General features: G+C 52.6%; 98 protein-coding genes, 2 tRNA genes and 1 other RNA gene (1 of these 101 running past the window's edge). 60 read left to right on the top strand and 41 right to left on the bottom strand.

The genetic code is table 11. The features are described 5' to 3' along the window. A protein-coding gene (locus FHS30_RS10245; RefSeq protein WP_183910394.1) for a marine proteobacterial sortase target protein crosses the window boundary here: on the bottom strand, positions 1–348 show its start. Its footprint begins 1,914 nt before the window's first position; the window shows 348 of its 2,262 coding nt (coding positions 1–348); the start codon lies at positions 346–348; the stop codon falls past the left edge of the window. A 208-nt stretch (positions 349–556) separates the two neighbouring features. Between FHS30_RS10245 and pdsR the strand changes: the two genes are divergently transcribed. The 3 genes from pdsR to FHS30_RS10230 all read left to right on the top strand — a co-directional run bounded on the left by pdsR (position 557) and on the right by FHS30_RS10230 (position 4,207). Further along, positions 557–1,246 (top strand): proteobacterial dedicated sortase system response regulator, encoded by a 690-nt coding sequence (pdsR, locus tag FHS30_RS10240; RefSeq protein WP_221197255.1) that lies wholly within the window; start codon positions 557–559, stop codon positions 1,244–1,246. A 1-nt stretch (position 1,247) separates the two neighbouring features. Next, positions 1,248–3,281: an ATP-binding protein gene (locus FHS30_RS10235; protein WP_183910393.1), complete on the top strand. Its 2,034-nt coding sequence runs from the start codon at positions 1,248–1,250 to the stop codon at positions 3,279–3,281. A gap of 206 nt (positions 3,282–3,487) precedes the next feature. After that, positions 3,488–4,207: an OmpA family protein gene (locus tag FHS30_RS10230; protein ID WP_183910392.1), complete on the top strand. Its 720-nt coding sequence runs from the start codon at positions 3,488–3,490 to the stop codon at positions 4,205–4,207. A 524-nt stretch (positions 4,208–4,731) separates the two neighbouring features. Here FHS30_RS10230 and FHS30_RS10225 read toward each other — a convergent pair. Further along, positions 4,732–5,637, bottom strand: a complete 906-nt coding sequence (locus tag FHS30_RS10225) for a zinc metalloprotease (protein WP_183910391.1) — start codon at positions 5,635–5,637, stop codon at positions 4,732–4,734. Between the two features lie 643 nt (positions 5,638–6,280). On the opposite strand from FHS30_RS10225, the gene FHS30_RS10220 reads away from it, so the two are divergent. From FHS30_RS10220 to FHS30_RS10190, 7 genes are all read left to right on the top strand, one after another. Further along, entirely contained in the window at positions 6,281–6,733 is a 453-nt protein-coding gene (locus FHS30_RS10220) for an acyltransferase (protein WP_183910390.1), read from the top strand. Positions 6,734–6,989: 256 nt separating this feature from the next. Continuing rightward, positions 6,990–8,192, top strand: coding sequence for a GGDEF domain-containing protein (locus FHS30_RS10215; RefSeq protein ID WP_183910389.1), 1,203 nt, complete (start codon positions 6,990–6,992; stop codon positions 8,190–8,192). 137 nt (positions 8,193–8,329) lie between these two features. Continuing rightward, an RNA gene (ffs, locus tag FHS30_RS10210) (signal recognition particle sRNA small type) lies at positions 8,330–8,426 on the top strand. Between the two features lie 141 nt (positions 8,427–8,567). Further along, positions 8,568–11,021 carry a M1 family metallopeptidase gene (locus FHS30_RS10205; protein WP_183910388.1) on the top strand — a complete coding sequence of 818 codons (2,454 nt, stop codon included), beginning with the start codon at positions 8,568–8,570 and terminating at the stop codon, positions 11,019–11,021. Then, the gene (locus FHS30_RS10200; protein WP_183910387.1) at positions 11,021–11,521 is read left to right on the top strand and encodes a DUF6702 family protein; all 501 of its coding nucleotides are present in this window, start codon (positions 11,021–11,023) and stop codon (positions 11,519–11,521) included. Before FHS30_RS10205 ends, FHS30_RS10200 begins: the two co-directional genes overlap by 1 nt. Before the next feature lie 149 nt (positions 11,522–11,670). After that, entirely contained in the window at positions 11,671–13,272 is a 1,602-nt protein-coding gene (locus FHS30_RS10195; protein WP_183910386.1) for an amidase, read from the top strand. Positions 13,273–13,427: 155 nt separating this feature from the next. Beyond that, entirely contained in the window at positions 13,428–15,263 is a 1,836-nt protein-coding gene (locus FHS30_RS10190) for a DUF885 domain-containing protein (RefSeq protein ID WP_183910385.1), read from the top strand. A 72-nt stretch (positions 15,264–15,335) separates the two neighbouring features. On the opposite strand, the gene FHS30_RS10185 is transcribed toward FHS30_RS10190, so the two are convergent. Both FHS30_RS10185 and FHS30_RS10180 read right to left on the bottom strand, forming a co-directional pair. Next, positions 15,336–15,740 (bottom strand): HU family DNA-binding protein, encoded by a 405-nt coding sequence (locus tag FHS30_RS10185; RefSeq protein ID WP_183910384.1) that lies wholly within the window; start codon positions 15,738–15,740, stop codon positions 15,336–15,338. 291 nt (positions 15,741–16,031) lie between these two features. After that, complete coding sequence (locus tag FHS30_RS10180) at positions 16,032–17,120, bottom strand: HD domain-containing phosphohydrolase (RefSeq protein ID WP_183910383.1); 1,089 nt, start codon at positions 17,118–17,120, stop codon at positions 16,032–16,034. Positions 17,121–17,295: 175 nt separating this feature from the next. Between FHS30_RS10180 and FHS30_RS10175 the strand changes: the two genes are divergently transcribed. From FHS30_RS10175 to FHS30_RS10065, 23 genes are all read left to right on the top strand, one after another. Continuing rightward, positions 17,296–17,577: an FmdB family zinc ribbon protein gene (locus FHS30_RS10175; protein WP_183910382.1), complete on the top strand. Its 282-nt coding sequence runs from the start codon at positions 17,296–17,298 to the stop codon at positions 17,575–17,577. Between the two features lie 55 nt (positions 17,578–17,632). Then, complete coding sequence (aspS, locus tag FHS30_RS10170; RefSeq protein ID WP_183910381.1) at positions 17,633–19,408, top strand: aspartate--tRNA ligase; 1,776 nt, start codon at positions 17,633–17,635, stop codon at positions 19,406–19,408. 46 nt (positions 19,409–19,454) lie between these two features. After that, on the top strand, positions 19,455–20,198 hold the full coding sequence (locus tag FHS30_RS10165) for a YebC/PmpR family DNA-binding transcriptional regulator (protein WP_183910380.1): 744 nt from the start codon (positions 19,455–19,457) through the stop codon (positions 20,196–20,198). 60 nt (positions 20,199–20,258) lie between these two features. Beyond that, on the top strand, positions 20,259–20,777 hold the full coding sequence (ruvC, locus tag FHS30_RS10160) for a crossover junction endodeoxyribonuclease RuvC (protein WP_183910379.1): 519 nt from the start codon (positions 20,259–20,261) through the stop codon (positions 20,775–20,777). 60 nt (positions 20,778–20,837) lie between these two features. Further along, positions 20,838–21,455, top strand: a complete 618-nt coding sequence (ruvA, locus tag FHS30_RS10155; RefSeq protein WP_183910378.1) for a Holliday junction branch migration protein RuvA — start codon at positions 20,838–20,840, stop codon at positions 21,453–21,455. Between the two features lie 10 nt (positions 21,456–21,465). Further along, positions 21,466–22,476: a Holliday junction branch migration DNA helicase RuvB gene (ruvB, locus tag FHS30_RS10150; RefSeq protein ID WP_183910377.1), complete on the top strand. Its 1,011-nt coding sequence runs from the start codon at positions 21,466–21,468 to the stop codon at positions 22,474–22,476. Between the two features lies 1 nt (position 22,477). Beyond that, positions 22,478–22,879: a tol-pal system-associated acyl-CoA thioesterase gene (gene ybgC / locus FHS30_RS10145; RefSeq protein ID WP_183910939.1), complete on the top strand. Its 402-nt coding sequence runs from the start codon at positions 22,478–22,480 to the stop codon at positions 22,877–22,879. A gap of 24 nt (positions 22,880–22,903) precedes the next feature. Beyond that, positions 22,904–23,587: a protein TolQ gene (gene tolQ / locus FHS30_RS10140; RefSeq protein WP_183910376.1), complete on the top strand. Its 684-nt coding sequence runs from the start codon at positions 22,904–22,906 to the stop codon at positions 23,585–23,587. Between the two features lie 45 nt (positions 23,588–23,632). Next, positions 23,633–24,058, top strand: coding sequence for a protein TolR (tolR, locus tag FHS30_RS10135; RefSeq protein WP_183910375.1), 426 nt, complete (start codon positions 23,633–23,635; stop codon positions 24,056–24,058). 7 nt (positions 24,059–24,065) lie between these two features. Beyond that, on the top strand, positions 24,066–24,821 hold the full coding sequence (gene tolA, locus FHS30_RS10130) for a cell envelope integrity protein TolA (RefSeq protein ID WP_183910374.1): 756 nt from the start codon (positions 24,066–24,068) through the stop codon (positions 24,819–24,821). Beyond that, positions 24,818–26,104 (top strand): Tol-Pal system beta propeller repeat protein TolB, encoded by a 1,287-nt coding sequence (tolB, locus tag FHS30_RS10125; RefSeq protein ID WP_183910373.1) that lies wholly within the window; start codon positions 24,818–24,820, stop codon positions 26,102–26,104. The genes tolA and tolB overlap by 4 nt, the downstream gene beginning before the upstream one ends. A 27-nt stretch (positions 26,105–26,131) precedes the next feature. After that, a complete protein-coding gene (gene pal / locus FHS30_RS10120; protein WP_183910372.1) occupies positions 26,132–26,611 on the top strand; it encodes a peptidoglycan-associated lipoprotein Pal in 480 nt (159 codons plus the stop codon). A gap of 283 nt (positions 26,612–26,894) precedes the next feature. Further along, positions 26,895–27,608: a tol-pal system protein YbgF gene (ybgF, locus tag FHS30_RS10115; protein WP_183910371.1), complete on the top strand. Its 714-nt coding sequence runs from the start codon at positions 26,895–26,897 to the stop codon at positions 27,606–27,608. A gap of 80 nt (positions 27,609–27,688) precedes the next feature. After that, a complete protein-coding gene (gene queE, locus FHS30_RS10110) occupies positions 27,689–28,339 on the top strand; it encodes a 7-carboxy-7-deazaguanine synthase QueE (RefSeq protein ID WP_183910370.1) in 651 nt (216 codons plus the stop codon). Then, the gene (locus FHS30_RS10105; protein ID WP_183910369.1) at positions 28,323–29,141 is read left to right on the top strand and encodes a substrate-binding periplasmic protein; all 819 of its coding nucleotides are present in this window, start codon (positions 28,323–28,325) and stop codon (positions 29,139–29,141) included. Before queE ends, FHS30_RS10105 begins: the two co-directional genes overlap by 17 nt. 8 nt (positions 29,142–29,149) lie before the next feature. Continuing rightward, positions 29,150–29,824 (top strand): 7-cyano-7-deazaguanine synthase QueC, encoded by a 675-nt coding sequence (gene queC / locus FHS30_RS10100; RefSeq protein ID WP_183910368.1) that lies wholly within the window; start codon positions 29,150–29,152, stop codon positions 29,822–29,824. 86 nt (positions 29,825–29,910) lie between these two features. Then, a tRNA-Lys gene (locus FHS30_RS10095) sits at positions 29,911–29,986 on the top strand. Positions 29,987–30,040: 54 nt separating this feature from the next. Beyond that, a tRNA-Lys gene (locus tag FHS30_RS10090) sits at positions 30,041–30,116 on the top strand. A 147-nt stretch (positions 30,117–30,263) separates the two neighbouring features. Further along, positions 30,264–31,298 carry a quinolinate synthase NadA gene (gene nadA / locus FHS30_RS10085; RefSeq protein ID WP_183910367.1) on the top strand — a complete coding sequence of 345 codons (1,035 nt, stop codon included), beginning with the start codon at positions 30,264–30,266 and terminating at the stop codon, positions 31,296–31,298. Between the two features lie 114 nt (positions 31,299–31,412). Beyond that, positions 31,413–32,288 carry a 4-hydroxy-tetrahydrodipicolinate synthase gene (dapA, locus tag FHS30_RS10080; RefSeq protein ID WP_183910366.1) on the top strand — a complete coding sequence of 292 codons (876 nt, stop codon included), beginning with the start codon at positions 31,413–31,415 and terminating at the stop codon, positions 32,286–32,288. A 49-nt stretch (positions 32,289–32,337) separates the two neighbouring features. After that, on the top strand, positions 32,338–33,504 hold the full coding sequence (gene bamC, locus FHS30_RS10075; RefSeq protein WP_183910365.1) for an outer membrane protein assembly factor BamC: 1,167 nt from the start codon (positions 32,338–32,340) through the stop codon (positions 33,502–33,504). Continuing rightward, positions 33,504–34,262, top strand: a complete 759-nt coding sequence (locus FHS30_RS10070; protein ID WP_183910364.1) for an MBL fold metallo-hydrolase — start codon at positions 33,504–33,506, stop codon at positions 34,260–34,262. Before bamC ends, FHS30_RS10070 begins: the two co-directional genes overlap by 1 nt. 178 nt (positions 34,263–34,440) lie before the next feature. Beyond that, the gene (locus FHS30_RS10065) at positions 34,441–35,625 is read left to right on the top strand and encodes an acetyl-CoA C-acyltransferase family protein (RefSeq protein ID WP_183910363.1); all 1,185 of its coding nucleotides are present in this window, start codon (positions 34,441–34,443) and stop codon (positions 35,623–35,625) included. A gap of 189 nt (positions 35,626–35,814) precedes the next feature. Here FHS30_RS10065 and FHS30_RS10060 read toward each other — a convergent pair whose 3' ends face one another. Beyond that, positions 35,815–36,504: a type 2 periplasmic-binding domain-containing protein gene (locus FHS30_RS10060; RefSeq protein WP_183910362.1), complete on the bottom strand. Its 690-nt coding sequence runs from the start codon at positions 36,502–36,504 to the stop codon at positions 35,815–35,817. Positions 36,505–36,678: 174 nt separating this feature from the next. Beyond that, positions 36,679–37,179 (bottom strand): lactoylglutathione lyase family protein, encoded by a 501-nt coding sequence (locus FHS30_RS10055; protein ID WP_183910361.1) that lies wholly within the window; start codon positions 37,177–37,179, stop codon positions 36,679–36,681. Between the two features lie 168 nt (positions 37,180–37,347). Between FHS30_RS10055 and FHS30_RS10050 the strand changes: the two genes are divergently transcribed. Both FHS30_RS10050 and FHS30_RS10045 read left to right on the top strand, forming a co-directional pair. Beyond that, complete coding sequence (locus FHS30_RS10050; protein ID WP_183910360.1) at positions 37,348–38,247, top strand: LysR substrate-binding domain-containing protein; 900 nt, start codon at positions 37,348–37,350, stop codon at positions 38,245–38,247. Between the two features lie 101 nt (positions 38,248–38,348). Beyond that, positions 38,349–39,215 (top strand): RluA family pseudouridine synthase, encoded by an 867-nt coding sequence (locus tag FHS30_RS10045; RefSeq protein WP_183910359.1) that lies wholly within the window; start codon positions 38,349–38,351, stop codon positions 39,213–39,215. A 521-nt stretch (positions 39,216–39,736) separates the two neighbouring features. Here the strand turns inward: FHS30_RS10045 and FHS30_RS10040 are convergent. Together FHS30_RS10040 and FHS30_RS10035 are read right to left on the bottom strand one after the other, a co-directional pair. Continuing rightward, on the bottom strand, positions 39,737–40,393 hold the full coding sequence (locus FHS30_RS10040; RefSeq protein WP_183910358.1) for a CoA transferase subunit B: 657 nt from the start codon (positions 40,391–40,393) through the stop codon (positions 39,737–39,739). Between the two features lie 11 nt (positions 40,394–40,404). Further along, a complete protein-coding gene (locus FHS30_RS10035; protein ID WP_183910357.1) occupies positions 40,405–41,106 on the bottom strand; it encodes a CoA transferase subunit A in 702 nt (233 codons plus the stop codon). A gap of 196 nt (positions 41,107–41,302) precedes the next feature. On the opposite strand from FHS30_RS10035, the gene FHS30_RS10030 reads away from it, so the two are divergent. The 5 genes from FHS30_RS10030 to FHS30_RS10010 all read left to right on the top strand — a co-directional run bounded on the left by FHS30_RS10030 (position 41,303) and on the right by FHS30_RS10010 (position 46,735). After that, the gene (locus FHS30_RS10030; RefSeq protein WP_343049032.1) at positions 41,303–42,193 is read left to right on the top strand and encodes a LysR family transcriptional regulator; all 891 of its coding nucleotides are present in this window, start codon (positions 41,303–41,305) and stop codon (positions 42,191–42,193) included. Between the two features lie 21 nt (positions 42,194–42,214). After that, positions 42,215–43,720 carry an AMP-binding protein gene (locus tag FHS30_RS10025; RefSeq protein ID WP_183910356.1) on the top strand — a complete coding sequence of 502 codons (1,506 nt, stop codon included), beginning with the start codon at positions 42,215–42,217 and terminating at the stop codon, positions 43,718–43,720. 111 nt (positions 43,721–43,831) lie between these two features. Then, positions 43,832–45,295 carry an NAD-dependent succinate-semialdehyde dehydrogenase gene (locus FHS30_RS10020; protein WP_183910355.1) on the top strand — a complete coding sequence of 488 codons (1,464 nt, stop codon included), beginning with the start codon at positions 43,832–43,834 and terminating at the stop codon, positions 45,293–45,295. Positions 45,296–45,398: 103 nt separating this feature from the next. Further along, positions 45,399–46,160, top strand: a complete 762-nt coding sequence (locus tag FHS30_RS10015) for an EAL domain-containing protein (protein WP_183910354.1) — start codon at positions 45,399–45,401, stop codon at positions 46,158–46,160. A gap of 74 nt (positions 46,161–46,234) precedes the next feature. Continuing rightward, entirely contained in the window at positions 46,235–46,735 is a 501-nt protein-coding gene (locus tag FHS30_RS10010) for a BLUF domain-containing protein (protein ID WP_183910353.1), read from the top strand. Between the two features lie 42 nt (positions 46,736–46,777). Here the strand turns inward: FHS30_RS10010 and greB are convergent, their stop codons facing one another. Both greB and FHS30_RS10000 read right to left on the bottom strand, forming a co-directional pair. Continuing rightward, on the bottom strand, positions 46,778–47,284 hold the full coding sequence (gene greB, locus FHS30_RS10005; protein ID WP_183910352.1) for a transcription elongation factor GreB: 507 nt from the start codon (positions 47,282–47,284) through the stop codon (positions 46,778–46,780). 85 nt (positions 47,285–47,369) lie between these two features. Beyond that, a complete protein-coding gene (locus FHS30_RS10000; RefSeq protein WP_183910351.1) occupies positions 47,370–48,416 on the bottom strand; it encodes a methyltransferase domain-containing protein in 1,047 nt (348 codons plus the stop codon). A 318-nt stretch (positions 48,417–48,734) separates the two neighbouring features. Here FHS30_RS10000 and FHS30_RS17300 point away from each other — a divergent pair, with 318 nt between their 5' ends. Continuing rightward, positions 48,735–50,288: a S8 family serine peptidase gene (locus FHS30_RS17300; RefSeq protein WP_183910350.1), complete on the top strand. Its 1,554-nt coding sequence runs from the start codon at positions 48,735–48,737 to the stop codon at positions 50,286–50,288. A gap of 418 nt (positions 50,289–50,706) precedes the next feature. Further along, positions 50,707–51,075 carry a hypothetical protein gene (locus tag FHS30_RS09990; protein WP_183910349.1) on the top strand — a complete coding sequence of 123 codons (369 nt, stop codon included), beginning with the start codon at positions 50,707–50,709 and terminating at the stop codon, positions 51,073–51,075. A 188-nt stretch (positions 51,076–51,263) separates the two neighbouring features. Here the strand turns inward: FHS30_RS09990 and FHS30_RS09985 are convergent, their stop codons facing one another. From FHS30_RS09985 to FHS30_RS09915, 15 genes are all read right to left on the bottom strand, one after another. Continuing rightward, complete coding sequence (locus FHS30_RS09985) at positions 51,264–52,892, bottom strand: long-chain-fatty-acid--CoA ligase (protein WP_183910348.1); 1,629 nt, start codon at positions 52,890–52,892, stop codon at positions 51,264–51,266. A 139-nt stretch (positions 52,893–53,031) separates the two neighbouring features. Continuing rightward, on the bottom strand, positions 53,032–54,474 hold the full coding sequence (locus FHS30_RS09980; protein ID WP_183910347.1) for a M48 family metalloprotease: 1,443 nt from the start codon (positions 54,472–54,474) through the stop codon (positions 53,032–53,034). 28 nt (positions 54,475–54,502) lie between these two features. Further along, positions 54,503–55,159, bottom strand: coding sequence for a hypothetical protein (locus tag FHS30_RS09975; RefSeq protein WP_183910346.1), 657 nt, complete (start codon positions 55,157–55,159; stop codon positions 54,503–54,505). Then, positions 55,159–55,836, bottom strand: coding sequence for a hypothetical protein (locus tag FHS30_RS09970; protein WP_183910345.1), 678 nt, complete (start codon positions 55,834–55,836; stop codon positions 55,159–55,161). Before FHS30_RS09970 ends, FHS30_RS09975 begins: the two co-directional genes overlap by 1 nt. 29 nt (positions 55,837–55,865) lie before the next feature. After that, positions 55,866–56,873, bottom strand: coding sequence for a VWA domain-containing protein (locus FHS30_RS09965; protein ID WP_183910344.1), 1,008 nt, complete (start codon positions 56,871–56,873; stop codon positions 55,866–55,868). Next, positions 56,873–57,952, bottom strand: coding sequence for a vWA domain-containing protein (locus FHS30_RS09960; RefSeq protein ID WP_183910343.1), 1,080 nt, complete (start codon positions 57,950–57,952; stop codon positions 56,873–56,875). Before FHS30_RS09960 ends, FHS30_RS09965 begins: the two co-directional genes overlap by 1 nt. Then, positions 57,942–59,198, bottom strand: coding sequence for a hypothetical protein (locus FHS30_RS09955; RefSeq protein ID WP_183910342.1), 1,257 nt, complete (start codon positions 59,196–59,198; stop codon positions 57,942–57,944). The genes FHS30_RS09960 and FHS30_RS09955 overlap by 11 nt, the downstream gene beginning before the upstream one ends. Before the next feature lie 5 nt (positions 59,199–59,203). Beyond that, positions 59,204–60,001: a MotA/TolQ/ExbB proton channel family protein gene (locus FHS30_RS09950; RefSeq protein ID WP_183910341.1), complete on the bottom strand. Its 798-nt coding sequence runs from the start codon at positions 59,999–60,001 to the stop codon at positions 59,204–59,206. 15 nt (positions 60,002–60,016) lie between these two features. Continuing rightward, positions 60,017–60,265, bottom strand: a complete 249-nt coding sequence (locus FHS30_RS09945) for a hypothetical protein (RefSeq protein WP_183910340.1) — start codon at positions 60,263–60,265, stop codon at positions 60,017–60,019. Then, positions 60,258–62,384 carry a PEGA domain-containing protein gene (locus tag FHS30_RS09940; protein ID WP_183910339.1) on the bottom strand — a complete coding sequence of 709 codons (2,127 nt, stop codon included), beginning with the start codon at positions 62,382–62,384 and terminating at the stop codon, positions 60,258–60,260. Before FHS30_RS09940 ends, FHS30_RS09945 begins: the two co-directional genes overlap by 8 nt. A 32-nt stretch (positions 62,385–62,416) precedes the next feature. Continuing rightward, on the bottom strand, positions 62,417–63,877 hold the full coding sequence (locus FHS30_RS09935; RefSeq protein ID WP_183910338.1) for a tetratricopeptide repeat protein: 1,461 nt from the start codon (positions 63,875–63,877) through the stop codon (positions 62,417–62,419). A 108-nt stretch (positions 63,878–63,985) separates the two neighbouring features. Continuing rightward, entirely contained in the window at positions 63,986–65,161 is a 1,176-nt protein-coding gene (locus FHS30_RS09930) for a hypothetical protein (RefSeq protein ID WP_183910337.1), read from the bottom strand. After that, positions 65,158–66,279 carry a RodZ family helix-turn-helix domain-containing protein gene (locus tag FHS30_RS09925; RefSeq protein WP_183910336.1) on the bottom strand — a complete coding sequence of 374 codons (1,122 nt, stop codon included), beginning with the start codon at positions 66,277–66,279 and terminating at the stop codon, positions 65,158–65,160. Before FHS30_RS09925 ends, FHS30_RS09930 begins: the two co-directional genes overlap by 4 nt. Then, a complete protein-coding gene (locus tag FHS30_RS09920) occupies positions 66,276–67,571 on the bottom strand; it encodes a tetratricopeptide repeat protein (protein ID WP_183910335.1) in 1,296 nt (431 codons plus the stop codon). The genes FHS30_RS09925 and FHS30_RS09920 overlap by 4 nt, the downstream gene beginning before the upstream one ends. Positions 67,572–68,032: 461 nt before the next feature. Further along, positions 68,033–69,304 (bottom strand): MFS transporter, encoded by a 1,272-nt coding sequence (locus FHS30_RS09915; protein WP_183910334.1) that lies wholly within the window; start codon positions 69,302–69,304, stop codon positions 68,033–68,035. 220 nt (positions 69,305–69,524) lie between these two features. On the opposite strand from FHS30_RS09915, the gene FHS30_RS09910 reads away from it, so the two are divergent. After that, positions 69,525–70,085 (top strand): DUF924 family protein, encoded by a 561-nt coding sequence (locus FHS30_RS09910; protein WP_221197253.1) that lies wholly within the window; start codon positions 69,525–69,527, stop codon positions 70,083–70,085. Positions 70,086–70,087: 2 nt separating this feature from the next. On the opposite strand, the gene FHS30_RS09905 is transcribed toward FHS30_RS09910, so the two are convergent. Continuing rightward, positions 70,088–70,861, bottom strand: coding sequence for a gamma-glutamyl-gamma-aminobutyrate hydrolase family protein (locus FHS30_RS09905; protein WP_183910333.1), 774 nt, complete (start codon positions 70,859–70,861; stop codon positions 70,088–70,090). Positions 70,862–71,099: 238 nt separating this feature from the next. Here FHS30_RS09905 and purU point away from each other — a divergent pair, with 238 nt between their 5' ends. From purU to FHS30_RS09885, 4 genes are all read left to right on the top strand, one after another. Continuing rightward, on the top strand, positions 71,100–71,963 hold the full coding sequence (gene purU, locus FHS30_RS09900) for a formyltetrahydrofolate deformylase (RefSeq protein WP_183910332.1): 864 nt from the start codon (positions 71,100–71,102) through the stop codon (positions 71,961–71,963). 138 nt (positions 71,964–72,101) lie between these two features. After that, positions 72,102–73,307, top strand: coding sequence for a pyridoxal phosphate-dependent aminotransferase (locus tag FHS30_RS09895; protein WP_183910331.1), 1,206 nt, complete (start codon positions 72,102–72,104; stop codon positions 73,305–73,307). A gap of 123 nt (positions 73,308–73,430) precedes the next feature. Further along, entirely contained in the window at positions 73,431–74,927 is a 1,497-nt protein-coding gene (gene nhaC, locus FHS30_RS09890) for a Na+/H+ antiporter NhaC (protein ID WP_183910330.1), read from the top strand. Between the two features lie 32 nt (positions 74,928–74,959). Then, the gene (locus FHS30_RS09885) at positions 74,960–75,442 is read left to right on the top strand and encodes an Lrp/AsnC family transcriptional regulator (protein ID WP_183910329.1); all 483 of its coding nucleotides are present in this window, start codon (positions 74,960–74,962) and stop codon (positions 75,440–75,442) included. Between the two features lie 3 nt (positions 75,443–75,445). Here FHS30_RS09885 and FHS30_RS09880 read toward each other — a convergent pair whose 3' ends face one another. Then, complete coding sequence (locus tag FHS30_RS09880; RefSeq protein ID WP_183910328.1) at positions 75,446–76,348, bottom strand: LysR family transcriptional regulator; 903 nt, start codon at positions 76,346–76,348, stop codon at positions 75,446–75,448. Between the two features lie 99 nt (positions 76,349–76,447). Here FHS30_RS09880 and FHS30_RS09875 point away from each other — a divergent pair, with 99 nt between their 5' ends. The 10 genes from FHS30_RS09875 to FHS30_RS09830 all read left to right on the top strand — a co-directional run bounded on the left by FHS30_RS09875 (position 76,448) and on the right by FHS30_RS09830 (position 86,515). Then, a complete protein-coding gene (locus tag FHS30_RS09875; RefSeq protein ID WP_183910327.1) occupies positions 76,448–77,224 on the top strand; it encodes a ferredoxin--NADP reductase in 777 nt (258 codons plus the stop codon). Positions 77,225–77,347: 123 nt separating this feature from the next. Beyond that, positions 77,348–77,596 carry a DUF1653 domain-containing protein gene (locus FHS30_RS09870; protein ID WP_183910326.1) on the top strand — a complete coding sequence of 83 codons (249 nt, stop codon included), beginning with the start codon at positions 77,348–77,350 and terminating at the stop codon, positions 77,594–77,596. Further along, a complete protein-coding gene (locus tag FHS30_RS09865) occupies positions 77,593–78,420 on the top strand; it encodes a putative RNA methyltransferase (RefSeq protein ID WP_183910325.1) in 828 nt (275 codons plus the stop codon). The genes FHS30_RS09870 and FHS30_RS09865 overlap by 4 nt, the downstream gene beginning before the upstream one ends. Beyond that, positions 78,410–78,928: a tRNA adenosine(34) deaminase TadA gene (tadA, locus tag FHS30_RS09860; RefSeq protein ID WP_183910324.1), complete on the top strand. Its 519-nt coding sequence runs from the start codon at positions 78,410–78,412 to the stop codon at positions 78,926–78,928. The genes FHS30_RS09865 and tadA overlap by 11 nt, the downstream gene beginning before the upstream one ends. Positions 78,929–79,054: 126 nt before the next feature. Next, positions 79,055–81,703, top strand: a complete 2,649-nt coding sequence (locus FHS30_RS09855) for a DUF2339 domain-containing protein (RefSeq protein WP_183910323.1) — start codon at positions 79,055–79,057, stop codon at positions 81,701–81,703. 416 nt (positions 81,704–82,119) lie between these two features. Next, positions 82,120–82,608: an Hcp family type VI secretion system effector gene (locus FHS30_RS09850; RefSeq protein ID WP_183910322.1), complete on the top strand. Its 489-nt coding sequence runs from the start codon at positions 82,120–82,122 to the stop codon at positions 82,606–82,608. Positions 82,609–82,760: 152 nt separating this feature from the next. Beyond that, the gene (locus FHS30_RS09845; protein WP_183910321.1) at positions 82,761–84,647 is read left to right on the top strand and encodes a type VI secretion system Vgr family protein; all 1,887 of its coding nucleotides are present in this window, start codon (positions 82,761–82,763) and stop codon (positions 84,645–84,647) included. Positions 84,648–84,655: 8 nt separating this feature from the next. Continuing rightward, on the top strand, positions 84,656–85,255 hold the full coding sequence (locus FHS30_RS09840; protein ID WP_183910320.1) for a DUF6931 family protein: 600 nt from the start codon (positions 84,656–84,658) through the stop codon (positions 85,253–85,255). Continuing rightward, the gene (locus FHS30_RS17370; RefSeq protein WP_343049029.1) at positions 85,155–85,541 is read left to right on the top strand and encodes a PAAR domain-containing protein; all 387 of its coding nucleotides are present in this window, start codon (positions 85,155–85,157) and stop codon (positions 85,539–85,541) included. The genes FHS30_RS09840 and FHS30_RS17370 overlap by 101 nt, the downstream gene beginning before the upstream one ends. Positions 85,542–85,870: 329 nt before the next feature. Further along, positions 85,871–86,515, top strand: a complete 645-nt coding sequence (locus FHS30_RS09830; RefSeq protein WP_183910318.1) for a hypothetical protein — start codon at positions 85,871–85,873, stop codon at positions 86,513–86,515. Between the two features lie 104 nt (positions 86,516–86,619). Here FHS30_RS09830 and tssH read toward each other — a convergent pair whose 3' ends face one another. The 14 genes from tssH to tagH form a co-directional block, all read right to left on the bottom strand. Then, positions 86,620–89,271, bottom strand: a complete 2,652-nt coding sequence (gene tssH / locus FHS30_RS09825; protein WP_183910317.1) for a type VI secretion system ATPase TssH — start codon at positions 89,269–89,271, stop codon at positions 86,620–86,622. Between the two features lie 16 nt (positions 89,272–89,287). After that, positions 89,288–90,427, bottom strand: a complete 1,140-nt coding sequence (gene tssG, locus FHS30_RS09820; RefSeq protein ID WP_183910316.1) for a type VI secretion system baseplate subunit TssG — start codon at positions 90,425–90,427, stop codon at positions 89,288–89,290. Further along, positions 90,391–92,220 (bottom strand): type VI secretion system baseplate subunit TssF, encoded by a 1,830-nt coding sequence (gene tssF, locus FHS30_RS09815; protein WP_183910315.1) that lies wholly within the window; start codon positions 92,218–92,220, stop codon positions 90,391–90,393. The genes tssG and tssF overlap by 37 nt, the downstream gene beginning before the upstream one ends. Continuing rightward, positions 92,220–92,699 carry a type VI secretion system baseplate subunit TssE gene (tssE, locus tag FHS30_RS09810; RefSeq protein WP_183910314.1) on the bottom strand — a complete coding sequence of 160 codons (480 nt, stop codon included), beginning with the start codon at positions 92,697–92,699 and terminating at the stop codon, positions 92,220–92,222. The genes tssF and tssE overlap by 1 nt, the downstream gene beginning before the upstream one ends. 4 nt (positions 92,700–92,703) lie before the next feature. Next, positions 92,704–94,224 carry a type VI secretion system contractile sheath large subunit gene (gene tssC / locus FHS30_RS09805; RefSeq protein ID WP_343049026.1) on the bottom strand — a complete coding sequence of 507 codons (1,521 nt, stop codon included), beginning with the start codon at positions 94,222–94,224 and terminating at the stop codon, positions 92,704–92,706. Between the two features lie 72 nt (positions 94,225–94,296). Beyond that, entirely contained in the window at positions 94,297–95,787 is a 1,491-nt protein-coding gene (gene tssC / locus FHS30_RS09800; protein ID WP_183910313.1) for a type VI secretion system contractile sheath large subunit, read from the bottom strand. A gap of 3 nt (positions 95,788–95,790) precedes the next feature. After that, complete coding sequence (gene tssB / locus FHS30_RS09795) at positions 95,791–96,306, bottom strand: type VI secretion system contractile sheath small subunit (protein ID WP_183910312.1); 516 nt, start codon at positions 96,304–96,306, stop codon at positions 95,791–95,793. A gap of 44 nt (positions 96,307–96,350) precedes the next feature. Then, positions 96,351–97,592 carry a type VI secretion system protein TssA gene (gene tssA / locus FHS30_RS09790; protein ID WP_183910311.1) on the bottom strand — a complete coding sequence of 414 codons (1,242 nt, stop codon included), beginning with the start codon at positions 97,590–97,592 and terminating at the stop codon, positions 96,351–96,353. 217 nt (positions 97,593–97,809) lie between these two features. Next, on the bottom strand, positions 97,810–98,502 hold the full coding sequence (gene tagF, locus FHS30_RS09785; RefSeq protein ID WP_183910310.1) for a type VI secretion system-associated protein TagF: 693 nt from the start codon (positions 98,500–98,502) through the stop codon (positions 97,810–97,812). Then, a complete protein-coding gene (gene tssM, locus FHS30_RS09780) occupies positions 98,499–101,993 on the bottom strand; it encodes a type VI secretion system membrane subunit TssM (RefSeq protein WP_343049024.1) in 3,495 nt (1,164 codons plus the stop codon). The genes tagF and tssM overlap by 4 nt, the downstream gene beginning before the upstream one ends. Before the next feature lie 103 nt (positions 101,994–102,096). After that, complete coding sequence (gene icmH / locus FHS30_RS09775; protein WP_183910308.1) at positions 102,097–102,888, bottom strand: type IVB secretion system protein IcmH/DotU; 792 nt, start codon at positions 102,886–102,888, stop codon at positions 102,097–102,099. Between the two features lie 15 nt (positions 102,889–102,903). Then, positions 102,904–104,241 carry a type VI secretion system baseplate subunit TssK gene (gene tssK / locus FHS30_RS09770; RefSeq protein WP_183910307.1) on the bottom strand — a complete coding sequence of 446 codons (1,338 nt, stop codon included), beginning with the start codon at positions 104,239–104,241 and terminating at the stop codon, positions 102,904–102,906. Positions 104,242–104,274: 33 nt separating this feature from the next. Beyond that, a complete protein-coding gene (gene tssJ / locus FHS30_RS09765) occupies positions 104,275–104,772 on the bottom strand; it encodes a type VI secretion system lipoprotein TssJ (protein ID WP_183910306.1) in 498 nt (165 codons plus the stop codon). Positions 104,773–104,794: 22 nt separating this feature from the next. Beyond that, positions 104,795–106,408 (bottom strand): type VI secretion system-associated FHA domain protein TagH, encoded by a 1,614-nt coding sequence (tagH, locus tag FHS30_RS09760; protein ID WP_183910305.1) that lies wholly within the window; start codon positions 106,406–106,408, stop codon positions 104,795–104,797. A 312-nt stretch (positions 106,409–106,720) separates the two neighbouring features. Between tagH and FHS30_RS09755 the strand changes: the two genes are divergently transcribed. From FHS30_RS09755 to FHS30_RS09745, 3 genes are all read left to right on the top strand, one after another. Further along, positions 106,721–109,288, top strand: coding sequence for a bifunctional serine/threonine-protein kinase/formylglycine-generating enzyme family protein (locus FHS30_RS09755; protein ID WP_183910304.1), 2,568 nt, complete (start codon positions 106,721–106,723; stop codon positions 109,286–109,288). Between the two features lie 33 nt (positions 109,289–109,321). Continuing rightward, entirely contained in the window at positions 109,322–111,286 is a 1,965-nt protein-coding gene (locus FHS30_RS09750; protein WP_183910303.1) for a ShlB/FhaC/HecB family hemolysin secretion/activation protein, read from the top strand. Positions 111,287–111,342: 56 nt separating this feature from the next. Further along, the coding region (locus tag FHS30_RS09745; protein WP_183910302.1) for a two-partner secretion domain-containing protein at positions 111,343–115,343 on the top strand (4,001 nt) is incomplete at its 3' end.

Here is a 115,343-nt window from a genome sequence, read left to right as displayed (position 1 = left end):
AGTGTAGGTGGCCTCCTGCCATTGGTCCGTGTCATTTTTGAAATGTTGGGTCAGTGACATGCGCGCCACCATGCCGTTGATGGTGACCCGCGCTTCACTTTCTAAATGCGTTGCCTGCACATAGCCCGTGCCGTGTTTAAAGGCCAGTGTGCCACTGGTGGCGCGCAGTGGTTCAATATCGATGTTGCTGGTAATAGCCTTGGCGCGAGCGATATCGGCAATGACGAGGCCAAGCACCAAAAAGGTGAGGGCCCCCACCAATTTTAGCCAGCGACCCAGCCACGGATTAGGCTGTTTGGGTTGTTCCAAAATGAGGTGTCTGGGAATGCGGCGTGGTGAGAAACACATGGCGGTAATCCTATGGCTGAATGGGGGAATCAATTGGTGCTATTTAGCGCGGGGAATAGGGTCAGCCGGTGGATGAATAGAGGCAGGCAAGTGATCAATTGTGGCCAATTGTGGCAACACCGCCTGTGGGGTGCCTAATGGCGGGCAAGTGGTTACAATGCCGAGGGTTCGTCGCTTTATCATTTAAACGTCTGGTTGAGGAATTGCTTTGCGCCACATTGCTGTAGTAGAAGATGAAGCCGATCTGGCTGAAAATTGCCGCGCAGCATTGATGCGTCAGGGTTTTGGTGTCAGCGTTTATGCGGATCGTCCGAGCGCACTGGCCGCCTTTAAGCAGCGCTTACCCGATCTCGCCATTATCGATGTGGGTTTGGGGGCTGAGTACGAGGGGGGCTTTGATTTGTGTCGCGAATTGCGCAGCTTATCGCCCGCGGTTCCCATCATTTTTCTCACCGCGCGCGACAGCGACTTTGATGTGGTGTCGGGCTTGCGCTTAGGCGCCGACGATTACCTCACGAAAGACATTAGCCAACCGCACATGTTGGCACGCGTGAACGCCTTGTTTCGGCGGGTAGATGCGTTAGCTAACGCGAGTCAAGCCAGTGGTGAACAAATGCAGCGCGGCGAATTGTTGTTGGACATGGACCGCATGTGCGCACGCTGGCAGGAGGTACCACTCGATTTAACGGTCACGGAATTGTGGATATTGCAGGCTCTGGCAAAACACCCAGGCCATGTAAAAAGCCGCCAGCAATTAATGGACGCCGCTAACGTGGTGTTGGATGACAATACCATTACCTCTCACATCAAACGATTGCGCAAAAAATTTATTGCCGTTGATCCCGCCTTTGACTGCATAAAAACAGCCTACGGTATGGGCTACCGCTGGGATACATGAGGTGCGGCTGCGGCATCAACTGATTTTACTCGCGGCCTTAACCCTGGTATTGCCTTGGGCCGCGCTGCAATACATTTCAGAAATGCAATCGACCTTGCGCGATGGCCAATTGCGCGCCATGACGGCCAGTGCGCGCGCGGTGGCAAAATTACTCGCCAGCGACGGTGAATACTTGGCGCTGACGAGCCGCCATTTAGCACCTGCTGGCAGTCAACCTCTCTATGCGCACCCCTTGCCCGCGGCGCCCATTGTGGATGGTTATGACGATGAGTGGCGCTACTATCCGTTCAGTCCGCGGACCCTCGGCAAGCCCGATGCCAGCGTGCAGGGAACGGTGCAATTGGCTGAATTCGGCAGTCAGTTGTATGGCTTTGTGCGTGTGACAGATCGCGACGTGCACTATCACAATCCCGCGCTAGATGCGGTTGCGAGCGGCGACCATTTAGTGATGCGAACGCGCAACGTGCGCGGCGAGCAACATCAATACTTTATTTCGGCCAGTGCGCCCGGTCGGGCGCAGGTTTACCGCTGGGCTGGACAACAAGTGCAACTAGAACATCGCATTGTGGCGCATTGGCAAGAGCGGGTGGGCGGCTACCAGTTGGAATTTCAGCTACCGGTGGCCATGGCGCAGGAGGGCTTGTCGGTGACGGTGGTGAGTCAATCTCCGGGTGCTGCCGTGGTGCGTCTCAGTAGCAGCGCCAATGCCATAGCGCTGCCACCCGTGATGCGGCAACACCCGGATCTAAACGGTTTGTTGGCGGTGTTTGCCGAAGCAGATCAGCGTTGGATGGTGTTGTCACCCCAGCGGTGGTTGTTGGCGGATGCGGGTAGCTTTGCGGGACAACCTTCAGATTATCCCGCCCCGGCGGCCATGCCCTATGCGTGGCTATGGCGCATTCTATTGGCGCGTCCAGTTCTACCTCAATGGCGCGACCTGGCCGTCGCAGGCTTTTTACCGGCGACAGACACGGCGCAGCAGCAGTGGTATTACACGCGCGATACATGGGTAGCACAGGTGCGCCTGCCCATTTATGCCGGCAATGACATTGCTGGCTACGTCGTGTTGGAACAAAGCGCGCAGGCCCAGGATGAAGGCACACAGCAAGCGCTATGGCGTTTGTTGTTGTACAGCTTGCTGACCGTGTTGGTGTTGGGTTTTGGCTTACTTGGTTACGCCAGCTGGTTGAGTTGGCGCGTGCGCCGGCTGGCGCGCGCCGCCGAGCAAGCACTGGGCGAGCGCGGGGTAGTTAGCCACGATTTACCGGACAATACACGGGCCGATGAACTGGGCGATTTGAGTCGCAGTTTTTCACGGGTCTTGCAGCGCCTCGGTGACTACACCGACTATTTGCAAACGCTGTCGAGCAAGCTGTCGCACGAATTGCGCACGCCGTTGGCGGTGGTAAAAAGCTCTCTCGACAATGTGAAATCAGAATTGCCAAGTGCGGCTGAAAGCCCCAATCTTGCGATCTATCACCAGCGGGCACAGGCCGGTGCCGATCGGTTGTCGGGCATCCTCAACGCCATGAGTGCGGCAACGCATTTGGAGGCTTCACTCGCTCAAGCCGATAAAGAGTGGGTGGCTGTGGATGACCTTTTGACCGACCTTGTGCGCGCTTACAGCGATTCCTTTGGGCGGAAGATCTCATTGCACATCGAAGATTCAGCGGGCTATCAGATGTTGTTGGCGCCGGAGCTGCTGGTGCAAATGCTCGATAAGCTCGTTGAAAACGCCGTGGATTTCTGCCCCGCCAGCGGATGCATTTTACTCACCCTTGGACGCTCTGAGCATCATGTCATCTTGCAAGTCAGCAATGATGGTTCTCTGTTGCCTGAGGCCATGCAACACCAGTTATTCGACTCATTGGTTTCAATTCGGCCGCGCACGGCGCAATCCAGCTCTCATCTAGGGCTGGGCTTGCACATAGTGCGCCTGATTGTCGATTTTCATAATGGCCGTGTGAGTGCGGCCAATCGAGCCGATGGCAGTGGCGTTGTGTTTACCGTGCGTCTGCCGATCACCGACGCGTAATATTCACCGCTGCGACTCTATGATTTTTTGCCGCCAAGCCCATGTTCAATGGACGTGCAACCCATTGCCACATTTCGCCACAATCGATCCCAACTCCATCGCAATTCAGTCAGCGCTTTGCCCGTTTGTCTTGGTTTACTAAGCATCAAGGACAGGGAGTAACCCTTCCGCTTTAGTCAACGACCTAGATCAAACAGGAATTCATCATGAAAAAAATTATCGCACTAGCCGCAATTTCAACCGCGATCTCCGCCGCCACCATTACCGCTCCTGCGCAGGCTGCCAGCAAGGGGCTCACTGAACTCAAACAGGGCACCGCCTTTACCACGGGCAGCGTCATGGGTGCGATTGTGGGCGGGCCCATCGGTATGTTTATCGGTGCATTGGGCGGCGTGTATGTCGCAGAGCAAATTAAGCAGGTTGATGAGCAAGAGGATTTAACGGTGGCACTGGCACATACGGAGCAACAGGTGGAAATTTTAAGTACAGAGTTAGCTGCCCGCAACCAAAGTTTATCTGAGCAGGAAGCCCGCATGGCCGAGTTGCAAGCGCTGGCACTCGATCAGTTGCAATTACAAGTGATGTTTCACACAGGCTCGGACGTACTTACCGAGCAGGGCAGGGCGCAGGTGGAATCCTTGGCGCAATTTCTGGTAAAAAATCCAACGCTCGCGATCCAGCTAAACGGTCACGCGGACCCGCGCGGTACCGATGAATACAACAATGTGTTGTCGCACTACCGCGCGGTGTCGGTGCAGCAAGTATTGGAATCAACGGGCATTGAGCCGGACCGCATTGCGGTTAGCGCTTTTGGTTCGGGGCAATCTAACGCTCGCCGAGGTGACCTAGAAGCTTACGCCCTCGAGCGCCGCGTCGATATCACCATCGTACAGCCTACTGCAGCAGCCATGGCAATGGGTCACTAATCCTGTGAGGTCGCTCGGCACGGACGCCAAGCTTTTCCACCCCAGTCATCACAAGGACGCGGTGGCGGGGGACCACTAACCGGAGGAGTGAAACTATCTGTTGATTAACAACGCGTAATTTACTGTGCTGCCACACAGACCTTCCCACGGGCAACCCCCGTGGGCTTTTTGCCTACAGGGATGTAGGTACATCCCGAGAGGCAGGACGCCGGTAGGGAGTGCCAGGGATGTAGGGCATAAATTTGCTCCTGCAATTTATGCACTTCCGCCATCCATGGCGGTCGTACATCCCGAGAGGCAGGACGCCGGTAGGGAGTGCCAGGGAGGAAGTGAATAAATTTGCTCCTGCATTTTATGCGCTTTTTATGCACTTCCGCCATCCATGGCGGTCGTAAATCCCGCGAGCAAAGTGTCTGATCTTTCATACCCAGCCCTGCAATTCACCTTGCCAATCTAGCTACAGGGGCAGAGTGCGCATTAAAAAAGGCGCCGAAGCGCCTTTGATTTAGCCGAGAGACGGCAATCTACAGATTTCGATAAACATAACTCAATTCATCAGCACGCAGTGATTGTCCTGAGGTGAATTGGTACATGCAGGAGTCGTCTGAGTAATCCATAAAGTTTTCCACTGGGTCTAACCCTGCGGCGTTCTTGCCTTTAGTGCACGAATCGCGACCGATAGGACATCCATAAGCAGGGCTCTTTTCAGCGGGGGTATCGCTGACGTAGTCGCCGCTGCCACCGCAGCCGCCCTGGAAAGTATGGTAAAGGCCCAGCCAGTGGCCGACTTCGTGCGTGCCAGTGTCACCTTCGTTATACGGATCAGCGCTGCCGCCGGGGAGGCTGGCATTGAGTACCACGACGCCGTCATTGACGGGGTTAGAGCTGTAGTCCGTTGGGAAGGTTGCCCAGCCTAATAATCCGTCGCCAATATTGTTGACATAGAAATTGAGGTCGCCTGCGCCACCCTCGCGCAACGTTGATTTCATATCGCGTTCGGCCTGGCTGCCATAGCCTGCGGTGTACCAAGCGTCGTTGGCAGTAACGGTGGTTTTAACGAGGTTAAAGGTAAATGGCGTATTTTTGTAGGCATTATTGAGCACTGAAATTTGGGAATTTATTGTGCCCGACGACAAGGCGCCATTGTTGTTGCTGTCGGTAATCACGTGCATGTACACGTTCACCACCACTGAGCCGTTCGGCCTTGGCGTGTAGCCACCGCCACCGCCAGGTTTGCCTCGTTGATTTATCAGATGTTTTTGCATTAACTCCGTTTCAGCGCTGCTGGGTGTTTTAGTGCCGCACCGTAAAAATTTTGCATTGGGGTTGGCGTGCTCGAAGGCGTTTTCATTTTGAGCGTCGGCGGTCATGGGCAGTGTTGCCATGCCGAGGGCAAGCGCGATTGACGCGCCTAGTGATGCATATTTCATTATTATTCTCCAGAGAGAGCGATTGAATGTTCAACACGCCTACGGGATCAATCTGCAATTGATTACCTCTCATTACCGCATCGACTGAGATACCTCTGACCACAGCAGGGGGCTTTTAATTTGCGCCATGATTCGGCGCTTTTACGCCTGCGTCTCATGTCACGTAACTGAGCGTAGTTGGTGTGGATTGGAGATTCAAACAACTTGCGGCAATTAATTGCAAGGGGGCTACACATGGGGTAGAGCTGCTTATCCAATTAGCAGATTTGGTTCCACAGACTCTACCGCCGAGCAACCACAATTTGCGGGACTTTATAAGATTTACCGGCTTTTCTGCGGTCTATTGAGATGCGTAGAGCAGAATATGCGATTGCTTCGCTGATGAGGATGGGCGGGCCGGGTTTAGTTGTGTATTCTCATGGTGGCTGAAGGCGAGGGCTTATCTCAATTATCCACTGCGCTTAAGGCGTTCTGAACCAGACCGTAATTGATAGATGTTGAGCCCGCATGTACATGCATGAAAAGCGAATGTCAGTTGGTGTTTATGAAAGTCGTCATTGAAAGGCAAATGCTGTGAGTGCTCGCCGACTAAACGCGTAAGGGAGACCACCTATGGGGAACGTTAGAAATTATGGGCAAGGGTATGCATGATAGCCGAAATTCACTGAGGGCTTTTGTCAAGCTGCGCACAGGGCTGCCTATTGGCGCGAAAGGCAGTTTGCAGGCCTCGTTGGTAAAGGCCTTTGGCGCGCGTTCGCCGGCGGGTTTTTGGCAGTATTGGAATCCCATTTTTGGTTTTTATTTAGGCCGTTATATTTTCACTCCGGTAAAACGCTTTTGCCCACCAGCTATAGCATTGTTGACCACATTCATCGCCTGCGGCGCGCTGCATGACTTCGTCACTTTTTTGGTCAGGGGCTATACCCACTTTCTTTTTACGGCTTGGTTTTTCTGGTTGGGCGTCGGGGTATTATTGGCCCATACCGCAAAGCTCAGCTTCTCGCGCTTTGGTTTTTGGGTGCGGGCGAGTTGCCATGCGGCCACAATCTTGAGTTGCTTAGCCTTGGCGCGGGTGCTGCAGTGGGCCTGGATTTAAGACTTTCCCGTTAATCTTGGTATTCAAATGCCCCTGTTGCCAGTCTAGAGGGGTAATGTGGCGAGCTTCGGCTATAGTTTAAGCTGTATGTATCGAAGGGTAATCTATCCAAACACCTGTAGTTAACAGGGCTTGGTTGGATGTGCCATTGGTTATTAGCGACTAACACCTGATTATGGTTCATTTCAGCGCCAATCGACTGTCCTTTATCTATGCCTGTGCGGCTACGGTGCTGGTATTGTGGCAGCATTTCGGTATGAATTATGTGGTTGAAATTGAGCCCAGCGCGAATACTGGGATTTACCTTACAAATGACATTCACGAAGGGGGTAAGTCGGAAGGCGCTCTTTTGATCGAGGAGGGGTTTGCCGAACTTAAGTGTAAAACACACACTTCAGCAGTATTTGCCTATTGTGGATTTCTGGTGCCATTGCGGGACCCTGAAACTGGATTGGGGTTAAATTTATCGTATTTCACGTCACTTTCCTTTGATTTAACATTTGATAGCGATGTGCGAGACACCGTGCTGATTTATTTGCATGGAGAAGAATTTCGAATGGGTGAGTCGCGCACTCGTATTCATATGCAACCTATAAATCCCATGCCCGGCATGGCGCATTATCACCTTGAGCTTAGTGATTTTTTTATACCGTCTTGGTGGTTGCTGTATTTTGCACAAGATCAGTCAGATAGTGGCACCAATTTACGCAATGTTATCGGGCTTCAAATTACAACCGGCGATAATCGAACTGAAAAAAATACTCGATTGGCGCTTGGTAATATTGAACTGAAGGGCAAGTGGATTTATGCGGGGCAATTGTACTTTTATCTTTTGTTAGGTGGGCTGGCGATAGTATTAATTCGCGGTTTGACCAGTGCTTTTCGGTATCGCGCAAAATATCTTGAATCGCGGGAGCGTTCTGCAGAGCTTTACAAGCTCAATAAGCTATTAAGTGTCGAGCGTGATAAATTCGAAAATTTGTCTAAGACGGACCCTCTCACCGGCTGTATAAATCGAGCTGGTGCCCGCGAGCTATTAGAGCGGTTGGTCTGTATAGCGCCAACTGAGGGACCTAAAGCCGCGTTAATTTTACTCGATATCGACCATTTTAAGCAGATTAATGATAGCTATGGCCATGAAGAGGGAGACCGAGTGTTAGTTGAATTGGCCGCTTACCTGCGCAGTCGCTCGCGCAATGAGGATGCGGTCGTACGCTGGGGAGGGGAGGAGTTTGCTATCATTTGTCCTCAAACGTCAGGTCAGCAGGCGTCGTTATTAGCGGAGCATTTGCGTACTAGGCTGCCGGAAGTGATTGCGGTGCAGGCTAAGGGTATTACTTGCTCCTTTGGTGTAGCTGAATTTGTGGGCAGCGGGGTGGAGGCGTGGTTTCGGCGTGCCGATGCAGCGCTGTACCAAGCCAAAGCGGAGGGTCGTCACCGAGTAGTGCTGGCGGACTAGCCTCCGAAGAGGTTTTATGAGCAAGTCACCTTCAAAGGTTGGTTGTTTTTTGAACGACCAGACCGGGATCGCCATCGATGCCATGTTGCAATCGCGCTACAACTTCCCCATAATGCGCCGCTCTTTATGGCGGCCCCTTTTGGTCCTCCCGCAATGAAGCCCTGTGAACTCCGCCAGGCCCGGAAGGGAGCAACGGTAGCAGAATCTTCATGTGCCGGGATGTGGCTGACTGGGGTTGCCACCCAATCGCGCTAGCTATTCAGTAATACCTCCAATCGCCCTGATTTCGCTCATTAATTGGTATTAGTGTTCAGGTTCTTCCTGCCCCACTCGTTCTACTTTCGATCAAGAAGTTTGAACTCTCTGGGGACATCCATGCGTTTATTTTTTACTGCCGGCCTGCTTGGCGCGGCCATGTGCGTTTTTACGTCTAGCATTGCCACTGCTGCCATCGCGCAGACCAAAGGTGATTTTGAAGATAAGTTTCGCCAGTTGGACGAAGTGCTGCCCACACCTAATGTGTATCGCAGTGCCGCCGGAGAGCCGGGCGAGGCCTATTGGCAGCAGCAGGTGGATTACCACATTGACGCCCGCTTAGACGAAGATAAGCGCCGTATCACCGCCAGCCAATCCATCCATTACCAGAATAACTCTCCCCATACGCTTAAGTATTTGTGGTTGCAGTTGGATCAAAACCGCTTTCGCTTAGATTCTATGGCGGAAACCACCTTGACCTTCGGTGGCATTGGCAACCGTGGTCCGAGCACTCGGTCTGCCAGCGGCGATGCGCCTGCGGGTGTCAGTTTGGCGGAGCTGCGTCGTCGCCAGTGGCTGGCGGACAATGAAGTGGGCTACACCCTAAAAAATATTAAAGATGCGAAGCAACGCACCTTGAAGGCCACGGTAGTAGGAACGAATTTACGCTTGGATTTGGTCGAGCCATTGAAGCCGGGCCAGGCTGTTGATTTCAGTTTAGATTTCGAATTTAACATAGTGGAAGAGGATGCCGTTTCGGCACGGGCCGGCTACGAGCATTTTCCCGATGACGCGCGCAAGGGAGGCAATGACATATTTTTGCTGGCCCAGTGGTTCCCGCGATTACACGCCTACACGGACTACGAAGCATGGACCAACAAAGAATTTCTCGGTCGCGGTGAATTTACCCTGGAATTTGGCAATTATACTGTCAACTTGACGGTTCCAGCCGATCATATCGTGTCCGCCACGGGCAGTTTGCAAAATGCCGACAAGGTGCTGACGAAAACCCAGCGCGAGCGCTTGGAAAAAGCAAAAACAGCCAAGCGCCCGGTATTTATTGTCACGCAAGCAGAGGCTCTGGAGAACGAAAAGGCGGGCACACGCGACACCAAAACGTGGCAGTTTAAAGCTGATAATGTACGCGATTTTGCGTGGGCTTCGTCGCGCAAATTCATGTGGGATGCCAAAGGCTATCAGCAGGGTGGCGACGTGATGCCAAGCGTGATGGCCATGTCTTTCTATCCGAAAGAGGGCGGAGACCTGTGGAAAAAATACTCCACCGAGGCTGTGGTACATACGCTGGATGTCTATTCACGCTTCTCCTTCGACTACCCCTATCCCGTTGCGCAAAGCGTGAATGGCCCCGTTGGCGGCATGGAATACCCCATGATCACCTTCAATGGCCCGCGCACTACTCTGCATGAAGATGGCACGCGTACTTGGACGCAGGCGGAAAAGCGCTTTTTGATCGGGGTGGTTATTCACGAAGTGGGTCACATTTATTTCCCAATGTTGGTGAATTCCGATGAGCGCCAGTGGACGTGGATGGATGAGGGCTTAAACAGCTTTTTGGATGGTGTTGCTGGGCGCGAATGGGATCCCGAAATGCCTTGGGGCGTTGAGCCACGCGATATCGTTGACTATATGAAGTCCGATATACAAGTGCCCATTATGACCCAATCGGATTCGGTGCTGCGCTTGGGGCCAAATGCGTATACAAAACCTGCGGCCGCGCTCAATATTTTGCGCGAGGTGATTTTGGGGCGCGAGTTATTTGACTTTGCATTTAAAGTGTACGCTCAACGTTGGCAGTACAAGCGCCCAACACCTGCAGATTTCTTCCGCACCATGGAAGAGGCCTCTGGAGTGGATTTGGATTGGTTCTGGCGTGGTTGGTTCTACTCAACAGATCACGTAGATATTTCGGTAGATCGCGTGTTTAAATTGCGCTTAGATACTAAAAATCCCGATATTGATTTCGAGCGTCGCCGCCAAGAAGAAGCCGATAAGCCTACCTCCCTGTTTGTGTATCGCAATAAAGTGGCGGGAGAAAAAACTTGGCTGGAAAAAAACAAAGATGTGCGCGATTTTTATGATGAACACGATCGTTTTACGGTCACCAATAAAGAGCGTAATGCCTACCGTCAACTGTTAGAGGACCTAGAGCCTTGGGAGCGCGACGTTCTAGAGCGTGCGATCAAAGAAGATAAGCATTACTACGTTATTGATTTTAGCAATATCGGGGGCTTGGTTATGCCTATCTTGCTGCAGCTGACCTATGAAGATGGCAGTGTTGAAGATCGCTATGTGCCCGCGGAAGTGTGGCGTCGTTCGCCGAAAGCCGTTTCAAAATTGATCGTTACCGATAAAAACTTGGTGAGCTTGGTGGTCGATCCGCGTTGGGAGACTGCCGATGTGGATATGGAAAATAATCACTATCCACGTCGCATCATTCCCTCGCGCATTGAAGCCTATAAGGCCGAAGAGCGCACCGATCCGGTTTATCGCGACATCATGCACGATATTAAAGCGAAAGAAGAAAAGCCGAAGCCGGGGTTCCATAAAAAGTGATGCGTTCCATTTTATTGGCACTGTGTCTCTCTGTGTGCGCTAGCCAAGTGCTGGCGCACCAGATGAAAACTGCGATTACCCAAGTGCTGTTCAATGCGCGCTCGGGCAATGTGGAAATAATGCATCGCTTCTACGTGCATGATGCGGAACATGCCTTGAGTAAAATTGTCGGTCGACAGATCCATTTATTAGATGATGCGGGCGCGCAGCAACAATTTGCACGCTACGTCAGTGCGCACTTTGCCATGGGATTGGGTGAGCCCAAACCCACATCGTTGAATTTCGTCGGACAAGAGGTGGACGGCAAGTTTATTTGGGTCTATCAAGAGCTGCCGATTCCCGCTCAGCTTACGGAGCTGTGGTTTCGCTTTGATGCATTGCAAGATCACTGGCCAGAGCAGATTAATCAAATAAATCTCGAAGGTCTGGGTAAGGTGCGGTCGCTGCAATTTACCCGCGAGCACGACTGGCAAGTGTTGAGGGTTGAATCGCAGCCCTGACTTATCTGAATATTTGAGGCCGCTAAGGCTTTGATGCTGGGTTGATCCAGCCTGCTGGATTGATCCAACCTGCTGGATTGATCCAACCTGCTGGATTGCTTGTCAGTCCATTAACGTTTTTTGTGCACCAATAACAATAAGGGGTTGCTATGAACGTTCAGCTTCACAGATTATTTCGCTTTTTTACACCGGCAGTAGTCGCTGTTTCTTTGATGGGTTTAATGCTGGGCTGCCAGCCCTCTGCGACCGATGATGCTGAGCTTCAGGTAAATACTGCGTTGGGTAAGTATCTCGATTCAGTAACGATTCCTGAGTTGCAGGCAAAGATGGATGCCGGTGACCTCAGTTCCGTACAGATCACGCAGTTCTTCCTCGCAAACATAGCAAAGAAAAATGCCGAGCTTAATGCCATCATTCAGGTTAATCCCGAAGCCTTGAGTATTGCCAGTGTGCTCGACCAAGAGCGCAGCGAAGGGCGTCTGCGCGGGCCGCTGCACGGAATCCCCATTGTCATAAAAGACAATATTGAAACCGCGGATATGGCAACCACCGCCGGCTCGCTGGCACTCATAGACAATGAAACCCGCCGCGACGCACCTGTGGTGGCGAAGCTGCGCGCAGCTGGCGCCATTATTTTGGGAAAGGCCAATCTAAGTGAATGGGCCAATATTCGATCGGAGCGATCGTCCTCTGGTTGGAGTGCGATTGGCGGCCAGGCGCGCAATCCACACGATCTAAATCGCTCGCCCTGCGGGTCAAGTGCGGGATCAGGTGTGGCAGTGGCGGCAAACTTGGCGGTGGCGGCTATCGGTACCGAAACCAACGGCTCAATTGTGTGCCCTTCGTCGGCCAACGGCATTGTGGGCATAAAACCCACTGTGGGTTTGGTTTCTCGGCGCCACATTGTGCCCATTTCCCACACCCAGGATACCGCGGGGCCAATGGCAAAGTCGGTGCTGGATGCCGCGATTATTTTGTCTGTGATTCAAGGTGAAGATGTCGCCGATCCGGCGACAACTGCGTTGGCGTACGATTTCCAGCAGAATTTTAAACCGGATACTTCGGTTCAATTGACCGGTAAGCGAATTGGCGTGGTGCTGTCGGGCGCAGCCGACCATGAAGCTGTACTGGCGGTGTTTAACGCTGCCAAAGCGCGCATAGCGCAAGCCGGAGCTGTTGTCATTGATGATTTGAAGTTGACGCCTTACGACGGTTTTTATGGCGATGCCTACGATGTGTTGCTCTATGAGCTAAAGGCGGATCTCAATGCATATTTCTCAACGCTGCCTTCGGATTTAAATCAGTTAACCTTGGCCAAAGTGATTCAATTCAATCGCGACAATGCCGAGCGCGAAATGCCGTACTTTCAGCAGGAAATATTTCACAAATCACAGGCCAAAGGTGACCTGTCTGATGTTGGTTATGTGGAAGCTCTGGCCAACATACGCCGTGCTACCCGTGACAACGGTATCGACAAATTGATGAGTGAACATGCTTTGGACGCCATCATCAGTGTGACGCTGGGTCCGGCCTGGTCAATTGATCAACTCAACGGCGATCATTTCACGGGGTCATTTTCTAGCTATCCCGCCATTGCTGGTTACCCCCATATCACCCTGCCAATGGGTAAGGTGCATCATATGCCAGTAGGCCTGTCCATCACCGGACGTGCACTTGACGAGAAGGCGTTGATAGACATTGCCCAAGCCGTTGAAAACGCCTTGCAGGACGATGGTAAATCCGTGCGCTAATCAGCGGTCCGATCAGCAATGCCACACATTGCTGTCAAGTTATAGTGGCCTTTCGGCGCGCCAGTGATTCGTTTAAGCGTATCACTGGCGCCTGAAGGCCGATCAATTCATTACAATACCCGCCTTTTCTCTTCCCAGTTTTGCGGAGTTATTTCATGTTTAAGCGCATCCAATTTGCCGGCTTAATGTTGGCGCTCGGTCTGTTGGCCGCCTGCTCGACGCAACAAGATAGGGCGTTGGCTCCCGAAGAGGTCGATGCACAAGCATTGGATGCTTTTTTTCAGGCGCAATTTGACGCCGGCTTGGCCCGCGCGCCGGAGTTTAAAACCTACCTTGGGCTGCTCGACGATCTCGATGCCTATGGGCGCTGGAATGATGTAAGTGATGACGCGCGCGTTGCAGATATTGAGCGAACACGAAATACATTGGCGGAGCTGCGCACGCGGTTTGCCAATGCAACGCTGCCCGAGCGGGCCCGCGTGTCCTACAAATTTGCAGAATTTGTGGCGGAAAACAGTCTTCAGCAAGCGGCATTCGACGATCAGCATTACGTTTTCACGCAGTTTTTTGGTCCTCATACCGATATGAGCACGCTACTGATTGGCTATCATAAAGTCGAAACGGTGGCGCACGCTGAGGCTTACCTTCGTCGCTTGCAGTCCTACGGCGATGTATTAAACATCCACATTGATAGCGCGGAGCAACGCGCCGCCGCCGGTGTTCTGCCACCGGCGTTTGCCTACCCGGTAATTATTGAGACGAGCCAGGGTTTGATCTCAGGTGCGCCCTTTGGTGCTGGCGAGGGCGATTCACCCCTGTGGGCGGATTTTGCAGCAAAAGTTGATGACTTGAATGTCGAGGCTTCGGTTAAAGCAGATTTGAAAGCGCGCGCCAAACAGGCGCTATTGAACAGCGTAAAGCCTGCTTACGATCGCTTGATTGGTGTGATGACCGCGCAAGCTGCGCAAGCGGGTCCGGATGATGGCGTCTGGAAATTACCACGCGGCGAGGCCTACTACCAAGCGCAGCTGGCAAACTACACGACCCGCGATGACCTCACTGCCGATCAGATTCACCAGCTGGGGTTAGATGAGGTTGAACGCATCCACGAAGAGATGCGTGCGATTATGGCGCGCGTTAAATTCGAGGGAAACTTGCAGGCGTTTTTTACCCATTTGCGCGAAAGCGATGAATTTTATTACACCAATGATGAGGCGGGGCGGCAGCGTTATCTGCGCGAGGCGACCGCGTTCATTGATCAGATGATGGCGCTCGCCCCTGAATATTTCGGGACCCTGCCGAAGGCGGCGCTCGAAGTGCGTGCGGTAGAGCCCTATCGCATTGAAACGGCTACCGGTGCGTTCTATGAGCCGGGATCTCTCGATGGCAGTCGCCCCGGTGCCTATTACGTCAACTTGAGCGACATGCGCGAGTTACCGGTATACCAAATGGAGACGCTCGCCTATCACGAAGGTGCGCCGGGTCACCACTTCCAAGGCAGTATTGCGCAGGAGTTGCGCGATGTTCCTATGTTTCAAAAACTCACTTGGTACTCAGCTTACGGCGAAGGCTGGGCGCTCTATGCGGAAAAGATGGGTAAAGACATGGGCGCCTTTACCGATCCCTACCAAGATTTCGGCCGTTTAAGTTACGAAGTCTTTCGCGCCGCTCGACTGGTGGTAGACACCGGTGTTCACGCCAAGCGTTGGACTGAACAGCAGGCGCAGCAGTACATGCTCGCCAATACCCCCATGACACGGGGCGACATTGAAAATGAAGTGCGTCGCTATATTGTTTGGCCCGGCCAGGCGGTATCTTACAAAGTAGGTATGTTGACGATTCTTGAGCTGCGCCAAAAAGCCAAGGATGCATTGGGCGATAAGTTTGATTATCGGGCCTTCCATGATGCGGTACTGACTAACGGCTCATTGCCACTCTCGTTGTTGGCCGAGCAGGTGGATGCCTACATTGCCAAGGTATTGGCCGATTGAGTGATATGCACAAATTTTAGGCCAAAAAAAAAGCACTCGAAGAGTGCTTTTTTTTGGCTGAATGAGTATGGCTTAAACGGCCATTTCCTTCAGTTTCTTTAGCGGGCGAATCTTAACCGAGGTGCTTGCAGGCTTGGCCTTGAACATGGTCTCTTCACCGGTGAAGGGGTTGATGCCCTTGCGTGCCTTTTTGGCAGGCTTCTTCACGGTGTTGATTTTTAGCATGCCGGGCAGTACGAATTCACCGCAGGCTCTTTTCTTGATGTGGGCTTCAATGACGTTGCCCAGCTCTTCTAACACAGCGCTGACTTCTTTTTTGCTCAGTTCAGTGGTTTCTGCAATGTGGGTGACAATTTGGGTTTTGGTAAAACGCTCGCTGACGGCTTTCAGAGCAGCGGGCTTTTTGGCCGCTTTGGCTTTAGGTGCGGCTTTCGCTTTTGCTGGAGCTTTTTTGGCAGGGGCTTTTTTGGCGGCCATGCGTGAATCCTTTTGAAATTGGTTTTTGTTTTAACTTCATTAAATTTAAAGGGTAAGCAGCCTGGGCTGGCTTAGGTAGCCGTCCCTGATTATCGAGGGTGAAAAAGGCCTTGTTTTATAGGCTTAAACGCTCCTCGGTGCGCTTGGACACTATATATAAAGCATTCTTAGGGATGCGGCAATAACAGATTGCAGAAAAGCTTAAAAAAAGGCGTTTTTTCTGACTTTGGCGGATGAGCCGCCACTAATGGCTACCAATGTTCACACAGGTAACAGTCGCGCCTAGTGGCATTAAGTGCGGTTGTTGGGCCGCGCCACCGTATTAAAGACATCTACCCAGTATTGGCTGAATTGACTGCCGGCGTAGCGATTGATTTCTAAAATGGCGCGGATGAGCGGGCGCTGGGGCAGATTCACATGGGCGCGACTGTTCACGCAGGCGTCGAAGGCATCCACTATGGCGATAATTTTTGCGCCGTCGCATATTTGGCTCTCATTGAGTCTGTCGGGGTAGCCCGTACCGTTCATGGTTTCGTGGTGTTGCGCCACCATCTCGGCAGCGTCATCCCAGGTGCCCATAGTGCGCAGCAAATCGACGGCGATGTGGAGATGGGCGCGAACCTGTTCTCGCTCGCCTTCGGTATAGGTGCCCGGTTTATGGAGCAGGCTCAAGGGTAGGAAGGCCATGCCAAAGTCGTGCATATAGACCGCCGCCAGCAATTGACTGGGGTCTATGGGGTTGTTGGCCGCGCGGTTCATATTGAGCGCTAGCTGTGCAATGCGCCGCGTGCGACCCTGCCAATAGGGTGAGCGCTGGTCGATAGCGGGCAGTAACTGGGAGAAAAAATTGAGGTCTTGATTGGGGTCGATCCCGAAATCTGAAAACTCGTGGCCGGCCTCCAAAGGTGTTTCTATTTCTGAGTTAAGCGCCGCGATGCAGTGGTGGATCAGTTTGGGCCTTTGCTCGGCAGTACAGTCTGCCAGCTTGCTGATGGCGGCGCAGATGGGTGGTATCTGGTCGTCCGCCATGGGGGCTGGCTGGCCATGTAGCCGGCTGTCCACCAGCTTGTGCGTGTTGTCCATGGCCAGCAGAATCACATCGCTCAACAGGTCGTCGTAGGCAATTTTCCCCTGGCGCAGCGGTTCCAGCACATCTTCTACGCTTTGCAGCAGCGGGCAGATGTCGGCCAGCCCGATGTAAATAAGATTGCCTTTGATGGTGTGTACGCGCCGAAACAGGTCCGCCAGTAGTGCTGTATCCTGTGGGCTGCGCTCCAGCTTGAGCAGCAGGCGCTCGGCCGCTTGGTAGGCTTCTTCGAAGTCGGCAAAGAAATCGGACACCATTTCCTGATCGGGGTTGGCGAAGTCCAGAGGGGGCATAGTCTCGGTCCCGTGACAATTGCATGAAGCTTAGACCAGAAACGTGGTTTATCCGCCGCCACGCACAGGCTATAATCGCCCGTTTTTCACGCTCAGGCCCCAAATGTGGGCATCCGCTGGGCGCTGAAAAGCCCTAAATACCCAAATTTTGCCAGTTTGACTGTCAGGAGCTGTTATGCCCATCTATGAGTATCGCTGTGGGTCCTGTGGACATGAACTTGAGGCGCTGCAAAAAATCAGCGATGCGCCTCTGACCGATTGCCCTGAATGTAAGCAGGCTAGTCTGACCAAACAGGTGTCGGCGGCCGGTTTTCGTTTAAAAGGTGGCGGTTGGTACGAGACCGACTTTAAGGGCGGTAAAAAGAAAAACTTGGCGGGTGACTCAAGCGCCCCCGCCAAAGCGTCGGACTCAGCAAAGAGCGCGTCCGCCAAAGGCTCAACTGCGGGAGCAGCCTGAGCCGCTGGATTCATTAATAGAACAATCATTTATTTAGATAACGGGATTTCTGATTATGCGCACCGAATACTGTGGCGCCCTTAACGCATCATTTATAGATCAAGAGGTCACCCTGTGTGGCTGGGTAGACCGTCGGCGCGACCATGGCGGTGTGATTTTCTTAGACCTGCGCGATCGCGATGGCATCGTGCAGGTGGTGTTTGATCCCGATTCGGCCAATTTCGCACTCGCCGACAAGGTGCGCAGTGAATATGTGCTGAAGGTCACAGGGCGCGTGCGTGCGCGCAGTGAGGCGACGGTCAATCCCAAGATGTCTACCGGTGAAGTGGAAGTGTACGGCACGGGATTGGAAATTCTGAATACCGCCGAAACGCCACCCTTCCAGTTAGATTCTCACGTCAGCGTGGGCGAGGACGTGCGTTTAAAGTATCGCTATGTGGATTTGCGTCGCACCGAGATGCAGCACAACCTGCGATTCCGCTCGAAAGTGACCACCGCCATTCGCAACTATTTGGACGGCGCGGGTTTCTTGGATATTGAAACTCCTATCCTGACCCGTGCCACCCCCGAGGGCGCGCGCGATTATTTGGTGCCATCGCGCACGCACGACGGCAAGTTTTTCGCGCTGCCTCAGTCGCCTCAGTTGTTTAAGCAGCTGTTAATGGTGTCGGGATTCGATCGCTACTATCAAGTGGCCAAGTGTTTCCGCGATGAAGACTTGCGCGCCGATCGCCAGCCTGAATTTACCCAAATCGATATCGAAACCTCGTTCATGGACGAGGCCGGCATCATGGGCATCACCGAGGGCATGATCAAAGACTTGTTCAAATCCTTGATGGATGTGGATTTGGGCGATTTCCCGCACATGAGCTGGCAAGAGGCCATGGATAAGTACGGCTCAGACAAGCCGGACCTGCGCATTCCTCTGGAATTGGTAGAAATCAAAGACCTGCTCAAAGACATCGAATTTAAAGTGTTTGCCGGCCCCGCCAATGATCCCAAGTGCCGGGTTACGGCATTGAAGGTGCAGGGCGGTGCGGAAATTTCGCGCAAGCAAATCGATGATTACACCAAGTTTGTGGGCATTTACGGCGCGAAGGGCTTGGCGTGGATTAAAGTTAACGAAATTGAGAAGGGCGTTGAAGGCCTGCAGTCGCCCATCATTAAGTTCTTGGGCGATGACGTCACCATGAAGGTGATGGAACGCGTGGATGCCAAAAATGGCGACATCGTGTTCTTCGGTGCCGACACTATTAAAGTTGTTACGGAAGCATTGGGCGCATTGCGCTGCAAGATTGGTGCGGACCTCGATCTCTACACCTGTAAGTGGGCGCCACTGTGGGTGGTCGACTTCCCCATGTTCGAAGAGACCGACGATGGCGTGACGGCATTGCACCATCCCTTCACTGCGCCCTCGTGCTCGCCCGAAGAGCTGGTGGCCAACCCGACCACCGCGTTGTCGCGCGCCTACGATATGGTGCTAAACGGCACCGAGCTGGGGGGTGGATCTGTGCGTATTCACGATCAATCCATGCAACAGGCGGTGTTTAAGATTCTGGGCATCAGTGCCGAAGAGCAGCGCGAAAAGTTTGGCTTCTTGTTGGACGCGCTTAAATACGGTGCCCCACCGCACGGCGGTTTGGCCTTTGGCTTGGATCGCTTGATTATGCTAATGACCGATTCCGCGTCGATTCGCGATGTCATTGCCTTCCCGAAAACCCAATCGGCGGCCTGTGTGATGACCGACGCCCCGGGCGCCGTAGACACCAAACAATTGCGCGAGCTGCACATTAAGTTGCGTGAAAAAGAGAAGAAAGAAGAGGCCAAATAGGCCTCACTCTCGACCTGTTGATTGACGCTTAAGGGGACATACCACCATGGCAGGCCACAGTAAGTGGGCAAATATCCGGCATCGCAAGGCGGCACAGGACGCCAAGCGCGGCAAGATTTTTACCAAGATCATTCGTGAACTTACCGTGGCGGCCAAAGGTGGCCCCAACCCCGACGACAACCCCCGCTTGCGCGCAGCCGTCGATAAGGCGCTGGGCGCCAATATGAAGCGCGATACCATCGAAAAGGCCATTGCTAAAGGGGCGGGCATAGGCGATGCCGACAACTACGAAGAGTGCACCTACGAAGGTTACGCGGTAGCTGGCGTGGCGGTGCTCATTGAGTGCATGACCGACAACCGCAATCGCACCGTCGCCGATGTGCGCCATGCGTTTAGTAAGCGCGGTGGCAATTTGGGTACCGACGGCTCAGTGGCCTACTTGTTTTCGCGCACCGGCGTCATATTGTTTGAGTCGGGCGATGAAGATGCACTGATGGAGGTGGCCATTGAGGCGGGCGCCGAGGATGTGGTGAGCCAAGACGATGGCAGTATCGAAATCCAAACGGCGTTTGAAGATTTTCTAAACGTCAAAGAGGCCTTAGTGGCTGCCGGCTTTACCCCAGACAACGCCGAAGTGACCATGTTACCGTCCACCCAAGTGGCCATTGGCGATGTGGAAACTGCGCAAAAGGTCATGGGCTTGATCGACATGCTAGAAGACCTCGACGACGTGCAAAACGTGTATACCAATGCCGATATCGCACCAGATATCATGGCTGCGCTCGACTGACTTGCCCCCTGTTGGTGGCCGTGGGACACTCTCGGCCTTCGACATCATCAAGACGCTCCTATGTCCATTATTCTGGGTATCGACCCGGGTTCACTGAAAACGGGCTTTGGCATAATCGATACCCAAGGCCGGCAGCCGCGCTACGTTACCAGCGGCGTTATTCGCCTGCCTACCGGCGAGTTGCCTGCGCGGTTAAAAATTATCTTTGACGGCATTACCCAAATCATTGGCGAATACCAGCCCGATGAATTCGCCATCGAGCATGTTTTTATGGCAAAGAGCGCCGGTAGCGCGCTGAAATTGGGGCAGGCGCGTGGGGCAGCCATCGTGGCGGCGGTGCACGCGGATTTGCCGGTGGCTGAATACGAGGCGCGCAAAGTAAAGCAGGCGGTGGTCGGCAATGGCGGGGCCACAAAAGAGCAGGTGCAACACATGGTCAAGGCCTTGTTGGCACTGCCCGGTACGCCGCAGGAAGATGCCGCCGATGCACTGGCCGTGGCGCTGTGCCACAGCCATTCACGGGGTATGATGGCGAGCACAGATGCCGGTCGCTACCGGCGCGGGCGCATCGTCAAATAGCGGCGACGCCGCTGCCGATAAAATCTACCCGGTTAACCTAACGCTATAAAAGAGACACTCATGATCGGACGCATAACAGGCCGAATAGTTGAAAAGCAGCCACCGTTTGTGGTGGTGGACACCCAAGGCGTGGGCTACGAAATTCAGGCGCCCATGACCACCTTCTATAAACTGCCTGAACTCGGCGCGAGCTGTACGTTGCACACCCATTTGGCGATTTCGGAAACGGCCCACCAGCTGTTTGGCTTTGCCGACAAATCCGATCGCGAATTGTTTCGCACGTTGATTAAAGTCAGTGGTGTGGGGCCGAAGATGGCACTGGGTATTTTGTCGGGCATGGAGGCGGCAACCATCGCGCGCTGTGTAGCGCAAGACAATGTGGCCGCATTGGTGAAAGTACCCGGTGTGGGTAAAAAAACCGCCGAGCGTTTGGTGATTGAGCTGCGCGATAAACTGGCGGGCTTTGGCGCAGAGTCCGGCGCGTTGGCGGCCCTGGAACAGGCCAGTGGCGCTCCTGTAGTTGCAGACGCTCGCGATGACGCCGAAGCGGCTTTAATCGCCCTGGGTTACAAGCCGGCAGACGCCACCAAAGCCATTGGCAGCGCGCACAAACAATCGCCCGATGCCAACAGTCAGGAGTTAATTCGCCTGGCACTTAAAGCCATGATTCCGGTGTAGTGACCGACCTATGATTGAAAAAGACCGTCTTATCAGCGCCGAAACTGTCGAGCGCGAAGATTTACTCGACCGCACGGTGCGCCCCAAACAGTTGGCAGATTATGTGGGGCAGGCCAAAGTGCGCGAGCAAATGGAAATATTTATTGCCGCAGCCCTCGGACGCAAAGAGGCGCTGGATCACACCTTGGTTTTCGGCCCGCCTGGTTTGGGCAAAACAACCCTCGCCAACATCGTTGCCAATGAAATGGGGGTCGCGTTAAAAAGTACGTCGGGGCCCGTGCTGGATAAAGCCGGTGATCTGGCTGCGCTGATGACCAACCTAGAGCCGGGCGATGTCTTATTTATCGATGAGATTCACCGCTTGAGCCCGGCCGTTGAGGAAATCTTGTACCCGGCCATGGAAGATTTTCAGTTGGATATCATGATTGGCGAGGGCCCGGCTGCGCGCTCCATCAAGTTGGATCTCCCGCCCTTCACGCTGGTGGGAGCGACTACCCGCGCGGGTTTATTGACCTCACCGCTGCGCGATCGCTTCGGCATAGTGCAGCGCTTGGAGTTTTATGACGTCAAAGATCTAACTCATATCGTCAACCGTTCAGCCAAATTGATGGGTATCACCATGGATGAGTCGGGCGCCTTTGAAGTGGCGCGGCGCTCGCGCGGTACACCGCGCATCGCCAACCGGTTGTTGCGACGGGTGCGCGATTTTGCCGAGGTTAAAAGTGATGGCCGCGTCACGGCCAGCGTGGCCGATGCCGCCTTGAACATGTTGGCGGTTGACGAGCAGGGCTTCGATCAAATGGATCGCCGACTGCTACTGGCCATGATCGAAAAGTTTGCCGGTGGGCCGGTGGGCGTGGAGAGTTTGGCCGCCGCCATCAGTGAAGAGCGCGACACCATTGTAGATGTTTTGGAACCCTACCTTATCCAACAGGGGTACCTGATGCGCACGCCGCGCGGGCGCGTGGTCACTCAGTTGGCATACGAAGTGTTTGGCCTGCAGGAGCCTCGCCGTGACTGAGTTGGCCCCCTTTGCGTTGCCCCTGCGCGTCTACATCGAAGACACCGATGCCGGCGGCATCGTTTACTACGTGAACTATTTAAAATTTATGGAGCGTGCACGCACTGAATTTATGCGCACGCTCGGGTATGATAAGCCGGCATTTTTGGCCGGTGACCGCCTGCTAGTGGTGCATTCGGCTAACACCCGCTACCTTCGAGCTGCGCGTTTAGACGACGGCTTGCAGGTCACTGCGCAGGTGAGTAGATTAGCGCGCAGTTATGTCGTGTTTCGGCAGTGTGTTTACCGTGGCGACGAACTTTTGTGCGAAGCTGAAATCAAAGTGGCCTGTGTGCGTCAACACGACATGCGCCCGATGCCTCTGCCGGAGGACGTGCACGCGGCACTGGCAGCTAAAACTTAATAAACTGATTCGAGACCCGTCTGCATGAACACACCCGAACCCCTGTCGATTTGGAGCCTGATTGCCGAGGCCAGCCTGTTGGTGCAATTGGTCATGGCGTTGCTGTTTTTGGCGTCCATTGTGTCGTGGGCAATGATCGTTCAGCGCGGCATATACCAACATCGCGCGTCATTGGCACTGAAAGAGTTTGAACGGCACTTTTGGTCTGGCGTTGATCTGAGTCAGTTGTATCGCCAGGGTAGTGGCAAGGGCGGCCAGACCGAGGGTCTGGAAAATATTTTCCGCGCCGGCTTTAAAGAGTTTTCCCGTTTGCGCCAACAGTCGGGCGCCGATCCCGATGCGGTCATGGAAGGCGTGCAGCGCGCCATGCGCGTAGCCTTGGCGCGCGAAGAGGAAAAACTTGAAACCCATTTGCCGTTTCTAGCCAGCGTTGCATCGGTCAGCCCCTACATCGGTCTATTCGGTACCGTGTGGGGCATCATGAATTCCTTTCGCGGCTTGGCCAACGTGCACCAAGCGACACTGGCCACGGTGGCGCCCGGCATCTCTGAAGCCTTGGTGGCCACTGCCATGGGCTTGTTTGCCGCCATTCCCGCCGTACTCGCCTACAACCGCTACAGTGCCAAGGCAGAATCTTTGACCGCGGCCTATGAAACGTTTTCCGATGAGTTTTCGGCTATTTTGCACCGCCAAGTGCATTCAAAGTAGTGCCGCACACCACGACCAGTCGCCAGCGCAGGGCAGGAATTTCACATGAGCGGTAAACGCGTTAAGAAAAAACCCATGGCGGAGATCAACGTCGTTCCCTATATCGACGTGATGCTGGTGTTGTTGGTGGTGTTTATGGTCACCGCGCCACTGTTGATGCAGGGTGTCAAAGTGGATTTGCCCAAAGCGCCTTCAGCGCCCATGGATCAAACTGATGAAGAGCCTTTAATCGTCTCTGTTAAAAAAGACGGCACCTATTACATCAACTTGGGTGCCAATCAAAAAAGCGCGAAACCGCTGAAAGAAATCACCGATACCGTCGCCAAAATATTGCGTCAAAAGCCGCAGACACCGGTGTTGGTGTGGGGCGATCACCGGGCAGAGTACGGATTGGTGGTGTCGTTAATGTCCGATCTGCAGGCGGCCGGTGCGCCCTCGGTGGGCTTGGTAACCGAGCCTCCGGTGCTGTAGGCCCATTGTGAATTTACCCGCCTTCCCAATTCTCGTCAGTGTGGGCCTGCATCTAATCTTGGTTGCGGTGCTTGCGTTCGGCTGGGAATCGACCGCTGTGCCTAAAAAGCAGGTGGCGCCGAATTATGTGGAGGCGCGATTGGTGAAACTGGAAACCTCTGCGCCCAAACAGCAGCGCGCCAAGCCACAAAAGGTGATTGATGTAGCTGCGCAGCGCCGCGAGAAAGAGCGCCGCGAGGCCGAGGCTAGAAAACAACAGCAAAAGCTCGCGCAGGAAAAAGCCGCCCGTGAAAAGGCCGCCAAAGACAAGGCAGCCAAAGACAAAGCGGCCGCAGAAAAGGCCAAGCGAGATCGCGAACTCAAAGAAAAGCAGGCGCAGGAAGAGCGCCGTCGTCGCCGCGAGGCGGAGCTGTTTGAGGCGGTGGAAGAGGAGGATGAGTTTCTCTCCGATAAACTGAGCGCCGAAGCCGCGCAAAGTTATATGGCCGCCATACAAAACAGGGTGGAAATGAACTGGAGTCGCCCACCGTCGGCGCGCAATGGTATGAGCTGCACCCTGCGCATACAGTTGGTACCCACTGGGCGAGTCATTGATGTAAAAGTGATTAAGTCGAGCGGCAACCCCGCTTTCGACCGCAGTGCCGAAGCGGCAGTGCGCAAGGCGGAGCGCTTTCCCGAGCTGCAGGGCATGGATCCTCAGCACTTCGAGCGCAACTTTAGGCAGTTTAATTTGAAATTCGAACCACAGGATTTGCGGCAGTGAAAAAACTCTTCGTATTGCTTTTTGGCTTGGTGTTTTGCCTGCGCGCGCAGGCGGATCTGACCATTGAAATTACCCAGGGCGTCGACAACCCCACCATCATCGGCATCGTGCCCTTTGGCTGGAGCGGCACCCGAGGTCTGCCGGAAGACATCCCTGAAATTGTGCGCGCCGATCTCACTCTCAGCGGTCAATTTCGCTCTGTGCCGGTCAAAGATATGTTGGCCTTCCCGCGCGCGGAAGCGGAGGTGATCTACCGCGATTGGCGCATTCTGGGCACTGAGTTTTTGGTGACTGGCGATATTCAGGAAGTGGCGGGGCGCTTTACCGTCACCTTTGAGTTGTTCGATATCCTTGGTCAGCGCAAGGTTTTTCGCAAAACTGTGGCGGGCAGTGAATCTCAGCTGCGCGACTTGGCCCACTTCATTAGCGATGAAGTGTATGAAAAAATCACCGGCATTCGCGGCGCCTTTTCCACGCAAGTATTGTACGTGGAAGCTTTTCAGCAGAGTCTGCCCACCGATCGCTTTCGTTTAATGCTGGCCGACGCCGATGGCGCCCGCCCGCGCTTGTTGTTAGAGTCCAAGCACCCGTTAATGTCGCCTACTTGGTCCGCCGATGGTAAGCGCGTTGCCTATGTGTCCTTTGAAACCGGAAGGGCAGCTATTTTTGTGCAGGAGTTGGCGACGGCTAGGCGCGAGCAGGTGACAAACTTTAAAGGGCTGAACGGTGCACCGGCATTCTCACCTGACGGTGAACGATTGGCGCTGGTGTTATCAAAAGACGGCAATCCGGAGCTCTACACGCTGCACTTGGGCACGCGTCAACTGTCGCGCGTCACGCAGCATTTTGCCATCGACACCGAACCGAGTTGGACACCTGACGGTAAGGCGCTAGTTTTTACGTCTAATCGTGGAGGAAAGCCACAAATTTACAAAGTAACACTTGCAACTGGGATAGTAGAACGCTTAACCTTTGCCGGCGATTACAACGCCAGGGCGCGTGTTTCCCCTGATGGAAAGAGTTTGGTCATGGTGCATCGTTCAAACGGTGTATTTCATATCGCTACTCAAGACATTCAAAGTGGTGATCTGCGAGTTTTGACAGAGACCTACTTGGACGAGTCGCCGAGTATTGCACCGAATGGTGCTATGCTGATGTACGCGACACGCTTTCAGGGCAAGGGCATTTTGGCAGCAGTTTCTCTCGATGCCGGTGTTAAGTTCCGATTGCCGTCCAAACAGGGAGATGTTCGGGAGCCAGCTTGGTCACCCTTTTTCGACTAAAACCTCAAATCCAAAGTGGAGTGAGTTATGACTTTTCAAACAATCAAGCGTGGTATGGGTCTGGCAGTTGTTTTGGCAGTAGTTGCAGGCTGTAGCAGCAACACCAAAAAAGAAGAAGTAGATCCAAATGCCAATGCGCAACCAGTGGTACAAGAGCCGGTACAAAAAGCAGAGCCAGCGCCAGAAGTTCTGGAAACTGTGTTCTACTTCGACTTCGACGAGTCAATGCTGAAGCCAGGTGCCCGCGCCGAGCTGACCAAGCACGCGATGCGTTTGAAGGCGACCCCACGTAACGTGCGTATCGAAGGTCACACCGACGAGCGCGGTTCACGTGAATACAACATGGCTCTGGGCGAGCGTCGTGCGAATGCCGTACGCGATTTCCTCGTTCTGCAAGGTGTTGATGCGTCAATGTTAGAAGTAGTGAGCTACGGCGAAGAGCGCCCAGCAGCTATGGGTAGCAACGAAAGCGCCTACGGCCAAAACCGTCGCGCCGAAGTTAAGTAAGCGTTACTGCTCTGAACAAAAAGGCCGGTTAATCCGGCCTTTTTGCATTTTAGGGTGGCTCCGGCGTATATTGGCTCCTGAATTTACGCCGGTGGCCCCAGCTAGATCCCGCCTCAACATCGCGATGTCCACCTTGAGTTGGAGCATCTGATCTCGGTCCCCCGGTTGACAGGCTCAGTGCGCTGCCCGACGCGTTCGGTTTAGCGGCATAGGGCGATGTGTCTTTAGGTATTTTGGCGCTAAGCCATCAATTGAATATTCGTTACACAAAAGAGAAGACAGTATGAAGTTTGTACTCGCATTGGGTGCTGCCAGCGTCTTGGGTTGGGTCGGCGTAGCCAACGCCCAAGTTACCGTCGTTGAAGCTCGCCCTACGGCTCAAGCTACGCCCACGGCGCAAACCGGTGCGCCGGCAGCCAATCAACAAACGGACCTCTATTTTCGTTTGCAGGCGTTGCAGCAGGAAGTGCTAGAGTTGCGCGGTCTGGTGGAAGAGCAGGCCTTCGAGCTCAATCGCTTAAAGCAGCAGCGGCAGGACGATTATCTCGACCTGGATCGACGCATTGGCGCTCTCAGTGGCGGAGCCACTAAGGCGGCGGCCAACGACATCGCCATTCCCGCCGACAATGCGGATGATGGTGCGGCCTATAAAGCGGCCTATGCCAAGTTGCGCCAGCGCGATCTGCAGGGCGCCACCCAGGGCTTTAGCCAGTATTTAGAGCAATTTCCCAAGGGCCAATATGCCGCCAACAGCCAGTATTGGTTGGGGGAGATCTATTTGGTAGAGGGTAAATTGGAGTTGGCGCGCCAGTGGTTCGAGCGCGTCACCAAGGAATTTCCCGCCGATCGCAAGGCCCCCGATGCCCAGTTCAAGTTGGGTACTGTGTTGTTTCAGTTGGGTGACAAGGCCAAGGCCAAGGCCCTGCTGCAACAGGTGGCCAACAGCAATGCGGATGCCGCGCGGCTCGCGAAAGACTTCCTGAGCCAGAACTTCTAGTGACGCGCCGGTGCGCCTAAGGCCTCGCATGCGGGCGCGCTTTTGCGTAAGATTGCCGGCTTTTTAGCGTGGACTCAGGCATGGCTAAGCCAAACCTCAAAATCACCGAGATATTTCACTCGCTTCAGGGTGAGGCGCGGGCTATCGGCCTGCCCACGGTGTTTGTGCGTCTAACGGGTTGCCCATTGCGGTGCCACTATTGCGATTCGGCCTATGCCTTCCATGGTGGCGAACGTCGGGATTTGGACGAGATCCTCGCCGAAGTGGCCAGTTACAAAGCGCGTAACGTGTGTGTGACTGGGGGCGAGCCGCTGGCGCAGGCAAACTGCATTCCGTTGCTTGCCGCGCTCTGTGACGCCGGTTTTGAGGTGTCGCTGGAAACCAGTGGGGCCTTGGATATCAGTGCGGTGGATGCCCGCGTCAGCCGCGTGTTAGACCTAAAGACCCCCGCTTCAGGCGAGTGCCATCGCAACTTGTGGGACAACATTCCACACCTGACAGCACACGATCAGGTCAAATTTGTGATCTGCGATAAAGATGATTTTGATTGGGCCTGTTTCAAGGTGAGCGAGCACGATTTGTGCGCGCGCGCCGGTGACGTGTTGTTTTCGCCGTCCTTTGGGCAGGTAAATCCCACCGACTTGGCCAATTGGGTCATCGAATCTGGGTTGCCGGTGCGGTTTCAGCTACAACTGCACAAGTTGCTATGGGGTGATGAACCTGGCCACTAAGCTGCGTATTTTATGGGTGATGTGGATGCTGTCTGTCAGTATTGGCGTCGCGCATGCCCAACCCGAGCCGTTGCAGGCTGGAACCGCTGATGTGCCACCCTGGGGCCTGATTGGCGATTCGGGCGAGCCGCAGGGGTTATTGGTGGAGTTTCAGGCCTTGTTGGCAGAGCGCGCAGGGCTGCCGGTCACGTCAAAACTGTTGCCATACCCGCGAGTGATTCGAGACTTGGCGATGGGTAACGCCGATATGGGCGTGATGTTTGTCAGTCCCAGTGCCGAGGAGGTGGGCTTCTCGCTGGGCGAGGTGGTGACCATTGGTGTGGTGGCGCTGGTGCCGGCCTCGGCCGGTGAATTTACCGGTTTGGATGATTTTGCGGGCTTGCGCGTGGGTTTTGTGCGCGGTTCTAAATACGGTGCACAATTTGACAATAATCCGCGTTTCGAGCGAATCGGTGTCCATTCGGCCGACCAAGGCTTGCAGATGCTCAGCATGGGGCGTCTCGATGTGATGGTGGCCACTGAGCAAGCGCTGGCCTTTGGCTTGTACCGTAAGCAGCTTGAATCCAGCCTGTTTAAAGTGGCGTTATCGGTGGGTGTAACCCGTGCGGATTTGTACGTTAACCATGAGAAGTTAACGGCCCCGTGGGTGCCGCAGGTGCGCAATGCGCTCACGGCGTTGCGCGCTGATGGCAGCTTGCATCGCCTGTTTTATCAGCACGACATGTGGCCGCGTTCCAAGGCTTGTTTTGAGCGGGGGCGGTGTCTTGCCACACAGGCGCCGGTTAAAACGCAAGAGAAGTAGAGGTAGCAATGACACAGAAGCGGGCCGTAGTTTTGGTTTCTGGCGGTTTGGATTCCACTACCGTTGTGGCCATGGCGCAAGCGCAGGGCTATGAAGTTTATGCCTTGAGCTTTGATTATGGGCAACGGCACCGGGCCGAACTGCACGCCGCCGAGCGCACCGCCAAGGCCATGAAGGTTGCCATGCACAAGGTGGTGCAATTGGATTTACGCACCATCGGTGGCTCCGCACTCACCGACAATGACATCGATGTGCCCGAGCAGGAAAGTGAGGGGATTCCCGTCACCTACGTGCCCGCGCGCAATACTGTGTTTCTCTCTATCGCCTTGGGTTGGGCGGAGGTCTTGGGTTCGCTCGATATTTTTATTGGGGTCAATGCCGTTGACTATAGCGGCTACCCCGATTGCCGCCCCGAATTTATTGCCGCCTACGAAGCCATGGCAAATCTGGCGACGAAGGCGGGGGTCGAGGGGCGGCAGTTGCGCATCCACACCCCGCTAATCGATCTGAGCAAGGCTGATATTGTAAAGCGCGGCACCGAATTGGGTGTGGATTACCGCTTAACGGTGTCGTGTTATCAGGCGACGGAATCGGGCGCGGCCTGTGGAAAGTGTGACAGTTGTCGGTTGCGGCGCGCTGGTTTTGAGGCTGCAGGCCTGCCGGATGCCACGATTTACAGCTGATTTGTTGGCGTTTTTTTGACCAGAAAAAACCCGAATAAGCGCTTGTCTTTTCCAATTAAATCAGTACTATATGCGCCTCCTTACGGGGGTCGTTAGCTCAGTCGGTAGAGCAGTTGGCTTTTAACCAATTGGTCGCGCGTTCGAGTCGCGCACGACCCACCACTTATTTCAGATTTTTCTGTTGGCAGTATTAGCAGGATCATCTTCCCCGTTTATGGGTCGTTAGCTCAGTCGGTAGAGCAGTTGGCTTTTAACCAATTGGTCGCGCGTTCGAGTCGCGCACGACCCACCATAATCGGCTAGGTTCGCAGGGCGTTGCGCTCGGTTCCAGTCAGTAATTAAACCGCCTTTTGGGCGGTTTTTTTATGCCTCGGGATTGCCCCTCGCGCGGCATCAACCTGTGGTAGAATCCGCCGGATAACTGCATGTTGAGAGTGTTATGACCGAAGTACTAGACCGTGAACTCGTGAAGGCCCACCTGGCCGCTGAACCCGCTGCCGAGATGTCCGTCGAGCAGGTTGAGGCCGCCAAGGCGCGCATCAAGCAGCTGCTGATCCGAGAGAATGCGGTAATCGTCGCCCACTACTACACAGACCCCTTGATTCAGGCGCTGGCCGAAGAGACGGGCGGTTGCGTCGCCGACTCTTTGGAGATGGCGCGTTTTGGCAGTCAGCATAGTGCCACCACCCTCGTGGTTGCGGGCGTGAAATTCATGGGTGAGACGGCCAAGATCCTCACGCCCGAAAAGCGCGTGCTCATGCCAACCCTAGAGGCTACTTGTTCGCTGGATATCGGTTGTCCCGTGGATGAATTCAGCGCCTTTTGCGATGCCCACCCAGATCGCACCGTCGTCGTGTATGCCAACACCTCAGCCGCCGTTAAAGCGCGCGCAGACTGGGTGGTGACATCAAGCATTGCGCTCGATGTGGTTGAGCACCTAGATGCACAAGGCCAAAAGATAATTTGGGCGCCCGATAAGCACTTGGGCGGCTACGTGCAAAAGCAAACGGGCGCAGACGTGCTGCTGTGGGATGGCGCCTGTATCGTGCACGAAGAATTTAAAGCACAGGGCGTACAGGATTTGGTGGCGCGTCACCCCAACGCCGCCGTGTTGGTACACCCCGAATCGCCCGCGGCGGTGGTTGAACTCGCCGATGTGGTGGGGTCCACGTCGCAGCTCATTAAGGCTGCCCAAACGCTGCCCAATACCGAATTTATCGTGGCCACGGACCAGGGTATTTTTTATAAAATGCAGCAGCTCTGTCCAGAGAAAACCTTCCACATTGCGCCCACGGCGGGCTCGGGTGCCACTTGCCGCAGCTGCGCCAACTGCCCGTGGATGGCCATGAACAGTCTGGAAAATTTGGCGCACTCGCTCGACACTGGCAGCAATGAGATGTTTGTGGAGCGCGCCCTCGGTGAGCGCGCCATGTTGCCGCTCAATCGCATGCTGGCATTCACCAAAAATAAGTAGCTATCAAAAGAAGTCATTTACAACAAGCAAACAAAAAATACAGTGCGCCGCCCACGCAGGTGGCGCCATAACGACAATGCCCACACAGATGGGCATGCCTATACGGAGTGAGTCATGTTGCAAGGTAGTATGGTCGCGCTGGTGACCCCAATGACAGCGGAAGGCGCGCTGGATTGGGACAGTCTGCACGCGCTGGTGGATTGGCATATTGAGCAGGGCACCCACGCCATTGTGGCCGTGGGAACCACGGGCGAGTCTGCCACCTTGACGGTGGATGAGCATTTGGCGGTGATTACTGCCGTGGTTAAGCGGGTGGCGGGTCGAATACCGGTCATCGCGGGCACTGGAGCCAATTCAACCCAAGAGGCTGTAGAGCTTACTGAAAGTGCTCAGCGCGCGGGTGCTGACGCCTGTTTGCTCGTGACCCCCTATTACAACAAGCCCACGCAAGAAGGGCTTTATCGCCACTTTTTGCATGTGGCCGACACCGTAAACATTCCGCAGATTCTGTACAACGTACCGGGTCGCACGGGTGTTGATCTGAAGCCCGAGACGGTGTTGCGCTTGTGTGGACACCCCAATATCGTCGGTATTAAGGAGGCAACCGGCGATTTGGATCGTGCGCGCCAGCTGATTGACCAGACGCCTGAGGATTTTCTGATCTATTCCGGTGACGATGAAACCGCCGTTGAATTGATACTGCTTGGCGGCAAGGGCAATATCAGCGTCACGGCCAATGTGGCCGCTAAAGAGGTGGCGCATATGTGTGAACTTGCGCTGGCCGATAAGGTCGAAGAGGCGCGCGCCATTAATGCCAAGCTGATGCCTGTGCATAAAGCCATGTTTGTGGAATCCAATCCGATACCCGTCAAATGGGCAGTGGCTTTGCAAGGGCGCATGTCCCATGGCATTCGACTGCCATTGACGCCGTTATCTGAAAACTATCACCAGCAGGTCCGCGATGCCTTGAGTGGCGCAGAACTGTTGTAACTTGTTCGTGTGGGCCGTGGCCCGCATGGTTTAACCCGAAGAGATTTGCATGATAAAACCAATAACAACTTGGCGTACTTTGGTCATTGTGCCACTGACCGTCGCCGCGAGCGGCTGTAGCTGGATGGGCAATGACTTCCGCGATCGCAGCAACGATTACCTACACGCAGAGCCCACCCAGGCCATCGTGGTGCCTGAGCAGTTCAAGGTTACCTCCCTCGACCAGCTATACGTAGTGCCCGAGGTGAAGTCTGATGACTTCGATGTCGCGGAAGAGTTCGAAACGCCGCGCCCACAACCCTTGGCCTCCAATAATTTTTCTGAGAGCGTCAAAATTCAAAAGCTCGGTGAGCGCCGTTGGATTTTGGTGAACTCGCCGCCCAGCGAAGTGTGGCCGCGCACGCGCAATTTTCTGGCCACCAATCGCATTCAGCTAGTGGCGGCCGATGCGGTTGCAGGCACTATCGATACCGCGTGGTTGCAGTTTAAAGACTCGCCAGACTCGCGCGATCGCTACCGCATTTTTGTGGAGCAGGGTGTTCAACCGGATTCCACTGAACTGCACGTGCGTCATCAGTCTGCCGCGCCCGGTGAAGCGGTAGCGCTCGATGGACCTTGGCCGGCGCAGTCGGTGAACCCGGAGCGCGAAGCGTGGATGATCGACGAACTGGCTGCCACTCTGGCCAGTGAAGCCAGCAATGGCGCCACGTCACTCTTGGCTCAAAATATTGGCGGCAACGCAAAAATCTCTGTGACTTCCATCGATGGCGAGCCGGTTTTACGCATGGCTCTGACCTACGATCGCGCGCGCGCCACTATCGCGCACGCGCTGCGCCAAGAGGGTTACACCACCTTCGCCACCGATCAGGATTTAGGCATTTTCTATGTGGGTTGGGCCGAGCCGGTCGACCCAGAGGAAGAGGGTTGGTTCTCGTCGCTGTTTAGCAGTGCCCCCGAGGCGCAAAGCACGCCCTACAGTTTGACCCAGGTGCTTACGCATTTGCAGTTGGAAGACAGCCCCAGCAACCGCGTTATTTTCGAGCGTATTGATCTGGCAAACCAAGGCAAGGCATTGAAAGAGGTGCCGGGCTATTTGGTGGTGGTGCGTGGCACCGATGAGCGCGTGGATATTCGCATTCGCGATGCCTACGGAAAACGCTTGAAGAACCGCGATGCCAAAGAGAAGCTGAATATCATTCGCCGGAACCTCATCTAATGCGCTTTGCCTCACTGGGCAGCGGCAGTAAGGGTAACGGCACCCTGATAGAAGCTGACGGCGAAACCCTGTTAATCGACTGCGGTTTCTCTGTAAAAGATACGGTGGCGCGCCTGGCGCGCCTCGGTAAAACCCCCGATCAGTTGTCCGCGGTATTGGTGACGCACGAACACGGCGACCACCTACGGGGCGTGCCCGCACTCGCGCGCAAATACAACCTGCCCGTGTACATCACGCCCGGTACCTTCAAGGCCAAGGCTTTGGGCAATTTGCCCGATGTGCGGTTTATAGAGGGTTATCAGGCCTTCGAGTTGGGCCCGTTCAGTGTGCAACCCGTGGCCGTCCCCCACGATGCCCGCGAGCCGGCGCAGTTTGTGGTGACCGCCAACCAGAAAACACTGGGTGTGCTCACCGATCTGGGCATGATCACGGCCCACGTGCAAGACAGCTATCAAGACTGTGATGCCTTGGTTCTCGAAGCCAACCACGACCCGGTGATGCTTGCCTACGGCAGCTACCCGCAGTCACTCAAGCAGCGCGTCGGTGGTCCCTGGGGGCACTTAAGCAATCAACAAAGCGCGGGTTTTCTCGAGCATTTCGATGTGGCAAGGCTTCAGCAGTTGGTAATCGCTCACATAAGTCAGCAAAACAATAGCCTGGAAGCCGCTGAATTGGTGCTTGGCCCCGTGTCGGCCGGCGCGGGTCAGGTGCACTACGCCTGCCAAGATCAGGGCTTTGACTGGCTCGAGATCCACTGAGCCGCGCCAACGCAGCGCGCCCTCGCCACTCCGTCATTCCAGTTCCTGCCCCTTCATTGCTTCGACTATTCTCAGTCATTGATTTATTTAACCAATGAATACTTGAAATATTTAAAGTTTCAAACAAGTGTTTTATTTGGCAGAATGGCAGCTCAATTTTTCCTGTGGGAGCACAACAATGAGTCAGCGTGAAGTGGTGGTATTAAGCGGTGTGCGTACACCGATCGGAACCTTCGGCGGCAGTTTGAAAGATATCGCGCCCACAGAGTTGGCGGGGCAGGTGGTGGCTGAGGCGGTAAAGCGCGCGGGCATCGCCCCTGAGGCCATTGGCCACTGTGTGATTGGCAACGTCACCCATTCAGACCGCAAAGACATGTACATGAGCCGCGTGGCCGGCATCAAAGGTGGCCTGCCGGAAACCACACCCGCCGTCACCGTCAATCGCCTGTGCGGTTCGGGCCTGCAGGCCTTGGTGTCGGCATCGCAATTGATTTTGCTGGGCGACTGCGATGCCGCGGTTACCGGTGGTGCCGAATCCATGAGTCGCGTGCCTTACTGGCTGCCGCAGGCGCGCTTTGGTGCGCGCATGGGTGACGGCGCCATGGTAGACGCGATGACCGGCGCGCTCACTTGCCCCATCAACGATGTGCACATGGGCATAACCGCCGAAAACGTGGCAGAAAAGTGGGGTATCTCGCGCGAAGATCAAGATGCACTGGCGGTAGAGAGCCATCAACGCGCCGCTCGCGCCACCGACGAGGGCCGCTTTAAAGATCAAATCTTGCCCATCGAGCTAAAAACCCGCAAAGGCACCACCATCTTTGCCCACGATGAACACGTGCGCGCAGATGCCACCCTGGAAGGTATGGCCAAGTTGCGCCCGGTGTTCAAAAAAGACGGCACCGTCACCGCCGGCAATGCCTCGGGACTGAACGATGCCGCCGCCGCCATGGTGTTGATGGAGCGCGCCGAGGCCGAGAAACAGGGTTTAACACCCATGGCCCGTTTAGTGGGTTACAGCTTTGCCGGCGTCGAGCCAAAATACATGGGCATCGGCCCTGTGCCCGCAGTGAAAAAATTGTTGGATAAGCACAAGCTCACTGTGGCCGACATCGACGTTTGGGAAGTGAATGAAGCCTTTGCCGCACAAGCCATCGCCGTGGCCCGCGATCTAGACATTCCCGCAGAAAAACTGAACCCCAACGGCTCCGGTATCTCGCTGGGTCATCCCATTGGCGCCACCGGTGCAGTCATCACCGTGAAAGCCTTGTACGAGTTGCAGCGCACCCAATCGCGCTACGCCGTTGTGACCATGTGCATTGGCGGCGGGCAGGGCATTGCCGCCCTGTTTGAGCGGATGTAATAGGTATTTGGGGGTAAACAGAAAGCCAGCGAAAGCTGGCTTTTTTTTTGCGGGGGCGTGACGCTTGAGGTGTTGTGTCAATAAGATAGGGTAAACCCCTGGGCGAAATATCGACTGGAAGACATAGGTCGAACTTCCGGATATTAAGCGTTGATGGATAAATAATTGGTGCGCGGGATAGGCCGGCAGTTAGAGGGGATCTTTAGGGTTCTTTCCCGCTGTGCCATTACAATTTTCTATGGCGCGATCATACCTAGCAATGATTTCTGCAGCATTTTCTGTTTGATAGCTCGCATACACCACCAGCGGAACGGATGCGATGACGTCTTTACGCATTTTTTCAAGAATGTCAGCTGGTAGACTAACGGCGACTTCAGCGGGGATTAGGGCGGCATCTACGCGATCATAGTTGAGCAATCTCAGCGCTTGGTTATAGTCATTGACTTGTACATAGATGGCGCCCAATTTTTTGATTTCTGCTATGCCTAATGAGCCCCTGACCGTGGCGACCTTTTGAATTTTTTGATATTCGGGGTCGCGGTCTTGCTTGGTGAGCAGCCATGCTTCTAGCTGAATTAGCGGTTTAGACGCGAGGGCGATTTTATCGCGTTCAGGCGACTTGGCGAGTGCATAGGATACATCCAGCCCGCCTTTTTCCAGCATCATTAATTGCCTTGCTATGGGCAGTTCTATGACGCGGTCACTGTCGGTGCTGACCTGATCGTGGAAGCACCGAATGATGGGGGCATATTTACCAACGAAGTCACCGTTTTTGTAGCCAATGGCTTCCGGTTGAGTGCCGGCAAGGCCGATGGTGAGCGCATGGCTGGAGAGTGCAAGGCTCGCGGTCACGATAAAAACAAGGGTGTTTGGCCTCATGCGTTCTGCCTGCTAGCCGAAAATGGGGGTAGGACATTTATCAGTCTAGGTTAGGACGCATGATGGGGCAATTGAGCGTTGCTGGGAGCAAATGATAGAGACAGTGTGGCTTGCAACCATATCATTGGCCGCTCCCAGCGAGTTCAAAACAGGTGTTGGCCAAAATTGCAGGCGTTAATAGGCACCTTCACTGTAGATCAATTCATAGCTGTGGCTGTAGATTTCCAGAATGTTGCCGAAGGGATCTTCCATATAAATCATGCAGTAGGGCTTTTTGCCCGGGTAATAGTAGCGCGGTTTGGGCATGCGCTTTTTACCGCCGGCGGCCATAATTCGGTCGGCCAGTGCCTCTACATTTGGGTCTTGCACGCAAAAGTGAAAGACGCCGGTTTTCCAGTATTCAAAGTTGTTGGCTGGATTTTCCTGATTTTTAAACTGGAACAGTTCGACGCCTATTCGATCCCCAGTAGATAGATGGGCAATTCGAAAGCTGCCCCAGCCGGCGCCAAATACATCGGTGCACATCTCGCCAATAGGGCTGTCATCTTCTAGCACCTCAGTGGGCGCCTTGATTTGGTACCAGCCGAGCACTTGGGTGTAGAAGCTCACCGCCCGCTCTAGATCGGGGACAGAAATGCCAATGTGCGAAAAATTTCTTGGGTAGACGTTATTCATGGTGACTCCTGCAAATGGATAGTGGCTGCAAGCTTACTGCGGGTTTATAATTATAAAAAATTATCATTTATCATGATGATGAGAATAAAGCGTGATGGTTTTGGGCGATCTAGCTTGGGTAGTTCAATGTAGACGGCTCAATGTAGGCAATTTAGGGGGTGATATTGAGTGGTAAATACGGCTTGGTTACAGAGCTTTTGCGCTTTGGTAGATGTAGGACATTTCACGCGCACGGCAGAGCGTCTCCACATGACGCAGTCTGGTGTGAGTCAACATGTAAGCAAGCTGGAGGCGCACTTTGGGGTGGCTTTGCTGAACCGTCAGGGCAAAAAGTTCACGCTTACCGACGCCGGTGAGCGACTCTACGAACAGGCGCAGGCCATCCTGTTGTCCTTATCGAGTCTGGAAGCGCGGGTGGGTGAAGACCCTGCCTTTGAAGGTGAAGTGAGCATCATGTCGCCAGGTAGCGTGGGTCTAAAATTGTACCCGCAATTGCTGGGCTTTCAGCAGGTACATCCGGCACTTGCCATCGACTATCGTTTCTCACCCAACGCCAGTGTTGAGTGCGCGTTAGTCGATCACCGGGTAGACATAGGGCTGATGACCTGTGAGGCCAATGAAGCTGGCATTAACTGCCAATCTTTAGCGGAGGAAGCGTTAATGCTCGTGACACCCAAGGCAGTGGTTGATCCCAGTTGGGAGCAGTTGTTGGCGTTGGGATTTATCGATCACCCCGATGGAGCCCATCACGCGCGCCTGCTATTAACGCCAAACTACCCGCCGTTCCAGCACTGCAATCAATTTGAACGCAAAGGGTTTTCGAATCAAATTGGTTTAATTTTAGAGCCTGTTGCTATGGGTTTAGGATTCACCGTATTGCCTGCACACGCCGTGGCAGCCTTTCAAAAGCAGGAGCTTCTGTGCGCGCACCGTCTTGCCCAGCCGGTCTCAGAGACCATTTATTTGTGCTGGAATCAGCAAAAACCCATGACAAACCGAATGAAATCGGTCATTGCTGAGCTGAAGCGCGGTTTGCAATCTAATGGCACGTCAAAGGATTTTGCTTAGCGCCACGTAAACGGCGGAGGTGTCATGGCCGTTTTGAAGGCTAGCGTTTACACTGGCGGACCGGGTCGCCTTTGCGATCTTTCTTCGATTTGAGTCTACGTATGTCGCAAAAATTAACAGTGCTCAGTTCCAGTACGCTGTTGCTCTATTTGGCTGAACACTTGCCCGATTGGTCGCGCAATACCCTCAAGCAGCGTTTAAAGGCGGGTTGTATTTGCGTGAATGGGCAGGTGGTGAAGCGTCACGATTTTGCTATAGATGCAGACGATCGCGTGGAAATTCACGCAGCACCGGTCACCCAAGCCGTGCAGCAGCAACGCCAGCGTGCCGAGGGGTTGGAGATTCTATTTGCCGACGCCGAGCTGATCGCCATTAACAAGCCCGCTGGCTTGTTGTCCGTTGCCAGCGCCGATGAAAACACCCACCACGCCTTGGCGTTGCTGCGCCAGCAGCTGCGCAGGCAGCAACGCGAACTCAATTTGTGGCCGGTGCATCGACTAGACCGCGACACCTCAGGGGTATTGTTGTTCGCCACCAGCAAGGCAGCACGCGAGGCGGTCATGGCGCAGTGGCAGCACACGGAAAAAAGCTACCTTGCGTTGGTGCAGGGGCGGCCACAACCACCGGCGGGCACTATTGATCAGCCTCTGCGTCAAGATGACACGAAATACCAAATGCATGTGGGCCCACATCCGCAGGCTAAATCTGCCTTGACCCATTACGAGACAGTGCGAGCCGTGGGTTCTCAAACACTGTTAAAGGTGCGCATTGAAACCGGCCGCCAGCACCAGATTCGCGCTCATCTCGCGTGGCTAGGGCACCCAGTGGTGGGCGACGAGCGCTACGGTCACGGCGGCAAAAATTTGTATTTACATGCCGAGCGATTGATCTTGCGTCACCCGGTGACTGGCACAAAACTGCAAATCGTGGCGCCGCCGTCGCGCGTGTTTTTGCAATTGGAAAAATAGTGGTTGAGTAATTGTTACGTTTTGCGTGAGGAGTTTCGGGTGTGAGGGCAAAAAGTTTCAATAGGCCGAATCGCCGTCTTGGCTCTTTTCGGCATAACGGCCTTGGCTTGGATAAGGGGTTAGATGGTTGGTGGGGTGTGTTATCCGGGATGGGCAGTGACATCGGGCAGGCCGAATCGCCGTCCTGCCTCCTTTCGGCATACCGGCCTTGGCTTGGATAAGGGGTTAGATGGTTGGTGGGGTGTGTTATCCGGGATGGGCAGTGACATCGGGCAGGCCGAATCGCCGTCCTAGCTCCTTTCGGCATACCGGCCTTGGCTTGGAAAAGGGGTTAGATGGTTGGTGGGGTGTAATGCTCGGGATGAGCAGTGACATCGGGCAGGCCGAATCGCCGTCCTGGCTCCTTTCGGCATACCGGCCATCCTTGGCCATAAAAAAGGCAGCCATACGGCTGCCAATGTGCGGAACTGAATTAACGATTACAGATTAAAAACAAAGTAAGGGTGGCGGTTGCCCGCCGGTCAGAATTCCATTTCAGGTACGACTTCAGGGACCACCAACTCACCTGCAGTGAGTTTGATGATCTCATCGACGCTCACTCCCGGAGCGCGTTCTTTTAGCCAGAACTTATTGTCGGCAATTTCGATGTACGCCAAGTCGGTGACTACTTTTTTGATGCAGCCGGCGCCGGTCAAAGGCAGGGTGCACTGCTTCAGCAGTTTTGACTCGCCGTGCTTGCTGGCGTGGGTCATGGTGACGATGATGTTGTCGGCACCGGCCACTAAATCCATGGCGCCGCCCATACCTTTGATTAACTTACCCGGAATCATCCAGCTGGCGATGTTGCCCTGTACGTCCACTTCAAATGCACCCAGCACGGTGAGGTCTACGTGGCCGCCGCGAATCATGGCGAAGGATTCCGCGCTGTTAAAAATGGAGGCGCCTTTGATGGTGGTGACGGTTTGTTTGCCGGCATTGATCAGGTCGGCATCAATTTCGTCTTCGGTGGGGAAGGGGCCCATGCCGAGCAAGCCGTTTTCCGATTGCAGCATCACTTCCATGCCCTTGGGCACATAGTTGGCCACCAGTGTGGGAATGCCGATGCCCAAATTGACGTAGTAGCCGTCTTGGAGTTCGCGCGCGACGCGCTGCGCCAGTTGTTCACGTGTTAAAGCCATGATGGTTCTCCTTATGCGCTGCGGACGGTGCGTTGTTCGATGCGTTTTTCAAAGGTGCCTTTGATAACGCGATCGACATAAATGCCGGGGGTGTGAATCTGTGCTGGGTCTAATTCGCCGGGTTCGACGATTTCTTCCACTTCAACCACGGTAATTTTGCCGGCGGTGGCCGCCATGGGATTGAAGTTTTGCGCCGTGTGACGGAACACCAAATTGCCGTAGCGATCGGCCTTCCAGGCTTTGACGATGGCGAAGTCACCGGTGATGGATTCTTCCAAAATGTAATTGCGGCCGTTGAACTCGCGCACCTCTTTGCCCTCACCCACGGGGGTGCCGTAGCCGGTGGCAGTGTAGAACGCGGGAATGCCCGCGCCGCCGGCGCGCATTTTTTCTGCCAGCGTGCCTTGGGGCGTCAATTCAACTTCCAGCTCGCCCGCTAGCAACTGCTTTTCAAACAGGGCATTTTCGCCCACGTAAGACGACACCATTTTTTTGATCTGTCGATCTTCCAGTAGGATGCCTAACCCGAAGCCGTCGACACCGCAGTTGTTCGACACAATGGTCAGGCCTTTTACGCCGGACTTCTTGATTTGTGCGATGAGGTTTTCGGGAATGCCACACAGGCCAAATCCGCCGGCGATGATGGTCATGTTGTCGGTGAGCCCGGCCATGGCCTCGTCGTAAGACTGCACCACCTTGTTAAATCCGCTCATGTAAAACTCCTGTGTTATAGGGCTTGTGGAGTGAGTGTAGACCGCACTTGCAGGCATTCGTGACCTGATGGTCTGTTGATGTGAGCTAGGATGCAGGGTTAAGATATATTTATCCAGTTTAAAATATTTACGAATTATTAAATTTAATAAATGAGTGCTGTGGGCCATTGCTGGCCAGATGGCTCGGGGGCCAGACGTGAATGTGTCTTTAAAACAATGGCGGGCATTTTTGGCGGTGGCGCAAACCCAAAGCTTTGCCGAGGCGTCGGCACTGGTACACATGAGCCAACCAGCGTTGAGCATCGCCATGAAGAACCTTGAGGCCGAGCTGGGTGGTCAGCTGTTTGCACGCTCCACCCGCGCGGTGGCGCTGACGCCAGAGGGCGCCGAGCTATTGCCGCAGGTGCAACGGTTGCTGGCGGATTGGGATAACGTTATGGCCGAGGCGCACCAGCGCTTTTCACTCAAGCGCGGGCGCCTGGCCATCGCCGCCATGCCATCCTTTGCCAGCACGGCATTGCCACAGGTGCTGCGCGCGTTTCGCTCGCGCTTTGCAGAAATCTCGATCACGGTGCAGGAAGTGATTGCCGAGCAATTGCTCGAACAGGTACAAGAGGGGCGCATTGAATTGGGCATCTCTTTCGATCCCGGCAATCAGCCGGATGTGGCTTTTACGCCCTTGTTTAGCGATCATTTTGTGGCGATTATGCCGCCCGGTCACCCGCTCGCGAATACCAGCGCACTGCCCTGGCAGGCCTTGTGCGACTATCCCTACGTCGCTCTGCAAAGGCCGTCGAGCCTAAGGGCATTGATTGATCGCCACCTTCAAGCGCAGGACTTGAGGTTGAATGTGGTGCTAGAGGCCAATCAATTGGCGACGGTGGGCCGCATGGTGGCGACGGATTTAGGCGTGAGCGCCGTGCCTAAATTGTGCGAGCCGCAAATGCGCGAGCTGGGCTTGGTGTGTTTGCCCTTGGTTGAGCCCGATATTGAGCGGCAGGTGGGCGTGCTCACACACCGCAGGCGGCCCTTGTCGCAAGCGGCTAGCGCTATGATCGATGAACTTAAGCGCCATTATCAGCAATAAAAATTCACAGCGAGAGGTGTTATGTCTGCCAATGTTTTTGATGTGTTTTATCCGCAATTGGCCGTCGGCAAGCGTCACCAGCCACTGCTGACGCTTGCCGACGGCCAACAGTGGTCGCGCCAACAGGTCTTGGAGGCCAGTGGACGCTTGGCGAATTTTTTTGTGGCGCAGGGGTTAGTACCGGGCGATCGCGTCACCGTGCAGATCGATAAGGGGCCGCTGGGGTTGTGTTTGTATTTGGCCTGTCTGCGCGCGGGTTTGGTGTACCACCCATTGAATACAGGCTACCAGCCAGCGGAGCTGGCGTACTTTTTGGAAAACGCCGAGCCCTCGGCGGTGATTTGTTCGTCGGCCTATGAGGCGCCATTAACAGCCTTGTGCGACCGCTTGGGTATCGAGCGCCGCTGGACGCTCAATGGCGACGATACGGGTACTTTGGTTGATGCCAGTGGTGCCATGGCTGTCCAGTTTGAGACCGTTGCGCGCGGCCCAGATGACCTGGCGGCACTGTTATATTCGTCGGGGACCACGGGTCGCCCGAAGGGCATTATGTTGTCGCACGCCAACATGGCGGCCAGTGCGCGCGCGCTGCACGAGGCGTGGGCCTTTTCTGAATCGGATCGCCTGTTGCACATGCTGCCGGTGTTTCATGTGCACGGGCTATTTGTGGCCATTCACTGCGTGCTCATGAGCGGCGCGCAGATGGTGTATCTGCCTAAGTTTGACGCTCAGCAGGCGCTGCGCTGGCTACCGGAGTGCACGGTGATGATGGGCGTGCCCACCTTTTATACGCGCCTGCTCGATGCGCGCATTGGCCGCGAGCATTGCCCTAACGTGCGCGTGTTTATCTCGGGTTCGGCGCCATTGCTGGCCGAGACGTTCCGCGATTTCGAAGCCGCCACCGGGCATCGAATTCTGGAGCGCTACGGAATGACAGAAACCAATATGAACACCTCCAATCCCCTGCACGGCGAGCGGCGCGCAGGCACCGTGGGGCAGGCGTTGCCGGGCGTAGGCCTGCAGGTGGTGGACGACGCAGGGCAGCCGCTGCCACCCGGCGAGGTGGGCAGTATTCAGGTCAAAGGCGCGAACGTATTTCAGGGCTATTGGCGCATGCCCGAAAAGACGGCCGAAGATATTGGCGCAGACGGTTTCTTTAATACGGGAGACAAGGGCGCGCTGTCGGCAGATGGCTATCTGAGCATTATTGGGCGCGCAAAAGACCTGATAATTACCGGCGGTCTCAATGTCTATCCCAAAGAGGTGGAGTTGCTCATCGATGAGCAACCGGGAGTCCTGGAGAGTGCCGTCATTGGCGTACCCCACCCTGATTTTGGCGAAGCGGTGGTGGCCGTGGTGGTGGGCGATGCCCAATGGCCCGACGTGCAGGCCGCCGTGGCACAGGGTTTGGCCAAGTTTAAACAACCCAAGCAGTATATTGCCGTGAAGGAATTGCCCCGCAATACCATGGGGAAAGTGCAAAAGGCCGCATTGCGGGCACAGTATCAGGGCTTATTCCAATCATAATGTTTGAAATGGCCTAATCTATAATTCTGTAATTAATGATTTTATTGAACGTTTGCCTTTGGCAGTCTCACGGGTTACGTGGGTCTACATGGATTAACCGAGGAAATCGCCATGCTTAAACTGAAAAACCCGTCGCTGTTGCGCGGCCAGTCTTACATCAACGGCCAGTGGGTCGACAGTGACAGTGGCGAAACTGTACCCGTATTGAACCCCGCCAATGGCGAAACGGTGTTTGAGATCGCGAGCTGCGGCGTAGAGGAAACCCGCCGCGCTATCGATGCAGCCGAAGCCGCCATGCCCGCGTGGGCAGCTAAAAGTGCCAAGGAGCGCGCCAGTATTTTGCGCACCTGGTACAACTTGATTTTGGAAAACCTCGACGATTTGGCGTTGATTCTCACCGCTGAGCAGGGCAAGCCGCTGGCAGAGTCGCGCGGTGAGATTGTCTATGGCGCCAATTATATCGAGTGGTTTGCCGAAGAGGGTAAGCGCATCTACGGCGACATTATTCCCGCCCCAGCAGGCGATAAGCGCATTGTGGTAATTAAGCAGCCCGTGGGTGTGGTGGCCTCCATCACCCCGTGGAATTTCCCCAACGCCATGATTACCCGAAAAGCGGCCCCGGCACTGGCTGCAGGTTGCGCCTTTGTGGGCAAGCCCGCCACTGAGACGCCTTTGTCGGCATTGGCTTTGGCGGTACTGGCGGAAGCGGCAGGTATCCCCGCCGGTATTTTCAATATGGTGTGTGGCAAGAGCTCGCGCGCCATTGGCGGTGAAATGACCAGCAACCCGAAAGTGCGCAAGGTGACCTTTACCGGCTCTACGCCTGTGGGCAAAGTATTGATGGCCCAATGTGCAGAAACCGTTAAGAAAACCTCCATGGAATTGGGCGGTAATGCGCCGTTCATCGTGTTCGACGATGCCGATTTGGATTCAGCCGTGAAAGGTGCCGTGGCCTCCAAGTACCGCAACGCGGGTCAAACCTGCGTGTGTTCCAATCGCCTATTGGTGCAAGAGAGCATTTACGATGCCTTCACCGAGAAATTGGCCGCCGCCGTTAAAGAATTGAAGATGGGTGATGGCCAGCAAGAGGGCATTAATCTAGGGCCAATGATCAACAACAAGGCCGCCAACGATGTCAACGAGATGGTACAAGACGCCGTCGCCAAGGGCGCGACTATTGCGCTCGGTGGCAATGTATCCGACATGGGCGCCTGCTTTTTTGAACCCACCATTTTGACTAATGTGTCGCAGGACATGCGCGTGTTTAGCGAAGAAATTTTTGGCCCGGTCGCGCCCATTTTTAAATTTAAAGATGAGGCCGAAGCCATCAAAATGGCCAATGACACGGAATTTGGTTTAGCGGCCTATTTCTATTCGCGCGATATCGGTCGCATCTGGCGCGTCGGTGAAGCGTTGGAGTACGGCATCGTGGGGATTAACGAAGGCATTATTTCCAACGAAATGGCGCCCTTTGGCGGCGTTAAAGAATCCGGTTCTGGGCGCGAAGGATCCAAGTACGGTATGGACGACTACCTGGAAATAAAATACATGTGTATTGGTGGTATCGATAAATAATTAGCGATTGTTGTTAAAACGGCTCCCTCGGGAGCCGTTTTGCTAATTGGCCCGTGAAAAAGTTGGTCTAGACTGTTGGCTAAACATGTTTTAGGAATTGTTTATGACCGGCCCCACCGACTATCAAGAATTACAGTGCGCCCAATGTATTAATGGTCAAGCCTTGGGCTTTGATTTCTCAATGGCCTTTCAGCCCATCGTTGATATTCAGAAACGCGAGGTCTTTGCCTATGAGGCGCTCGCCCGTGGTTTGGCGGGAGAATCGGCGGCCAGTGTGTTTGAGCATGTAAATGCCGACAACCTGTATCGGTTTGACCAAGCCTGCCGCGTCAAGGCCATTCGGCTAGCTGCGAGTCTGGAGGTCAAGACCAAAATTAGCATCAACTTTATGCCTAATGCCGTGTATCGACCGGAGTTGTGCATACGCACCACGCTCGCCGCGGCCAAAGAATTTGGGTTTCCGTTAACCCAGATTATCTTTGAGTTTACCGAAGGCGAAGAGGTGCAGGATTGCGAACACTTGCGATCCATTGTCCAGCACTACCAGGCTACGGGCTTCCAAACAGCCATTGATGATTTCGGCGCAGGGTATGCGGGGCTGAATTTTTTAGCGGATATGCAAACGAACATTATCAAGTTGGATATGGGGTTAATTCGCAATATTCATCTGGACAAAAAGCGCCAGAGCATTGTTCGCGCCGTCATCTCGATTTGTAAAGAATTTGATATAGCTGTTATTGCCGAAGGCGTGGAGATTCACGAGGAATATCTATTTTTAGCCCAGGCCGGTGTCAATCTGTTCCAAGGCTATTATTTTGCGCGCCCGAGCTTTGAGTCGCTGCCCGAGGTGCAGTGGCCCCATTGAATCATCAGGCTTTATGATCCAACTACTCAACTCTGTCGTAGCACGCCTAAACAACCTATCTTTGGGGGCGGCACATGGGGCAGATAATCCGATTGGTATACGCGAGCAAGGTTAATTTTCCCGAAAATACCGGTGCAGGCGTCGAATTGCAGGTGGGGCGCATATTGCGCGAATCTCGCCGCCGCAACGATGCGGACGGTATTGGTGGTGTGTTGTATTGTGGCAATGGCTACTTTTTTCAATGCCTCGAAGGACCATCTGAGGCGGTCGCCAACACCTACAGCCGCATTCAATCCGATCGACGCCACAGTGATGTCAAACTGTTGCTCCATGAACCAGTGGAAACCCTGTTGTTTAAAAACTGGTCTATGAAGTTTGTGTCGGCAGTTGCCGCCATCGATGCCTTTGTAAAGCAGCAGGGGATAGGTGAGTTCAATCCTTATAGATTTGATGAAAACTCAGTGAAACAGCTGTTGTCATTTTTGCAGGCCGGGCGGGACCAAAAGCTGCCCGTTCCCTCACGCTGGTGGCAGCGGCTATTTGGTTTGTCGCGGCGCGCAAATACAACCGCCTAAAATCTGAGGACGGGTCAAGCGCGAGCAGGGTTAGCCACTGCCTTAATCGTACGCTTGGTAGTGAACAGCCGCGATGTAATAGTTTTTGAAATCGTCGCCCGCTGGCGCCGAAACTTCATCGTCCACGCGTTTGCCCAGTAGGGCGCGGGCTAGTGGTGAGTCCATGCTGAGTTTGCCGGCTTTTACATCAAACTCGTCGGGCCCGACGATTTGGTAGCAGCATTCAACGCCATCGTCATCTTCGAGCGTGACAATGGCCCCAAAAAAAATCTTTTCTTGGTCATCGGGCAGTCGATCGACGACGGTCAACTCATCTAGCCGTTTGGTTAAAAAGCGCACGCGGCTGTCGATTTCTCGCAGCCGTCGTTTGCCGTAAATGTAGTCTCCATTTTCCGAGCGATCGCCATTCTTGGCTGCTTCGTGCACCACCTGGGTCACCTGCGGACGCTCAACTTTCCAGAGGTAGGTAAGTTCCTCCTTCAGCGCTTTGGCACCTGCCGGTGTAATGTATGCAGAACCTCGGCCGCGCGGTGGTCGCCAGCGTCCCATAGTTGCCTCAATTTGTTGGGGGAGAGAAAACGGGCTATTTTGCCACAGCCAGCGCGCGCGGTAACTGTGCGCGCTGGCTCAACAGTTAACAGCAGGCGCCCGCACTGCTGGCCGCGGTGTCGGTATCGTAGGGTAGGGCAGTGCCGCAGCCTTCAAAGATGCCGTAGTGGTTGTCCCAGTTGCCGATAAAGGTGAAGTGATCTTTGAATCGCGTGTCGTGCAGCATGCGCCAAGTATTGCCACAAACGGGGAAGACCTTTCCGGTTTCGATATGGTGATGCTTGTCCAGCGTAAAGCTGTGGGGTTGATGTTCGATGCTGCCCTTATAGATCACCGCCTGACCATAGTCTTCGCAAAAAGGTTCGAGTGCGTCGAGTTTAAATAATCGGTAGGTGGCGGAGAAAAAACGAATGTTGCCGCACTTGGCTTGCAGTTCGGTATTTTCAATTGTTATAGGCGCATCCTTCACGAGGCGTGGGTCCAAAAAGCCGCAGGCCTTGGCCGTGTTGTGGAAGTCGTTCCAGTAAAAAGCCCCAGACAGGCACTCGCCGAACAGTACGGGATCCTTGGCGAGCGTGGCGGGCATGCGGCGATCGGCGTAGACGTCGGAGAAGTACATCTCACCGCCCGGCTTTAGCAATCGATAGGCGTGTTTGAGTACAGCGGCTTTGTCCTCGCACAAATTGATCACGCAGTTAGAAACGATAATGTCGATGCTGTTGTCGGGAATATCCAGTCGTTCGAGGTGCTCCAGCTCGCCCTGCAAAAAGGTGACGTTGGATTGTGCATAGCCAAACTGTTGGCGATGGTAATCCAGGTGCTTGCGCGCCACCGCCAGTTGTTGCTCGGTCATATCAACCCCGATGACGGCACCCTGTTCGCCCACCAGCGCTGAAAGTGCATAGCAATCCCGACCGGCACCAGACCCTAAATCGAGGATGCGCATGCCCTGTATCTGCTCTGGCGCGATCAGGCCGCAACCGTAGTAGCGCGCGTGTACTTCATCGTGAATGGCGGCCAGAATGGGTTTTAGGTGTTCAGGCGGTGACTCGCCCGTGCAGCAGGCATTGGTTTGCAGATCGCTGGAGTGTTGCAGTGTTTCACCATAGTAGGCTTTTACGTCGTTGCGCATGGGGCGTCCTAATGTTGTCTTCTTAATTCGCTTTAGAGGGCTGTAAGACCGGTAGGTTACAGTGTTTCTGCCGGTAGCACTTTAGGATTAGGTTGTTTCGACAGGTAATACCTTTTCGGATATTTTACACATATAACCGTTTAGTCTAATAAATTCGCATCTCTATGTTGTGGATGCAGTTCACTAAGTCGTTTAATGGCTGCATGTCGCCTCGATCATCTAACTGACGGGGTGTCTTAAACGACCTAATTCAGGTGGCGTTGAGTGGTGCAGGCAGCGTGAACCTGAATTCTAACGATAATAAATGAGGTGAGTTATATGCTACTCAAACCCTTAACTGCGGCAATCTGTGTGCTTGGTTTAGTTTCTGCTGCACAAGCTGCTGAAGATCAACGATACATCGTTAAGTTTAAAGAAGGCAAAGGCAAAGCCGCACAGGTGTTGGCTGAAAAAATGGGCGGCAAAAAGAAAGTCGACATGGCCAAACACGGTGCCTTCGCCGCGTACCTGCCCGAGCAAGCCATGAAGGGCTTGAAGAGCAGTGGCTTGGTTGAATACATCGAGGAAGATGTTAAGCGCTACCCCATGGCCCAAGTGACGCCTTACGGTATCACCATGGTGCAAGCGGACATGCTGAGCGACATGAACGCCGGCAACCGCACGGTATGTATCATCGACTCTGGCTATGACATTTCTCACCCCGACTTAGCTGCCAACCTGGTTACTGGCCACAATGACCCCGCCGGTGCTGGCAACTGGTATGAAGATCAAAACCATCACGGCACCCACGTAGCGGGCACCATTGCTGCGCTCAACAACAACGAAGGTGTTGTGGGCGTCATGCCTAACGGCGCTATTAAGCTGCACATCGTAAAGGTGTTTGACGCCGCGGGCTGGGCCTACTCCTCCTCACTGATCGATGCTGTGAGCAAGTGTGAAGACGCCGGTGCCAACGTGATCAACATGAGCTTGGGCGGTTCACGCGCCTCGCGCACCGAAGAGCGTGGCTTCAACGATGCCAACGCCCGTGGCGTGTTGAGCATCGCCGCCGCCGGTAATGATGGCAATACTCGCCATTCTTACCCCGCGTCTTACAGCTCTGTGGTCTCCGTGGCCGCTATTGACGAAAATAAAGTGGTTGCCTCCTTCTCTCAGCAGACCGACCAAGTTGAAATGGCGGCCCCCGGTGTTGGCGTACTGTCTTCAGTGCCCGATCAAGCGGGTTCTGAAGCCTCAGCCGTTGTGGGTGGCACCAGCTACGCAGCTTTGGGCATGGACGGTTCGCCACAGGGTACCGCTTCCGGTTCTTTGATGGATTGCGGCATTGGTGACGCTCCCTGTGCGGGCGCCTCGGGCAAAATCTGCTTGATTCAGCGCGGCGCAATCAGCTTTGCTGAAAAGGTGCAGGCCTGTGAAGCGGGCGGCGGTGCCGGTGCCATCATTTATAACAATGAGCCGGGCGTGTTAAGCGGTACTTTAGGCACAACGGTCACATCCATTCCCTCCGTGGGCGTGTCGGACACCGACGGTGCCGTCATGAAGACCATGGTTGGCGCCACCAGTTCTGTTGCGGTGACTGCGAGTGATTACTCCAAGTACGACGGCACGTCCATGGCGACGCCACACGTAGCCGGCGTTGCGGCACTGGTGTGGAGCTACCACAGCAGCTGTACCAACGATCAGATTCGCTCGGCGCTGAATGCGACGGCGGAAGATTTGGGTGCTGCCGGTCGTGACAATGCGTACGGTTACGGTTTGATCCGCGCCAAGGCTGCTAAGGATTACCTAGATACCAATGGCTGTGCCGGTTCAGGCGGCGGTGATGGTGGCACAACCCCACCTAAGCCTTGCAAAGGTAAGAAGTGCTCTTAATTAAAGAGCGATGACCAAACGGGAGCTTCGGCTCCCGTTTTTTTTGCCCGCTGTTTCTCCTAGCGACAATCCTTTTTTCATGGCGTTGGCGTAGCGCGAGAGGTGGCTGCGCCAATTTTGGTGTGCGTTGATCAACTGCCAGTGTTAGCGAGTATCGGCTGCAGTAGGGCGTGCATTTACTAGGACCTCATTAACGCAAAATTTCCGCTAACCCTCTTGGTGAATGCTAATCATAGATTGAGTGAATAGGCCTATTGGTTTACTAAGCTGGCCCGCTTCTTGTATGTTCACTAGTTCAATTGTTGCGTCAATGCGCACATAAAAGCGAGTTAGGGTGATGTAAATGCTAAAATTTATCAAATATTGCGGATGTTTATCTCTTTTGGCAGGGTTTGCCACAACGTCATACGCGGCGGGCATGTCAGACGATGATGCGCGCGCGCTATCGGCAGATTTATTGCTGATTAAGTTTGAAGTCGGCATTGAAACCTGTGCAGATCTCGGCGCTCGGAATATGCAGGCGTTGTACGGTGCTTATCGGTCATTGCAGAATTTGCGTGCAGAGCTGGCGCCAGTGGCAGAGGGGAAAAGTATCAACCAGGCCAAGGTGAGCTATAAGCAGGGCCTGTCTGCGCTGCCGAAGCCAGATTTGACGAAAGAGGATCACATTGAAGTGTTGTGTGACCGCACGCTGGAGAAAATGGTGGGCATTTCACCCGGTTCCTTCACGCGGATGGTAAATAGTTCTGCGCGCACCTATCAACAGATGTTTGCACAGGCTAAATAAACGACGCGCACCAATATCGGGCGCAACAGCAATGTTGTGGCAATGTTGCGCGATGTTGGTGCGGACCTAATTAACGTCGGCGCTGTGCAAGCGCCTCTTCAAGCGCCTCTTCAAGCGCCTATTCAGGCGCCTCCGGAAGTGAACCGCCGGGCCACGGGTTTAAGGCTCAGTGCCCCGGCTAGGTGAACTCATTCGGGCCAATGGTAGTCGGCAAACTGCGCACGCAAATCTTTTTTACTCACCTTACCGGTTGCAGTATGAGGCAGTTCGGTGACGCACTCACAGGCTTCCGGTATCCACCACTTGGCAACCTTGCCTTCAAAGTAGGCGAGCAATTCCGCGGCATTAAATGCAGCGCCGGATTTAGGGACGACTACCAACAGGGGGCGCTCCGTCCATTTCGGGTGATTGACGCCAATGACGGCGGCCTCGGCAACGGCGGGGTGGGTCATAGCACAATTTTCTAATTCGATTGACGATATCCATTCACCGCCGGATTTGATGACATCCTTGGTGCGATCGGTAATGTTCATATAGCCGTCGGGGTCCATGGCGGCCACGTCACCGGTTTCAAACCAGCCATCGGCATCGCACGCATCCTGTTCAGCTTTGAAGTAGCGTTGAATAATCCAAGGCCCGCGCACTTTAACAGCGCCGGAGGATTTGCCATCCCAGAGTAATTCGTTGTTGTTATCGTCCACAATTTTCAGGTCTACACCGTAGGCGGGCCGGCCTTGCTTCAGGCGCACTTTGGTTTTTTCAGCTTCCGACCACGCTTGCATGTGCGGCTTAAGGGTGTTGTATGTGCCAAGGGGACTCATCTCTGTCATACCCCAGGCGTGATGCACTTCGACGCCATGGTTTTCACGGAAGTTGTCGAAGATAGGTTGTGGGCAAGCAGCGCCGCCGGTCACGACACGGGTGAGCGAAGGGATTTGGGCCTGGCTTTCATCCAGATAATTTAACAGCGCCAACCATACGGTGGGGACACCGGCGGAAATCGTCACCTGTTCGCGGTTAATGAGTGCGCAAAGCGTTTCGCCATCACCCATTTTGGGGCCCGGCATGACCAGCTTTGAACCGATCATAGGCACTGTGTACACCAGTCCCCAGCCATTGACGTGAAACATGGGTACGATGGGCAGCACCACATCGCGCACTGAAATGCCAAACACATCGGGCATGGCCGTGGCATAGGTGTGCAGCACAGTACTGCGATGGGAATAGAGCACGCCCTTGGGGTTGCCGGTTGTGCCCGAGGTGTAGCACAGCGCGCTGGCGGCATTTTCGTCTATGTCTGGCCAGGTAAACGTTTCGGGTTCTGAGGCGATCAATGTTTCATAGCAGATGAGATTTTTCAGGCTGCTGTCTTTGGGCATCATGGCTTCGCTGGTCAGCACGATGAAGCCTTTTACGTGAGTAAGGCTGGGTGCGAGCTTTTCGAGCAGTGGCACAAACAGCACATCGATAAAAAGGTACTGATCTTCGGCGTGGTTGATGATGTATGACAATTGCTCTGGAAACAGCCTCGGATTGACCGTGTGGCAGACCATGCCGGAGCAGGATATGGCGTAATACAATTCGAAGTGGCGGTAGTCATTCCAAGCGAGTGTGCCAATGACGTCGCCGGTTTTGGCGCCCAATTTTTGCAATGCATTTGCCAGTTTACGGACCCGTTTGAATGCATCGGCGTAGGTGTAGCGGTGCGTTGGGTTGTCTGCGGTGACGCTGACAATTTCGCTGGATGCGTACACCTTTTCGGCAAAGTGCATGATGCTGGTGGTGGTCAGCGGGGTATTCATCATCTGGCCAAGCATGGTTTCACCTCTCGTCATTATTGTTGTTCGAAAGCGATCTATAGCTGCCCCAGGGGGCGGCGGTGTAGCTGTGGTTCACGCTAACGCCCGCGCGCGCCCTTGGCAATAGCTTTGGTGTTTGGTGGCGTTAAACGTCAAGCTATTCGACTATTTTGATCCACTCTCCCGGCGTGGGTTCACCCCGTGGATAATCGCCATTGAGTAACCGCAGTTGGTCGGCGCCATTGGCGCCAAGACGGCCGTGGTTGGCTAGCGCTTCATAGCTGGTGTTTGCATTCGCCAGGACGTAGCGCAAGCGCTTGGAGGTGCCCTTGGGTGGCACGCGTGCGGGTTGGAAACTCTGAATTATTGTCATGAAATCGGTATCGTCTTGCGCGCTGGTCACGACACCTGCGAATTGATAGGCTCGGTTGCCTTGAAAAAGTACGGCCACGCGTTGGCTTGGTTGGCCGTCTTTCCCCTGTGTGATGCCCGTGTGTCCCAGCAAGCCAAATTGGCTAAGGGGTTCTGATTGACCCAGTAGGCCAATGTTCAATTCGTCCCGCAAGTACGCGCTAGGTTCCATAGGAACCTTGAGCAAGGCAATGCCAAGTGTGAGTTGGGTGTGTTTATCCGCGGGCAGCGCCACCAAACTGCTGCGCTGATTTTCAACCTGCCAACCCGCAGGGTGGACAAATGTAAACCCCAGCTTGCGGTGGATATAGCGATTTTCCTGACCGGGCATGGCCATGTCGTAATTGATGCCGACTACCATACCGTTTGTGGCTTGCCTAAACGCCACACTGTTAATCTGGCCATCGGCATCTTTGGGTAGCGTGCCAGCGGTGGCTATGACTTCCTGTAAGCGTTGATCATTGCGCGGGTGGGTGGAAAAAACGCCGTGGTAGCTCTTGGGCTTTTGACCCGCTTCTTTCGCGCGAAAACGGGCGTAGCGCTCTTGATCTTTGAGTACGCCAATGACATCAATCATGGCGTTGGGGTCGTACTTTGCGCGGTACAAATACTGCGCACCATAACTGTCAGCTTCCAACTCCATATCGCGACCATAGCCGGAAACCGCGGCGCTGGCCCAGAGATCGGCGGCATCTGCCGCCACAATGCTGCCCGTGGTGAGCACCGTGGCGACGGACACAGCGCTAGCACCTTTGCGGGCGGCGTCTTGACGCACTGTGTGGCGGGCGGTGACGTGCGCAATTTCGTGCGCGATAACGGCGGCAAGTTGTGCCTCATTGTTTAAATAGCCGATCAAGCCGCGATTGATGTAGATGTAGCCCCCGGGAAGCGCAAAGGCGTTAATGTCGGGACTGTCGATAATGGTAAAGGTATAGGCAAGGTCAGGGCGGTCGCTTAGCTTCGCCAATTTTTGCCCTATCTCATTGACGTATTGGTTGAGTGATTCGTCCTGATAGATAGGCGTTGATGCAATGATTTTTTCGTGCAGTTCACGGCCTTTTTTAATTTCACTTTCTTCGCTCATAAAGACAAAATCGGGCGTACCCGTCGCCGGATTGACGGCGCAACCCAAGCTAGCAATTGTGCTGATGAGGACAAGCGAAAGGGCACATACCTGTAAGCATTTCATGGTGACTATCCCGTGTAGTGACGCTGTATTAACTGTCCGGTTTCAAAAATTTACGCAGCTGGGTACCCAGACCTTCACAGGCGCCCGCCTGCACGCGGGCAATGAGCGGTATGGGTATGACGATGGCGGGCATGTAAGAGGTGCCCGATGCATCGGCGCTAATTTTCCCCACGACTTTACCTTGGTCAAAGTCCCAAATGGTCGCCTCGTAGGCGGATTCCTTTTCCCATGTGCCAAAGCCAAAACAGCCGGCGCCGCCGGGCCCCACTGAGCAGCCAATTGAGCCTGCACTGCTGGTAGTCTCCGTGTGCCCGTCTACCCAAATGATGTAGTGCACGTCATATTCGCGCAGTACGTGGGCCACATCGTCGCGCTGTGCAATTCGATGGAGGCTGCGCACCGACATCGGCGCAATGCGCGGTTCAAACCACGGGTAGAGGCGATCAACAAACTCTGACTCACCTATTACCGTGATATCTCCGTTCGACCCGATTTCCTTGCCGATACACTCTACGAGGTCGGGCTCTGTTTCATAGTCGCTGGAGTGACGGCGGCCCAGAACAACAACACTGTCAGTGGCATCTAAGCTCGCGTTGCCACGTTTAAACTCGTCGACGGTGACCGATGTGCAGCCTGTGAGGGCAACGAGGCAGAGTAAAAAAAAGCCGTTTAAAGTTCGAGACATTACAGGGTCTCCTCGTCGTCCGGAAGGGTGGGTGCTGGGTGCCGAGGTTGAGTAATGGGGGCCCGGGGCAGCGCCAACCACGCTTTTATTTCGGGGACTCGCTCAAAACCAGTAATAAAGCTGGCGCCGGCGTCGCGCAGCGCCATCATTACGGCTTGATTGAGCGCATCTTCCTCAGACTTGAGAAAAGCGGTGGGTGTTTTGCCATAGGCCGGCATAATCCAGTCTGCCACCAAAGCCCCTTGGTTGTCGTAAATTTGAATGCTGTATTTAATCCAAACTTCAAAAATATTAACTTTGGTTTCTCTCGGCATTGCGTACTGAAATTCTTTGACGCGCGGCAACAGCACCAAGTCAACCGGTGCAGGACTGCCGGCTTTTGGAATTTTTTTCAGTGGTTCTACCTGTTTAAACATGGCGCCAACTACGGTCGACAGAAGTTTCTGTTGCGCGCCACCGGTGCCAATGGTCCATTTTAAACGGTCTTTGCTTTTTTCTTCGTATTGAAAATTATAGAACTTGGGGTTATCGACCAAACCCACCACTAGATTTTTTTGGTCCACCAGTGGCTGGGGAAAATCACCTTGCACTTCGACTTTACCGGCACATGCAGCAAGTAGGCTGATCATGAGCGGTAGGAGCAATCGCAGTACACATAAGCGGCGTTTTGGTTGCATAGTCTCTGTTCCCTGCCTGTAAATTTTGGCTAACGTTGGCGCTGGTAGTCGTTAAGGCCCACAAAGGTGCCGCCGTTGCGATAGGTGAGTTCGCGCATGAGCGCCGCGAATCGATATACACCCTGACGATTGGGGACCCGTGGATCAAATTGCACGGGAAAGCCCACCGCGTGAATTCGCACTCTGGGTTGGTCGTTGTCTCGGTTGTGATTTAACCGGTCCACAATATCGACAACTTGAGCGATGGATTTTCCAGTAAAGTCATCGCCCATAACATAGATGCTGACGCGCTTGCCCGGGTCGTAAAATGTGCGGACCGCTTTTTGGATGCCTTCTACGGGGCTCGAATTACTAAACGGATTCCAATTGCGCAGTCGATTGATAATAGCCGTTCGGCGCGCGGGGCTGTCGGTGATCCACTCGTCGCGAAAAGAGGTGAACATGTACTGGCCCATGTCATTCATGATTTGGATGCCTTTCACCGATGGGTAGATGTCCAAAATGGCGATCATTTCATCCATCATGCGCGGCCACGCAAAATTAAACATACTGCCGGAGGTGTCGATGATGAAAATAATGTACTCACTGTCGACGGGAATGCCCCCGATGATATTGTTTTGACGCTCAAATCGATCGCCTAGCAACCGCTCCATTTCAGCCGATAGGCTTTGCGTAGCACGCGCGAGTTTACCGAGTTCGCTGTCATCACTGCTGGCTTGCCGTGCGAGCGAGGCGTGGCGCGCTTGCAGTTGCGTGAGCTTGCCGCGCAATATCGCGATGCGTTGCGTTTCTGCATCCAGTTGCTCGTGCTTGGCATTCAAGTCTCGATTCAGAATCGTGGTCTCTCCCTGGATTTCAAACAGTGTGCGCTGAAGCTCTGCCACTTGCCCCTTTCTATCTATTTGCGTTTCTTCCAGTACCACAATGGGCACCGTTTTGGTGATCATAAGTAACAGTACAATGGCGCCAAAGCCACAACAGATGACGTCTAAAAACGACACATTAAATTCGTCTGTTTGGCGCTGTTTACGTTTCACTAGGGCCAATCCTTTGAGGGGCTCATGAAGGAACCGCGCGTCGCCATAGCCAAATACCAAAAGTGAGCTGCGGCCATGGGGTCCCCTTCCATGGGCGCCAAAATTACGTTTATCGGCACGCCGCGGGGCAAGAGACTGGCCGCCTGCTGAAACAGCTTCTCGCGCTCGGGCCCGGTAATGGTATTGCGCTTAGGGCGTTGCATTCCTTGGGTGGGCAGGCCATCAGTGAGCAGAATGATATTATCCGGTCTCGGATTTAATGCATTTGCTGCGTGAAAGGCGCGCTCTAAGCTGGTTCCACCTGCGGGCGTGGTCTTTCTTAGATTAAGAATAGCCAATTCAAGCTGTTTTTGATCGGATACTCGAAGCCATTGGCCTTGGGTGCCGGCCAGCGCCGGCGCGACATCGGTATTGAACCCGTAGATTTGGTATTGGCTTTGTTGCGGCAACTGGGCGGCTAGCCACTTAACTGTGGCTAGACTGCGGCGCCACTTGGGCGCATTTTGTTTTATCTCGTCGCTCATATTGCGCGTTCGAATAATGTTTATGAGCTTTTCGTCTAACATGCTGGCCGAGGTGTCCACCAAAATCAGTATGCGTGCCCCGCCGAGTTTTAGACCTGTGAGATATTGGCGGTCGCCTTCTCCCAAAAATTGAAGTGCATCTTGGCCGCGCTGTTGGTCTTCGGCTTTGAGTCGCTCGACTTCCGTTTGCAAGCGCTCGCGCTCTTGTTTCAGGCGTTGAATTTCCGCTTCAATGTCCTGACTTGAAAATTCATCGAGCTTGCCTTGTGTCTGATTGATGTCTTCCAGTATGCGCCGCGCCAGTCCTTGGGCTTCGACGTGCTGTTGATCTAAGGCCGAGAGCGTGTTGCGCAGCGCCACAAGATTCTTTTGCCCGTGGCGGATTTCGTCATCAAGTTGTTCAACTTCAGCGCGCAGGTAATCCGTTTGCACGTCGGCGCGGGTATCGACATCGTGTTTAATGATCAGAAAAATAAGCGCAACCGCACCAAATCCGCAGGACATAATGTCCAGAAAAGACAGTGAAAAGGTGGAAAACCCCCGCTTACGCGCCATGGTTGCTCCCTGTGACCACAATGCAGCGCAAGGTGAGCCCCGCAATCGTCAGCTCGTCGCCCGCCGCTAGCGGGGCGTGATCTGCCAGCGGTAGCCCGTTGTGTATACAGGTTTCGCTTGGGCGGCAATACCAGTGGGGTGCACGGTATGCAAACGTCGCTGCAGCGGCTGTCTGTGGATCGCACGTGAGTTGGCCCTGAGTGCTAATGCGCAGTTGGTCATCGAGCGCACACGCCTCGTTACCCACTAACACATGGGTGGCCGCTGGCAGGGCGGTCTGGGGTGGTGTCGGTGTAGTGTTGGGCAGCGGTAAACGGTGAATGAGGTGTACGCTGTCACCTGTTGCGAAGCGTTCTGAAAGATCTGTCAGCGCCAATTGGAGGTGTTGATGGGTGAGAGTATGACCGTCGATACCCGGTAGCCATTGCGCCACCGGTGACAATAACCGGGTTCCCGGAATTGCTTTTATCTGCGTTAACAATCCTTGATACAACTCTGTCACGTCTGCGCGTGTCAATGTCACTTCGTTGCCGTCGATGTCCAGTTGCAGCTCGCTGTTTTGTTGAAGTTGCTGCAGGCAGGTTTGCCATTGATTAAACAATCGTTGTTCGCTGTCTGCACTGTGCAGAGGATCATAGCGAGTCTGTTGTATACAGCGTTTTGCCACGCGATGTAACCATGCGTTAACGAGATTGGCCATGCCGAAATCGGCCAGATCCCACTCGCGAGTCACCGTCAGTTGGCCGTCGCGACACTCCAATTGCGTCACATGGGCTTGGTGTAAACACAGGTCCACGTGTATGAGCGGCCAGGTTGCGGCGTGTTGTTGTAAAAATCCGTGGCTATGAAGCAGTGCTGCGTGAATAAAGCCGCCCGGTTTGGCATGGGTTGCCTGCACCATGCCAGCCAGTAGCGCGTATTGCTCCGACTGGTAGCGATAGCTAGGGGCAATTAGTAGGGGGCGACTTCGATCGACGTCAGTGAGCCAGCGCTCGAGTTGACGAAAGGCGAGGTCTGCATGGTGGCGGTAGCGTGCATCCGGCAGCTTGACGGGTTGTTGGTGCAACAATTGCCAGTGTTGGTTGTACGCCCGCAACGGCATGAGGCGGACCTTGGCCAGTGCATCCTGGCCACTGAGCAAGGTGTCCTTGTCGAACACCAATTGCGCGGGCTCGCTCAGGCGTTCACCGTCTGCGTCGATCAGTTGCACTTGCACATCGTTGAGATGCAATAAGCTACAGGTCATTCGCGTCAATCCGCTTTGAGTTGCTTCAATAGTTTGTCATCACAGTAGCCTTGAGTGTCTAGCACTAAACGCTCTTGCAATAGCTGCAATTGGTGGGTGAAGAACATGATGATGATGCTCAGAACCAGAGCCACAAAGGTGGAGTTAAAGGCCACGCCTAAACTGACGGTGACGCCGGCAATGTCGCCTTCAACGGCGCGGTGTGCCTGCCCCAACGCCTCGCCAATTCCGCGCACGGTGCCAATAAACCCGATAGACGGGATGGCCCATGCAATGTAGCGCACCATGGCCAATTCACTGTCGAGGCGGTCGGATTCTGAATCGCAAATTTCTTTCACTACGTTGGCGGCATCGCCGATGTGCCGGGTTGATCCGAATCGTTGCAGCGCTGCGTTGAGCGCCCGCGGCAACAGCAAGCTGCGCTGGTTCTCCGGCAGGCTTTCCAAACTGCGCGAAAGTGCGCGGGTGTCTTCTGGTAACACGCTGGTGCCGTAATCAATGGGCAGCAAGTCGCGTTCGAGCATGCGGCGCTCTTGCACACCGTCGCGGGCTTTCATGCCCATGATTGCCATGGCCCATAGCATTAATATGAAGCAGGCTTCTTGTTCGTAGTCGCGCAGCACAACGTAAAAAGAGCGTTGTACCACATAGGATTCGCCCGCTGCTTGGCGTTCTATTTGCTCCTCTAGCAATGCGTTCGCGGTTGGGCGAATAAGCGAAACATAAATGGCGTGCACTAGAATGATTGAAAAAAGCAGCGCAAATACCTGAAAAATAAAGTCGGAACCTGTCTGTCGTCTCATGGCCGGTCCTTTTGGTTAGATGTCCACGGGAAATGAAACGGAGAGATCTTCAGAGATTTCCTCCGTTGGCGTGTAATTGGGATTGTTGGGTTGGGCCGCCGGTGAGTCGGAGGGCGCCGTTTCCGGTGTGGCGTCGGGCGTGGTTTGTGTCGCGCTGGTGTTGTCAGTGGCTTCATTTTGCGCAACGCTAATCCCCGCCATCGCACACCAAAGGGCGACGAAAAATAACGCTAATAAACGAAACCTGGGTTGCAATTTATTCATCGGTATCTCCTTTCTTACGCGCATCTACGAAGCGCGCGATACGAAACCCTAAATCGGATCGTTTTTGATCGCCGTAATCGCGATAGGCCAGTCGTAACTCAGTGATGCCACCATGTGCCCAGCTGGAACCGCGAATCACGTGATAGTCGCCTTTTTCTGGTCCCATTGGGTCTGTTTCGGTGCTGAGTGAAAGGCCGGTGCCGACGCCGTAAAAGTCGTTAATCCACTCGGCAACATTGCCGCCAATATCGTAGATGCCCTTTTCGTTGGGTGGAAATTTTCCCACCGGGGAGGACACCGGAAAGCCGTCGTTATAATCCAACAAAATCAAACCCAAAATGGACGCGGCACTGACATCGCCGTAATTGCCGCTATTGGCGGCGGGAGGCAACTGATTGCCCCAAGGGTATTTGCGCACGCCATCTTGATCTTGCACGCGCGCGAGCCAGGCCCATTCCGCTTCCGTGAGCATTCGATAGCCTGTGGCATCGGCATCAAAGCCGGTGATGACGCCGTTGGTTTCCCGGTAGAAGGGTGGAAGTTGTTCTTGAGCAGAAAGCCAGTTACAAAATTTAGCCGCTTGCTGCCAGCTGATATTTACGACGGGTTGAAGGTCGCTGAATAAGCTGTTGCCTTTGACATGGCTGGAGGAATGGAAGCGCTCGAACTGTACGAAATCGGCATTGGTAACCGGCAGTGGCGCTACATAGAAAGCGCGGGTAAGCGCCACTTGACGCAGCGTTTCATTGGAGCGTCGGCCTTGTTCACGCCGCGAGGAGCCCATGGTAAAGCGCGCATTCGGTCTAAATAATTTCAGGATTTGGCCTGTGGGACTGCGCACTTGCTGGGCAATGCTATCCCACTTTGCCTGGTCCTCTGTGCGTAGGCGAACTTGCAGCTGCTGGGTGAGGGAAGGCTTGGGTGTGACTTCAGCCTCGAAGGTTTCGTAGCCGACTTTTTTTACGGCGATAGAGTGTGGCCGGGCCGGTAGAGACAGCGTTTGATTGGCGCGGCCGAAAAGTCGTCCATCCACATAGAGTTCAGCGTCGGGAAAATTGGCGCTGATTAACACTTTGCCGAACGCTGGTGTCAGCTTGAGTTCAAGGGCTTTACTGCTGCCCGATGCAATTGCCACCGATGTTGTTGCTTCTTCATATCCCTCTTTGAAAATTTTGAGCGTGTGACTGCGGCCGGGGTTCAAGGGAATGTCGAGCGGCGTAAGGCCGAGAAAATTACCGTTGATGGTTACGCTGGCCCCGTTTGGGCGCGTGCGAAAGCGCAGTATGCCGTCGGCTTTTTGCAGGCGAATGTCGGGCAGTGTGATCACCTCGCCCGCGTTGAATTCGAATACCTCCTGCCAAATTTTGTAACCCGCCAATGTCAACATGAGCGGCTGTTCGCCCTGCATTATTTCAAATTCCCCCGGCGTTGTGCCCAGCGGTTGCTCGCCCACCTGTAGCGTGGCACCAGCGGGCAGGGTGTTGACGGTGACTGTGGCCCAAGCTGGCGCCAAGGTCAGAGATAAGACTTGCAATTGATCTTTGCCTTCAATCGTTAGATTTTGTTGCATGGGTAGATAGCGAGCGTGTCGCAGCGACAGGGTGTGCAACCCCGGTTCGATATTGGCAATTTCCTGGCCGCTAAATCCAACGTGGACATCATCGATATAGATTTCGACGTCATCCAGTGCCGGTGTCGTTTCTATCTTGAGCCGGCCGGGCAACTTTTGCAGCTCAAAGCGAAACTGTTGCTCTGCCGCGTCACTCACGGTGATAGTTTGAGTTTGTGAGTGGTAGCCTTGGCTGTGCAGATGGATTTGGTAGTCGCCAGGTAGCAGAAGCCACGCGTTTGCTAATTGAAGATGTAGACCGCCAGAGACAGAAATCTGGGTTTGCGCGGGCAAGGTGACGAATGTCACTGAGCGAGACATGAGTAGCATAACGACGATGACTAACCCCATGAATAGAGGTAGGCCAATAGCCAGTTGCCGGCGGTTAGGGCGCCAGCGTTGTTGTTGCGCCGGTGCGTCGCTGGGTGCAAAAGGTGTGGGTTCTATGATCTCCGTATGTGAATCAGCGGGTGTATTGACTTGTTCAGGCGGTGCTTCCCGTTGCGTCATAGTGTCCTCGTGTCAGTGGGGCGCTTAGCCACCTAGCTCGTCTTGCTGCCAAGGGCAATTTTGTCAGTACAGCGAATATTCACTGTCACCTCCTTATCGTTGAGGCCCACAATAAATTCTTCGCGCACATCGCGGAAGCCGGGTCGCGAGCCCACCGCGACGTAGGTGCCCGGTTTCAGTGTCAACACGTGCTGGCTGAAATTGCCGATGCGGCCCACGTGAAATATGGTCACTTGGGTTAAATTGTCTGATTGAAGGACGACCTGTCTGGGCTGGGAGACTTGTGCCAGCAATTCGCGCAGTTGGGTGCGTTGTTGAGTGAGGCGCGGGCCGCCGTCGCCCAGCGCGTCAAGTTCCAGCAATGTTTGCTGGGCCGCGTTGTAATTGGCTGGTTTGTTCAGTTCAAGCGCTCCGGCCAGCGCATTTTGGGTGCGTTGCTCCAGTGCTGCGCGGGCATCGGTACGCAACTTGCCAACGATCGCATCGACGAGCGTGCTGTCGGTGGCCAACAGCGATACATATAACTTATTGGCGTCTAGCCATCGCTCTTCAGCTTCAGCTTGACGCGCGGCGGCCAGTTTTTGGGTGATATTGGTGTTTATCTTCTGGTTGTTCACTTGCTGGAGAGCAATGGGGACCGCTTCGTCGTTGGGTTTGATGGCTTGGGCCGCTAAAAAGTGCGACTTAGCCTCATTAAACTGTCCTTGATCTAGCGCTTTGAACCCGGCGGACATGGCGCGGGTAAAATTTCTATCGCGGAGCTTTTGTTCGATGTTACTCAGTGCCTGCTGTGCCAGTGGTGAATTGCTATCCAGTGCCAGCGCTTGTTGATATAGCGCCCGGGCCTTTTCCCAGTGATCGGTTTTTTCTTCAAGGCGGCCTTTGCGCAGTAGGTCGAGTATGGACTCCAGCGCTTCTGCACTTTGTTTGCCGGATTGCGCGCGCGCGTTGTTGGGATCAATGGCTAGCGCGAGGGTAAAGGCGGTATTGGCCGCATTCGCATCTTTGTTGCCGAGTGCAGCCTGACCAAGCGCTAATTGCGTCACTAATGCCTGTTCAGCAGTTGCTTTGAGGTCGGTGAGTTGTGCCAAACTGCTTCGGTATTGTTCTTGGGCAATGGAAAATTCGCGCTGACGATAATATTCGTCGGCGTTGGCCGCAGTATTCAGTGCGTTTTGGTAGGCTTCAGCGGCCCATTGATCCACGCGCTGGCCTTCCAGCTGATCTTGGAGTTGTAGCATTTGGCTTAATATTTCCTGCGCCTGCTTGCGCTCACGAGCGAGCTGAGCGTCGGCAAAAGGCGAGTCGGCAGGAGTGTTTTTAACCGTTGCGGAAGTGTCTAGGGTTCGCGATTCGATGGTATCGACGTCTACCGGCTCCACGAGGCTCGGCAAGACAAAGACCACAAATAGCATCAGGGCAATCAGCAGGGCGATTGCAGCATATTGAAGGCGCGACTGCTGCCACCAAGGCAGCGCTTGTTGGTCGTTCATGCAGTAACTTACTGGTTTGGGCCCCGAGCATCATGCGCGGGGCTGGGTCTTGTTAGCGCGTCGTTATTCGATGACGTCGCGGTTAGGATACCGTGTCTGAGTATTTTATTATAAGCCAGTTTCTGCTTTATAAATTTCTTTTAGCAATTCGCGCCATTGGTCGTACTGATTTTCTACTGTTCCCGAGAGCGTGATGGTGCGGTCTTCCAGCTCGATGACTTGGGGCTCGATTGCCGCTTCGAGTGAGTCTCCCAACTCGATCAAGGTTTCGCTATGGAGGCGCGCCTCAGCGCGTTTATCAAAACCACTTTTTACCATGTATCCCCCGGCTGCGACGGCCACTTGACCCGCTGCACGACCGGCGCCGCTGTTGTTACCGGCGGCCGCGATACCGCCCACGATGGCGGCAATGCCTGCAATGGTGCGAGTTGTGGCTTGGCTCTCCAGCTCGCGCTGGGTAATCACGGCATCGTAGCTTTCCGCCCGCCATGTTTGATAAGGGCCGTCCATTTCGCGTACAAAGGTGCCGTAATAATCCTGTAGGGTGTCTACAAACAGGTAATCGCGCTCGCGAATGCGACGCACGCGATTGAGCATGGGGTCATCGGTCGCCGGCAGACGTACTACGGCGAAGCGTCCATCTTTGGTCTCTTGTAAGTGATCGCTAAACGCACTGGGCGAAAAGTCGCGGGCAAAACGCAATTCGGCGATGGTGCGCAGGGTGCGAGTCTCGGTGTCGCTCAGGGTGCGCTGAAACGCCAGTAGATCATTGGCAATTTGGTTGTAAATTCCCTGAAAGGGATCCATATCTTTGACCAACCGTTTGTTGTACGCGTAGTGGCTAGCGGTTTCTTTATAGTGGCGGGTAAACCAGTGGCGGCCGCTGATGTCAAAGACTTCAATGGCGAGTTCAAGCTGCTCGCCATCGGACTGAATAATTTTTCCGCGCACAGTGACATCGCTGTTTCGGTTGGCGGCGGGCACTACGCGGACTGCGCCCCACGCGGCCGCAGTTTGCAAAGTTTCCGCAAGCATAACTGGCATATAGCGTGATTCTGCTTTGCGCACCTCGGGAAAAATCAATGTATCGGCGTCGGCGGCATCATCGATGCCCGGATCAAAAAGTTGGACTCCCACATCGAGCAATAGGTGCTCGGGAATCTCTTGGGTGACGCGCTCAACGGGTACGTGGTTGGTGGACTTGACGTTGTGCGTGCTGCAGCCCACCAAAATCGAAAAAAGTAGGCACAGCAACGGAATCCTTACAAAAAGTGAATCGCTCATTGTGATCCCTTAGCGGCTTGGTTCTTGTACTTGCGGTATTCTTCCCAGAGTTTTTCGCGCAACGCGGGATCCGACTCGCGCATTGCGGCTTCCCTAATCTGGCGCGCGACGACATCGTCGTCATCACCCGAGGGAATGTCTGCCGGTGGGGCGGCAGCTGCCACAGTGGTGTACTCGCCTTGGCGCGCATCGCCACCCGTTGGCTGGCTCCCATTGCCATTGCCTTGACCTTCTGGGCCCTGAGGGCCGCCGGCTGCTTGACCTTGCTGGCCACCTTCTTCCGCCAAATCGCCTTCATCAAAAATGGGGCCTTGTACTTGGGCCACCGCCTCTTCACTGCCTTTTTGATTGCGGCGATTGGCAATGTAGTCGCGCTCACGCAAGATCATGCCGTCATAGCTGGCGATGGTGGTTTCGAATTTGTCGTTTAGCGCGCCGGGTGAGGTGGCGGGCTGCGCCTTACCTGTGGTCGCGCTACCAGAGGGTAGGGCGCCCGTAGGCTGTGGTGCCCCCGACGGCATGCCGCCGCCCCGCTGTGCGCTTTGCGCTCGCGGTGATGCACTGGCGGCACTTGCAGGCGATTGCGCGCTGTTGGACTGCGCACTTGCAGTTTGGCTGCTGGCCGCCGATGCATTCGCGCTGGCGCTGGCTTCCTCTTCAGAAAAATCTATTTCTTTAGGTTCGCCTTGAGCGCTTGGGTCAGCGCTGGCATCGGATTGCTGGTTGTGCGCTGATTGGGGCTCAGAGGCCTGGTTCGCTGGCGCTGTGGGGTCGCCACTCGGCGATTCAGTGCTAGGTTGGGGCTGACTGAAGACATCGCTCGCCGTTTTGCCCGGCTGGGGTTGAGAGGACTGATTTTGCGCCGTTTGATTGTTGGGAGGCTGTGCTTGAGTTGGCGATTGCTGGCCACCGCTGGCTTCACTCTGGCGCTGTGAGGTTTGCCGGCTGGAGGGCTGGCTGGCTGAGCTGGGGCTAGACGGGCTGCTGCTCGACGGGCTGCTGGGCGTGGGCGGCTGTTGCTGGCTTTGTTGCTGCTCCTGCTTGCAGCCGGTCAGCGCCAATGCCGCCACTAATGCGACGGCGTAAGGGGCACAGGTTTTGCGGGGCAATTTACTCATGGTTTGTTGTCCGAAAATAGGTACCTGTGGGTGACGGCTTTGGTATCGACAGCTTTTCCGTCGTCGAAGCGTGGCCGAAATTTGGCCTGCTTTAAGGTTTTGCGCACCCGCGAGCGGATGCGGTTGTCGTCACTTGGATGGGCGTCCACGATTTCAATTTTACGGGCCCGGCCATAGGCGGTTACGTCGAAGCGCGCCAATACAAAATGTTCGGTATTGATATCTGAGCTGAACTTAATATCAATCAGTGGCAAATCCGGCAAGGGCATAGGCTTGCCAAATAACTCGGCGATGGTCGTTGGATCAGCTTGCTGGTCTTGTAGCTTTTGGTAGCTGTCTTGGTAAATTTCCATGGCCGAGTGCCATTTGCCAAAAAGTAGGTGCCAATCGCCGAGGGCCACCTGCGCTCGTACCTCCGACGTGGGGGGAGCATCAGGATTGTTGCTGTACACATCCACCATTTGGTTGATGGCAGAGCGACCGCTGTTGTAGCTATTGATAATGTACTGTTGCAGTTGGGCGCGGTCTTCTTCGCTCGCCGGCATTGAACCATTAGACACCGACATTTTGTTTTGGTTCGCCGCCTGGTAGGTGGCTAAGAAGTAACTGGAGGCGGTTAAGCCGCGCAGGGGCTCGATCATTCGCAAGTCAGTTCTGCCGTAGGCGTTTCTTACGATGTCGGCCGCAATTTGATAGAGGTTGTGGGCGTTGATCAGGTGATAAAACAATCCATTACTGACGTTTAACGCATAGGCGTTGAGATGCCAGTTGCTGAGTTTATTGATAATGGGAAGCATGCGGGGGTCGTCGGTGCCGTAGTTGCGGCGGTTTAACCAATAGAGGTATTGGTAGCGATCGTTGGCGTCTTCCCATTGCCCCAACGCCACTTGGCTTTCGATTAAATCCTCAAGAATGGGCGCCTGGCCCATATCGTAAAGACCGTAGTTGATCCTTTGTACGTGCATGGCCCGCTTGAATAGCTCGATGGCATCGTTGTGCTCGCCCTGCGCTTGGTACTGTTTTCCTAGGGCCGCTAGATGCTGCGATAACTGGGGATCATAGGCGCCATATTCCGATTCGATGTCTTCGATCGCTTCCAGATACTCTCGGCCTGTGAGCTGTACATTGCCATTGCGTTGAATGGGCGTCAGATTGTCTTCACCGGTATCATCTGGCGCGATGAGAAAATCGCTGGCGGGTGTTTGGCTGCTCGCAAGTGCGCAGGCAGCCCACAGGCTAAACAAACAGACGTAGAAACATTGGAAATACTTTTTCACAGTTACGCCGCTCATGTCAGTGAATGAATCCCGGGCTGTTACCTCCACAAAGAGTGTGTAACCTGACAGCCAAATGCGCCATACCGAGATTTTACTAAGGTCGCGGGTAGCGCGCAGCGTATCGTTACCACAGCACCGCACTTATCACTCTACGGCAGTAAACCCTTACGGGATGACTTTTCACCCTTGGCCGCCCCAGAAGGCCATAGCGATGGGTATGTGCCGTTGGCACCCTTGATGAAGCTAATGAAGAGGAAAGGTGCCTATCAGTGAGTATAGTCAATCTATTGTCGCCCCCGTGTGGGCTAATCGGCAAATATGACAGTCGCCTGCGGGCGTGAATATGTAGCACTTGGACGTATTCGCAGGCCACATGCGGCTTTGGGCTGAGCTCAGCGGTCTATATTGGCTCCGGTTTAGAGATGCAATTCATAAGCGGGCACACCGCTATTCAAAATTGATTGAAACCCGCGCTGCTATTGTTCTTTTGGTTGCTCGCCATCGCGTTGATTTATGTTGGCCGTGTCGTGCTTCTCGGTATTGAGTAAACCCGTGCCAATGTTGCCGCCCGGTAGCATGCTCATTTCGTGCATATCCTGGCGGGCAGCGTACGGGAAGCGCGCCATGCGGTATAGGCCGTAGAGGCAAATTAATAACAAGGTCGCAGCGCAGCCCCAGAAAAACCCTTTGGGCCCCAACTGATCGAGCAGAGGCGCCGTTAACACTGGTCCAATGGATGCGCCGACGCCGCCAACTAAGAGCACTGTGCTGCTGGCGGCGACAATTTTTTCGGGTCGCATAAAATCGTTTACCAGTGCACAAAAGACGGCGTAGAGGGGGAGTGTAAAGCCGCCAAACAGGCCGATGCAGATGAGCAGTATGATGAAAGATTGTTCGCCGAATAGGCCGCTCACAATGGCAAAAAATCCGGCGATGCCGGTGAGCGCCGTAGCCACGGTGCGGCGATTGAACTTGTCAGCCAGCAACCCCAGTGGCCATTGCAGTAGGAGTGCGCCCGCCACAAAGCTGGCCATAATCCAGGCTACGTCTTGGGTGTTAAAGCCTTTCATATTTGCATACACGGGCGCCATACCGAAAATCATTGCCGCGCACATTTGAATTAAAAAAACACCGATTAAACCGAAGGGAGCCCACTGGAACAGCTTAAGTGGGCTGATAGTAGGCGCGGGCGTTACCGCCGGCGTAGGTGTGGCAGTAACTAAAATGGGGATGGCGGCGGCGCTCATTAAAATAGAAATTAAACTAAATAATTCGAAGCTTTGTGGGTCGGCAAGGTTTAGCAGAAATTGCCCCCCCAAAATGCCGCCCAGCAGCGTAATCATATAGAGCGATAGGATTTTTCCGCGATTGCTGTCATCTGCGGCTTGATTCAACCAAGATTCGGCCACGAGGTAGATGCCACACATGGCAAAGCCCGTTAAAAATCGCGTGGCGGCCCAGGCCCACGGATTTACGTAAATAGAGTGCAGTAATACGCACAGTGATGAGAGCGCTGTCAGTGCCGCAAAGGTGCGCACGTGGCCCACGCGGCGAATCACTTTTTGCCCACGGTGGGCGCCCAATAAAAAACCCAAGTAGTAGGCCGACATGATCAAGCCGGTGAGGGTGTTGGGAAAACCCTCTAGGGCGGCGCGCAATCCGATAAGTGTGCCTTGCGCGCCCACGCACAAGCCAATGAGTAACATGCCGAAAAACAGCGGCCAAATACTGGCAATTTTATTGCGCACGAATACCTCCTAAAAAGTCCGCTGGCCAGTCTAACGACTCACGCAATGGATGAATACCCAGTGATCCAATCAATGTATAAAAGGAGCATAGCAGCTGTGCTGTTTACCACTTGACCTAAGCCGTGCGCTCAGACACCCTTTGAAAACTTGGCGGATTTTTTATTGTCGCCAATTCAGCAAGGCGTTTGCGCGCAATCACAACCGACAGCGGAGCTATGCCATGACCAACACAAAAACGCTCGAAGCTATGCAAGCGGTACTGGATTTTTGGTTTGATGAAATTACGCCTGCGCAGTGGTGGAAAAAAGACCCGTTGTTTGATCAAGTGGTTCGCGATCGCTTTGAATCCTTGTTGCAGGCTGCGCTAGCGGGTGAATGCGAACACTGGCGGCACTCTGCGCAGGGGTGTTTGGCGTTGGTGATACTGCTCGATCAATTCAGCCGCAATATCTTTCGCGACCAACCGGCGGCATTTGCCGCCGATCAGCAGGCCCTGGATGTGGCGATGAATGCCGTAGCGCAGGGGTGGGATCGCCAGTTAACCAATCAGCAGCGCCATTTTTTATATATGCCTTATATGCACTCCGAAGATGCTGCAGTGCACGAGCTGGCCGTGGCACTGTTTGGTGCGTTGGATGGCGACGACAGCGACGCGTTTGAATTGCGGCACAAGGCAATTATCGATCGCTTTGGCCGCTACCCCCATCGCAATGCCATTTTGGGGCGCGAGTCCACGCCCGAGGAGTTGGCGTTTTTGCAACAGCCTGGCAGCAGTTTTTAATCTTAGCGTTGGTGGGTCGCTGCATAGCTGCGCGCGGCATCGGCGAAGGCGCGCCACATGGCTTCATACATACTGTTTTGCGTGGGTTTCCACTCGGGGTGCCATTGGGCGCCCAGCGCAAAGCTCTTGGCATTTGCAACGCTGAAAGCCTCCACTAGGCCATCGGGGCTCGTGCCTTCCACTGTTAGGCCATTACCCAATTGCTTGATGCCTTGGCCATGGATTGAGTTAACCCGTTGAACCGGGCCGTCAGTAATTTTGGCCAATAGGCCGCCTGGCTCAATATGCAGATCGTGAACGTCGGCGTAGAGCGCGTCGGCGGGGGCATCAAAATCCACCACCGCATTGTGCAAGGCCAAATCAGCTTCTATGTGTAATTGTTGATAAAGGCTGCCGCCATAGGCCACGTTCATTTCCTGAAAACCGCGGCAAATCCCAAACAGCGGAACACCGCGCGCGACGATTTCTTTGATTAGCGGCAACACGGTGGCATCGCGATTGGGGTCGTGCGGACAACCCGCATAGCTTTGGCCGCCCTGATAGTGATGCGGTTCGATGTTGGATACGCCACCGGTGAGCAATACGCCGTCTACGCGAGCCAGCAGGGTGTCGCGATCGAGCTGATCGCCCAAGGGCGGCAGCAGAAGCGGTAGGGCGCCCATCAGTTCCACAACAGGTGCCACATACTTAGCCATAACTTGGTAGTAGCGGGTGCTGTTCTGGCCTTTGTGTTTGTCCAGTGTTTCAGCGGTAATCGCGATGACGGGTCGACCCATGGGAACCTCTTAGCAGGGGGGATGGCAATAGGTGCGCAGTGTAAACCCAAACACAGGCGGGCTGCATAACCCAAGCAGGTCAGGGGCGCTCTCTGCTAAAAGCTAGTGTAGAATGCGGGCGCTACGCTATAAAAGATATTTTTTGAGTGTTTTTAAGGATTTTATTGCCGCAGCTGACTGGGGCCGCTGCAAGTTGCACATCCAATTGACACCAAAGTGAACCGGTAGAGGGAAAGCTGTGACCGCCGTACGTGAAATAATTTTGAAGTTCAGTTGTGAGGACAAACCGGGCATTGTCGCTAACGTGGCGGCATTGTTTGCGGCGCAGGGCTTTAACATTCGCGAATCACACCAATTTGAAGATGTGGAGAATCGCCGCTTTTTCATGCGCACTGTGCTCGACGCCACGAATCAGAGCTTAACTCTGGAGGAAGTGCGGGCCGCCTTTTTGCCGGTGGCCAAGCGCTACGGCATGGATTGGCAGTTGATGGACGCCGACGTCAAGTTAAAGGTATTGGTCGCCGTTAGCCAATGGGGCCACTGCTTGCACAACCTATTGAGCGCCTGGAAGCAGGGCACCCTGCCGGTGGATATTGTGGGTGTGGTGTCCAACCATGAGGTTATGCGAGAGCTGGTGGAGTGGTATCAGCTGCCCTTTCACTACTTGCCCATAAGTACCGACACCAAAGCCGAGCAAGAGGCGCAGATGTTGGCGCTATTGTCGGATGCCAGTGCTGATTGCTTGGTGCTGGCGCGCTACATGCAGATTTTGTCAGACTCCATGTGTCGGGCGCTGGCCGGTAGAGCCATTAATATTCATCATTCTTTTTTACCGGGCTTCAAGGGCGCGCGCCCCTATCACCAAGCGTTTGAACGGGGGGTGAAATTGATCGGTGCGACCGCTCACTATGTGACCGCAGACCTCGATGAAGGGCCAATTATTGAGCAGGCGGTGGAGCGCGTCACCCACGTTAATACGCCGGAAGAACTCACCGAAATTGGGCGCGATGTGGAGTCGCTGGTGCTCAATCGCGCGCTGCGTTGGCATTCGGAGCATCGGGTATTGGTCAATGGCAACAAAACGGTGGTTTTCTCTCGTTAACGCAGAATCTTCTTTTCGAAGCTGCCTTGGCCGCAGGGTGGCTTGCGCGGAGCGCTGATTACCCCAACCTCTGCGAAGCGCTGACGCTAAGCTAGTGGCATCAAAAATTCCGTTAGCTTGCTAGTAATAGGTGTTCAGATGTCAGCGCAAAAACCTCTATCAATCAGTCAGTTAGCCCATCGCCTAGACGGCGAAGCCAGCGAGGTTTGGGCCGTGCACGACCGTGCACTGGATATGAAAGCGCAAGGCGAAGACGTTATTTTGCTGTGTGTGGGCGATCCGGATTTCCCCACGCCGGAGCCGATTTTTTATCAAGCGCTCGCGGCCATGAAGCGCGATCGCACCCATTATTCACCCGCGCAAGGGGAGCTCGCGTTGCGCCAAGCGGTGGCCGAGTTGGAAAGTAAAACTTCCCCCCACCCTTGCGACGCCGACGATATCGTAATCTTTCCCGGTGGTACCAATGCGCTTTACAGCGTGTTCAGTTGTATCTGCAATGCCGGTGATGAGGTGGTGGTACCCGACCCCATGTACGTTGGCTACTGTGGTGTTTTTGATGCTGTCGGCATCAAAACCGTGCCAGTGCCACTGAAAGCCGAGGCCAATTTTGCCTTGGATATGGATGCCATGAAGGCTGCTATTACAGAAAATACCAAAGCGGTTATCGTCAATACCCCGGGCAACCCCTGTGGCAATATGATGTCGCGTGAGGAGCTGGCAGAGCTGGCGGCCTACACCCACGAGCGCGGTGTGTGGCTCATCTCCGATGAAGTCTATTCAATGATCACGTTTAAACAGCGCCACGTGAGTCTGCGGGCAGCGGCAGCCCAGCTGGACAATGTGATCATGGTGGATGGCCTGTCCAAGTCACACGCCATGAGTGGTTGGCGCATAGGTTGGGTTGTAGCACCGCAATCGCTGGTGCCACACTTGACCAATTTGGCCGGTGCCAGCGTCTTTGGTTGCCCACAGTTTATTCAGGATGCCGCGGCCTTTGCGTTGCGCCACGACGATTACTACGTGGCCCAAATGCGCGATGAATACAAAAAACGACGGGATTTTTTGGTGGCACGTATCAATGAGATGCCGGGCGTGAGCGCCGAGTCGCCGGATGCGGGTATGTTTGTGATGATGCGCACCGACAAGGTGGCAGCCTCTGGGCAAGTGTTCGCCGAGCGCTTGCTCGATGAGGCGGGTGTGTCAGTGGTGCCTGGCGCCGGTTTTGGTGACGTCACCGCCGATTACGTGCGAATCACCTTGGCACAACCCATCGATATCTTAGCCCAGGCCATGGCGCGTATGGCGGCCATGTTGAATGGCGACAGCGCCCGCGTCGCCGGTTAGTATTCACCCAAGTGCCGGCACTGCTGGCACTTAAACCACACTATGTTTACCATGTGGCGCATGAACGCCCTCTGTCGATTGTGAATTCGACAGCAGAATAATAACTGGAAAAGTGATTTATCTATGTCAAGACCATTGGCTGCTTGGGAAATTGCCCTGCCCACCATCACCCTGTTTTCGCTGCTAGGTTTATCCGTCTATCTGTTTGGTGACAGCTCGTCGCAGGGTGCCAACCAAATTGCACTGTGTTTAAGTGCTGCTGTGGCTGGCTTGATGGGATGGCGCGCAGGTATTTCGTGGAGCGAACTACAGGCCGCCATTTTTAAAGGCATTTCTGTCGCCTTAGGCGCGATTTTAATTTTGTTTTTAGTGGGCATGCTCATCGGCAGCTGGATTTTGGCGGGTACCGTGCCCACCATGATCTACTTCGGTCTGCAGCTGCTGGATCCAAGCTGGTTTTACGCGGCAGCTTGTCTTGTTTGCGCGCTGGTCAGTGTCAGTATTGGCAGCTCTTGGACCACCGCGGGCACCATCGGTATTGGTTTGATTGGCACGGCCGCCGGCTTGGGGTTGTCGGTAGAAATTACTGCGGGAGCCATTATTTCTGGCGCCTATTTTGGTGACAAGATGTCGCCCTTAAGCGACACCACCAACCTTGCGCCGGCCGTAGTGGGTGCCGATTTGTTCTCACATATTCGCAATATGGTATGGACCACCACGCCCAGTATTATTATCGCGCTGGTGCTGTTTTTGGTTATGGGCCTCAGCGCTGAGACGCCGGCTGCCGACACCCAAATGGAAGCCATGCTGTCGTTGCTGCAAGCGAACTTCAATATTAATCTCTGGCTGCTAGTACCATTGCTTGCAGTTTTCGTCCTCGCCTATAAAAAGGTGCCCGCCATCATCAGCATCTTTTTGGGTGCATTGCTCGGCGCGGTATTTGCAGTTGTCTTTCAGGCAGACGCAGTGCTGAAATTTGCAGGCGCGGAGAGCATGCCCGTGGCGCTTGGGTTGTTTAAGGGCGTTTGGATGGCGTTTGCCGACGGTTACGTTGCCACCACTGGCAATGAGCAGATCGATAGCCTGCTGTCGCGCGGTGGCATGAGCTCTATGTTAACCACCATTTGGTTGATTATCAGTGCCATGGTGATGGGCGCGGTCATTGAACGCGTGGGCATTTTAGAGGCGTTAATTGCCGCTATCTTGCGCTTTGCTACGTCTGTGGGCGGATTGTTTATGTCGACCATATTGACCTGCATTGGCACCAACATCGTCACTGCCGATCAATACATTGCGATTGTTTTGCCTGGCCGCATGTTCCGCATGGAGTTTGCCAAGCGTGGCTTAAGCCCCCTCAACTTGTCTCGTACGCTGGAGGATTCCGCAACCATCACTTCACCGCTGATCCCTTGGAATACCTGTGGTGCTTACATGGCTGGAACCTTGGGTGTTGCCACCTTGGCGTATTTGCCCTATTGCTTTTTTAATCTGATTAATCCAGTTATATCCGCCATTTACGGTTATTCTCAGTTTAGAATTGTGCCTATCACTGAGGAGGAGCGTCGGGCGCTGGAGCAGGAGGCGCCGGCCACTGTTGATCGGGAGTTGGCTAGCCACTAACCCGTGCGCAAACTTGAGCGATGGCAGAGCAGATGAAATTTGACAAGATAGATCTAAAAATTCTCAACGCTTTGCAGAAGGATGCGCGCATTAGCAATGCGCGCTTGGCAGAAAAGGTGTCGCTGTCTGAATCTGCCTGCCTGTCGCGCGTTAAAAAGCTGCAGTCGCAAAAGTGGATTGCCGGCTACAGCGCCAGTCTAAATCTCACCAAGCTGCGACATGTCCACTTTCTCGTCAATGTGTCGCTGGTGTCGCAGGACCCCAAGGTCAACCGCGAATTTAAGCAAGCCATTGGCGCGATGCCGCAGGTGATTCGCTGCTATAAAATTTCCGGTGAATACGACTATATTCTTGAATTTCTATGTGTCGATGCCGCGCAATTCAATCGCTTGAGCGAGGGCCTGCTAGAGCAGGAGTTGGGCATTGAAAAAATGCATTCTCAGCTAGTGATTGAAGACAGCAAACCGTTTACTGGTTTGCCCTTGGACGAGTTGTTTGAATTCGACGACGACTAGTTTTTAGGGGCATTGCGCGGCTACGGATTCGTTGCAGATTGCAAGCCAGCGCTGTAGACCCGCCCCCTGATACTTTTGCCGATGCAGTGCGATGTAAAGATCGCGTCTGAGGTCTCTATGAGGTGTTTCGAGCGGGACGAGCGAGCCTCGCTTAAATGCATCTGCCAGCGAAATACGCGACAAGCATGAAATCCCCAGCCCCGCTTCAACCGCGCGCTTGATGGCCTCGGTATGTTGCAGCTCCAATAAAATATCCAGCTGCGGCAAGAGCCCATGCATGGCGCGGTCAAAGGATTGGCGAGTTCCGGAACCTGTTTCGCGCAAAATCCAACGCGCTGCCAGCAACTCGTCGTCGGACAATGAAGGGCGTTCGGCAAAGGGGTGGTCGGGCGCGCAAAAACAGACTAATTCATCCGGGCGCCAGCGTTGTACTAACAGGGCTGGATGGTGCACCTCGCCCTCGATGAGCCCCACATCAATGTCAAAGTTCAACAGTGCCTCTGTAATTTGGGCGGTGTTTGCCACTGCTAGGTGGACATCGCTGCCTGGCGATTCCTGTAGGTATTGGTTGAGCAGCGATACCGCCAAGTAGTTGCCGATGGTGAGGGTGGCACCAATGCGCAATTTGCCAGCGCCCGGTTGCTGGCTGAGGCTTTGCTCAAAGGCTTCTGCCTGCGCCAGTAGCGCCTCGGCCTGAGGCCGCAAGCGCTCCCCCAACTCGTTGGGCCTAAGGCGTTTGCCGACGCGGTCAAACAGCTGCAGATTGTATTGATTCTCCAAGTCTTTTAACGCACTGCTGCACGCAGATTGCGACATGGCCAATGCCTGTGCCGCGCGACTGACATTGTGGTGATGGGCGACGGCTAAAAATACCTGTAATTGGCGCAACGAGAAGTGAAGGTTCATGTCTTTATATCGGCAAAATCAATAAGGTATATCAAATTATCCCGTTTTACCAATAATGCAGGTGGAACTAGGCTGTGCACATCGGATTTAGGAGTGGTTATGAGCAATTTGATCAAAGAAACCGTGCTGGAAGTGCATCACTGGAATGACACCCTGTTCAGCTTCAAAACCACGCGTGACGCGGGTTTCCGTTTTCGTAACGGCCACTTCACCATGATGGGCCTAGAGCAAGAGGGCGGGCGTCCGCTACTCAGAGCCTATAGCATTGCCAGTGCAAACTATGAGGAGCAGCTGGAGTTTTTCTCTATCAAAGTGCCCGATGGGCCGCTGACCTCACAATTGCAGCAGGTTAAGCCGGGCGATCAAATTGTCATCAATCGCAAAACCACGGGCACCTTGGTAACCGACCACCTGTTGCCCGGTAAACACTTGTGGTTGTTTGCCACCGGCACCGGCTTGGCGCCGTTTATGAGCATTATCAAAGATCCCGAAGTATACGCCCAGTACGACAAGGTCATTTTAACCCACGGCGTACGCTATGAGTCTGAGCTGGCCTATCGCGAGTTGATCGAAACAGAGCTGCCCAGCAACGAATTTTTTGGCGCCGAGGTCCGCGAAAAGCTTGTGTACTATCCTACCGTTACCCGCGAGCCCTTTCGCAATCAGGGGCGACTGACGGATTTGTTACAGTCCGGTAAATTAACTGCGGATTTGGATTTGCCGCGTGTTAATCCCGACGACGACCGGTTCATGATTTGCGGCAGTCCCAGCATGCTGAAAGATACCTGTCGCATTTTGGATGAGCTTGGCTTTGACGAAGTGCGCGGCAGCAACAACGGCCACTATGTCATTGAGCGGGCGTTCGTTGAGCAATAGCTAGGCAATAAATTGCGTTGTGTAAGCCGGCAGCTGCCGGCTTTTTTGTGCGCGTAGAAAATGGGCTGAACAGGCGAGGGTGGATTTTGCTAAACTCGCGTTTTTGCATTGCTGAGACAACCCATGACTATCAAGCCCGGCATATATCGTCATTACAAGGGGCAGGAATATCAGGTGTACGGTGTCGTACGCCACAGTGAAACCGAAGAGTGGCTGGTGGTGTATCGCTGTTTATACGGCGATTTCAGCTGGTGGAGCCGCCCGTTAGACATGTTTTCCGAGCAGGTGGAAGTAGCGGGTGAGTCGGTGGCGCGTTTTGAATTTATTTCGCCGGCGGCAGGTTTAGCGCAAATGGTGGAAGCGTCCACGTGATTGGCTGGCAGTGCCCGGTGTGCCAAGCCCCGCTCGACAGCACGGAGAATACGTGGCGCTGTGATGCCAACCACGCCTTTGATAGAGCCAAAGAAGGCTATACCAACCTGCTGTTAGCCAACCAGAAGCGCCGTCCCGATCCGGGTGACAACCGCGAAATGTTGTTGGCCCGCCGTGCGTTTTTAGAGGGGGGAGGTTATCGCCCATTAGTTGATGCTCTCGATCGCCGATTAAACAATTTCGACGCTGCGGGTCGCCTGTTGGATGTTGGCTGTGGCGAAGGCTACTACTTGCAACAGTTGCTAGCGAGCCGGGTGCATTGGCGGGCGGCGGGTGTTGATATTTCTCGAGAGGCGTTGCGCCTCGCGGGTAGGCGAGGGTTGAGTAACGCTACCTTTGCGGTGGCATCAAGTAAGCGACTGCCGTTGCTAGACCACCAATTTGACGCGGTGTTGAATATATTTGCACCATTGGACGCGGCCGAAGCGCGACGTCTACTCACCGCGGATGGGCAGCTTATTCAAGTGTCGCCCGGCCCCGCGCATTTGCAGGCCTTGCGAGAATTTATCTACGATCAATTGCGACCCCATAGCGCGCCCGCCGCGCCTGAGGGTTTCACCTTAATAGCGCGCGACAGTGTGGCGTTCAATATCGCCTACCAATCCAGCGATCAATTGCGCCAGCTTTTGGCCATGACGCCCTTCGCCTACAAACTTACCGAGGCGCAACAAACTGAATTTATCGCACAATCAAATACGCTCGCGGCAGATTTTGTCATATCAATTTACCAGCCGGCGTTGGGAGCTGCCCTAGATGTCCACTGATCGCACACAAGAAGAATGGGATCGCCACTGGATGGCCGAGGCATTGATTCACGCGCAGCGGGCCGCCGCGCTGGACGAAGTGCCTGTGGGTGCAGTGGTGGTGAAGGGCAATCAATTGATCAGCGCGGGTTTTAATCAGCCCATTTCCAGCCAAGACCCCACCGCCCACGCGGAGGTTGTGGCGTTGCGTGCGGCAGCGAAGGTGCTGGGGAATTATCGCATGCCGGGCACTACGCTCTATGTCACGCTTGAGCCCTGCAGCATGTGCGCCGGTGCGATTATTCACGGGCGCGTGGATCGATTGGTGTACGCAGCGACCGAACCTAAAGCGGGCGTCGTGCATAGCCAAGAACAGTTTTTTGAACGCCCGTATCTCAATCATCGGTTGGCGGTGACTTCAGGCGTTGAGGCGAGTATCGCAAGTCAGATGCTGAGCGATTTTTTTCAGTTGCGTCGACAACAAAAGCGCGAGGCGAAACTGTCTCCAGATCTGCCGGACTCCCAATAGCGCGACCACACCTGCGTTTTCTTTCTGAGTTGAAGGCGGCTGTTAACGGTCTCAGGCTGGCTAAATTCTGTTTTTAAAGAATTCGCGGGTATGATCACTGTTCCAATGAATTGAAGGTTGCTGTGCATGGAAGTTATAGGGCTGTTGTTGGTTGGTTTAGTGCTGGCTATGGTAATTGGCTTGGTGCTGGGCGTCGCCGCATTTGTTCAGGTGCGGGGTCTTAAAAGTGAAGTGCTCGCGTTGAGGCGCCAGCTTGGACCCGGACCGCAGGTTGCGGTGGTCGGCGCTGACGTTGGCCGCAATAGAACATCGCCACCGGCGTCTGCCCCCAAGGTGAATGCCGACCCGGCGCCACCGGACTTTGAATTGGACTTGGATATCGAGCCTGCGATGGCTGCGCCGTCTACATCTGCACCAACATCTGCACCAACATTTTCGCCAATACCTTCCCCAACAGCTGAAGCAAGCGCTACAGAGGCAGCTGAATCACAGTTCTGGCAACACCTGCAGCAGCAGTGGATGGTGTGGTTGGGAGGCGCCTGCGTGGGCTTGGCCGGCATATTCCTCGCAAAATATTCCATTGAGCAAGGCTTGCTGGGGCCATCCGCGCGTATTGTGGCTGGTATTTTAACGGGCGCCATTTTGCATGCCGCTGCACTTTGGCTGCGGGCGCGCCAGGGCAATCATGCCTCATTTGCCGCCTTGGCCGGTGGTGGCAGTATTACCTTGTTTGCCACTTTGCTGGCTGCACTCCATATGTATCAAATGTTTAGTCCGGCTGCCGTGTTTGTCGCGCTCGCCTTGGTTGCCGTAGCCACACTTTGGCTCGCGCTATTACATGGCCCAGTATTGGCGGCCATCGGCATGTTGGGCGCTTACAGTGTGCCACTTTTGGTCTCTACGGGCAGCGGCAATGTGTTACTGGCGATGCTTTACGCGTTAATTATCTCGGCAGCCGTACTTTGGCTTTTGCGCATGGTGTACCGCCCTTGGCTGTGGTGGGGGTGTATGGCCGGCGCGCTGGGGTGGTGGGCGCTGTCTTTTGCCGGTGAAAATCTCGATGCTTGGCGGCCGTTGTACCTAGCGGCATTGGCGTATGGGGTCTTGGCAATTCCCCGCAGCAATTGGCTGCTGATGCAGCGGTTTGCCGGTGCATGCTGGCCCATAACGCTGGATGACTATGCCGACGGGCAACCGCCGTTCACGGCTAGCCTGTTGGCCCTATGGGCAGCCCTATGTGCCACGATATTGGTTGGTGGTTGGAGCGCGAATTGGATTACTTGGTTACTACTGCCATTGTTGACGGCATGGTTGGCCAGCCATCAGCCGCGCTTTACGAGTTTCACATGGTTGGGTTATGGCGCAATGACGGCGGCGCTCTTGCTGAGCCAGTTGCATATGGGCAGCGATGGTCAGTGGTTACTTACGCCAATCGCGGTGGCTGAGCAAGCCAACTTTTTCACCTTTTTAGCGGTGCACGGATTACTGTTAATAGGCTTGGCTGTGTGGAATGTTCGACGCGGCAGCGCGCTGAGTTGGTGGGCGAGCTTGCTGGCGATGATGCCCGTGTTACAGCTCTTGCACGGCTATTTATTGGCGAGTGATTACACCACGGTTTGGCAGTGGGCCTGTGCGGCATTTGTACTTGCGGCGGGCGCCCTGTGGATAGCATTTCTGGCGCGCGCCCGAGGTTGGCAGAAGCCCCTTGTGGCGTGGCTTATTTTGTCGGGACATTTTGCCTATGCACTGCTGGCCGCCTGGCTGTTGGAGGAGGCAAGCTTGACGCTCGCCATCGCATCCCAACTCTTGTCACTTGCGTGGGTAATGCATCGATTTGAAATGCCCGAGCTGGGCTGGCTATTTAAGATCGTTGTGATCATCGTTGTGGTGCGCTTAACGTTTAATCCTTGGTTGGCGAGTTATTCACAAGCTGGACACTGGACGCTCTGGACCTACGGCGGTGCAACGCTAATGTGTTATGTGGCAAGCCGTTGGTTGGCCAGCCAACCCAAACTGGCCTTGTGGGCAGAGGCCGCTGCGTTGCACCTTTTTGTGTTGACGCTTTGGTCAGAGGCCCGCTACTGGTTACACGATGGGCAGGTTTATCGCAGCGAGTTGAGCTTAGTAGAGGCCGTGCTTAATCAATCGCTGTTTGCCGCACTCGGTTTGGTTTACCACTGGAAGTCGAAAATTAGCGAACACCTAGCGCTGTGGTATCGCACTTATGCAGCCGTGTTATTAATGGCTGCGGGCCTTCATTACGCATTATTGGTGCTCGCTTTTCTGGCCAGCGATGTGTGGCTTTGGTCAGCAGTCAATTCACAACCCCTGTTTAATCTTCTGCTAATGGCATTTGGCCTGCCAGTTTTGTGGTTCCTGGCGAGCTATCGTTTTGGTTTTGTGCAATTTCGACGCTGGGCAGCTGCTGGTGCGGCAATCTCGGGGCTGTTGTTCATCACTATTGAAATTCGCCATTTATGGCAGGGCAGTGTTCGGTTGAGTGGAGGTGTATTGGATGGTGAGATGTATACCTACTCCGTGGTGTGGCTGATATGCGCAGTGTTTGCATTGCTGGGAGGCAGTTGGCGCTTTGGTCGCCAGTGCTACCAGTGGGGCATGGCTTTATTGGCTGTGGTGATACTGAAAATATTTTTGCTCGATATGGACGACCTTGAGGGCTTGTGGCGAGTGGCCTCCTTCATGGGGCTTGGATTGGCATTATTGGGCGTCGCGTTTTTACATCAAAAGATCCAAGCGCTGCGCCCAGAGACTTAAATCGTGACAGTCTGATGATGTGTTGTGTTATTCCAAAGCGCCAGTTGGTACGTTCGTGTGTCAACTGGCGCTTTTTTCTTGCCTGATAATTTTAAAAAACGTGTCAGAGTCGACCGTCGATATTTGCCATTTCAAAACCTATTTTGGGTTGATTAAGTGTTTTTACACTCAATTATGCGACCTGCATCACATGTCGAATTTATAAGTAAAAAATAGTGTCAGAGTGAACTTTTAAAATCGTGCCAGAGTGGTTTTTTTAGTTGCGAGAAGGGGGTTACAGGAAGCTTTTCACTTTGTTTAAATGCGCCTCAATTGCTGCAAGGCAAGAGAGGCAGTTGCTTTACTCCACAAAGGACTGCTGGAAAGATTTACAACACTAGCCCATTTATCGACCAACGAGAGAGAGGAATTCAATCATGGCGATCTACATGAACTTCAATGGAAATTCACCTGCTGGTAACGTTACTGCAGAAGGTTACGCAAACTGGATCGAGGTGGACAACTTCCATTTCGGTGTTGGCCGTGCCATCACTATGGAAGCCGGCGCAATGGCAAATCGCGAAGCGTCTCGCCCAAGCATCAGTGAAGTAACTGTTACTAAACCTATGGACTCTGCGTCTGGCGGTTTGTTTAAAGCTTCTGTAACCGGTGATGCCGGCGTGAAGGTAGAAATTCACGTTGTTCAAACCGGTGCGAGCAAAGTTGAGAAGTACGCGACCTATACTCTTGAAGAAGTGATCATTTCTTCCTACAGCGTTAGTGCATCTGCCGGCGGCGCACCACAAGAGTCTTTGTCGCTGAGCTTTGCCAAGGTTGAAGCGGATCTTACTCACGCGGACAAGACCAACAAAAACACCAAGAACATGCGTGTTGGTTACGACCTTACTTCTGCTACACCTCTGTAAGCGGGTTCTGCTTACTGGGTCGGGTGCCTCTGCTAGTCAGAGGCCTCGGCCTATTGGCGTTTGGAATAGCTAATAATTTCCAATCTATCGAAGCCAATCTAATGTGTGTTGCTACCTGAACGAAGACATATTACAAGGATCAGTATTCCGTCATGGCTAAAGTCAATCAAAACCACCGCCTGCTTTACGTTCAGACACCCTTGGGTAAAGATGCCCTGATTGCCACCCGTTTAGTGGGCGATGAAAGTGTCTCTGGGTTGTATCGTTATGAACTGGACTTGATGTCGGATAATCATGACATTAAGCAGCAGGATCTGGTCGGTAAAGCTATCACCGTTACTATTAATCGTGAAGGTGAAGAGCAGCAGCGCTATGTGCACGGTTATGTCGTACAGCTGGGAATGTTAGACATCAATGCCGAAGGTATGCGCAATTATCGAGCGGTCATTATGCCTGGTCTTTGGTTTACACAACTGGGTAGCCAAAATCGAATCTTCCACAGTAAAAACGCAAAGCAGATTGTAGAGGAAGTGCTATCTGAGTACGCAAAGGTCATAAAGCTCTCGCTGAAACTTACGGGCAGTTATAAAACGAGAGAATACTGTGTTCAATTTGAAGAGACAGACTTTGCTTTTGTCAGCCGTTTGATGGCTGAAGAGGGTATGGCTTACTACTTTGTGCACGGCGACAGTAAGTCAGAGCTGGTAATTACAGATGATGCGCAGGGTTTTTTTGATTGTGCAGAAGATCCTATCGAATTCGATGGTGCGGGTAGTCAGCCGACCAAGAGCACAATTAATGCATGGGAGCGAAATTACTGTTACCACACAGGTGGTTTTGTATTCAAAGATTATTCAGAATTTGCCGCAGATAAAGATAACAAGTACGACATAAAGACTAAATCCTCGCTCAACGAAGTTAGTGGCTATAAGGTTCATAAATATGGGCAGTATATTTTTGAGCCGGACAAAGCTAACACGCACAAAATTACTGAATCAGCGAATAAAGATATAGCTAAGCGTGCCATGGAGGCCATTGAGTCGGGTTTTGATTTGGTGACTGCTTCCGGCGATTGTGCCTGCATTACCGCAGGTGGGCGTTTTACGCTAGAACACACGCTAGCTTCTGAAAAAGGCAAATATTTAGTGACTGGCGTACATATTGTTGCGAGCGATGGCAATGGTATGGAAACGCAATTCGTTAATCAGATATCAGCGGTGCCAGCGACGGTTATGCCTCGTCCTGATCCAGTTGGATTCGCCCGAAATGTGACGTCGCCCCAGGTGGCAACTGTCTTGGAAGTTAAGGCCACGGGTGCTGATGGCTCTGAAGATCTGTACACTCAGCTAAAAGTAAAATTTCCATGGAATACCGCGCAAAACTCGTGCTGGGTTAGAGTGATGCAATCTTTCGCGGGAAAAAACTGGGGTGCTAATTTTGTACCGCGCATAGGGCAGGAGGTGGTGATCAGCTATTTAAATGGCGACCCAGATCGACCTGTGGTTACCGGCGCTGTTTACAATGGTACAAATTCAGGTCCAAATTATACGGCCACTCAGTCCGGATGGAAAACCGAATTTGAGGGTAGTAAATTTAATGAATTGCGCTTTGACGATAAAAAGGGCAAAGAAGAAATTTACATGGAAGCTGGCAAGGACCATCGCTTTATAATTCATAATGATCAAACCGGAACGGTAGAAAACAACCAAATCCTTGAAGTCACCAAAAACAGAACAATTACTGTGTTAGAAGGTGATGAAAAAGTCGCCATTGCCAAGGGTAATCAGGAGCTGGCAGTTGACTCTGGAAATCACAAAATAAAAGTTGCCAAGGGCACTCAAACGATTGATGTCCAAGGCGCAATTAAAATCACATCTAAATCCTCCATTGAGCTTAAAGTGGGTGGATCTAGTATAAAGTTGACGCCTGCGGGTGTTGTGATTAAAGGAACGACCCTATCCTGCAAAGGTGATGCCTCCGCCGAAGTTAAAGCTGGCGCGAGCCTGACCTTGAAAGGTGGTATTACTCTCATAAACTAGAAATCACTATGAAAGACTGGATGAAAATTAAAGCTCTCACTGCGGGCGAGCTGTTAAAAGAATTTGAGTTGAGTGATGAGGACGCAGTGCAGTGTTTGGTGCCCGGCACTGCGCCGAGAGTCAGTATCGAAAACTTGACCAATGCAGGCCACTATTTAGATGCAGTAAAATTGCTAGCCCACGCGCTGCCCAAGCGAGAGGCAGTGTGGTGGGCCTGTTTGGCTAGTAGAAAGGTGCAGACGCCCGACACTGATCAACCCAATGTTGATGCATTAATCGCCGCTGAGGCGTGGGCAAAACAACCCACCGAAGACAACCGATTGCGCGCTAGACTACTGGGAAAGAAAACCGGTCATAAAACACCGGCGAGTTGGGCTGCTACCGCCGCAGCTTGGTCTACCGGTAGTCTCGCTGAGCCGGGCGAGCCTGAGATTGCGACACCTGAGTACATGTATGCCCATGCGGTTGCTGGCAGTGTAGCCTTGGCCGCGGTGCTGTCAGAACCCGATGACCCCACTGAAAGTTACCGGTTATTTTTGCGGCAGGGATTTAATTTGGCTTGCGGTGGCAACGGAATTCTTACGGCAGAGGAGCTGCAATATGGGTAAGCCCGCTTCGAGAATTACTGATATGCACGTTTGCCCCATGGTTACAGGGACGGTGCCACACGTAGGCGGGCCGGTAGTCTCCCCTGGAGGCCCCACCGTTATCATTGGCGGCCTTCCTTCTGCCACTGTTGGAAGCAGCTGCGTTTGTGTTGGCCCCCCAGATACCATTGTTACGGGCAGCGGTAGCGTGATGATTAGCAAAAAACCAGCTGCCCGCATGGGTGATTCAACGGCGCACGGCGGGAAGATTGTCGTCGGATGCCCTACGGTCATTATTGGAGGGTAAGTTACACCGATTTGCCTGTGTTGTAGTTTTGATCCTACTAATCGTAAACAGCTTGGAAACAATAATTAATCATACATGCTGTGTCGTTCGCAGGTGCTTCTGTAGTGACCTATTCAACGTTTTTAAAGGGACTGTAAAAACGCATGGAACATTCGAAGAATAAATATCATCTTGTATTTGTTGGCAAACCCCGCTGCCAATTTGAAGCGACACAGGTCAAGAAAGGGTTGCTAACATTGTGCTCAGGTAACCTTGATCAAGCTCGCGATCTATATCGTCTAAGCCCAAAAGTCATATTTACGTCTGAGACTAAATCACAGGTACAACGAATGTTGAACCGTGTGTGGAAGAGTGGTTGGCACGCAAGCATACAGCTAGGCGAAAAGTGTGTTTATTCTACGGAGCAAGTTGAGGTCAGTCGAAATATTGATAGGGCGGGTAGCAATGCTAACGGAATCATTCCTCAAATCAATACCGCTAATCGAGATATACAAAAGAACACACGACGAATTCATTCGCCGGAGTCGGATATAAGCGTTAGGGTGCCGCAAGATTGGAAGGAATTGGATAATCTAAATTCTGGTGCCGTTCTGCAAGCTGGCTGTCACGAACGACAGGTATTTTTGATTGTTATCAAGCAGTATAAGCATACATTTGGCGCAGTCCTTCCGTTAAGAGACTATGCCATTGCTACCTGTCAGGCGGCTTTGGGGTGGGTGGCTGATGCAAAGCTAACACGTGAACCCACACATCTTCCTTTGGGGAATTATTACTTGGCCGAAATGGAAGGGCTGGTTGGTGGCTCTATCGTCAAGTATCAGATCACAACCCATGAAAGCGCTAAAGTTTTCTATGCGCTTTATGCTTGGAGTACTTTAGATAATTATCCAGCTGTCTGTCACGAGTTAAAACAGGTTTCCGCTAGCTTGAAAGTGAATCTCACTGCGCCCGTGGCTCAGTTGAGCCCTGCATGACGCAACAGCGTTCGCTAGTTTCTATTGAATCCTTAGGCGGGATTAGACGCCGTCGCTTTAAAAACTCCCCTCGGTATTCTGGATGAACCCGAGGGGGAGTTTTATCAGCTCACACTGTAGCTAAATTCACCAGCTTCAGTGACGCCAACATAAACGTTATTGATGGCGGTTCCCTCTGCCATTCTATCGAGACACTCCGCAGCCAGCGACGGCAGCAGCGTGCGATTCAATATGTTCTCTATGTTGCGAGCACCAGTGTCTGACTCTTGGCAGCGTGCGACTATGTGCAATAGCACTTCTTCATCATAGTTAAATTCAGCTCCGTAGTGCTCACCAATTCTCTTTCCAATCTTACTTAAATTGATGGAGGCAATTTTCATTAGATTGTCGTCATCAAGCGGGTAGAAGGCGACAACGTTTGCGCGGCCCATAAACGCTGGTTTGAAATGCTGGAGAAGGTAGGGACGAATATTGTCGAGTAACACATCGGGTTCAGGCTTTTCGTCCACTTGGGAGAAAATGGCCCTAATAGCTTCTTCGCCCGCATTGGAGGTCATGATGATTACGGTATTTTTGAAGTCGATATCTCGGCCTTCTCCGTCCTTGATGGTGCCCTTGTCAAACAGGCTGTAAAAAATATCCTGCACACCTGGATGAGCTTTTTCCATCTCGTCCAGCAAGATGACCGAATAGGGCTTGCGCCGCGCCGCTTCGGTTAGTACACCGCCTTCCCCAAACCCGACATAGCCCGGTGGCGATCCCAGCAACATGGACACTTTATGCTCTTCTTTAAACTCTGACATGTTGATGGTTGTGATATTTTGCTCACCACCAAATAATTGATCGGCCAATGCGAGAGCGGTTTCGGTTTTTCCCACACCACTGGTTCCGCAAAACAAGAAGACACCAACGGGTTTACGTGGATCTGTTAAACCTGCACGCGACGTTCTGATGGCTTGGGCTACTGCGTCAAGCGCATGTGGTTGCCCTATCACGCGCTCGCCTAAGCGGTCTGCCAGTGACTGTACGCTGCGAATCTCATCACTCACCATCTTGCCCACGGGGATTCCCGTCCAGTTGGCGATGACCTCAGCGATGGCCTGTTCGTCAACCGCAGCTTGTATCATGGGTGATTCCCCCTGTAGCTCCGTCAACGTATCCGCCAAATTCACTAGATTTTCCTGAAGTGAAGCCAGGGCTTCAGGGGTGAGCTTTTTATTGGTATCACTCTCAAGGTAGTCTTGATCAATGGTGTCGTGAATGGCGCGAATCTCTTCAACAATGTGTTGCTCTCGAGCCAATTGAACCTCTAGCTCTGCTAACACAGCCGAAGCGCTTTGTAGTTCTGCCTCCCACAGTGCGATGCCCTCCTGTTGGCGGTTACTTGCAGCGTGCTCCTTTCTGAGACGCTCTAGGGTCGACTGAGCACGCTGTAATTGGCGCTTGGCATCCTCTATGGCCGAAGGTGTGGAAGACTGGCTAAGTGCGACTCTTGCGCAGGCGGTATCGAGTAGGCTTACGGATTTGTCCGGTAATTGACGGCCAGGGATATAGCGGTGTGACAATTTAACGGAAGCCACAATTGCCTCGTCTAGAATGCGAACTTTGTGGTGCGCCTGCAGCGTTTCCGCAATGCCACGCATCATGTCAATTGCCTTGTCCTCAGATGGCTCTTCTACTTTAACAACCTGAAATCGCCGTGTTAGCGCTGGGTCTCGCTCAAAATATTTTTTATATTCTGCCCAGGTGGTCGCGGCAATGGTTCGCAGCTCGCCCCTTGCAAGTGCGGGTTTAAGCAGGTTAGCGGCATCACCTTGGCCTTCTTTTCCGCCCGCACCGATCATGGTGTGGGCCTCATCAATGAATAGAATAATGGGCGCTAGACTCGCTCGAACTTCCTCGATTACAGATTTGAGGCGGTTTTCAAATTCACCCTTAACGCTGGCGCCGGCTTGTAGCAAGCCAAGATCAAGCGTACGCACGGTGACATTTCGTAGTGGTTCCGGCACATCACCATCGGCTATGCGTAACGCGAAACCTTCGACAACTGCCGTTTTACCAACGCCGGCCTCACCCGTTAATATGGGATTGTTTTGGCGGCGGCGCGTTAGAATATCGATGCACTGCCTGATTTCATCATCGCGGCCCAATACCGGATCAATGGCGCCATCTTTGGCCCGCTGGGTGAGATTGACCGTATATTTATCGAGTGAGGGCGTTTTTGACGCAACGACGTTTGCGGAGCCTTCGATATTATTGACGGGTTCTGATCTGGGGAGTTCTACCCCATTGTCAATCATAGGGCGGGCTGCTTCACGTAGCGATTCTGGTGCGATGGTTCGCAGGGCATTGCAGCTGCCAAAAAGTTGGTCGCGTAAACGCTCATCTAGTAGACAGGCGGTAATCAGGTGGCCAGAAGTTAAAAATTTATGCCCATATTCTACGGATGCAAGCATCCACGCATACTTCGCGGCATCAACGAGGGTGGTGGAAAGTGCTGCTGGCCGACTGTTCCCGTTTTTAAACTTTGCTATGGAGTCCGCCAGCTCACGTGCAAACTGCGCGATATTCACCTCGAATTTTTCCAGCAGTATTTGGAGATCCGAATCTCCACGGTCGAGTGTCTTTAGCAGCCAGTGCTCCACCTCAACATTATACTGGTTGTGACTCATGCAAAGTCCTGCGGCGCCTTCAAGCGCATCGCGCATGGTTGGCGCCATTTTGTCCACAAGTGACTTAAGGTTTATGTTGATCATCTAGATGTCCCTGTCGTTAGATATAAAGTGGAATGCCGTCTTCTGGCATATGCATGTCGTGTGACAAATTAATATTCATGGGCTCGATGCCAAGTACGCTGTCAGAGTGCAGGTGGCTATTCCATCCCAGTGAGGGTTGATAATCAGGCTCGTCCACGAGGCGGGTGGGGGGGACCTGGCTATTCGAGGTGGTAACCGCAATATCAAATTCAAGTTCCATGCCCACGCTCATTCTAATGAGGGACTTAAGTGACTCGAGTTTCTGGGTACCTGGAGCGAGCTCCATAAAGCGCTTATAGGGCAGGGGCGAAACGACAACGCTGAATTTGCTTTGCGCATGGTAGCACTCAGTACCGATGATGGAGTTAACGCCCAGTTGATTATTGACCCCTAGACCGTTGGTTGGGCCCGGTAGTTGACAGGCTACCTCCTGGTCAAGGGGCTGCCATTGCCCTTTAAATTGCTGAATTTCAATATCAAGGCCGAACATTTGATACACAAGGCTTTTAAGTTGGTCAGCAGTGCGCTGAGATCTGCTTAAGGAGCCTGCAAATCCTGCGATATGTTCATCAGAAAAAGGCAGTCGATACTGAAGCTCAGAGGTGCCAATGCCCGCCAGACTTAGCAGCGCCTGAGTAAACTTGTCAGGATGACCGCTGCGCTGATTTTTACTTCTTTCGAAATTAACAGGCACCCGGTATTTGTGCCACGCTTGATAATAAAGCGAAATACTCCGATGATTAAAAATGTCGATGAAATCACTTAGGCTTTCATTTTTATTCTTTAATTCCTGAAGAATAAGCTCTGTATAGCGGATCGGAAGTACACCCTGTGCACCGCCTTGGCCGAAAAAGCTGACGTTCATTAGCCACCGGAGTTGAGCCTCCTGATCTGGACTTTCTAAACCGTTAACTTCAGTGTTGAGTGAGAGTACATCAGCACCTGCGAAAGACAGTTTGTTCGACGCAGTGAAGCGTACAAGCTCTTTCGCTGGTGTCGCGTGCTGAGCAACCGGTGCTTTGGCGTACTGTTCAGTTGAGTCCTGCTGAGTAGCTATTTCAAGCAAACGTACCGCTTGAAAAAACTCAAAGCTATAGGGCTCGCTTCGAAGTCTATCTATCAGAGCAAGGCTTTTACGCCGGCGCGCGGTGGCCATTTCTTAAATTCCTTGTCTTGTCCTGAAAAGCTGACTTTTAATCGAGTAAAGGAGTTGATGGAGCAATACAGTCCAAAAAAGTTTTCCAATACATTGGCGAATATCAAGCTACTGACACCACGAAGCATGAGGGGATCTAGCTCAAGGTGAATGGCCGTGCCTCTACAGAGTGACACCATATCCTCAATTTGGATGGGCGCTGTCATTGGTTGTGTTTTAAGCCGGCTTATAGCTTCTATGATTTTTCGTGTCGACGCCGAATTTTTAAAGTCGTATAGCCGTAGAATTTCCTTTAGTGCGTCGGGCGATCCGCCATTGGTGGTCAGTGACAGATGATTAAGATTTAGGTGAGATATCAGGCGCCAGTAGGCACCCTCACGATGCTGCGGGCGAATTGCAGTAGTGGGTGTCACCAAACAGCTGATGCCTTTCAAAGGCGCGCTGCCCTCTGTTAATGTCATAAATGGCTTGCCGCCACCTACGGGTAGTTTTTTAGGCGCATTGCGATTGCTACACAACAAGTCAACTTCTAGTATTTGATCATGTGTGGTGTAGGGCGAAAAATTGAGATTGACCAATGTTATTTCAGATTCGCTGGCCTCTTCGTTGAGATGCTCTCCCTCTACCACTGTTTTTCGTTTGCTAAACCAAAATGCACTATTGGATTCTGATGTTGGATGATTGATGCCATAAAATGGACGAAAGTGGGTAACAGTGCCATTGCTGTCCGTGGCCCGGACATTTTCTATTGCGTAGGTTTCCAAGCACTCAACACGGCGGGCATCGGGCACAATGTGATACGCGTATTCTGTATGATCAAGTGAGATGGGGTCGGCGCTTTGGCGAAAGAGGTTTATCGCCGGTGTGCAGCCCAATGCAAACATGTCTGCGTTAAGCTGATGTTCAAGCTCGGAATCAGATTCGGATAGATAGAAATATAAGCTAAGTTCTGAGTCATAGTTGGATAATGAATAATCTTGACCCAGAATGAAATCTATAAATTGAAACTTCTCGGGGAAGCAAAAATACTCCGTCAGGAGCCGATAACCATTGAAACCTTGCTTTGTGTTGGGCAATAAAGCATCACTTTCATCAAAGCCAACGGGCTTTAGGTGCAATGGGTCTAAGAACTTTGGCTTTTGATCGACCTCATTTTTAGCAAGAACTATTTTAATGCACCGTGTCATTAGTAGGTCGTACAATGGGTTTACATGTTGCGGCAAGCCTTTAAGGAACAATCGTAGTTTATCTATACTCAAGTCTGAAAATTTGATTTCAGGATCAAAGGTCGAGAGGGATATTTTAATAACCGCTCCAGCACCAGCCACATCATTTGAACCGGGTGCAATGAAGGGCCTTGGCATTAGCGATGCGGAACTGATTTTGAAAGGTGGTACATCAACCTGATAGGCCGTTGTAAATTTGCAGGTTTCACCTTGAAAGCTTTCAGTTTCAATTACGCTGCCAGCTTGCAGAGTACACATTTTATCCAGCTCTGGAGATGGCTCCATTTGTACGATGCAGCAAGACGGAAAAGGGCGTAGGTAATGTGGGTAGAGTGTATCTAGCAGTGCGTCGGTTAATTCAGGAAAGTCATCGTTCAATTTTTGCTGGACGCGCGCATTCAAATAGGCAAATCCTGACAATAGTTTGCCAACAAGTGGGTCTTCCACGGTGTCACCGGTCAGCTGCAGTCGAGAGGCTGTCGCTGGATGCTTTTTGGCAAATTCGCTAGCACTTTGATTGATAAAGGCTAACTCTCTTTCATATTGAAAAAGGAGATCATCACTCATTATTGAATCTCCGAGACGTCTACGGATTGGGTAATAAGATCTAGGGCTGAGTCAAAAATTATCAATTCTGGCGCGGGATTAGTATGTAATACCGCTTCAACGCGAAATTTAATGCACGGGTTTTCTGCGTCGAATTTCTGGTCAGAAGTGACTTTTACGGTCTTTACTCTGGGCTCAAAGCGTAGGATCGCGGACTCAATATCATGGCAAAATCGTTTTCTGTGTTCAGCGGACGAAAGGTTGATGGTTGAGAGGTCGGCCAGCCCGAAATTTACCACAGAAGCATTTAAGTGACGGCATTCCTTTGGTGGTGAAATACAGCGGTAACGGGTGTTAAAAAGGATCTCTAGGTCGCGTCGAACGCTCTCTCGCAATTGCCGTAACAACTGATGTGGCTGCATAAGTGATCTACTCTGATTGTCATCGAGTAATCGGTCTAGCACCGGGGATAGGAGTTTTTTATCTTGATTAGCGTGCATGGTGTCAGCCTATGGCGCCGAAGCTGGCTGGGTTAATCGCGGTAGTGAGCTTAAGTTCACTGACCAAATGATCGACCGTATAGTGTGTTTTGAGATGGATGATACTTTGGTAGACGCCGGGCTTGCCCGGTTCTTCGTTAACTTCAACCCGAGCTTCCCTTAGTGGATAGCGAGCAAGCATTTCCCAAGAGAGGTCATCCCTGCCTGTGGTGTACTGATCTAACCATCGCTGAATCATGCGCTCGCATTCTTTGTCTCGAATGTAAGAGCCCACCTTGTCCCGAATCATGACTTTTACGTACTGGGCAAACCTAGAGGCGCATAGAACTTGCTGTAGCATGGCGCTGATACGGGCGTTGGCGTTTGCGGATTTAAGGGAGTAGTTTTTCGCATCCTGCAATGACGGCGTGCTGTTGAAACAAGCAAATGGCGTATCAAAACTCTGGCACAGGCTGATAAACCCTAGATCGCTGAGTTCCCGTTCTTGGAAATCAGAAATCAACACCTGCGTGACCATGCGCGTTCGACCGGGCTTGCTATCGGTTTGGTAGGGGAGCGATGGCAATCGGGTCACAAGGCCGCCGCCTAGATAATCACGCGGCGCTCCACGAATATGGGAAAACCAACCAACTTCTGCAAATTCACGAATTAACACCGTGCCGAATGCGAAACAACAGTTTCCCCACAAGTATCGTTCATTGGTCTTATTGGCGACCTGTTCCTTAAACTGCAAACCGCGAAACGCAGTACGTCTATTCGTGTAGGGTGCTCGAAGTAGCACGCGGGGCAGTGTAATGCCGACAAATCGGCTATCCTCCTGCTTTCTTAAGGAGCGCCAACGCAGGTATTCTTTTTGGGCAAATACATTTTCAAGGTTGACTGGCAAACCAAGGGTGTCAAAGCTGTCAAGACCGAATAGCTCTGGTGCTGCGCCGCAAATAAACGGAGCAAATGCTGCAGCAGCAACGCGACTTATGCCTTGTAATGTGTGTATGTCGTCATGGGGTTTTCCAGCGGTGGGTCTATGGCACACATCATAGTCGCCCAGCAGCACGCCGTAGGGCTCTCCACCCGGTGTGCCAAATTCAAGATTGTAGACCAGATGAAATAAAGCGGTTTGATCTATGTCAGGTGCGCGGTCAATATCGCGTACTAAATCTTTCCACGACATATCCAACAGCTTGATTTTTACGTTATCGCAATGGCTGCCGCTGTCCACGAGCTCCCATAGCCCTATCCATCGAGCTTCCATTGCCTGCAAGGTGCTGTTGTGAAGAATTTCGTTAAGCTGCTCATTGATCAGTTCGTCAAGCTCAGCAATTGCACGGCAAAGTAAGGGTTTTACACGGAAAATGCGACTCTGGCTGCTTGCAATATCATTGAGCCAAATCGAAAAAGCAGATGCTTCATCACGTTCAGCAAGAAAACGCTCTATAGCTAGTGTCAATTCTGGGGATTGAGGTTCATCGTTGCGCTGATTTTTCTGCTGCAGACGTTCCGTAGTCGCAATGGTGTCGCCAAGCACAAAAAATTCCTCAGGGATCTATCGTTGGATGGAACTGAGAAGCACCACCCGGCTGGGTGGTGCTTCTTCCGATCAGCTTGGTGTGGGAATATTTGCGACCATGCGCATGGAAGTAGTTAACTCTTCCATTTGCAACCAAGGCTTAAGGTAGGCAATAGCACTATAAGAGCCTGGCTGACCTGGTATTTCTTTGACTTCGACTCGAGCCTCCGCCAGCGGGTATTTAGCTTTCATTTCGGCGCTAGCTTCGGGGTTTGAGTTAGTGTATTGAGCAATCCATTTATTCAGCCAGCGCTCACAGTCAGAGGCTTCCATAAATGAACCGACTTTATCCCTCGCCATGACCTTCAGGTAGTGTGCAATGCGAGAGGTTGCCATCAGGTATGGAAGGCGTGCCGAAATTGACGCATTGGCGGTTGCATCTGGGTCGTCGTAGGCCTTAGGTTTCTGGGCCGTCTGCGCACCAAAGAATACAGAGTAGTCTGTATTTTTGTAGTGACATAATGGTAGAAAACCTTGGGCGGATAACTCTGCTTCACGGCGATCTGTGATGCCAATTTCAGTAGGACATTTAAGGTCCGTATCGCCATCATCACTTTTGAATAAGTGTGTGGGAAGCCCTTCAACTTTCCCGCCACCCTCAGCGCCACGAATTGCCGTACACCACGAGTTTTCAGAAAATGCCTTGGTCAGCGTTGCGCCCATTACGTAGGCAGCGTTCATCCAGCAATATTCATCGTGGCTTGCGGCTTTAGACATGCCAGAGGCATCCTGATCAAACTCTTCAAAATTGAAGGATTCGACTGGTTTTGTAGTAGCGCCGTAGGGCAATCTTGATAAAACGCGTGGCATGACTAATGTGACAAAGCGAGAGTCTTCACTGTCTCTGAAGCTGCGCCATTTAATATATTCAGCGGACTCAAAAATACTGCCCAAGTCGCGTGGCTTGGATAATTCTGTAAAACTATCGAAGCCCATCATCTCTGAACCTGCCGCCGAAATGAACGGGCAAAATCCTGCCGCTGCGACATTCGACATTTTGGTAAGTAATTCGATATCTTCGGGGTGGTTACTGAATTCGAAATCGCCAATCATCGCGCCATAAGGCTCGCCACCTGCTGTTCCAAATTCCTCTTCATACATTTTCTTGAAAATTTGGCTTTGATCGAATTCAACAGCCTTGTCTAAGTCGCGGAATAGCTCCTTTTTAGACAGGTTTAGGACACGAATCTTTAACGTTTTTCCTGTTTCGCTATTCATTACCAGATGATTCAGGCCGCGCCATGAGCCTTCCAGTTTCTGCAACTTTTCTTGGTGTAAAATCGCTGCCAATTGTTTAGACATGGCTTCATCAATTGCGCGTACCGCCGAATTAATAGTCTGCGTAAGGTTGCGATCCCATGTGACCGTGCCTTTAAGAGCTTGTTCGGTCAGGTTGGTCAGCAAGTCCTGGGCTTCTTCGCGGCTGGTTTGTTTGGTGTGGCCGATAGCCTGCTCAAGTAAGCTAGAGGATTGCTCTTCCGCTTCTTGGGCTTGAGTTTCTACTGCTACATCTGTGCTCATCGGTTATTCTCCTGATTTATCTTCGCCTACGCCCAACTCTTTTGAGATGTCGGTGACGTTATCAGCATTTTTAAGAATGTCTTCAAGGACTTTTTCTAAATCTTCTGAGCGATCCGCTTTGCTCAGCAAGTCGCGCAATTTGTTGCGTGCTTCAAGCAATTGTTTTAATGGTTCTACTTGGTCAACAATCGCCTCTGGACTAAATGAGTCCATGCTCTTGAAGTCAAGGTTGACACCCATTTTTGATCCGTCACCTGCAAGCGTGTTTTCCACCTGAAGTTCAAGCTTGGGATTAACTTTGGCCATCGCCTCATTAAAGTTATCTCGGTCGATTTGCACAAACTTGCGCTCTTTTAGAGCCTTGCGGCTGACCGCGTTATCGCCCGAATAATCACCCATTACGCCAACTACGAATGGAAGCTCCTTTTTCACCTCAGCACCATTGGTTTCGACATCATAAGTGATGTGTACGCGAGGCTTGCGGACTCTTTTTAACTTGTTATGAATGCTTTCTGACATGCTTTGGATCTCCTATCCGCTTTAATAAAGGAAGCGTTTATGAATTACCAACCCATCTTCTGAGTTTCTGGCTCAAGAGACGGTTGGGGTTGTGCATCTGCATCTGACTTATCTGGTGTGGTAGCTATGGTAGACTTTGCCTTTGGTGGCGCTACATAGGTGCTGTCATCGCTGCCATCCATTTTCACACCGGTTAGCTGTGAGAAAATATTTCTGGCGGAATCTTCAGGCAGCAGTTCCATCATCAAATCTGCCACAGTCATACGTCCCCAGGTGACTAATCGCTCTAAGCTTGGTCCGATGGGTGTATGCGGCTCATAGCGTCGGAAATAAGCAGCGACCTCTTCTAATCGTTTAAGAGCGTCCTCGCGATCTGCTATAGGTCCACTTACAGATCGTAGAGTGGCTATTGGCGATTCATGTGCGAGTTGAGATTCCGTCAGTTCTTCTGTGGGCGCGTCAAGTACGCTCTGCGCCTGGTTTTCTTCCAGCTTTTCTTTGTATATAAATCGAGCAGTACGCAAAAGTTCTTCAAGTAGGTTCGAGATGTTGCTGCTGGGTGGCGCTAATTGCTCACAGGCTTTTCTCAGGAACGCATTGGTCGATTTAAAGTAATCTAGGCATTCTTCGAGCGTATCAACAATGGCGACACTGTCTTTGACGGAGGTAGCCAGAACCGTATCAGTGATTGATTTTAGCGAGAACCCCATAGTGGATATGCGTTCTTCTCGATTGTCATCGTCTGTAATTCGATCGGCATCTCGGGCCTGCTGGTACTGCCAAAAGGAAAATTCTCCGCCGAAGTCCTCTAGTGTAATTGGCATGTTTCGCAATGGTGCGAGTAGTGTCCCGTCGCCGCCGTCACCATTGAGTCCTGTCAGTGGTGCTACTTTTGTTTCTATGCCGTCTTCATCGGGCTCTGGGTATAGACCGTCCCAGTATTCATCGACGAGCATACGTATCAGCGCCAGTCCATCTCGCAGCCCTGCTAAACCATGGAGTCGAATAAGCGCTTCTGTATACCAACAGGCAACTTCTAAATCTTTACTGACATCCTGCAAGATTGAAGGTGCGAGTTGAGCCACTTGCCGCCAGGGTGCGAGCAGGTCAACATCATCATCGAACATCGACGCGCGCTCAGCGGCACGTGCAGCGTTACGGGCATCTTTGATAGCGTAATAGGTTGAAGTGGGGGATCGATCTGTGCGCAGATCTTTGCCTTGCGGTGTATCAACCGAAATGGGCTGTTTAAGGCTTTCTAGATCTATGATGTGAGCTAATGACATCTACAAATTTCCTTTGATCCTAGCGGTCTTCCCTGGCTGTGTCATTTCAATCTGAACTTTTGAAGGGCCCAAGAGTACACGGCTTATAAATTGTTTAGAAGTTTTTTGTGGTAGTTGAACGCTTTTACGGTGCGGCAGGCAACCTAGTTGGTACATTCGTTCTTATCGCAAAAAAAGCTGTGCGCCACTGCACAATATCTACGCTAAGTATTCACATTTACAGTTCGTCCCAGTGATGACTTATCATCGGCCAAAAATAATCCGCAGGCGGCAACCCAGGTAGGGTTATGCAGGTGCTCGGTACGCCTGCGCTAGGCTTGCAATACCAAAGGCTGCTGCACGGGTGAGCCAGCCGTGTATGCGCGTACGACAATCTAGCTAATGATTGTTGTGGATCTGATGCTTCAATCTGACAAAGCGTGGCATTGGAATCTGATAAATGACGAGAAGCTAGCTTTGCGCTTTCAAAGTGTTGGTTTTCCTTGCGCTGTAAGCTGGGCCAAAGCTCTTCGATAGTTAATCCATGCTGCATAGCGTTAATGACGTCATCAGCCAGTTCATCAAAATGCTGGCTATTGTTTACAAGGGTGAAATGGGGATCATCATCAGGTTCAAGTCGTACGATAATAGAGAGCGGAAAATATCGACCTACGGCATCGACACTCGGTACGATGATACCAATCCAGGGGTTCGCATCTATGACGCCGTGGCCGAGCGAAAAGTACCAGACCGGCGACGTTAAGTAAGATTCAAGCCATTCTTCGCCGGCCGCATCATGGCTATTTGCTAAGCAACGCTGAAGCCAATCATCCCAGACATCAAGGAATCGCCTAGGCACATTTCGTTCAATGAAATCTCCGTGAGCCGGCAACTTTCCGTAGATACCCATTGTTCGTTCGAGCATATTCATAAGTATTGCGGGCAGTCGTAATTTCTAAGGACGCGATTGTCGAACGGGTTGATGCCGGAATTTGCGATTAAGCGAAATTCCGCTTGGCGTCCATTTTCCTCGAAGGTGATAGTTTTCACATTGCTGCTAGCGGTAGTTTCAATTTTGGACGCATCCAGAAGTCGAAACCAGGCCCAATCTCCTTCGTAATGTTTTCGGTGAACCGTTTCGTTTAAGTCTTCAAAAATGACTCTAACGCGCATCGCCTTACCACCTTCCCAGGTCATCGGTTTCAATGTGCGGGGACCATGCGAGTAGTTGACCCGTGCGTCGCCAAGCTCTAGGGAAAACAGCCGTACACCTGAATCTAGCTTGGAGGGTTCGATTTTGAAGCTCATGCTCGCGCTGCCTGCGCCAGAAAAATACACTTTGCGTATATCATCTGCGCGTCGGAATTGCCGCAAGCTAGCAGACGATAGACCAATGGTGCGTCCATCTACGGTTTTCAGCCGCCAGCGTTGAGTATCTACGAAGGGTGACAAGTAAGTTTGAACAAATTTATGTTGGGTACCTCCAGGTTTAAAGTACTGATTAAACTCAGTAATAGGCGCTTCAAATGATACCTGGGGAGCCATCGGGTAGCGATTTTGCAGATTGTTCTGATAGCTGGTGTATACCTGTTCTTGCCATGCTCTATCTATATGCAGCTTGGCCTGCTTGAGTATCAATGCCCAGGTGTTGTCAGCGATGTCGGTCAGCCAGGTGTTAATAGGGGCTGGAGCGTCCATGGCCTTGATGCGGAGTTGTTTGATCTTGCCGGCGCCGCCTGCAGTGAAAATGGTTTTCGCAGTTTCGAATGCAGCTGCACTAGGATTGGCAGAGCTGTCAATTTCTATCAGCAATTCCTTTATTTGCTCGATGTCCGCAAGATAGCCTTGGATGGCTGCAGGCTGATTGTTGTTGCTGAATGCCAGCTTGTGGATCTCCACAAATTGATCATCTACATACGTTGATGGGAGTTTGTTGCCAAGTGCATCTAGTCCTCGACTTGCAAATCTAAGGCCGTTGCTGGCTCTTCCCGATAGAAGATTCGTGGGCGCGTCTACATTGGCAGGTAAGTCTGGCAGTGGTGCGAGACTGGTGTTGTCAACGGCGAGCTCAATCAGTCGTAACAGCGGCGATGTAATGGGGTCCGACAGTTCATCCAGTTGTGTGATTGCCTGCCTAGTGTCGCCATGGCGGGCTATGGTGACACTGCGCAGGGCGTTTTTCCAAGTGTCTACGTAGTGGGCCATATAAAGCCGTTTTACGTTTTCTGCAATTTCTTTTTTATCTTTGTCTGAAAGCTGTATGGATTCGTCGCTGTCGTACAGCCATTGATCTGCCTCCACTTCCTGTAAAAGCTGAGAGTTGGCTGAGAAATCAAGTGCTTCGTAGCCTGTCTTAGTGAATAGCATGGGTATTTCTAAGCGCTCATCGCCTTCATTTAAGCCGAGCTCAGTTGGTTTGCTCGTGCCGATGGCGGCAACGATGTTGGCTTTTTGATCACCTAATTCGCCACTTCTTATCTTTGCGTAAAGCCGTTGAGAAATTGGCACTCGATTTAATGCACGTTGCGTTTGTTGAACTAATTGCACATTTGGGGTCATGTTGTGGAGATCGCCGCTCTCCAGCGCCATTGCTAAGTGATCCTCCAGTTCCTTTTGTAGGGTGGCTTTGCCCGACATTTGGTTCTGCCAAAGCTTACTCATGTAGTCCGAAATAACGGCAGGCTTGCGCTGGGCAGGGTCGAACAGCATTAAATAGGCCCGTAACGACTCAAGTAGATTGTCAGTATCTTGCTGCTGTTGATTAATTTTCTGTTCAATCTGTCGCGCAATCTGCGGCATAAATACGGTGCGTAATTCATGCTTGTATAAATCATCTGCTGCTGCGTCCACAGATGCATCATAAAGGCCTAGATTGCTTAGCCACGGGTGCTCTTCTTGGTCGTATACGCTTTGTGCTTTTCCTAGCGCACTAAAGGCAGTTGCAATCAGTTCATTGGTTGCGGTTCCTTGATGCAATGCAGCGCGTTGCACCTGATATTCAGCAACGTAATTTTGCACTTCGGCTATGTAGTGCTTATTCTGCGAGATACTGCCTAGCCATAGGGTAATGGTCCCTGCAGTTGCTAGAAGGCTAGCGGCGATCGCTGCGCGACGTCCCCAAAGCAGGCCAGCCTCAAGTTTTCGATTCATTCCTACCAATTCAGATTCAGGAAAGACGACATCTTTTAGCAATCTATTTAGAAAGAAGGTCTTACCGGAATTCGCCTGTTGTTTACCCATGTCCCGTTCAAGGCCAAAGTTGGCGCTGACCGATGCCATCATTCGGTCAATGGGGCTTCCTTCCTGTGTCGCGCTGGTAAAGTAGATGCCTCGCAACAAGGGGTCGGTGTCATAGCGATTTGGATTAAACGTTTGCTTAATGAAATCATTCAGCACATTTGATAAAGATTCAATTCGCGCAGGAAAGCCTTGCAATATACTGCGCTTATCGATATTTCGTTCTTGGTGAAGTCGCCAAAGTAAACGTCGATTAAGGCGACCACACAGTTGATAAAACTCATTTTCAAATGACTTAATGTTGTCTTTAAGGCTGCCTTCATTTTGGCTGAACGGGAAGCTTACCCCCCATACCTGTTCGCGCTCGGACTGGGATAGATTTGAAAAGAACTCTGAAAATCCTGCCACCAAGTCACATTTTGTAAATGTTAGATAAATAGGAAACTGAAGACCAAACTCTTGATGCAGTTCATTAATCCGAGCGCGCAACGTTTTTGCCTGATGCGCGCGTTGGTCTGCAGTTTGAACCATGAGGTCTTGCAAGCTTATGGCGAGTATTGCCCCGTTTATCGGGCGTCTGCGTCGATACTTCTTTAAAAGCTCAATAAAGGCCTGCCAACTGGAGCTGTCGATAGTTCGATGGCTGTCTTGAGTGGTGTAACGACCGGCAGTATCAATGAGCACCGCGTCGTTGGTGAACCACCAATCGCAGTTTCGCGTGCCGCCAACACCGCCAATAGGTTGAAAGTTATCTTGTTTGGCTAATGGAAACTCAAGGCCAGAGTTAATCAATGCTGTGGTTTTTCCGGCACCCGGTGGCCCGATAATGATATACCACGGCATTTGGTAGAGTGATCGACGACGACCGCCTTTGGTAAAACGTGCCTTTTTCAGTATGTTCAGCGCATCTTTAAATCGATCGGCTATGGCTTTTAGCTCTTCATTGCCTCGCTCTTCATCAGGTGAAGTGGGCTCGGCATCCTGCTGCTTCAATGAGTCAATAAGTGCGGCATTTTGCTTTCGCTCTACAAGCCAAAGTATAAAATTCCACATTGCTATGAGAAGCCAACAAGTTGAAATCAGCCAAATGCGCGTTGATCTACTTAATGTATGGTTGTCCTCGCCAAATTTTATGTGATCAGCGCCAAACCATATGATTATAGTAAGTGCGGCGAGCCCTAACACAGTCAGGGTAAACTTGTGAGTAAAGATTGTGGCCAGACGATTCATGCCTATCTCCATGGAGCGCTGTCTGAGCGCAAAAAAACAGATGAGTACAAGTGCAAATTTATGGCTTGATTAGATTGTGAATCTCGGTCGCTACCGGTTGCGTTGTCTCGTTTAACCACCAGCGCATACCACCGTAGCTGCTGATCAAAATGGCTAAAAAGCAGGCAACTACAACCCAGGTGGGAAAGAAGTCAAGTCGAGTTTTTGGCTTTATTGCGTTACTTTCCCAATGTGGCGAAAGATCCTGCTCCGGTGACGACCTTTGTTGTTCAATGGTGTTGTAGAGATTTTCACGTATGGATTCTAATTGTTCATGACCGCGTTGCGCGAGACGGTATTTCCCTTCAAAGCCGATGCTTAGGCAGAGGTAGTAAAGTTCGAGTAGTTCTAGATTTTTGCTGGGGTTTTCTAGCAACTTGCTCAGCAGGGCGAAGCACTTATCGCCACCAAATGTCTCATGGTGAAAAAGGCTTAGAAGCGAGTGCTGACTCCACCCTGAAGAGGCCCCCCACGGTGTATTCAGTACAATTTCGTCAACAACAGTACACAGTAGATACCTAGCGGAGATAATGTATTCATCGCCTATATCTGACTGGCGAGCAGTGAGCTCAAATGCCTTAATTTCTTCCGTGAGTCGCTTGTGCAAATCCGGTGCATTTTGATGTGCGATCGTGCTGCGTAGTTTAATCGCTACGGCGATTAACGTATTTGCACAGTTTACGAGCCTGTTAAGGCCGTGCTTAATGGAGATTTCGTCATTGGGTGATTGCGCATAGCTTCGTTGAGGATTTGCCGCAGTCGTTGGTCTGCGGCCGCCGGGGGTTGGCACCATGATAGTACGGTCGGTCATATTGAAATCCTATTCTTAACTATTTCGAATAGCCCAGAGTTCCATTGTCAATCCAGGAAAGTTTGCGCCAAGATGCACGGCAAATCCGCCAGATCGCTTAAAAGTAGCCCATAGTTCACCGGATTTTTCCAGTTCAAAATATATGTGTCCCGCATGGTAGGGAATTTGTCTGGGTGCCACGGGCAATGCCCGTATTTTAATGCCGGGGAGTTGGGTAGTGATGAGCTCCCGAATAGTTTCAACCGGAGCAACTTTTGCCTGGGAGGGAAATCGCGTCCTTAATAGTTCAGTTTGTACATCAGCTTTGATGGCCAGAACAAAGCTACAGCTATCGATCATTGAGTGATCACTGATAGGGGCCACATGAATGCCGTATTTTCTTTCGACCAAAGACAGAGGCACGGCTGACTGTTCCAGCACCGTGCTTAACGACTGACGTAGGCTTCTAAAAAGGTCTGAAAACGTCAACTGCAGGTTGGTATGTTGGTAGGCATTGAATACTGGTGCTCGCTTTGTGGGCATTGTAAACGTTGCGAGCTCGCCGGCGAGTTGAACTAGCTCCAGATAGAGCACGTAGGGATGGACCTGTTCTTGGTTACTAAGTTGCCCCAGTATGGGCTCAACCCGGTTTAACACCTGTAACAGCAAGTAATCTGCGATTTCAGCGGAACCTGCGCGACCGCTGTCGGCCAGACGATGACCTAGTGCATCGCCGCGTTGCTTCAGCAAGCCTTTGACTTCCTCTAGGTAGGCAGACAAATTGGCTGACACATCGCAACGCAGAACTGGTGGAATAAACTCACGATCCAGCTTTATTGGCTTATCTGCTAATCGTTCTATCACTCTCGCAATTGCAATGGTCGCATAACCGCTTAGGTCATCCGACCCAAGCTTCAAGCACACTCTGAGCTTGCCAATTTGGATTCTTGCAGGCTCACTTGACTGTGCAGTGCTATTGCGCACGTCATAATTAAAGGTTTGGTAGCGCGCCTGCGGTAACTCCTCTTCAGCGCGTATTGCGTCTTGGCTGCCCGGTCTGCGCAACGGTATACAGAGGTATATCAATTGGTCTTGCGTATTTTCCGGTACATCCAATACGTCAGGGGTAATTTCAATCTCAGGGGCAGTGTATGGCGTGCCATCGGGGAACACTGCGCGTATTTGAGTGATAGATACCTTACCCATGTTCAAGGGTTCAGAGTCAATTGCTAAGGACTCAATTCCCCAATTGTATGGGCTTGATGCACCCAATTTCCCTTCAATATAGCGCTCCCAGTAGCGATCCTGCTGTTGAAAGTGCTGGGGTCGAAGGAACATACCTTCCGACCAGATAACTTTGTTCATTGCCGACATATGCTTTCCTTGGGTCAGTATCTAGCAAAAGAATTATCGATGTTTTTTATTTGCTGCTTTGTTGCCTTTCGCTATCTGTATACCGCTGATGGTCAGATCTATTTCGTTACCGGCATGAGGTTGAATAGGGATAATCGTGATGGCTTCAGCGTCTTGATAACTCACGAACTCAGCCAGTAGGCCGAGGTATTTGACATCTGGGCTAAGTTCAAAATCTTCGATTCTACTTTCGCCAGGTGCAATTTCCTTTAGCACCACGGTATCGAGTAGATCACGTCCTAGTCGATTTTCCGCGTCCTCATAGAGATTTAGAAAGTCTTCGCGACCAAACTGGCGTGCATCTGCAAGCTTGAAAACGCGAATTACTAGAGGCGATGCACGATTATCCTGGTCTGGGTTTATGTCTTGTTCAGCATAAATCCTAAGTTTTGCCGAGGTGTCGAGATTTAAGGTCTCCCGGGCAGTTTGGCATCCAGCAATAATTACTGTGAAGGCGATCAGGGCGATAGTTAATAGGTTTTTAATCTGCATAGTGATTCCTAACAATGTCGTTTCACACTTTATTGCGACGGGATAATGCGCGTGCATTCTTTAAGTCCGTCAGTTGTTTTTCGTATGCCGCCGCGAACTCTTCGCCAAACAGGTCTTCGTAGGTGCTTTCACGATCGCGAGTAAGTGATTGATAATGGTCACAGTAAGAGGCCCAATTCTTGGCGTGTTTGCTGTTCAGCAGGCTGCCTGATTGGTTAAATCTCGATTCCAATGATGAGGGCGAAAAATGCTTAAACATAGCGTCATACGCAGCACGCATGCCCGCGAGAACAGCCACTTGATGATCCGATAGGTCATCAAAGCTGTCTTGAATGGCTTCCACAGGTGACATAAAAGCACTGCTGTTGTTCGCGAACATACTATTTAACGCATCGTCCGCAGTAGCAGAGAATTTTAGCGGGTTATTGTCCGCCGTTTGGATCATGGTCCGTTGTACTCGCAATTCATTCTTAATGCTGTTGCGAGCACGCAAGAGATCAATCAAGCGGTGGGTGGTTTGCTTAACAATATCGGCAACCTCTGTTAACAGGCTATTGGCTTTGGCTGGCGAAATAGATTTCAGTCCGAGGGCGTCTTTTAGGCTCTGTCCGCCCGCTATTGATGTGTTTACGATTGCCGGGGAGCTGGTTTGGCCAAATTCTTGTGCAGCGTTGGGTAGAGGTGCGGATGCACGGGTGTGGTTTGTGGTGGTTTGATTGCTCGCGATACTCGCGCTAGCCATTGTTGTTGGCGCAGATGAAAATTGTTGATTCATCATGTGTTGAGGAGGGCTTGTGTTAAGTTCGCCTCCTTGGAGTACGGCTGCAGAAGCCGCAAACGGATTGTGTTGAGACTGCATTGGGTTTGGTATCGCACTGCTGGCATCACGGGGTGGCAGCGGCTCGCTCGGTGGTTGTGGCGTCACTGCTGGCGCTTGGTAGCTGTGCGCTAAAGGCGCTGCATTGTCTGCGGTTGAGCCGTCTTTCCACCAATCTTCTTCTATTGAGTTATGCGCCGTAGCAGCGCCAAAGGAGGGGGCTGGGCTGTCTAGCACGCTATCAAAAATGCTGAGTGGATCAGTGTTTTTGTTGATATTTAGATCTGCTTGCACATCGTGCTCGCTGGCACTGCCCCAATCACTTTTAGATTGCGCGGTATTTATTGGTTTCGCCTCGAGAAAATCATCAAATTTCTGTGCTTGAGCCTGGGCGGCCAATTGTGGGGCCATGCTTGCGCTGAATGTTGTTTTGTCGGACTCATCAAGAAAATCGACTGCGTCTAGACCGTCAGGTAATTTTGTTGAGGGTTTTGCGGGCGCGCGCAAGCTAATTCGAAGTTTGTATTCTCCTAACCCGACGATATCTCCGTCCGCTAAATTGTGTACATTGCCATTCCCAATTGCGCTGGCGGACTCATTGACAAACACACCATTGGTGCTTGTGTCGGTAAGCGTGTACTGGCCTGCTGTGTAATCCACCCTGCAGTGTTGTGAGGAGATGATCCGTTCAGGGTCAGGCAACACCCAATCATTTTGATCAGACCTGCCGAGTGAGCCTCCGGATTTCTCAAAGGCTTTGGTGTGGTTGATCATGTTTGTGCCATTTGGATCGGCGATTACTGTAAGAATTAAGTCCATTTGTCTACCGCGTCACACTTTCCAATGTATTGGTTTCTTTCAGGCGGGCGATTCTAACGCAGCATTTTAAGCTTTAGTAGTTGTGTGTTTATGAGAGTGAACAAACACCACAAATAAAGGTGGCAAATTAGTATTAACTGGTACACCCGTATTCATTAACAAGTTGGAAGGCAAGAGTTTTTGGCGTCATTCGTCTTCTTCGCGTAATATCGCGCCTCCCACAGTTTCAGCTTTTTGTATTGCGTACGCACGTACCATGAAAGCGTTAGAAAGCTGAGCCCGGAAGGCGATCGCATTGAGCGTATTACTTATATGGATGTAGAAGACAAAACCCGTGTAGTTCCCTCGCTCACTAACGCGCAGCGAAGAACTACCCGACCAGACGTTACAGAAAAAGCGTCGCAATCTGTAGCGGCCGCTGCGGATCAAACCGTTTTTGTTCCAAAATCGGGTAAGCCAACGTCGCCCGACGTACAGCCCAGGCTTAATTCAACTCCAGCTTCTATAACAGCGCTCGATAAGACGGTGTTGGCCGGTGCGCATATTCTGCCTCTGGCTGCGAGCAATCCGTCTGAAGCTCGTAGAACATTGATAAAGGATCGCTTTGAGTTGGTGAATCTTTTAGGGTCTGGCGGGATGGGGTCTGTGTATAGAGCCCTGGACCGACGTAAGGTTGAGGCGAGTGACAGTGACCCTTACGTTGCCGTAAAACTCCTAAACGATGATTTTAGGCAGCATCCTGATGCATTTATTTCATTGCAGAGAGAATCTCGTAAATCTCAAAATCTAGCGCACCCCAATATTGTTACCGTGTTTGATTTTGATCGTGATGCCGACTTGGTATTTATGACAATGGAGTACCTTGATGGTACGCCTCTCGATAAGCTCATTCGGCAAAATGCGGGTTCTGGCTTAGAAAAAGAAAGGGCGGAAGCCATTCTTAAGGACATCACTTCAGCGCTAATGCATGCACATTCGCAGCGTATCGTTCACTCTGACTTCAAGCCGGGCAATATTTTTGTTACCAAAAACAAGGGCGCTAAGGTTTTTGATTTTGGCATTGCCAGGGCTGTATCAGGTGAGCTGGGTGAGTCTGCAAGTGATAAGACGCTCTTTGATGCAGGCAGTTTAGGGGCTTTAACGCCAGCGTATGCCAGTTTAGAAATGATCAAGGGCGAAGAGCCCTGTCAAAGTGATGATGTATATGCGCTTGGCTGTGTGGCATATGAAATGTACGCAGGAAGGCACCCGTTCAATAAAACGCCGGCAGACAAAGCCTGCGAGCAAAAGCTCAAACCCAAGCGACTTAAAGGGATCACGCGGCGTCAATGGCGCGCTTTAGAGGCTGCACTTGCGTTTCGAAGAGAGGACCGAGTCCAAGATGCTGCAGAGTTCATGCGGCTGTTTTTTGGGAGAAATCGAGCGTTTTGGGTTGCATCAGGGGTTGTTTTATTTTCACTCGTGGTCATGGGGTCTGCCTTTTTTGCGCAATATCAGGAGCAAAAAGAGGTAGACCAAGCATATAAGGCTGAGCTTGAGGAGAAGTTACAGAAAGAGCTTGTCTTGTCGAGAGTGGCGGATAAAAAGCAGGCCATTGAGCGACTGATTGCCCAGGCGGTGCTGAGCGTTGATTGGGAGCGTGATCTTCGAAACGAGCTTCGAGAGTTAAAAGAGTTGAGCCCGGGCGATGGCTATCCTGCAGGTGCAGAAACGCGTATTGCAGGGCTGTTTTACTTGGCAGCGAAAGAGTATATCGCTGCCGGTGAACTGGAAAATGCTGAAATAACAGTGCGCCGTGCTGATGGCTGGGGTGTGGCCAATGCAGAGCGATTTGCTGATGTCAGGCGTACCTTGAACGCAGAAAAATCGAAGTTGATTGCGCGCTTAGAGGAAGAGCGAAAGCAGGAGGCTATGCGCATCGCTGCAGAAGAGCGCGCCAGAATCAAGGCCGAGCAGCTTAAGCAGCAGAGAGCGCATGAGCAAAAGGTGAATGCTTTGGTGTCTACACTCGAGCGGCAATTGCGCTGCGGGTTTGGGATGGATATTGGTCGGGGGATGGCTGCATCTTTGCAAGAAATGTCGCTACTTGATGCCGATAAGTATCAGATACTAAAGCCGATTGTCGCAAAAGAAATCGCCAGTTGTTTGGTTAAGCTTTCCAAGGAAAATCCTAGGCGTAGCCATGCCCTTCTAGTTTCAGCGCAGCAGCTGTTGCCAAATCAGCCTGCTTTAGCTCATATGAAAATCGATTTTTGTGGGCATTTGGAGCCTGGTTCAGGTGGTAAGGGTGATCGCTACACCTGCGCAGATCCTTTGCTTTCTGGCGGTGTTGGGCCAGTTCTGGTGCGAGTCGGTGGTGAGTCAAGGAACTCAATTGCGATAGGAAAGTTTGAGGTGAGTTGGTCGGAGTTTATGGTTTGGTGTAACGCTGTAGGGTCCTGCTCCGACGCACAAGTCACTGGAAATGGAAATTTACCGGTCACTGGAATTTCAGTCGAGCAGGCCCGTGAGTACACGGCGTGGCTAAGCGATCAAACTGGGTATAACTATCGTTTGCCAACCTACCGCGAATGGTTTGGAGCCGCTGGTGCTAATGGTGAGCGTGAGCAGCCAGACAGAAATTGTTATTTGAAATACGGTGGTATTGAAAAGGGCGGCGAGTTAATTGCAGCTAATGCAGGTATAGCTAATCGAAATGGTTTAGTAAATCACGTTGGAAACGCATCGGAAATGGTGCGTGAGGGTGATGAACTGCTCGCCGTTGGTGGCAGCTATATGGACAGTATGAGTGGCTGCTTGGCGACGACAAAAAAGCGATACGACGTTCGTCAGAACTATGATGTTGGGTTTCGCGTGGTGCGGGATTCAAATCGAAGATAAATGAATGTGACAGGGATGTGTTAGGAAAAAATTATGAAAGCAAACAAACTTTTCAGTAAAAAATTACTAGCTATTTCTGTGGCCTCATTCTGGTTTATGGGTGCTGTAACATCGGCCAGCGGGCAGGCAACAGAGGCCGAATCTAGTTTTCGCAACTCCGTGCGATCGGCGTTTGAATCAGATGTTGGTTCAGACGCAGATCAGGATATTACCAAGGAGTTCCTGCTGCGCACGCTCGATACAGCCGCGCCTAAGCTAGATACGGATATTCCGGTGCAGCGACTGCGTGAAGAGGGGCCTCGAATTGCGGTGAAGCGCTTTCAGTTTGTACGGCTGGAGGAGTTTCCGGAATTCGATATTACACGTGAAAATATCGAAGCAATGGCGGAGTCTTTACGCGTTCAGTACATGAAAGAAGATCAAGTCATGGCGCACGGGTTTACGCGTGACAATTTAGAGGAGATTGCCGGTTATCTGGCCGAGATTAGTGCCCAGGATATGCCTGATCGGGTCACACCGAAAAACCTTCAGCGGTTAATCAATATCGTCAAGTTGCAGAATGCCGAGCGGGGAATGAGTTACGCAGACCTAGAGGAAATAGCTGCGGATCTAACGGGATACTACCGACAACAAGGTCTTTTTTTAGCGCAGGTGCAAATCCCGGCGCAGGATGTTGTCGATGGCGTTGTGAACCTGTCCGTGCAGGAGGGGCGCTTAGGGAAAGTGGTGGCTCACGACAACAAGCGGTATCAGGAGGAGCAATTACAGCAGCCATTTGATCGACATCTGGGCCAACTGGTAAGTCATGCAAAGGTTGAGGAGGGCATGTATCTACTAAATGATCTGCCTGGGCTCAATGTTACCGGTTATTTCACGCCTGGCGACAACGCGGGCGAAACCGCACTGAATTTAAAAGTACGCAATGAGCGTTTGTGGAAATTTGCAATTCGTGCGGACAATCACGGGTCAACGTTCACGGGCGACAAGCGAGTTTACGGTGTGTTGGATGTGATGAACCCGCTGGGTATTGGCGATGCGCTAACGTTAGGTGCTTTAAAGTCCTATACGCCGGGTAATTCTAGCTTGGGACAGATTAAGTATAGTTTGCCACTATTTGGGCCTCGTACACGATTTGAAATCTCGGCTGATTTTAACCAGTTTTCTCTATCCGGTGACGACGATGAAATCATCAACCGCCTGGAGCTCGAGGGTGTGAATAAATCCTATGCCATGAGTGTTGATCATAAGTGGTTTAGGTCACGTGATTTCAACCTCTCTTCGGGCATTAGCGTCACTGACAAAGAAACGGACATGGACTCCATCGTAGAAACCTATCGTGGAGGTGATCATGTACGTGGAGCGGAATTTGGACTCTATGTGGACGCTTTGGGCGACACATTCAGAATGCTTAATATTGCAAATGTAAAGCTGCAGTATGGCCAGCACGTCAATCCGGTGGTGGATGGACGAGGTGATGACTTTTACAAGTTTGCAATGGATACCAACAGTTTATTCTTTGTTCCATTGCCGTTAACTGCTATTCAGTCTCGGCTCGTGTTGAAGTCGCGGTGGCAATACGCTGAAAAATTATTGCCCTCCTTTGAGCAGCTCTCGCTTGGCGGCGCTAACGGCGTTAGGTCCTTTAGTGTGCGCGATTATTCCGCGGACGCCGCAGGCTTAGTAAGTGCTGAATGGTATTTTGACTTGCCTGAATTTATGAATGGCAATATTGCCAGCGGATTGCGCATGAATGATGTATTTCAGTGGGGGTTGTTGGCCGATGCAGGTTACGGAAGCTCAGTGAATTTTGAGCAGGATGGCGCTAACTCCTGGGCCCGCATGGCGGGGGCCGGTTTAATCGTTAAGCTTAGCTGGGACGAGTTGTTTGCGGCACAGTTTACGCTAGCGGAACCGTTGGAAATTGAATCGTCGAACGAGCAGCTATCGCAAAATAATGATACACAGTTTTTTGTAGATTTTACTTTTTTCCTTAAATAAATGAATCGATAGAGTCGCTCATAATGTCACTTGTAAAGTACAAAGGGATTGATAACGTGAAAACGTCAATAGCGCGCAAGGTATTAGCTAAGGCCATCAGTTTTCATAGCCTGGTAATGGGTGGGGTCTTTACATCCATGGTTGGGTATTCGGCAATTACATGTGCTGGCCCCACAGGTGGCAACATTGTTGGTGGTGACGGTGAGATTTCAACGGATGATAAAACTACGAGAGTTGATCAAATATCCGATGTGATGGCTATCAATTGGGATACCTTTAATCTGGCTGCTGATGAAAAGGTACTTTACGTTCAACCCTCCGCGTCCTCATTGGTGTTGAATCGTATCCTGGATGACAATGCTTCTGTTATTCGCGGAACTATTGATGCCAACGGTCACGTATTATTAGTAAATCCGCAAGGCGTTCTATTCACTGATTCTGCCACGGTTAATGTCAATGGTATTGCAGTTTCTGGATTAGACATTGACCCAAATGATTTTATGAATGGCGACTTCAAACTCCGTGCGGTCGATGGCGCCTCGGGAAGTGTTATTAACTACGGTGTTATTAATGCGTCTAGCGCTGCACTATTCGGTAAGCAGATTGCCAACCATGGTCTGATTAAAGCGGATGTCGTTTCGCTAGTGGGCGCCGGTGAGGCCGTACTCAGTTTTGATTCGGATGGCATGATCGGTGTTCAAATTACCCAGTCTGTGCTGGAGAAAGAGGCGGGGGTAGACAGCGCCGTGCTCAATGCTGGGGGTATTGAGGGGCGGCAAGTTTTACTGGATGCGTCAGTTGCCAAAGGCCTATTTGATTCTGCGGTAAATAATTCAGGAACAGTAACGGCGCGCGGAATAGATACCTCGGGCGGAGTGATTAGATTAACTGGTGTGGGTTCGCAGGTGACCGCCGGTGGCACACTGGATGCCAACGGTGTGGCAGGGGCTGTATACATAGAAGGTGATGTAACCCACGTGACCGGAGACGTCACCGCAAACAATGCAGCTGGCCTTGGTGGTCAAGTGCACCTACTCGGAGAAGAGGTTAATGTCGTTGCGGGCGCTGTAGTTAGCGCCGATGGATCAGAAGGTGGCGGATCCGTTTTAGTGGGGGGAGACTATCGCGGTGCGGGTGATGTGCGTTTGGCACAGACTACCAAGGTCGAGGAGGGAGCAGTAGTTAGTGCATCGGCCACCGCTGATGGAGATGGTGGCACGGTCATCGTATGGGCCGAAGATACCGCAGTCGTAGCAGGGCGGGTTTCAGCTAATGCAGCGGGCACGACGGGCGATGGTGGTTTTGTTGAAACCTCAGGAAAAAACATCGTAAATCTAACCGGCGAAGTTGAAGCGCTGTCTGCTGGAGGAGCTGCGGGTACCTGGCTGATTGATCCAGGTTATTTGGAGATTGGAGAAGGTGCAAGCGGCGAAAACTACGTTAATGCCAATGATCTTTCGGATACACTAAAAAATCAATCAGTTACTGTTATTAGTAACGCCGGCAATGATTTTGAAGGCGTCAACAATGCGTTTGGTATTCGTGTTACCGCGGATTTAATTGTGGGCGGTGGAAGCGATACAACATTAACTTTAATTGCGGAAGGTGGGGATGCCAATAACCCCGCACCTGAAGAACAGCCGGCTGGCATTGTTATTGATGCCGATATTAGACGTATTAATAATAAAAAATTCAGTTTAGCTCTTGTGTCCAATAAAGACATAACAATTACCACAGGGCATGAAGTTGACCTAAACGGCGGAGATTTGACTGCCAATAGCCTAGGCAGTTTTGTCAATCAAGGCCATATTGAGGCCGGTCATGTCAATTTGTCTGTAGGGCAAGCTGGTGATGGTTCCAGCAACACACTCGGTAGTGTGATTTTCAGTGAGCTAAATATTACTGGTGGCGCCGGTAGTGACTCCTTTGATCTCAGCTCGCTAGCTAACCTGAATGTTGATATTTCGGCAGCGAGCGAGGTTATGCTGACGCAGAGTGGTCAAGGTTTAGGTTTCGAAGGTGTTGAAAGCGCCACAACCAATGGCGCTCTGCTTAGTATTGCCAGTAGTCTAGATTCAGCAATGATCGACTTTTCTTTGGTGCCGCTAGGCAATGGCACGGCACCCAAGGCTTCGATAAAAAGTGGCGCTGATCAAATTATTGAATTGATTGGATTGTCTGCGATTTCGGGAGAGAATTTAACAGTCAGCGATACAACAGTTGCTGGCGAAGACGCGGAATTGTCGATTTCTGATTCGGTAGGAAAGAAGCTGGGCCACAATAAGCTGGTGTTTAAGAGCGGCAGCCCGACCCCATTTAATTTGTCTGTTAACGGTGTTGTCGCGATTGCGGCCGGTCGGCGCTTTACCCTGTCAGCGGAAGATGACACCTTAAATATCGATGATCAAGATACATCCAATGCCGACGACGATATTTTTAGCACAGAAACCGGCATTGAATTTGGTGCATCAGCATTCTCAGAAATCGATTTTGGTGAGGGGTACGATGAAGTCACTCGAAGTAATCTCACCTTGGCGCTCACCGGTGGCCACAACAATATTGCCGTTGGCGGTATTTTATTTACCCAAGTTGAGAAAGTTAAGACAAACGTTACGTCGTTTGTCGGCAGCGAAGACGCGGACGTGGTCACCATGTCCAACCGTAAAGACTTTACTGCGAATGGCATAGAGATCGATGGTGACAATAATTTTACAACTATAGATCTTGCCAATGGTGCTGATGCAGATGCAGTAGATGTGGTCTATGGTGAGTCGGGTCATAGTTGGACCTTACTTGCTGATGGCGGTGCAAGATCTAGAGATATTCAGTTTAATAATGTCGAGCAGGTGGTGACTGATGACAATAATTTATCAGTTGAAGCTGGCATGGTTAATGTCCTGGTTTCCGCGAGTAGCTTTAGTGATGCGGACTTTGGTGGAAATTCAATAGTTGTTAATGGATTAGGATTTCAGCGTCGCAACAGTGGCGGCGTTACGGATTTTGATGCAGTGAGCGTTGATGAGACGAGTTCGCTGCTGGTCGATGGCGATTCCTTTGGTACAGTTGAGCTATATGATGCAAACAGCGGGCATTTAAGAGTTTTTTCGACGGAGCTGGAGAATGTTGCTGGGGTTTCAGGTGGCGAGCTAATAACCACGGCGAATACGGATTTTAATTTTGTTATCACCAATGACAACGCATTTACCGTTTCGGGTATCAGTTTTACCGATGTAAGTAGCGTCACCGCCAATGGTGCCGATGACAGTTCCACCAGCGACATGGGCTGGACCTTGCTCGGTGGCGCCAATAATGCAGAGAGTCGGGGCGTTGAGTTTAGCGGGTTAGAGCGGGCGTCTGGCGCGAGTGATCTGCTAACGGGTTCAGCGCTTGCAGATATGTTTGCCTTGCATGCCGATGGTACGATTACGGGTAATGGCATTGCGTTTACAGGTATTGCTCTGGTCAATGCCGGTGATGATGTGGATAGCGTGCAAAGTCACAGCGACACGGCATGGACGTCTACGGGGGACAATTCCGCCAACGCCGTCACGGGCGGTGCGATCGCATTTTCTCAAATCGAATTCGTCACCGATATTGCCAGCGGCGCGACGCTGTTTGGGCAAGTGGGTGTCGGTGATACGGCAAGCGATCTTACCAATGACAGTATCACGCTCAATAGCATTGTGTTTTCCAATGAAGGCAATTTCGGTGCACTTGATTTAGCTGGCGGTGGCGATAGTTTAACTATCGCCAGTGACGTCACTAGTGAAGTCATTGGCGACAATAGCGTTGATGTCAGCAATCTGGTGTACGACATCTCTGGTGTCGACGCCATAATCGGTGGCCAGGTGACCACGCTGGCTGACAGCGCTGTGGTGGTGGCGCTCGACAACCTAGGCGGCTTCGAACTCAACGGTATCGCGTTTTCCAACAGCGTAAAAGTGACGTCACAACATGATGATTCCACCATTGTTGGTGGCGATGCTTGGTCATTTGTCGGTGATAGTACGTCGGTTATTCAAACCTTTACCGACATGGCCTTTGAGCGTTTTATTGG

Source organism: Simiduia aestuariiviva (assembly GCF_014192475.1).
In the GTDB taxonomy this organism is placed as follows: domain Bacteria; phylum Pseudomonadota; class Gammaproteobacteria; order Pseudomonadales; family Cellvibrionaceae; genus Simiduia; species Simiduia aestuariiviva.
Note: the sequence above shows the minus strand (reverse complement) of the source record. Positions and strands in the feature narration are given on the sequence as shown.

Bases quoted from the DNA above. Each gene is read 5' to 3' on its own strand.
- FHS30_RS10230 (WP_183910392.1), top strand. From the start codon at position 3,488: ATGAAAAAAATTATCGCACTAGCCGCAATTTCAACCGCGATCTCCGCC.
- FHS30_RS10225 (WP_183910391.1), bottom strand. From the start codon at position 5,637: ATGAAATATGCATCACTAGGCGCGTCAATCGCGCTTGCCCTCGGCATG.
- FHS30_RS10220 (WP_183910390.1), top strand. From the start codon at position 6,281: ATGCATGATAGCCGAAATTCACTGAGGGCTTTTGTCAAGCTGCGCACA.
- FHS30_RS10215 (WP_183910389.1), top strand. From the start codon at position 6,990: ATGAATTATGTGGTTGAAATTGAGCCCAGCGCGAATACTGGGATTTAC.
- FHS30_RS10205 (WP_183910388.1), top strand. From the start codon at position 8,568: ATGCGTTTATTTTTTACTGCCGGCCTGCTTGGCGCGGCCATGTGCGTT.
- FHS30_RS10200 (WP_183910387.1), top strand. From the start codon at position 11,021: ATGCGTTCCATTTTATTGGCACTGTGTCTCTCTGTGTGCGCTAGCCAA.
- FHS30_RS10195 (WP_183910386.1), top strand. From the start codon at position 11,671: ATGAACGTTCAGCTTCACAGATTATTTCGCTTTTTTACACCGGCAGTA.
- FHS30_RS10190 (WP_183910385.1), top strand. From the start codon at position 13,428: ATGTTTAAGCGCATCCAATTTGCCGGCTTAATGTTGGCGCTCGGTCTG.
- FHS30_RS10185 (WP_183910384.1), bottom strand. From the start codon at position 15,740: ATGGCCGCCAAAAAAGCCCCTGCCAAAAAAGCTCCAGCAAAAGCGAAA.
- FHS30_RS10180 (WP_183910383.1), bottom strand. From the start codon at position 17,120: ATGCCCCCTCTGGACTTCGCCAACCCCGATCAGGAAATGGTGTCCGAT.
- FHS30_RS10175 (WP_183910382.1), top strand. From the start codon at position 17,296: ATGCCCATCTATGAGTATCGCTGTGGGTCCTGTGGACATGAACTTGAG.
- aspS (WP_183910381.1), top strand. From the start codon at position 17,633: ATGCGCACCGAATACTGTGGCGCCCTTAACGCATCATTTATAGATCAA.
- FHS30_RS10165 (WP_183910380.1), top strand. From the start codon at position 19,455: ATGGCAGGCCACAGTAAGTGGGCAAATATCCGGCATCGCAAGGCGGCA.
- ruvC (WP_183910379.1), top strand. From the start codon at position 20,259: ATGTCCATTATTCTGGGTATCGACCCGGGTTCACTGAAAACGGGCTTT.
- ruvA (WP_183910378.1), top strand. From the start codon at position 20,838: ATGATCGGACGCATAACAGGCCGAATAGTTGAAAAGCAGCCACCGTTT.
- ruvB (WP_183910377.1), top strand. From the start codon at position 21,466: ATGATTGAAAAAGACCGTCTTATCAGCGCCGAAACTGTCGAGCGCGAA.
- tolQ (WP_183910376.1), top strand. From the start codon at position 22,904: ATGAACACACCCGAACCCCTGTCGATTTGGAGCCTGATTGCCGAGGCC.
- tolR (WP_183910375.1), top strand. From the start codon at position 23,633: ATGAGCGGTAAACGCGTTAAGAAAAAACCCATGGCGGAGATCAACGTC.
- pal (WP_183910372.1), top strand. From the start codon at position 26,132: ATGACTTTTCAAACAATCAAGCGTGGTATGGGTCTGGCAGTTGTTTTG.
- ybgF (WP_183910371.1), top strand. From the start codon at position 26,895: ATGAAGTTTGTACTCGCATTGGGTGCTGCCAGCGTCTTGGGTTGGGTC.
- queE (WP_183910370.1), top strand. From the start codon at position 27,689: ATGGCTAAGCCAAACCTCAAAATCACCGAGATATTTCACTCGCTTCAG.
- FHS30_RS10105 (WP_183910369.1), top strand. From the start codon at position 28,323: ATGAACCTGGCCACTAAGCTGCGTATTTTATGGGTGATGTGGATGCTG.
- queC (WP_183910368.1), top strand. From the start codon at position 29,150: ATGACACAGAAGCGGGCCGTAGTTTTGGTTTCTGGCGGTTTGGATTCC.
- nadA (WP_183910367.1), top strand. From the start codon at position 30,264: ATGACCGAAGTACTAGACCGTGAACTCGTGAAGGCCCACCTGGCCGCT.
- dapA (WP_183910366.1), top strand. From the start codon at position 31,413: ATGTTGCAAGGTAGTATGGTCGCGCTGGTGACCCCAATGACAGCGGAA.
- bamC (WP_183910365.1), top strand. From the start codon at position 32,338: ATGATAAAACCAATAACAACTTGGCGTACTTTGGTCATTGTGCCACTG.
- FHS30_RS10070 (WP_183910364.1), top strand. From the start codon at position 33,504: ATGCGCTTTGCCTCACTGGGCAGCGGCAGTAAGGGTAACGGCACCCTG.
- FHS30_RS10065 (WP_183910363.1), top strand. From the start codon at position 34,441: ATGAGTCAGCGTGAAGTGGTGGTATTAAGCGGTGTGCGTACACCGATC.
- FHS30_RS10060 (WP_183910362.1), bottom strand. From the start codon at position 36,504: ATGAGGCCAAACACCCTTGTTTTTATCGTGACCGCGAGCCTTGCACTC.
- FHS30_RS10055 (WP_183910361.1), bottom strand. From the start codon at position 37,179: ATGAATAACGTCTACCCAAGAAATTTTTCGCACATTGGCATTTCTGTC.
- FHS30_RS10045 (WP_183910359.1), top strand. From the start codon at position 38,349: ATGTCGCAAAAATTAACAGTGCTCAGTTCCAGTACGCTGTTGCTCTAT.
- FHS30_RS10040 (WP_183910358.1), bottom strand. From the start codon at position 40,393: ATGGCTTTAACACGTGAACAACTGGCGCAGCGCGTCGCGCGCGAACTC.
- FHS30_RS10035 (WP_183910357.1), bottom strand. From the start codon at position 41,106: ATGAGCGGATTTAACAAGGTGGTGCAGTCTTACGACGAGGCCATGGCC.
- FHS30_RS10025 (WP_183910356.1), top strand. From the start codon at position 42,215: ATGTCTGCCAATGTTTTTGATGTGTTTTATCCGCAATTGGCCGTCGGC.
- FHS30_RS10020 (WP_183910355.1), top strand. From the start codon at position 43,832: ATGCTTAAACTGAAAAACCCGTCGCTGTTGCGCGGCCAGTCTTACATC.
- FHS30_RS10015 (WP_183910354.1), top strand. From the start codon at position 45,399: ATGACCGGCCCCACCGACTATCAAGAATTACAGTGCGCCCAATGTATT.
- FHS30_RS10010 (WP_183910353.1), top strand. From the start codon at position 46,235: ATGGGGCAGATAATCCGATTGGTATACGCGAGCAAGGTTAATTTTCCC.
- greB (WP_183910352.1), bottom strand. From the start codon at position 47,284: ATGGGACGCTGGCGACCACCGCGCGGCCGAGGTTCTGCATACATTACA.
- FHS30_RS10000 (WP_183910351.1), bottom strand. From the start codon at position 48,416: ATGCGCAACGACGTAAAAGCCTACTATGGTGAAACACTGCAACACTCC.
- FHS30_RS17300 (WP_183910350.1), top strand. From the start codon at position 48,735: ATGCTACTCAAACCCTTAACTGCGGCAATCTGTGTGCTTGGTTTAGTT.
- FHS30_RS09990 (WP_183910349.1), top strand. From the start codon at position 50,707: ATGTCAGACGATGATGCGCGCGCGCTATCGGCAGATTTATTGCTGATT.
- FHS30_RS09985 (WP_183910348.1), bottom strand. From the start codon at position 52,892: ATGCTTGGCCAGATGATGAATACCCCGCTGACCACCACCAGCATCATG.
- FHS30_RS09980 (WP_183910347.1), bottom strand. From the start codon at position 54,474: ATGAAATGCTTACAGGTATGTGCCCTTTCGCTTGTCCTCATCAGCACA.
- FHS30_RS09975 (WP_183910346.1), bottom strand. From the start codon at position 55,159: ATGTCTCGAACTTTAAACGGCTTTTTTTTACTCTGCCTCGTTGCCCTC.
- FHS30_RS09970 (WP_183910345.1), bottom strand. From the start codon at position 55,836: ATGCAACCAAAACGCCGCTTATGTGTACTGCGATTGCTCCTACCGCTC.
- FHS30_RS09960 (WP_183910343.1), bottom strand. From the start codon at position 57,952: ATGGCGCGTAAGCGGGGGTTTTCCACCTTTTCACTGTCTTTTCTGGAC.
- FHS30_RS09955 (WP_183910342.1), bottom strand. From the start codon at position 59,198: ATGACCTGTAGCTTATTGCATCTCAACGATGTGCAAGTGCAACTGATC.
- FHS30_RS09950 (WP_183910341.1), bottom strand. From the start codon at position 60,001: ATGAGACGACAGACAGGTTCCGACTTTATTTTTCAGGTATTTGCGCTG.
- FHS30_RS09945 (WP_183910340.1), bottom strand. From the start codon at position 60,265: ATGAATAAATTGCAACCCAGGTTTCGTTTATTAGCGTTATTTTTCGTC.
- FHS30_RS09940 (WP_183910339.1), bottom strand. From the start codon at position 62,384: ATGACGCAACGGGAAGCACCGCCTGAACAAGTCAATACACCCGCTGAT.
- FHS30_RS09935 (WP_183910338.1), bottom strand. From the start codon at position 63,877: ATGAACGACCAACAAGCGCTGCCTTGGTGGCAGCAGTCGCGCCTTCAA.
- FHS30_RS09930 (WP_183910337.1), bottom strand. From the start codon at position 65,161: ATGAGCGATTCACTTTTTGTAAGGATTCCGTTGCTGTGCCTACTTTTT.
- FHS30_RS09925 (WP_183910336.1), bottom strand. From the start codon at position 66,279: ATGAGTAAATTGCCCCGCAAAACCTGTGCCCCTTACGCCGTCGCATTA.
- FHS30_RS09920 (WP_183910335.1), bottom strand. From the start codon at position 67,571: ATGAGCGGCGTAACTGTGAAAAAGTATTTCCAATGTTTCTACGTCTGT.
- FHS30_RS09910 (WP_221197253.1), top strand. From the start codon at position 69,525: ATGACCAACACAAAAACGCTCGAAGCTATGCAAGCGGTACTGGATTTT.
- FHS30_RS09905 (WP_183910333.1), bottom strand. From the start codon at position 70,861: ATGGGTCGACCCGTCATCGCGATTACCGCTGAAACACTGGACAAACAC.
- FHS30_RS09895 (WP_183910331.1), top strand. From the start codon at position 72,102: ATGTCAGCGCAAAAACCTCTATCAATCAGTCAGTTAGCCCATCGCCTA.
- nhaC (WP_183910330.1), top strand. From the start codon at position 73,431: ATGTCAAGACCATTGGCTGCTTGGGAAATTGCCCTGCCCACCATCACC.
- FHS30_RS09885 (WP_183910329.1), top strand. From the start codon at position 74,960: ATGAAATTTGACAAGATAGATCTAAAAATTCTCAACGCTTTGCAGAAG.
- FHS30_RS09880 (WP_183910328.1), bottom strand. From the start codon at position 76,348: ATGAACCTTCACTTCTCGTTGCGCCAATTACAGGTATTTTTAGCCGTC.
- FHS30_RS09875 (WP_183910327.1), top strand. From the start codon at position 76,448: ATGAGCAATTTGATCAAAGAAACCGTGCTGGAAGTGCATCACTGGAAT.
- FHS30_RS09870 (WP_183910326.1), top strand. From the start codon at position 77,348: ATGACTATCAAGCCCGGCATATATCGTCATTACAAGGGGCAGGAATAT.
- tadA (WP_183910324.1), top strand. From the start codon at position 78,410: ATGTCCACTGATCGCACACAAGAAGAATGGGATCGCCACTGGATGGCC.
- FHS30_RS09855 (WP_183910323.1), top strand. From the start codon at position 79,055: ATGGAAGTTATAGGGCTGTTGTTGGTTGGTTTAGTGCTGGCTATGGTA.
- FHS30_RS09850 (WP_183910322.1), top strand. From the start codon at position 82,120: ATGGCGATCTACATGAACTTCAATGGAAATTCACCTGCTGGTAACGTT.
- FHS30_RS09845 (WP_183910321.1), top strand. From the start codon at position 82,761: ATGGCTAAAGTCAATCAAAACCACCGCCTGCTTTACGTTCAGACACCC.
- FHS30_RS09840 (WP_183910320.1), top strand. From the start codon at position 84,656: ATGAAAGACTGGATGAAAATTAAAGCTCTCACTGCGGGCGAGCTGTTA.
- FHS30_RS17370 (WP_343049029.1), top strand. From the start codon at position 85,155: ATGACCCCACTGAAAGTTACCGGTTATTTTTGCGGCAGGGATTTAATT.
- FHS30_RS09830 (WP_183910318.1), top strand. From the start codon at position 85,871: ATGTTGAACCGTGTGTGGAAGAGTGGTTGGCACGCAAGCATACAGCTA.
- tssH (WP_183910317.1), bottom strand. From the start codon at position 89,271: ATGATCAACATAAACCTTAAGTCACTTGTGGACAAAATGGCGCCAACC.
- tssG (WP_183910316.1), bottom strand. From the start codon at position 90,427: ATGGCCACCGCGCGCCGGCGTAAAAGCCTTGCTCTGATAGATAGACTT.
- tssF (WP_183910315.1), bottom strand. From the start codon at position 92,220: ATGAGTGATGATCTCCTTTTTCAATATGAAAGAGAGTTAGCCTTTATC.
- tssE (WP_183910314.1), bottom strand. From the start codon at position 92,699: ATGCACGCTAATCAAGATAAAAAACTCCTATCCCCGGTGCTAGACCGA.
- tssC (WP_183910313.1), bottom strand. From the start codon at position 95,787: ATGAGCACAGATGTAGCAGTAGAAACTCAAGCCCAAGAAGCGGAAGAG.
- tssB (WP_183910312.1), bottom strand. From the start codon at position 96,306: ATGTCAGAAAGCATTCATAACAAGTTAAAAAGAGTCCGCAAGCCTCGC.
- tssA (WP_183910311.1), bottom strand. From the start codon at position 97,592: ATGTCATTAGCTCACATCATAGATCTAGAAAGCCTTAAACAGCCCATT.
- tagF (WP_183910310.1), bottom strand. From the start codon at position 98,502: ATGAATATGCTCGAACGAACAATGGGTATCTACGGAAAGTTGCCGGCT.
- icmH (WP_183910308.1), bottom strand. From the start codon at position 102,888: ATGACCGACCGTACTATCATGGTGCCAACCCCCGGCGGCCGCAGACCA.
- tssK (WP_183910307.1), bottom strand. From the start codon at position 104,241: ATGTCGGCAATGAACAAAGTTATCTGGTCGGAAGGTATGTTCCTTCGA.
- tssJ (WP_183910306.1), bottom strand. From the start codon at position 104,772: ATGCAGATTAAAAACCTATTAACTATCGCCCTGATCGCCTTCACAGTA.
- tagH (WP_183910305.1), bottom strand. From the start codon at position 106,408: ATGGACTTAATTCTTACAGTAATCGCCGATCCAAATGGCACAAACATG.
- FHS30_RS09755 (WP_183910304.1), top strand. From the start codon at position 106,721: ATGGATGTAGAAGACAAAACCCGTGTAGTTCCCTCGCTCACTAACGCG.
- FHS30_RS09750 (WP_183910303.1), top strand. From the start codon at position 109,322: ATGAAAGCAAACAAACTTTTCAGTAAAAAATTACTAGCTATTTCTGTG.